This is a genomic window from Neobacillus sp. DY30 (assembly GCF_030123065.1).
Classification (GTDB): domain Bacteria; phylum Bacillota; class Bacilli; order Bacillales; family Cytobacillaceae; genus Neobacillus.
On record NZ_CP126093.1, the window covers coordinates 2624190 to 2739532 of the forward strand.

Here is a 115343-nt window from a genome sequence, read left to right on the forward strand (position 1 = left end):
CCATTACCCGATAGAAAAGCACCAACTAGTCCTACGGAACAGAATCCCGGTTTCCCCAATTATATACCAGGGAAATTAGGCAAACGTGCCCCGAAACCGCCAGACCCAGAATTACGTCCGGCCACGGAACCAGAAAAAGCAGCATTAGGTGCTTTAGTACCTGGAGCACCAAATTTTGACCGCTGTCCAAAGGATGCGCCAATTCGGAAATATGACATTGTCGGTATTCAAACTGAAATTATCTACAATAATGAAGGCGATCGAGATAAAGAAGGACGAATGTATGTCCTAGCAGAAGACGAACAAAAAGTGTTAAGCGGGGAATTAAGACCACGTCCACTTGCGATTCGTGCAAATCAGGGGGATTGTGTAGAGGTTACATTAGAAAACCATCTCTTTAATGCAAAGGAACCAAATGCATTATCGATACACATCCATTTTGTAGCTTATGATCCGCTGGGTTCTGACGGAACTTCAGTCGGATGGAATTATAATCAGGGTACAGAAACAGGAGAGAAAATCCGCTATCGATGGTATGCAGATGAGGAAGGATCCATCTTGTTCCACGATCATATGTCTGCTGGTGAAAAAGGATTCCATGGAACCTTTGGTACTTTGATTGTTGAACCAAAGGGCTCAAGATGGCTGGACCCGAAGACAGGTAAGGAAATCAGGTCTGGTACGGAAGCCATGATTGTTCACCCGGAAAATGAAGATTTCCGTGAACAAGTTCTCATTTATCATGATTTTGCTAGACTTTGGGATAAAAATGGCAGCCTGCTTCCATTGGAGACGGATCCTTCAAATATCCTGCATGCGCATGGGTATGCAGCCGTGAATTATTCCAATGCCCCCTTTTTCAGAAGAAATCATGCAGACCCTGCTTATGTGTTTAGCTCATGGGTACACGGAGATCCGCAAACGCCAATTATTCAAAGCTATCCTGGAGATCCGATTAAAATTCGTTTAATCCAAGGGGCACATGAAACTCAGCATAATTTTAATGTCCATGGGTTGAGCTGGAAGCGTGAATCTGGAGTAGAGGATTCAGAACTAACGTCGACGCAAACCATTGGTATGTCTGAACAATTTACAATGGACATTCAACCGAACCCTGTAGGGGTTAAACAACGTGACTATTTATGGTCATCACAGCCCATTGAAGATTTGTGGAGCGGATTATGGGGCTTTGTTAGAGTATGGGGTGAAAAAACACCGCTTCTGCAAAAACTCCCTGATCGCCCGCAGCTGACAGCAGCGGTTGTACCTTGGAAGGTAAATCAGATGAAAAAAAATGGTAAACAGCCGCCAAAGGCTCTATCACCTGGAAACCCTTGTCTGCCAGGTGCTATGGTAAGAAAATTTGAGATTACTGCATTTATGAAAGACATTGTTTATAACAAATATGGTGATCATGATCCTTTTGGAATCATGTTCTCTCTTACAAAAGATTATTTAGATATTAAAAATGGTAAGAAAGCAACTGAACCGCTAGTTATTCGGGCAAATGAAGGGGAATGTATTCAGGTCACGTTATCGAATCAACTGCCGCTGGATCCCCCAGAAAATCAAGCGGAACCTTCATTATTAATGGCTGATCAAGTAAATTGGAAGAATTCTAATCGTGTATCATTGCACCCGCAGATGGTGCAATATGATATGCAGGGGTCTGACGGTGCGACAATTGGCTATAACTATGACCAAACCATTGGTCCGGGTGAAAAAATTACCTACAAATGGTATGCAGATAAAGAATATGGTGGAACCATTCTTTATGACTATGGGGATATCCGCAGTCATCGCCTTCATGGTGCGTACGGTTCGCTTATCATCGAACCTAAGGGATCAAAATACCGTGACCCAAAAACCGGTGAGGAAATATTGTCAGGTGCACGAGCAGACATTATTGTTCCGCAAACGCCTGATTTTAGAGAACAGGTGTTAATGTTTTCCGATGGTCTTTATACCATAGGCAAGGATGGAAGTATTCCAACGCCAAGTGCCGCCAACCTTGATCTGGAGGATCGTGGAGAAAAAGGCATCAATTACAGCTCTGAGCCGTTCAAACATCGATTAGCAGCTAACCCAGATAAATCTCTTATTTTTAGTACCATCATCCATGGAGATCCGTCAACACCGGTACCGGAGGCTTATGTAGGTGACCCCATCCGGTTAAGGGTAATGCAGACAGCTGACCGCTCAAGAGGGAGTGTATTTACTCTTCATAGTCATCGCTGGCGTTACCAATGGACAGATCCTAATTCAAAGCTTGTTTCCAGCCAAGGCTCTCTTACACCAGGTGAAACCTTGGATATTATCCCTGTACAACACGACGGTCTCATGAATCAAGTGGGAGATTATGTATATCGGGAAATGAAGTTAAGAAGATATTTGGAAGGCGGTTTATGGGGAATGCTTCGTATTCATAATCAGCCAAAATATCAACTGCAGACCTTGCCTGACCGGCGTCCACAAGAGCCATTTAATCTGAGTGGAGTACTATCAGTAGACAAGAAGATTATTAGCTTCCAATGGAGAGCTAATGTTAACCCAAATATTGTTGGCTTTAATTTTTATCGGACCACATCAACAGCAAGAGGATACCAACGGATAAATGGCAGTATCATTCGCTCACTATCCTATACAGTGCCAGTAAGTCCAACTAGCCCTAATTATTATTACACTGTTACCGCAGTGGATAAGTATGGAAACGAATCATTATATGCAAAACCTATATTAGTAGATACAGCCTTAAAAAGATCCGCCATTGCGCCTAAATAATAGTAGATGTGATTCATAGGATGGAGGGGGAGAACGCTCGCTACCTCCATCTTTTTAGTTGTTTTTTTCTAGTAAAATAACACTATGTGTCGGTTAATAAATAGGTCTATCTATTTATTATATGGAATAAAATTGAAAGAAAAAAAGGAAAGGGGTAGTAGGAATGAAGTCATAAAGTTTACTAGTTTTTCGACTGTGCAAAAAATAAAAAAGGTGGGTTGTGGATGTTACCAAGAGGCAGTAGAAGGAAGAAAAAGAAAGCATTACCCATGAAAAGCGTTTTCCTTTTGGTTATTACAGCAGTGTTAATAATTAGCAGCGGCATATGGGGAGATAACGGGGCAAAAGCGGAATACGTGGTACCAATAAATCAGATTCCAAAACTTACAAAGGTTGGTCCTATCGGGGAATATGGTTATCCTGTATGGTATAAGGATTCAAAAGGTAAACGGCTGGAACTTTGTGTAGATGCAACGGATCGATTATGTGGTTTTGTTGCCGGGGAATTTGCAGAAGGTCCCCTGTCAGTTGAGAATGGTAATTTTCATGAAGAAGCTTTTTATCAGTTGGCTGGCACTGAAATTACTATGCCTTCGGGTGGGGACGCTGTTGCAACCTTCGCTCTTGAAGCAGCATGGGCAAATGAAATTGTCCAGGATGGAGACCAAATTGTATTTGGCAGGGTTCGGTTTCGAATAGACGATTTACAAATTGGTAAAGAATACATCATCTCTCATCCGTACGGTGTCGATAAAATTACTGCTACTCCTGCGGATCCGGATGAAACTGGAGCAAATGACCCTGGTGAAATAAGATTCGTTGAAGATATTGGGATAAATGGCGGTTTCGAAGGGGCTAAGACAAGCCGGATTGGAACTTTCCTAGAATGGGATACCGGAGCACCTCCAGGATATGTGGGAGACCCCGACATTGAACATAAAATAAAGAATGGATATTTTAATGGTACAGAGGAACAAAACTATTTTAGAATTCAAGGGCCAGGTATAGGAAGCGATGGTACTTGTGGACCAGACTGTATCCAGACGGATTTATTCAGTCTAATGGGGAAAGAAGCAACAACTGCTGGTGTTGATGTCATCAGAGCTACATACAGCCAGGATATCGCAGGTGAAGGTACGATTGATGTGTTCGCCTCTACAGAGGAAGATGCACAATATACAATTGATGTTACTGGTGACGGAATGAGCGCGGTAACAATGAAGGGGACAACAGGACAATATTTTGGCCGTATTCCATTTACTGGAGATATACCTGCAGCAGTCATCGTCACGAATAGATCTGATAATCCGATTAGTACCAAAAAGATGAAACCTGTCGACCACATTATAGGAACTGCAAAATATGACACAAATTCAGATAACCTATATATTACCGCTTCATCCAGCGATCAATTGAATAAACCGGCATTAACTGCAGAAGGATTTGGGGAGATCCCAGCCTCCGGAACACTTGTAATTAATAAACCGGAAAAGATTCCGCCATTCATTACCATTACCTCCGCTAAAGGGGGTAAAGAATCACTCCCAGTCAATGTTACAGCTGACCCAGCTATCGCAAATGCAGGTCCGGCTCAAACGGTTAAACAGGGATCAGCGGTAACGCTTGATGGAAGTGCATCAACCAATGCAGCTGCCTTTAAATGGGAACAGGTTAGCGGTCCCGCGGTTTCACTGAGCGATGCAGGGGCAGCTATGCCAACGTTCACGTTCCCAAAACAGTTTATCCCTGTAAGCTTTAAATTAACAGTTACAGACGCAAAAGGTCAAAATTCAACAAATGAATCTATTGTTACGATTACACCAGCTCCTGATAAACTGACAGTACAGCCTGTAAACTTTATACCAAGCTCAGGAACATTAAATGTATCCGGAACGAGTGATGTTTTTGGACCAGGAGTGACTATTACAATCTCAAAAAGTAATCAACCGACTCCTCTAGGTACAGCTGTAGTGGGACCAGATGGTAAATGGTTATTCTCGAAAAGGGGATTATCATTTGCGGCAGGTGAAACCTTAACAATCGTTTCTAGTTCTGGTGGAAAACTGAATAATGTAGCTGTCACCATACTAAACCGGTAAAGAAGTATGCTGGAGAGAAACTTTATAAGTTTCTTTCCAGTTTTTTTATTTGAAAAATAGGCGTATCCCATCCTTTTGGAAGGAACGTAAGGGGTTTTTTATTCGTCTAATGAATAAAGGATACTGGAAGGGTGGAAAAGATGTTTTTCTTTGTATTATTTCTTATTGGGTTACTTATCCCGTTTTTATTTATAAAGGTTAAACCAAGCTGGATTGTTTGGGTACCATCATTTGTGTTGTTTATAGCCGCCATTGCTTTTTATGGAAAGGCTGAGTTTTTCCCAGGTGAAGGAATGGCAGATTTGGCTGAGCGTCTGTACTTTATTATTTTTGGATTAACAGCCATTGGCTCCATAGTTGGCGGATTAATTGTTCATTTTTTAAAAAATAAATAGTCTTTATTACTGTGTCAGGTCCATAACTATGGATTCTGGCCTTTTGTCTGCATGTTACTAGGAACAGAGTCATATGGTGTAAAAAGGAGGTATCAAATGATTAGTTTAAATGGCCGGATTGTTAAGCCTGAGGAACTGAGTAATGTCATAACAAGCAGCGAGGAAAAAACTATTCTAAAACAAATGGCGGCTTACCCTGTGATTTATTACTATGAATCCATACAGCAGCTGAAATTTGAATTATTATTCAGAGTAAATACAGTAAAAGCAGCAACTGCATTAGACAAAAGCGGTGCAAAATTTACAACTTTTGCTTATTCCTTTCCTAACAGAAAATACTGGTATCGATTGCCAAATGGAGGATTTTTACTACGTGAGGGAGTGAATCCCTCAGAGGGAATCGAAGATATTGTGAAAAATGGTGAGCAATATGCCTTCGAATGTGCTACAGCGATTGCCATTGTTTTGTACATTGCCTGCCTCTATACGATTGGCCCGAGGGCTTTTAATACGTACTTTAGACGTCTATACTTAATGGATTGGCAATTTGATGAGGATCTTCCTGTGTATCAAAAAAATGGTGAGGATTTTCTCATTGGCGACGTTTTGCATTTTAAAAACCCGGATTTTGACCCGAAGCAGCCGTGGTGGAGGGCAGAAAATGTAATCTTTTTTGGGAATGATAAATTTTATGGCCATGGAATTGGAATTAGAGATTCTAAGACCATTATAAATTTTTTAAACGGAAAGAGGAGAGAAAACGCTGACGAATCTGCATATCTCATGCGCATGATCACAAGACCAAATTATAAAACGATTATCTTGCTGCGGTAAATAATAAGGAGCCTCCCTTTAAGGAGGCTCCTCCTATATATCAAGCGTGTATTCTTCCGTCAAAATCTGCGCTCAGCCGTTTACAAATTAGGTGGTCCAGCTCACGCCGTTTTTCAACTTCCATTCTCACATTTAATTTTCGTTTGTAAACTTCATAACATACTCCGTGTGCACTTAGCAAACCCTTTTCCATTTCATTTGTATACTTCAATTTCAAATAATGGATAATGAATCCCTCCGGTTTTTACCGTTAAATCACGGCTTTATTGTTATTACAGTACCATCATAGCACTGCAAGTTTTTGCTTACAAAGTCGAAAAAACGGCATATGGCCGGCTCAACTATCTTGACAAGGAAAGTCGTGGAAATAACTCTTATATCCTTAAAATTAAAGCCATATCCTTCCATTATGAGCTTGTAATGTAAGTAACCTAATAAAAGAAAGCCCATTGCATCAGCGGCAATGGGCTTTCTAGATCTTTTTTTAGTTCATTGATTTATCTAACATGAAATCAGCTTTTGGCAATGTAATAATCTTGCCGCCAATTTGCACGTGTACGGTATCGTTGAAAATGGCTTTTACAATTCCCTTTAGTGAAACGCTTGAGTTAATTGAAATATCTTTTTTATCAGATTGATTTGCCATTACAATTCAACACCTTCCAAAGTTAATTATAGAATATTATATATGAATAAAAACAAAAAAAGCGAGTAAAAAGTTTCGAAAAGGCTAAAAATAAATAATTTGTTCATGTTATTTACAATCAATGCCAAGGGGTGTGAACATCAATTGAAAATAACATGAACTATAGTTCAAGTATTACATGATTAAGAGAATCTGTCAATGGAAACATGAACTAGGGTTCAATATTTGTGAATTGTGGTATAATAGGGATGAGGTGAGAAAAATGTCAGACCGTGAAGACCAGCTGGTTGGTGAATTTCCATTGATCCCTAAACAGGAACGTGCCCAGCAAAAAAGAGATTTGTTGTTAAAAAGTGGTCATGAATTGTTTATCTTAAAAGGATACGAGCATACAACTGCAAAAGAAATCGCAGCACATGCCGGGGTAGCGACTGGTACTTTCTATCGGTATTTTTCGGATAAACGACAGCTATTAATGTCTCTGTTAGAGAATCAGATTGAGATGTTAATGCCGCCCGAACCAAATTGGGGTGTTAAAGATCCAGAAAGCACTCTGGCTTCTCTATTAGAGGCACATGATAGCCGTATTAAGGAGATGGGAATGCAGCGGCTGCTTCCTGAATTGTTGGCGAAGGATACAGAATTTGCTGAGGTCTTGGCTGCGGCAAAGCGAAAGATATTTACTAGAATTCTTTCAGGTTTAACAAAGGCATATGAGAAAGGTCTTACTTGGAAAGATTTAGATTTAAATACCGTTACATGGTCGTTGATGACGTTGGCAGAGCAAGCACCCGATAAAATGAAACAATGTGGGAATGTGACAGATTATCGTGAAGTTGCCAAAGTAATTTGCCGGTTAATTTTTCCACCAGAAGAAATTAAAAAATTACAATCTGTTGACACGGAAGTAGAGCAATAAACGTTGAAAGGGAGTAACCGCCGGGAATGGAAAAGACCTTAGATTTAAAAAATTTAAAAGCAATTAAAATTGAACTTACTCGTTTTATGATGGCCTATAAATTCGCCCTTGATGAAATGACAACAAAGATAAATATACTTAAAGATGAATTTAATTATTTTCATGATTATAATCCAATAGAACATGTCAAATCGCGATTAAAATCACCCGAGAGCATTTTTAAAAAAGTCCAAAGAAAAGAATGTGATTTTACCTTAGAGAGTATTAAATCTACTATTAAAGATATTGCTGGGATAAGGATTACCTGCTCATTTATTTCGGATATTTATGAGATTAGCAGGATGATTGCGAATCAAAAAGATGTCCGAATTATTGAATACAAGGATTATATAAAAAATCCAAAACCAAATGGTTATCAAAGTCTGCATATGATTGTGGAAATTCCGATTTTTATGTCTGACCGTGAGGAACGAATCATGGTAGAAATCCAAATTCGTACCATTGCAATGGATTTCTGGGCAAGCCTAGAGCATAAAATCTATTATAAATATAATAAGGAAATTCCTCAAAAAATGCTGGATGAATTAAAATCCACTGCAGAAATGGCAGGGCTTTTAGACCGGAAAATGGAGACGCTGCATAGAGAAATGGATAGAATGAAGAAAGATGATGAAGCTAGTGAGCTCCTTCTGCCATTTGGAGACAGAAACAACAAACTTAAATCTTTAGAGTATTTTATTGAAGAAAAACTGGGGATTAAATAGGAAGGAAAGCTTATTACTTTTTTTGGTAATAGGCTTTTTTTATGTAAGAAGTTCTAACAAAGTATTCAAAAAATTCTTTATTTTTATAAACAAGCTGTTATATAATAGGTATTAGAAAAGGAGAAAAGGGGGATTTACTTGGAAGGTATCGTAAATTGGTTAAATGGAATTATTTGGAGTCAGGCACTGATTTATTTATGTTTAGGGGTAGGTTTATTTTACACGTTATCAACTCGGTTTCTTCAAATCAGGCATATAAAGGATATTTTTAGGCTGACGTTTAAAGGTCAAAAATCAGAAGCCGGAATTTCATCCTTTCAGGCGTTAAACCTTGCATTGTCCGGCAGGGTTGGGACAGGAAACATTGCAGGTGTTGCCACTGCAATTGCATTCGGGGGTCCAGGGGCTGTTTTCTGGATGTGGTTAATCGCGTTTTTGGGTGCTGGTTCAGCCTTCATAGAATCCACTCTTGGTCAAGTATATAAGTCAAAACAAGACGGTCAATTTCGCGGCGGTCCAGCATACTACATAGAAAAAGGACTGAAGCTTAAATGGTATGCTGTATTATTTGCGATTGTAACGGTTATTGCTACTGGAGCACTCTTACCAGGGGTGCAGGCAAATAGTATTGCTATCAGTATCGATAATGCTTTCGGGATCAATACAAGTATTACAGGTATCGTATTAATTATAGTCTTAGCCGCTATTATTTTTGGGGGAGTAAAACGGATTGCACGAACAGCTGAATTTGTTGTACCATTTATGGCTGTTGGTTATATTATTGTTGCTCTCATTATTACATTTGCAAATTTCTCTCAAATTCCTGATGTCTTTGCTTTAATTTTTTCAAGTGCATTTGGTGGAAATGCAGCATATGGGGGAATTTTAGGTGCTGCGATTTCTTGGGGAGTAAAACGTGGTATATATTCCAATGAAGCAGGTCAGGGTACAGGTCCGCATGCTGCAGCAGCCGCGGAAGTATCACATCCTGCTAAGCAAGGGATTGTGCAAGCATTCTCCGTTTATATTGATACTTGGTTTGTTTGTACTGCAACCGCCTTTATGATTCTTATGACAGGAATGTATAATGTAACACCTGACGGGCAAGAACCAATTGTTACAAACCTTACAGAAGTTGAAGCAGGTCCTGGATACACACAAGCGGCAGTTGAATCCGTATTACCAGGATTTGGTGCGCCGTTTGTAGCGATTGCACTGTTGTTCTTCGCATTTACAACGATTATGGCGTACTATTACATGGCGGAAACGAATCTTGCTTATATTAGAAAGAATAAGAATCAATGGACGGAATATATTCTTAAATTTGTTATCTTAGGTATGGTCTACTATGGTTGCGTGAAAGAAGCAGGTCTTGCATGGGCACTAGGTGATGTAGGGGTTGGTGCAATGGCTTGGCTGAACCTTATTGCAATTTTACTTTTAACGAAACCTGCTTTGAAAGTTCTAAAGGACTATGAAGCTCAGTTAAAAGCCGGAAAAGATCCTGTGTTTGATCCGGTAAAATTAGGGATTAAAGATGCTGATTTCTGGGAACATGAATATAAGTATCAAGAAGCTGATTCGGTTGAAAAAATAGGATAACTTGAAAAATAGGAAAGAAACTGACTGTACACTTGTCAGTTTCTTTTTTACTTTCATAGATGACCTATCGCTTTACGATAGGGGGGTATGATATAATAACAAAAAATGAGGTGATGGAATGTCGTTCGATTATGACTATAAGGAAGAAATGAATGATGACTCCTGCTGCGCGACTTCAGGCAGCCATCGTAAAAGTCATCATTCGGATAAAGTGAAGAGTAACCTAGTTACAAGGCTCAATCGTATTGAAGGTCAAATACGAGGAATTAAAGGAATGATTGAAAAGGATACCTATTGTGATGATGTCATTACACAAATATCTGCAACGCAATCTGCACTAAATAGTGTAGCAAAACTTTTGCTGGAAGGCCACCTGAAGACATGTGTAATTGAGAGAATTCAAGAGGGGGACCATGAGGTTTTAGACGAGGTCCTTGTAACGATTCAAAAGTTAATGAAGAAATAACTGAATCAATAAGTCGTACACTTTGTACGTCTTTTTTTTATTTCTACTATAGTTTTTTACTAGAAGGAATAAGAAAAAAGTATGAAGAATATTATAGTTATAATATTCCGAAAACTACGGAGGTGAGGAATATAAAGGCAACAAAAATAATCCTAATGGTATTTGCCGGACTTATCCTTTCTTTTAGTGTTTACGCTTATTCAGTGTTTTACGGAACACCTTGGGGTAAACAACAACATGAGAAAAATATGAAAACCTATATTACCGAAAAATATCAGACAGAATTTGTCCTCACTAAAGTTGTTTACAATTTTTTAAGTGAAACATACCAGGGATTTGCCTATCCAAAAGAGCACTCAAACCTCTTATTTATTATTGAGGAAGATATTGACTCTCCTCCCGGCTATTCCGATAATTATCCAAAGGTTATGTGGGATAGTGAGTTAGCGATAAACCTTAAAGCACAAATAAAAGAGCTTTTTCCAAATTTGGATGTAGGAATGTTTAAAGCATTGCAAATAAAGGACAAAGGGGAATTCTTTGGGCCAAATATTCCTACCTATAATGAAACAAACATTTCGATTCTCTCAACCTCGATTCCTATCGATATTAAGGAAAATTGGACACATGTAAATCAAGAAAACGAAATACAGAAAATGAAAAAGCTTAGTCAATTTTTACAGAAGTCGAATTTTCCTGTATTAATGGAAGTAAGATATTATCAAAATGAAATGAATGAACGTGCGAAGGTCTTCTTTATTACTCAAAAAGGAGACATCATTGAAAAATAGTGCTGCCACATCTAGTGGAGCACTATTTTTCATGGTTGTATGAATATGTGATGATGATTTAGCAAGAAGTTTTTTATTGTTGTTCTTCTAACCATGAGGAAGCCGAGATTGTTATTTGTTTCCATGATAGAATTATTTTCTAATGTTTTATAGTTGACGATATCCATCCATAAATAAGAGTTTGAAATATTTCCTTCATTAACTTCTTTAATGTAATAGGAAGGGGTACAAACACGGTAAATTTGGTTGTTTTTTCTTTTTAGTGAATTAAGGGCCATTATTTGTTTCATCAAAGTACCCCACAATCCACGGAAACTCATATTTTTTAGTGGAGAACTGGTAAATTGATTAATTGTCAGCTCTTGCCCATTTTTAAAGGAAACAGCAGCGGTAACAGCAGAGGCATAATGAACATCTCCTGATAAAATAATACACCTGGCAGGGTTCCATGCAGCTACCTGTTGGAGGAATTCAGTAAATCCTTTGCCATTATACTTCCACGCTTCAAAATCAAATTTAGTATGGACATTTACTCCCAAGACTTTTAAGGGATAGACATAATCATGTAAAAACGTTTCAATAAGTCCCAGTCCATATAGGGGAGTTGCGGAAACAATGATTAATGGGCTGCCGCTTTTCCATTTGCTAGCATACAGGCTTCTTGTGATACGTTCCCAGCCTTTTTGACTAATCAGCTGAGGAGCCCAGACGCTTTCCTCGATAAGTTGCCCGAATTTTGCTGGTCTTGGCTCGATCCTATATTCTCTTTGTGTGCGCGTGTCTAGGAAAAGTGCTTGTGGATTTGTCGGTGCAACAAAATGCCAAGAGTCAAAGTCCCATAAGGTATTTTTCCACACTTCTTGATAGGTATTGATTTTTCCAATACTTAGCATTTTAAAATAAGTTTTCATCATCCATAGAAATTTATCATCATAGGATTGTGGGGCATTGCCCCATCCTTGAAAAGCCCAATAAGCAGATAATCCATTGGCAACAACATGACTCCCTAAAGCAGAGCTTTTAACATTTTCTTTCCACCTAGAGGATACATTCCAATCATCAGTTATATCATGATCATCAAACATCATATAAGTTGGTGTGTTAGCTAGGAGACGACGTATTCGATAAAGAGAATGCTGAAAGGAAATCAGTGCTTCTTGCTGCTCAGTGTAACGATTATTTAAACGAAATTCTTCGTTTTTGTGTTCTTTTGCATATTTCTCTTCTTTGGGAAACACAAAATAAATTTGATTCTTTTTTAAACATTCATCGTATTGTTCAAAAAGTGCATATTCCTCTGCTGTTTCCCATAGCTGCGGGCTCCATGACAGCAGATACATGGCAGCATACTCTCCGAATTTCATTAGGTGATTGCTGGTATGGGAGGAGGTAAGTTGGCAAAAATTCTCCATAATATATTGCCTGCCGTTGACTTGGTTCAAGGCTGTACAGAAAGGTTCAGATTTTAGCTGTCCATCTAGTAGTTCGAGGGGTTCCCTCGCCCCAATTAATTCTTCACTTAGTTTAGAAATCACGGGAAACAATGGGTCTGAGACATCATCAGCATATATTTGGTCCCCCATCAGAAATAAACTGCTTGGTCGAACAAGAAAATTATTATATTCCTTTTCTAGCAAAATATCTGCAATAGAGAGGGTATCCTCGTCTTCGCCATGGGGTTTTCGACAAGAACCATACAGGACATTGCAGCTATTTGCTGAGCTGTTAAGAAAAATGGAAGGATAGTTAAGGCTGCCGTACGTGATGGAGTGTGGATTATCTTTCGATAGTAAACCGATGGAGCTTAAGTCTTGAAGCTCAGAGCCTCGCTTAAAATAAATATTGTAACCGAGTAAAGTATCGGTTGGGAAGGTATCACGATATGGGGAGAGTTGAATCAAATGAATAAACAGCTGTTTACCCATTCGTATCATTTTAGTCTCACATTTTGTTTGGATAATATGATAGTCAAAAGAATTAGAGTCCTTACCTGACGTGGTACGAAAAACCTTTGCATGAATTTGGTAACTTTTACTTGTAGCAATCCAGATTGTTAGTTGATCAGGTTCTGCCCTGCGAACTATTGGTCCTGACAAGATCATTGGTAAGGTAATGGAATCCATTTTATCACCTCATGATCATATTATTTTTATACTAACCATTTTATTCCAGAAAAGGGGGGCGGTATGAATAGGTGATATTGGTTACGAGGGAGGTTGAATTGTAGAAATATTGCCAATGTTTATTCGGGATATCGATTATCGCTGGTTTATAATGGTAATAAGACAACAGTATGTCCGGCAAAATGACCTTTGGTCGTAATGGGTGAAAATATTTTCCATGGAGGGTAGGATGATTTATGAAGACATTGATTGTATATTGCTCATCTCATGGCACAACAGAAAAAGCGGTCCAATTAGTGAGTGAGTGGTTGGAAGGGGAAGTTTTAGCGGTTGATTTAAAACGCGATAAAATTACTTTTGATGTACGGAATTATGACATAGTAATCATTGGCGGTTCCATCCATGCCGGAAGCATTCAAGGGAAAATAAAACATTTTATCGGAAAGCATTATGACGAACTGTTAACAAAAAAACTGGGTCTTTTCCTTTGCTGCTGGCACGACGGAGAAACTGCCCTTGAACAATTTGACGCTGCCTTCCCTGAAGAGTTTAGAAAGATATCTATTGCTAATGGTATTTTTGGCGGGGAATTCCTGGTTAGTAAAATGAACTTTATTGAAAGGCAGATTGTTAAAAAAGTAAATGGAATTACCGAAGACACCTCTAATTTAGATACGACGGCCATCATGACCTTTGTTATGAAAATAAATTCAACCTATTCCCATGTATAGTAAAATGCCTGACCCGTTGCGGGTTAGGCATTTCTTATGAGTTAGCAGATTTTTTGAATCAATTCAATTGAATTGTTTTTCGGTGAATTAACCAATGAGCTGACTTCATAGGCTTCCATTAACGCATGGTCCAACGGTTTTAGCAATGAGTTGAGTCTAGCTGTGTCTGTGATGGAAGGATTGAGCCAATCCGTTTCATCTTCTGGTTTTAATATCACAGGCATCCGGTCGTGAATATTCTCCACTAACTCGTTAGGACTCGTTGTTATCACGGAGCATGAATAGATTGACTTGCCATCAGGTGATTTCCAATTCTCCCAAAGTCCTGCCATCGCAAATAAATCATTCGATTTAAGTTTAATTCTCATTGGAATTTTGGTTTTACTATCGACCCTTTTCCATTCATAAAAACTATCAGCCACAATTAAGCAGCGTTTTTTCTTATAAGCATTTCGAAAGCTAGGTTTATCTGTTAAGGTCTCGGCACGCGCATTAATCATTTTATAACCTATCGACATATCCTTTGCCCAAGGAGGAATTAACCCCCAGCGTAAGAACCCCATCTTATTACGAGTGCCATCATTAATCACCGCTAACACCGACTGAGAAGGAGCCACATTATAACTTGGCAAATACTCCTCCTCCTGAAGAAAAAACTCAATATCAAACCGATCAATCAACTGATCCACCGTCGCCGTCAACGTGAAACGTCCACACATATCCAACACTCCTTTGGTGCACTCCTTTGTGGTGCCTGTCACCAGTTATACATTATATCATCATTTATACACTCATTTATACATTATTGGAGGCGGGAAATGTATAAAATGGATTTTGTAGGCGAATAATGGTTAAGGTTTTTTAATTATAATTTCAACGAGAAAGAGGTTGCTTATGAGGATTTGGTTTAATAGGTGGTTTACGACGGTTACGCATTTTATGGAGTTGATTCGTTCGAATGATGAGGGGCGGCGGTTCGTGATTTTTGGCACTCATTCGAATAAGGATGCTCTCTATTTGCAGTATTGTGATTATGCCTTTACTGAACCCACCGTATCTGGTGAGGAATATATTGAGTTTTGTCTTGAGTTTTGTCAGAAGCATAAGATAGATATTTTCATTCCAAGGAAAGAAAATGTCAGCATTTCTAAAAGGCTGACTGATTTTGAAAATATTGGAGTTAAAGTCCTGGTATGTCCAGATTCTGATTTAATGGAAACATTGGATAATAAGGCAGCTGCCTATCATTCCATTCTAACGAAGGAAGAGGATGGGGCGGAACTTGTTTCGATACCAGATTTTTACGTTGTGAATACTATTCATGATTTCAAATTAGCGTATGAAAGTCTACGGGCAAAGGGACATACAGTTTGTTTTAAACCTGTTGTAGGTGAAGGAGCTACTGGTTTCCGGGTCATTGAGGATGAAATAGAAAGCATCGACCATCTTTTTAGAAGGGCTAGCAGCCGCCGCCTCCCATATCATTATGCCTGTGAAATTTTAAGCCAGCAAGAGGTTTTCCCAGATCTAATGGTGTTAGAGTATTTAGACGGTCCAGAATACAGTATTGACTGTCTGTCATCGAAGGAGCAGTTATATGCGGCAATTCCAAGGATGAAAGGGGAAGGAAGAATAAGAGAAATCGTAGACCACCATGAGCTTATTCAGCTTGCCCAAAGGTTTCACCAACATTATCATATACCGTATATCTTTAATATTCAGGTTAAATATAATCAAGGTGTCCCTAAACTGCTAGAAATAAATCCGCGAATGAGCGGGGGGATGCATTTTAGCTGCTTAACAGGTCTTAACCTTCCTTACTTAGGAATTAAACTCTTGTTAGGTGAAGAAATTGGTCCATTGAAACCTAAATTTGGTATTCGAGCCAGTCATCTCGAAAAGGAAATGATCCTTTCTAAAGATCTTTTTGCCTGACATGAAACAACGCCTTGGAAAAGTTCCAAGGCGTTGTTTCGTTTAGGGTAATCTATGACATTTTCTCATTTGTTTCCGGAACGCGTAATAAAACAGCGCCTCCTAAGATAAATAAAATAACTAAACTAAATACACCAGCATTTGTGTTACCAGTTATTTGGGCGGTGAAACCGACTAAAGCTGGTCCGAGGATTGAAGCAAATTTATAAAAAATATTATAGAAGCCAAAGAACTCATTCGCGTTTTCTTTCGGTACTAGCTTAGCAAAATACGATCGGCTCAGTGCCTGAATCCCGCCTTGTGAAGACCCGACAAGCATCGCTAAAATCCAGAAATCTAAAGTGGTTTTCATGAAATAGGCATAGATACAAATAATGATATAGATAAAAATACCGACTAGTAACATTCTTTTTCCAGTGAATTTATCTGCCAGCCTACCATAAACAAGCGCAAACGGAGCGGCGATGACTTGAGTGGCAAATAGAATGATTAACAGATTTGTAGATGAAATCCCTAGGTCCGTTCCATATGCAGTTGACATGGTAATAATCGTATGGACCCCATCGATATAAAAGAAATAAGCTATTAGAAAAAGAAATAAAGGGCGGTAAGCCTTAATCCGTTTTAGTGTTTGAAATACCTTTTTAAAACTGGTAGAAACCGGTTTTGCAACCCTCTCGACGTGATATACCTGCTGGACATTTTTTAACATGGGAATCGTAAAGGTTCCCCACCAAATTGCTGTAATAGCAAAGGCAATTTGTGTGGAAACAGTTACAGACAGGGGCAGAATCCTTTGCTGAGATAATAGAATAAGAGCTATACCGATGATAAACGGTATGGTACTTCCGATATAGCCCATCGCAAACCCGCGGGCCGATATTTTATTCATTCGCTCTTCACTCGTTACATCAACTAGAAAGGCGTCATAAAAGATATTGGCACCGCCAAAGCCGATCACGGTAATAACATAACAGATTAAGAGGATAAGCCATTGGTTACTAGGGACAACAGCAAGCAGGGCAGTAAAGGCGATACCAAGAATGACGAAAAAGGTAAATAATCTCTTTTTTAAGCCTCTAAAATCACCGATGGTCCCCAAAATTGGTGCGCAAATAGAAACAAGCAGAGTCCCGAAGGAATTCGCATACCCTAAATACGCAGTCGAGGTAGAACTAGCAAGACCTGCCCCATTTGCGGCTGCTTTAAAATATAATGGAAAAATAGCTGTCGTAATTAAGATGGAGTAAGCAGAATTCGCCCAATCATAGAAAACCCAGCTTTTTTCTTGCTTCGTCAAACGACTCATAAACTTTTCCTCCCTTCATTTACACTGTTAAAAGCTCCCCTGATGTCTATGTTGCAATTAGTAAATCATTTCTTCCTATACATAAATATATGCTGGGTCATCCCAACCGAAACCAAAACCTTATACTCCAATTGTACATAAATAAATGGCTATTTTGTTAATTTTTTCAATAATTTAACACTATAAGATGAATTTCTGTCGATTTTTATCCATTCACCCGTTTTCTTGGATATATTTTCTTTTTATAGTTAAGAGCCTTTACAAATTATGACCTGCTTGAATCTATTATAGTAGGCGGTATTTATAAGGTCTTGTGATTAGACAAGCACGTTAACAGAATGCTGCCATGTTAGTAAATAAATTAAGCTGCAAACAAAATGAAAGGAGGAAATTTATGGATATTAAGAATTTAGAACAATGGATGAAAAAAATTAAAGTGAAAAATCTGGTTAATGCGGATGTGGAAGTAGTGAATGACTCGCCATTGGTAATGATGGGAAAAGGACGACAAGGTGCAGTTTTTCAAATTTCGGACGACATCTGTGTAAAGGTCTTCGGGAATACAGAGGATTGCGATCGCGAATATTATGCTTTATCCCTTGGGCAGCAGACTACACTATTTCCAAAACTCTATGGAAAAGGTGCACTTTATATAGTGATGGAAATTATCAGGGGCGTTGATTTACGCGAATATTTACAATCGCAGCCCTTAACAATGGCGCTTTCTGCAAAATTAATTGAAATGCTAATCACATTTAAACAAATTGGGTATGAAAGAATTGACCATCATAAGCGTCAAATTTATCTGCAGCCTGACGGCAGTTTAAAGGTAATTGACGTAGCGAGAACGATTTGGCGTGATCGTGTCTATCCATACCCGCGTAAATTATTGACTTCCTTAGGGGAGGAAAATAAAGCGATCTTTTTGTCACATGTACAAGAAATGTCGCCAGAACTATATGCAGAATGGCTTCACTATATCCGTATGGAGGAAATTTCGAGAGAAATAACAGCATTACTTCTCCCGCAGGATCCAGATAAAATTAAAATCAAGAATTTAAGTAACACCCTGCTGACCACTGAAGATGAGAAAAACTATGTGACCAAGCTGCATGGATTAGTGCACAAGGTTTTCAAGGAAGAATGGGTAAAGGCAATGCTTGCAAGAGGCGTTGATCCAGAAACAGTCATGGCAAAAATCGATGAGCATTGGGACAAACTTGAGCAAAATTTTGAGTCAAGACATCCAGAAGGTGATAGCGGTTATGAGGGTGATAGACGTTTCGCAGGAGATCGAAACTCTAAAGGAGATCGAAACTCTAAAGGAGATCGAAACTCTAAGGGAGATCGTGACAATAGAAAAGGAAAAATCTTCGAGGGCGATAAAGGGCGTCGCAGCAGAGGTGCTAAAGGTGCGAAGGGCGGCAGACACTTCGCAGGAGATCGATACGATGACCGTAACCGTCGTGATGAGAAGCGAGACAAGAACAAAGGCAAGGATAAAAAACGTCGCTAAACACCAATAAGGGTTGAAGATAGAGACCTAACAGGGCTGAGGAGCCGCCTAAAGAAAACGAAGGGGAACTAATATGAAAGTATTAATAATCTGGCGTCTGCTGACGGTTGGCGGGGTGAATGCCGGCTGGCGCAATCGCTCGATATATTTTAAAAAGCATGGAATTGATACAGAGTTTTTGTATACAACTGATCACGGTGGGCTCCATATTATGGAAGATATAGCCCCTGTTTATTTGACGAAGGATGAACAAGAGATTATCAAAATTATACAAAACAACAACTATGACGCCATCATTGTGGTCGACACGGGAGCGGCTTTTAAATGGATTAAAAAAGCAAACTATCGTGGACCGGTATTGGTAGAGGCACGTACCCCAGAACTGATTAAGCTTATGCCGCATTTAAAATCATTCAGAGGAATTAAGCCTGAAGCAATTATTGTTCCATCAAACTATCAAAAACGATTAGTTTCGATTTTAACAGACGGAATTCCTATGCATGTTATTTACAATGGCATTGATACGTCGTTTTACCGTGCATTGACAGAGGAAGAGATAAATTTTGAAAGTGAACCAATCGTACCAAACGGTAAAAAGATTATTGGCTGGATTGGCAGATTGGACAAACGTAAAAACTGGCAAATGTTATTAGAAGTGGCAAAACTCATGAAAAGTCAGCGTGATGATCTCGAATTTTGGGTCATTGGCGGTGCTCAAAGTATACAGCGTGAGGAATTCGCAGCAAAATGGCAGGAGGAGAAGCTGGAAGATATTGTTAAGTGGTTTCCGGTTATTCCCTATCAGCATATGCCGCATGTTTATGCGAAAATACGCCAATCAGGCGGCTGTACGCTGGCTACGACTAAAACAGAATCCTTTGGGAATACATTCATCGAATCGATGGTTTGTGGTGTGCCAGTCGTCGCCTCAAAAATGATGCCGGTAACGGAATTGGTTGTACACGGAGAACATGGGCTGCTTTTTCGTGGTCAAAATGTAGAGGATGCTGTCAATCAGCTTTCTGGTATTTTGGATAACCCAACCCTTCATCAACAAATGTCAAAGGCAGCAATTGGACGCGTCCATGAAAAATTTGCGATTGAGGTTGTAGCAAAACAATATGTCCATCTTTTGAAAAAAATAGTTGGAATAAACGAAGATGAGGTGAGTGGGGATGATTAAACCAGTTGCATACAAGAAAACTCTAGAAGGAAAATCGAATGCTCATTTAATTACATTTAATGATGGCCTGGATTATGTTGTAAAATATTTCCAGCCTGGATTTGAAAAAACGCTGGCGAATGAATGGGTGTGCTATTGCCTTGCCCGTTACCTTGGACTGCCAATACCATTTGGACAATTAGTAGAAATCCCCCAGGAGTTTTCCTCCCAATACCCTGAACTGTCTTCAATGACCCAAACGCAGTTTCAATTTGCAAGTCTATACGTCCCAGACTGTTTTGATGGACATCAAGTAACCGAAGTTCCTAATATTACGAACAAAGAAAATCTAGCAGGTATTATCTTATTTGATTACTGGATGTGTAATCGTGATCGTACTAGGAAAAATATTATTCTATGCGATGACACACCCCACTCCTATCGCCTGTGGATTATCGATCATGCCGAAGTGTTCGCTTCCTATAACTGGACACTTGAGGATATTGAATCACTCCCGATAACGATTCTAAAGAGTGCCACTCATCAAATTATGGCCTATTTTATTGAGAACGAGCAGGAGTTTTACGAGCAGCTAGAAATCATTCAAACACTGCCCATTCATTTAATAGAAGAAATTGTAGCAGTTATTCCTGAAGATTGGCAGGTTACGAGTGAAGAAAGAAAAGCGATTGTGACAACACTGCACACACGTCGGAAAAGAATACTCAAAAAATTGATGGAAAGGTTTATTAAAAGAGTTTATCGGCCAATACATGAACAAGATGAATGACTCCCGTGGCTATATTGACAAAGGGAGTTTTATTTTAATAAATGTCATTTAAATAAACGATTTTAATAGGTTACTACCCTGACCGGAGATTGTACACCTGCATATAAAGGATAGAGGGGAAAAGGAAAGGAGGCAGCATATGAAAATCCGTAAAGCCATTATTCCAGCAGCTGGCCTCGGTACTCGATTTTTGCCAGCAACGAAAGCACAGCCGAAAGAAATGCTTCCGATTGTTGATAAACCAACCATTCAATACATCGTTGAAGAAGCCGTTGCTTCAGGTATTGAAGAAATTATCATCATTATCGGCAGAGGTAAAAGGTCTATTGAAGATCACTTCGATAAATCATATGAACTAGAGGATACACTTTTTCGAAAAAACAAATTTGATATGTTAGCAGATGTTCAAAAAATATCAAACTTAGTAAATATCGTGTATGTCCGCCAAAAAGAGCCTAAAGGGCTGGGACATGCTATTTTATGTGCGAAGAGCGTGATTGGCGATGAACCATTTGCTGTATTACTGGGTGATGATATTGTCATGTCGGAAATTCCCTGCTTAAAGCAGGTTATTGATGTTTTCGAATATTATAATAGTTCGGTTGTTGCCGTACAGACGGTATCTGAAGAAGATGTCAGCAAATATGGAATTATCAAACCAAAAGGTACGATGATCGAGTCGGATCTATTCCATATTGACTCGTTAATAGAGAAACCTAGTATAGAAGAGGCACCATCAAGACATGCGATAATGGGACGTTATGTTCTTAGTCCGAAAATTTTTGAGATTCTAGAGAGAATTCCTTTAGGCAGAGGGGATGAATTACAGCTGACGGATGCCATTAATGAATTGAATAAACACCAGGCCGTCTTTGCCTATAACTTTGAAGGCAGCCGCTACGATATCGGAGATAAAATTGGTTTTATTAAGGCAACGATTGATTTCGCATTAAGCCGCGAGGATATTAGAGATTCAGTGTTAGACTATTTGCAAGAAGTTACTATGAAAGAAAACCTACAAAATAGTAAGAGAGAGATTGATTGATTTGAAGATTGCTGTTTTAGGTACAGGCTATGTAGGACTGTCAACAGGAGTTTGTTTATCGCAACTCGGTCATCATGTCACATGCAATAAATTAACCAATTACTGCAAGGGATTTCTCCTATTTATGAACCAGGTCTGGAAAATTTATTAACGAGGGGGCAGCAGATCTTTATTATTTGGTCCAAGCTTCAAAGGATTGTTACAGAGTGGAATGAAATCAAAGGTCTAGATGCGGCTAAGTTGGTAGAGAAAATGAAAGAACCAATCATCTTTGATGGCAGAAACTGTCTTTCAGAAGAGAAAATCCGTGCATGCAGCTCTGTAGAATACTACCCAATTGGAAAACCTCCTATTATCATATAACAACTAGGCATGAACTTTTGCAGCGCAATGTCTCACTGCAAAAATCATGCCTTAGCTTTTTCATTAGCAGAAAACTTTGATACAATAATAATGGTATTAACTGAAAATACATAATAAAATTTCATTACAGTAAATCAAGAGTGTCCACTGGAGACGGACATTTGTACATTAGTGGTGCCTGTCACCAAAGTTGTCATCATAGTCGTCACCAAAGTGACAAAGAAAGGTGTGAAAAATATGGCTATTGAGCACGAGCAGTTGGAGCGGAGTGGTTTGACACGTTATGTTTCTCCAAAGGGTGATTTTATTGGGTTTCGTGATGAGGATCATTATAAGGAGAAGTTGAAGGAGTGGGGTCTTTCTTCTGGTAAGGGGGCTAAGCGGGAGTTTTTGTTTAAGGAACGGAATTATCAGCGTGTTGTGACGATTAAGGGGTTTGAAACTTATGGAAAGTCAGATGAGTTTAATACACTGGTGATTGAGTTCCAAGATGGGAACTTATGCTGCATCCAGCCTGCTTTTCTAAAGGAAATGCAGGCTTCTAGTTTCGGCAAGGAGAGTATGCTGCAAGTAGAAGAAAAGGACTTTAGTACAACAGAAAAAGGTACTGAGACTCAGATGCAGGAAGAAAAACCAGAACCAAAACTAGAAGCAAAACCAGAACCGAAAAAGCCAAAAGCTGCTAAACCAAAAAAAGAGAAAGAACCGAAAATTGAGCTGCCAGCAGATAAAGTTCACTTTACCGCTAGTGTTAAACAGTTCGCCCTCACATACAATCCGTTTAATGAAGAAAACGATGAAGTGGTTGTACTGGAAAATGTGGTCATCGTACAAGACCCGCCAATTGAAGTTGGACTTGCATGGTGCAGTCATAGCAAAACGCTAAAGAAGTTTGAGCTCAAGGCGGGAGATAAGCTTGAATTCGACGGAAAAGTAGCAAAGAAGAAACTGGCAAAAGGTAAGGATGTAGAAGAAGAATTCATCGTTGACGCTGCAGTTCAATATAAAGTAAACAATCCATCAAAAATTATAAAACAGTAATAACCTCAATAGAATACGCTAAGTATAAAGAGTCTTCATAAGAAGTCTCTTTTTTTATGAAAAAGTTTAATTCTAATAGCACTTGTCCACTCAAATTATTTAATCTTACATATTGTATTGTAATCGTTAATAAACGAGGATGACTGATGTGAAAGAGAAAGCATCACCTAATATAGCAAAGAAGAATAATTTATAACACTCCCTCTTTAACTGAAGTCGATTGGAAGGAGGGGATATAGATGGCTGCTATTCAAAAAAGTGTAGACTCTTCAAGCTTAGCGGAAGTAATTGACCGTATTTTGGATAAGGGTGTGGTTATTGATTTATGGGCTCGTGTTTCTTTAGTAGGAATCGAGCTTTTGACAATTGATGCCCGTATCGTAATTGCCAGTGTAGATACATGGTTACGCTATGCAAAAGCAGTGGGTCTGCTTAAAGACCAGGAACAACATTTTGCTGAAGAGACGTAGTAGAGTTTTGAATAGGAAGGGAAGGAGCCAAGGCTTGACTGTGCCTTGGCTTCTTTTATTAAAAAATCATTCGTTAGGAGGAAAAATGTTGAATCCATCTAATAAAGGATTTGGAACAGGGGAATTTGTGAAAACTCCTTTCTTCGAAGAAATCATTTCAAGAAGCCATCAATACTTGCAAGCTGGATTTCCTGTCCATTTTGTTGGACCAACGGGTGTAGGAAAAACAAGCATAGCGTTATATATTGCAAAGCAATTAAAACGAAAGGTAACGATTATACGTGGTCACCATGAATTGTCCAATAAAGACCTTTTGGGTCAATATTTTGGCGTTCGCAAAAAAGAAATAATCGACAACTATATTCACTCTGTATTTAAAAAAGAGCAAGAAGTCAAACCCATTTGGATACAAGGACAACTCATTGAAGCAGTAAAAAATGGACATGTCGTGATATATGATGAATTTTCACGTTCCCGCCCGGAAACGAATAATATATTCTTATCTCTACTGGAGGAAAAAGTTCTGCCTGTTTACGGCAATGGAAAAGAATCTTTTATAAAATGTCATCCTGACTTTTCCATTATATTTACAAGTAATCCAGATGAGTATGTTGGAACCTTTCATACCCAGGATGCGCTCCTGGACAGACTCATTACCATTCACTTAGATTCTTGTGACAGGGAAACAGAAATTGAAATTCTAAAACAAAAATCAGGATTAAATGATCGTGAAGCACAAGAGGTTACCAGCTTAGTTTCTAATTTAAGAGCTTATGGGAAGGGATTTTGCCCTAGTCTGCGAGCGACATTAATGATAGCGGTGATTTCAAAAAAAACAAACATTCCCATTATTCCTGGGAATATAAGCTATCAAGCACTATGTATCGATGTGTTAAGCAGACCCATGAAACAATTACTACCTGATCTCACCTTTGTAGAAGTGAGGGAATTGATTGAAAAGGAAATCCTGAGAAAGGATGGAAAATAAATGAGTACACATAACGGAGTGTACCTTTTTTGTGCCATACATGAAAAGGAACCCAAGAAATTTGGAAGTGTACAATTAAATGGAAAAAAGAGTGGGGTATATACCATTCACTTTGAAAATGTCGCTATGGTCGTATCAAAAGTAACTGGTGATGTTTTGCCAACTCGTCAAAATTTGATGGCACATCAACAAAAAATCACAGAGGTGATGAAACAATATAGCGTAATTCCCATGAGCTTTGGAAATGTTTTTCATTCTAAAAATGATGTTTTGTTAGTAATGGAGCATTTAAATGAGGAGTTTGAGAAACTGTTCTTACAATTAGAAAACAAAATCGAAGTTGGCTTAAAGGTAATTCCAAAGAAAGAATGGATCAATGAAGAGATGAACAATAATCCACTCCTAAATCAGTGGAAAGCCGCCAAAAAAGACTTGGCAGACCCTGCTTCTTTTTATGACCAGATTCAGGTGGGTGAACAAGCCCAAAATTTTATTTTACGGCTCGAAGAACACGCAGCAGAGGAAATTTATGAACCTTTGCTGGAAATAGCAGAAGCGGGGAAGCTGAATAAAACAATCCCAGCAAAAACACTTCTGAACGCTGCCTTTCTAATTGATACCAATCATGAAGAATTATTTGATAAGAAGGTTAATGAACTTTTTGAATTATGGAAGGATAAAGTCGAGTTTAAGTATTCTGGACCATGGCCTGCCTACAATTTTGTAAATATCGTGTTAAGGATTGAAGGGAACTTATGATATTTAAATTATTTTCACTGCCGATTCGTTCGCTCATTAAACTGGGTGAGAAAATTCAGGAAGAAGTCGATCAAGAACTGTACGATCTCACATTAATACAGCAACAATTGATTGAGCTGCATATGATGTACGATATGGAGGAAATTGATGAAGACGCCTATTTAGAACGCGAGGAAGAATTACTTAACAGATACAAAATCGCTAAAGAAAGAGAAAAGAACGGGATGTAAATTTAGTGTTAATAAGGAGGAGGCTTGCGTGACTCATACCACGGCAGGTACCAATTTTATTTATCTGTATGGTGTCATTTTAGCGGAGGAACTTGAAAACACAGATGTTCCTGCTATTCTTGGCATCGACCAAAAAAACGTTACGATCATAAATTTTAAAGAACTAGCTGCAGTAATTACCTCAGTTGATCCCCAAAAATATTCCCAGCAACAAATTGACCTTCAATTAAAAGATCCTGATTGGTTAAAAGAAAAAGCATTTCATCATCATGAATGCATTTCAGCCATTCATAACCAGTTCACAATCCTTCCAATGTCATTTTGTACCATTTTTCAAAAAGGAGAGAATTTGATTACCTTACTTAATGAGCAATACGATGCGATACTCCAACAGCTACTACGATTTAAAGAAAAACAAGAATGGAATCTAAAAATCTATTGTAATTCCCAGCAGGCGTTTTCCTATGTGATACATCATAATCCAAATGTTCTTTCGTTAAAAGAAAACATTGCAAATATGCCAAAAGGAAAGAAATTTATAATGAAGAAGAAGCTTGATCAGCTGATCACCAATGAATTAGAGAAAGAACAATCTCTATGGTGGGAGAGAATGGAACAACAGTTACAGTCAATCTTCTCAGATTCTAGGCTTCGAAAAAATTGGGGCAGGGAAATAACAGAACGAAACGAGGACATGATAGTAAATTGCGATTTTCTAATTGATAAAAAGAAAACGGAGCAATTCTTAACAAAAGTTCAAGAACTCGAACATACCTTTTCTGCATCAGGCTGTACCTTTCAAGTAAGTGGACCATGGCCGCCTTACCATTTTTCGAAGGAGAATTAACATGGAACAGTATCATCTTTTTCAAAATAAAGAAATGACGCTGTTGGATCTCTTGGACGGAATTATTGATACAGGTGTCGTGGTGAGTGGAGAAATATTGATTTCCGTTGCCAATATCGATTTAATTGTTGTTGATTTAAAACTGCTGATATCTTCGATAGAAAGTGCCTATGGACCATATGAGCGAAAAATAATCGGGAGGCATTAGGGGATGGAAAGGTTACCACTTGATTCCAATCAGGTTGAGCAAGGATTAGCAAAATTAGTCCTTACGATTATCGAACTTCTCCGTCAGTTGATGGAAAGACAGGCGATGCGGAGAGTCGAAAACGACTCCTTAACAGATGAACAAATAGAAGAATTAGGTTTAACGTTAATGAGACTTGAAGAAAAAATGGAAGAATTAAAGCAAATTTTTGGTTTAGAAAATGAAGATCTCAATATTGAATTAGGTCCTCTAGGTAAACTGCTTTAATCATAATCAGGAGGGGATTATATGCCCATTCATCACCCGCCGCAATCATCGAATTTACTTGATGTCCTTGAAAAGATTCTCGATAAAGGGGTTGTCATAGCCGGGGATATTAAAATATCATTAGCGGATGTTGATTTATTAACGATAAAAATAAGGCTGCTCGTAGCCTCGGTAGATAAGGCTAGGGAAATAGGAATGGACTGGTGGGAAAAGGATTCATACTATTCCTCCAAAGCGAAAATTGCTGAAAAAGAACATGCCCATTTGATTGAAAAGATTAATCGATTAGAGCAGGATATTGAAAAAAATACATTGCCCGTTCCAATGGAAAAAGAACATGCTCACTTAATTGAAAGAATTAATCAATTAGAGCAGGCTATTGAAAAACCCGTTCCGATGGAAAACGATGCGTTAGACTTACTAAGTGAAGAAAGTTCATCTTCTATTCAAAAGGAGGAAAGCTCATAAGCGAGAAAGATTGTAAGAGGAGAGCCTGCTCCTCTTTTTGTTGTTTTTTAAACCACTTTCATTACTTTTCCAAATGGTGCTTTTGGCACAAATTCTGTAGGCACCAGCCAATAAACCTCATAAGGAACTTGCATTTCCTCTGGTAAAAAACCAGTTAAATCAGTGATATAAAATACGGTTTCTATCTTTTCCTCTTCTGCCCATTCCAATGCCAAGGTATAAGAGGCTTTACCATGTGTGTGATATTTAATTTCTGTTCCTGCTGTGATTGGTTCTGTACTGCGAATTTTAAAATCAGCTTGAACAAGTACGGTATCCGGAGTTAGTTCTTTGAAAAAGGTTACAATATTCGCGATGAGGTCAACTTTCGTTTCATTCGTAGAGGTGTCAACTATTAAAGCAAGTTTTTTCCCTTGGCGGTCCTGTATAATTTTAAGTAAATTTTTGTGCCATTTCATGTCTTGAATTTCCCCTCTCATCAATAGTCACAAAAATTATTATGCTCATAATGCACCTATGAATTCGATTTAAATTATTGCATTTCATGAATAAGAAAGTAAACAAATAATAATTCTCGATTGCCACATTAAATATATACTTTTATTATATTAGTAACACTATATTTAGATGGGGGGAGAATGTCATAGAAGGAAAATGGTTAATTGCAGACCGCGATTTAAATGAACGAGAAGGATTAAAATGGCTGTTAAAAACATCCTCCATCCCTGTAACCAAAATTTTACTAGCCTCTAATTTTCAGGATTTTATTGTAACATTTGAAAAAGAAACCCCGGATATTATCCTTTTAGAACTCGATATGGTAAATAGTGACAATTGGTCTAGGTTTCGAGAACTCATACAGATTTACCAGCCTATTTTGTTGTTAACCAGTGCAGAGGCAATCTTTGAAAAAGCCAGAATGGCGATTGACCTTCAAGCTTTAGAACTGATGATCAAACCATTTTCTGCCACTAAGGTAAAATCTGCTTATCAAAAAGCGACGAAAGCACTTAATAAAAAACTTGATTTTAAAAAGAATCCCGTTGCTCCATTCTATAATGACTCAACCTATGAGTCGCTGTTTATATCCAATTCAGAACTTTTAGAAGACTATATCATCGCGGCTTTTAAAGTCGAAAATAGTGAAAAGATTGGAATGTTATATTCCTTCCTATCAGACTACCCTTTCAAAGAGCTTCATGGTATTTTTCCATTAAGCGAAAGGATTATTCTTTTGTTTAAGGAAGCTTGTCAAAATAGTAAAGAGCAGTGTCAAAAGGCAATGAGAAAATGGGAAGAGGAATTCTCAGAACCGCTTGCGATTGTAGTCAGAAACGAAAATTCACCATATGTAGGTCTTAATGAAAAATTTCTAGAAATAGATAAAATGCTGGAATTTACCTATTATCACGGGTATTGGCAGATTGTTGAATTTGAATATACAACTGACTGGATTCATATCGATCCTTTTTTAACTCCTCCCGAACAAAGGACTTGGGTGGACATGCTGGCCAACCATGACATAGAAGGTATAAAAAAATGGATATATGATGAATTTCTTCGATTACGGAATCCGTACCCAGATCCGGGATTGGTCAGAATTAGGCTCACGAGTATACTTGCACAAATTAGACGATATATGAAGACCTGCGATTTAGATGAACAGCTTAGCTGCGAAAAAGAGTATCGTCACATATTCCATTCAATTTTGTATGATAGTGTTCTCTATCGGTCCGTACAAAATCTAATCTTGTTTATACAAAAGATATTTTTAGGTGCTGACTCCAGCAAACAGATGTTTAAACAGGATCCAATTGAGCGTGGAATTTCGTATCTTGAGACTCATTTTTCAAACCATGAATTAAAGCTTGAGGATGTGGCTAAATATGTCGATAGAAATTCATCTTATTTCAGTCATTTACTAATGTTAAAAACTGGCCGGAGCTTTACAGAAATCCTGACTGGCATCAGAATAAAAGAAGCGAAAAGATTCCTGCTTGAGACTAGCAAGTCAGTAAAAGAAATTTCCCACTTAATTGGTTACCATAATCCGAACTATTTTAGCAGGATGTTTAAGGAAATAGTTGGGGTTTCGCCGAGAGAATATAGGATGAATAAGGGTTAAGTAGATGAGATTCAGAAACATCTGAATCTTACTTTTTTCTAAAAAATTTACTATTACCTAAAAATAGTGTGGTTTTAGGCTAAAAATAAATAAGTTATACATATAAATAATGCTATTTTTCTAATGAATGATTTGTATTTTTCAGAAGATTTTATTTTTATAATGAAGGGGAGGAAAAAGATTAAAGGGAGTGGAAATAATGGAAACAAACACAGCAAATTCAAGAGTGATTAAAAATTATAAAGGAACAGAACTGCATGCAAAAGGTTGGATCCAAGAGGCTGCACTTCGGATGCTCATGAACAATCTTGACCAGGAAGTAGCTGAGCGTCCAGAGGATTTAGTGGTATATGGCGGAATTGGCAAGGCTGCACGAAACTGGGAAGCTTATGACGCGATTGTTAAATCTCTGCTTGAACTTGAAACTGATGAAACACTGCTAATTCAGTCTGGTAAACCCGTAGCTATTTTTAAATCACATAAAGACGCACCTCGGGTATTGCTAGCCAATTCCAACTTAGTACCTGCCTGGGCAAATTGGGAGCATTTCCACGAGCTAGATAAAAAGGGATTAATGATGTATGGACAAATGACAGCAGGCAGTTGGATTTATATTGGAACGCAGGGAATTGTCCAAGGAACCTATGAAACGTTTGCGGAGCTTGCCCGTCAGGAATTCAGCGGGTCTTTAAAGCATACGATTACGTTAACTGCCGGACTTGGGGGAATGGGTGGTGCTCAGCCGCTAGCTGTAACGATGAATGATGGTGTTTGCTTGGCCATTGATGTTGATGAAACAAGAATTGATCGCCGGATTGAAACCGCTTACCTTGACGTGAAAACAAGCGATTTAGAAGAGGCTATTAATCTTGCAAAAGAAGCAAAGAAAGCCGGTAAGCCGCTCTCCATTGGTCTTATTGGTAACGCAGCAGAAATTTTACCATTAATGATCGAAAAAGGGTTTAATCCGGATGTGTTAACAGACCAAACATCTGCCCACGACCCGTTAAATGGTTATGTGCCTGTAGGCTTTAGTTTAGAAGAGGCAGCCACTCTAAGAAAAGTAGACCCTACTAAATATGTAAAACTATCAAAGCAAAGCATGGCAATCCACGTAAAAGCGATGCTGACGATGCAGCAGAAGGGTGCCATTACCTTTGATTATGGCAATAACATTCGTCAGGTAGCGAAGGATGAGGGAGTAGAAAATGCCTTTGATTTCCCAGGTTTTGTGCCTGCCTATATCCGTCCATTATTCTGCGAAGGAAAAGGACCATTCCGCTGGGCGGCATTGTCGGGGGATCCTGAGGATATTCGAAAAATTGATGAAGTCCTGCTTCGTGAATTTAAGGATGATGAGCACCTTTGTAAATGGGTGAGAATGGCTCAAGAAAAAATCAGTTTCCAAGGACTTCCGGCACGGATTTGCTGGCTTGGATATGGGGATCGTGCCCGTTTAGGAAAAATTATTAATGATTTGGTTGCCTCTGGTGAAGTATCGGCCCCGATTGTTATTGGCCGTGACCACTTAGATGCAGGCTCGGTTGCATCTCCTAACCGGGAAACAGAGGGAATGAAGGATGGAAGTGACGCTGTTTCTGACTGGCCAATCCTTAATGCCATGATCAATGCTGTCGGAGGTGCAAGCTGGGTTTCACTTCACCATGGCGGCGGAGTCGGAATGGGTTATTCACAGCATTCAGGAATGGTTATTGTCGCAGATGGTACAAAGGAAGCAGAAGTTCGTTTACAACGAGTATTAACGACAGACCCTGGGATGGGCGTAGTCCGTCATGCAGACGCAGGCTATGATCTAGCAATTAAGACGGCAAAGGAAAAAGGCATTAAAATGCCAATGCTGAAACAAGACTAAAGAGGTGGTACGGGTGAGTAAGCCAATTTTTATAAGGAATGCGTCTCAGCTCGTTACTTTACAGGGGAGTTCACATGCTCCTCTTGTAAAGGAAGCGATGTCTGAGCTAGGTTTAATTGAAAATGGAAGTGTTTGGATTGAGAATGGTGTCATCTGCGATGTAGGAATAGATGAGGAACTTTTTGAGAAATATAAACAGCGTCTTGGTGAAGCTGAAGTAGTCGATGCAAGCGGAAAGCTTGTCACTCCAGGTTTAGTTGATCCTCATACTCATCTTGTTTTTGCTGGAAGCAGAGAAAATGAGTTTAATATGCGGCTTCAAGGTGCCACCTATATGGAGATCATGAACAGCGGCGGCGGGATTCATGCGACAACAAGAAGAACAAAGTCAGCTTCCTATGAAGAGCTTTTTGAAGAAAGCTTTGAACGCTTAAATCAATTTCTACGTCACGGCGTGACAACGGTCGAAGCGAAAAGCGGCTATGGGATGGAGTGGGAAACCGAGCTTAAACAACTTGAAGTAGCTAAAATGCTAAACGAAAAACATGTCATCGATATAGTTCCAACTTTTATGGGCGCTCACGCTGTTCCAAAAGAGTATAAAGAGAAACCTGATAAATTTGTAGAATTGTTGATTAATGAAATGATTCCAAAAGTAGCTGAGATGGGATTGGCCGAATTTAATGATGTTTTTTGTGAGCATGGTGTTTTTACTCCAGAACAGTCAAAGCGAATTCTTGAGGCAGGTAAGCGTTACGGACTAATTCCGAAAATTCATGCGGATGAAATCGAGCCGTATGAAGGAGCAGAACTAGCAGCCGAGGTTGGAGCCATTTCAGCAGATCATTTATTGAAAGCTTCTGAAAAAGGGATGCTTAGGATGGCTGAAAAAGGTGTGGTCGGCGTGCTGCTTCCAGGGACAGCTTACTTTTTAATGGCGGAATCTGCAAATGGCCGTAAAATGATTGATTTGGGAGTGCCAGTGGCGTTGTCTACCGACTGTAACCCTGGTTCGTCACCGACTGTGTCACTGCCCTTCATTATGAATCTTGGCTGTTTGAAGATGGGTATGACTCCTGCTGAGGTGATTACTGCAGCAACCATTAATGCAGCACATGCAATTAATCGCGGCCGGGAAATTGGCAGTTTAGAGGTTGGCAAAAAAGCCGACATTACGATGTTCAGTGTTGATAATTATATGAAGCTTCAATATTCTTATGGGGTCAATCATACGCATACGGTGATAAAAAATGGAGTGGTGGTTGTCAGAGGAGGTCAATTGCTTGAAGAGCTTTCTCTATCCAACAATTAATCCACCCAGTTTTACATGGGTGAGACCAGAGAGCGGGGAAGATTCGAAGGTTCATGAATGGATTCAGCCAATCGCGACTGTGAAAGATGTTGAAAAGAGCAAGGAGGCCGAGGTGGTGATCCTCGGTGTTCCTTTGTCTCGTTCATCCATAAGTGCATCAGGCGCGTCCGAATTTCCTGAAGCCTTTAGACGTTCTTGGCGGAGCTTTGCAACTTATAATCTTGATGATGATGTTGATTTGGCACCAATGACAGCACTTGACCTTGGGGATGTTCCGATGCATGTCACGGATATTCGAAAGTGCCATGACAACATCATTCAGGCAGCTGCATTGGTTCATAGCCATTTTCAAGGTTCAAAAGTATGTGCAATCGGCGGTGATCACTCGATTACCGCGATGATGGTAAAAGGAATGCAACAGGCAAAGCCTTCTGAAAAAATAGGAATCTTACAATTTGATACCCATTTTGACTTACGAGATATGTCTGATAACGGACCTTCGAATGGAACACCGATGCGAAATTTAATCGAGAGCGGTGTGGTGGAAGGCAGTCATATGTACAACATTGGTCTCCATGGCTTTTTCAATACAAAGGATTTAAAAGAGTATGCAGATGAAAAAGGGGTTAATTATTTTACACTCCGAACAGCAAGAAAGAAGGGAATAGTAGAAACGGTGCAGCACTGCTTAGAAGAATTAGCTGCTAAGGTTGATACCATTTATTTAACCGTAGATATGGATGTCTTAGATATTGCTTATGCTCCAGGGGTACCGGCATCAACACCGGGAGGCATGACAACGGAAGAGCTGCTAGAAGGGGTACTAGCAGCAGGCCGTCATCCAAAAGTAAAAGCAATGGACATCGTCTGCCTCGATCCATTAAAAGACACACTCGTCCAGCCAACCGTTAAACTAGGGACACACGTTTTCCTAACATTCCTAACGGGCGTCATGTTCCAACAGAGTGCTAGCAAATAGATAGTGCGTGCTACTAGATTGATAGATTTGGTGACAGGTACCACTGAAATACAAATGTCCTCCTGGGGTGGACAATATGGTAGATTTAGTAATCTGTGATTTTCGGGATTTAATAGGGGTAAGGGGGATTGGGTATGGATAATCGGCAGTTACAGCAGGTGCAGAAGCCAGAGTTGCAGAATAGTAATTTGTTGAATGTTATGAAGTTCTTTGTTTTTAGTGCGATTGGTATTTTTGTATTTTTTGTTCCCGTAACTTTGAATGGGAAGTCTTCCATTATGTTGGACCATTTTGTTACTTATATACAGCTTGCTGTGCCAAGTATTTTACCTTACTATGCTTTATTGGTTATTTTTTTAGGTGCGATCTATCCATTCGTTACAAGGTCATGGAATAAGGATGCTGTTACCACAGTGTTTTCACTTCTGAAAGTTTTTGGACTTGTTACAGCAATAATGCTCGTATTTAATGTTGGTCCGAAATGGTTTTTTGAACCTGATATGGCACCATTCCTTTTTAACAAACTTGTAGTTTCGGTTGGCCTTTTAGTTCCAATTGGCTCTGTTTTTCTTGCCCTCCTAGTAGGTTATGGGCTGCTCGAATTTATCGGAATATTCATGCAGCCAGTCATGAGACCAATTTGGAAAACTCCGGGAAGATCAGCCATTGACGCGGTAGCATCTTTTGTAGGAAGCTATTCCATTGGGCTTTTAATTACCAACCGTGTATTTAAAGAAGGGAAATATACAATTAAAGAAGCAGCCATTATTGCCACGGGTTTTTCAACTGTTTCGGCAACCTTTATGATTGTTGTGGCGAAAACATTGAATCTAATGGAAGTGTGGAATGCATATTTTTGGGTAACCTTAGTTGTAACTTTCATCGTTACCGCTATTACAGTAAGAATTTGGCCGCTAAATAAAATGAGTGAGTCCTATTATAAGGGCATGGAGGGTGATGAGGAGGTTATCATTAAGAAGGACCGTGTTAAAACAGCATGGAAAGAAGCGATGATTACCGCTGACCAATCTTCAAGCTTAGGTAAAAATATTTGGGTCAATCTTAAAGATGGTTTTATCATGACGATGGGAATCTTGCCTTCCATCATGTCAGTTGGGTTACTTGGACTTATATTAGCTGAATTTACACCGTTATTTGATTGGCTTGGTTATATTTTTTATCCTTTCACGGCACTCGTTCAACTTCCAGAACCAATGCTGGCGGCCAAAGCAAGCGCAGTCTCAATCGCAGAAATGTTTCTGCCTGCCCTGTTAGTAACAAAGGCAGCCATTGTTACTAAGTTTGTTATCGCTGTTGTTTCGGTATCATCGATTATCTTTTTCTCAGCCGTAGTTCCATGTATTTTATCGACAGAAATCCCACTTACGATTGGTAAGCTCGTGGTGATCTGGTTTGAAAGGGTCGTATTCACTATTTTACTTGCTGCACCTATTGCTTACTTAATTTTATGAAACAAAAATATGAAACAAAAAACTGTTCCTTTTTAATGGGGGGAACAGTTTTTTATTATGAAAAGATACATAATAACAAAAAGAATATTTATTAACTACAGATAAGTTATTCATCATGTTTATTGAGGTGAGCTAATCAATGCCAATGCTGGATGTGAAAGGTGTTAGCCTATATTATAATGTTAAAGGAAATGGAACGCCCATAGTTTTTATTCATCCTCCTTTACTTACCTGTGAAAATTTCAGATATCAAATAGAAGAACTTTCTCAGTATTTTAAAGTTATTTCTTTTGATATAAGAGGCCATGGACGAAGCCAGTATTCTTTCAAGCCCATTACTTATCAGTTAATTGTAGAGGATATAACTCATCTTTTAGACCATTTAGGACTAGAAAAAGCATTTCTTTGCGGTTATTCAACGGGTTCGTCTGTGGCGTTGGAATTTATGTTGACCTATCCAGACAGAGCATTTGGAAGTATTTTAGTCAGCGGAATGTCGGAAGCAAGTGATTTTTACAATCGTAAGAGGATTTCTTTATCAATCAAACTCGCAAATCCAGTTACTTTTTCTATACTAGCCCAAGCGATTACTATTGGTAATGCTGATTCAATGGAGACATTTAAATCATTGTACCGAGAAGCAGAAAAAGGTGACGTTAAAAATATTAATCAATATTTTCAATATAGTTTGGAATATAATTGTACGAAACAGCTAGAAAATATTGAACTACCCGTATTATTGGTCTATGGTAAGAAAGACAAATCATTTCATCAATATGCTAAAATTTTGCATGAAAAATTGCGATATAATGAATTAAAGTTTTTATCTAATGAAAAACATCAAATACCCACAAAAGCAAGGCCACAATTGAATCAATTAATAAAAGATTTTGTGCACTTACATAATAAGAGTTGAATTCTAAAATTATTTTAAAGGTAGGAACCGACCGTAGGCATGGATAACTCGGGTTATTAAGGAGTGTTAACACTTGTAGCAACTATACTTCCTATTAAAGCGCTGTCTATAATATGATGTGATTTCTATTCTTTAATAATTGGTTCGTTTAATAGGAGAGTCTGATTGAATATTTCAAAGTTCGGGAAATTTTTTCTATTTCTTGGGAAAGCGCAAGAACAGACATTTCTTGAGCTATTGTGTCAATTGTTGTTGTCTTAAAAAAGGCGGCAAAAATTGATTTCATCGAGACCCCCAGGAAGAAAAGAGTGATTTTGAAAATAGAGAGGACTACAGATGAAAATTATCGTAATTTCGGATACGCATCTTCCGAAAAGAAAAAAAGGATTGCCTGTTAGGTTATTAGAGGAATTAAAGGATGTCGAACTCATCATACATGCGGGTGACTGGCAGACGATTGATGTTTATCATGAGCTGCACAGGTATGGAAGAGTTGAAGGTGTTTATGGAAACATAGATGATGCGGGGATTGTCGGATTATTACCATCGAAATTGATTGTTGAAGCAGGCGGTTTTAGATTTGGCATTACACATGGTCACGGGAAGGGAAAAACAACTGAAAAGCGTGCTATTGCAGCTTTTGAAGGAGAGAACGTAGATTGTATAATCTTTGGTCATTCTCATATCCCTGTCAAGAGGTATGAAGGGGATCTATTGATTTTTAACCCTGGTTCGCCTACTGACAAAAGAAGACAAAAGCTGTTTTCTTTTGGGGTTATCACTGTTAGTGATAAAATAACGGCAGAACATATTTTTTTTAATGAAGAATAGCAACAGTGGAAGGAGAATGAACCAATGGAAAATGGAGTGATTGTTTATACAACAAACGACTGTATTGAATGTACAATGGTCAAAAAAGTACTGACTGAAGAAGGTATTCCTTATGTAGTTAGGGATATTTCAATTAATCCCGAATATCAACAAGAAGTGGAGAAGTATGGCTATTTAGGCGTACCGGTAACGGTGTTAGGAAATAAAGCAGTAAAGGGTTTTACGAATGAATTAAAGGAAATTATTGAAACAGCAAAAAAGAGCTAATGTTTAGTTAGCTCTTTTCGTTAGTTTAAAAACCTGCTAGTTTCTTAGCATAAAGCATATTGGTTTTTAAGATTTCATAGTAAATTCCCGGATATCCAGCTACTAAAGCAATATCGTGTGAGGGGTTGCAGTGGTCAATTTCTGAAATCCAAATATCACCTAATTCACCAACCGTAATATCAACAGCCGCGTTTGCCAAATGTACTCCCATGGCTTCTATTTCATTAACAGTATCGATCGCAATATGGTTCAATTCTTCATAGGTCAAGGAAGCATGCAACTCACTTTGCTGTAAGAAATCTTTTACGATGTCTTTTTCAAATTTGACCAGAGGCAATAATTTACCATCCTTCTTCACTGATTGATCGCCTCTCGTAAACGAGCCCATTACCTGCCATTGACCTGAGTAGTTTTTTACTATAATAAACCTTATGGTGATGGTTCGATAGCCTGTTACATCTATGGATTCTTGTACCAGGTTTTCTCCATCTTTAAAGTATTTACTAAAGATTGAATAGGCCTGATCTCGATTATTAAATCTATAAGTCTTTGTTTCCATATTGGTTAAATTTGTCATAACAAGTGAGTTTGAATCTCTTAGTAATACCCTATATGCCTGCCGATTGGCGCTGTTTAGCGACTTTACCGTTAAATTAGGGAATTTCTTTAAAAAATAATATAGGTCTTGTGGTGATCCATAAAGGTTTGTATCGGGAAGATAACATTTTACCCCGATCGAATTGGCCAATTTCTTGTGTATACTCCATCGAGTAAGAAAGAAATCATTAAAAACGGCATTACCGATAATCTCTTTGAAATGTTGAATCCAGGCAGTGCTCACCGAAGAGGTCATCACAAAAATAGAGGCAGGATATGGATAGATTCCTTCTTCCCATTGCTTTTTTTGAGGATTATAAAGATAGCCTTTTACTAGATGGTTAACTTTATCCACGTGATCAAGAGAAAAGACAAGGATAGCACCCTTAATTTCACGATAAAGTAAAACATAATCACGAAGATGATCAAGATATTTCTTAATTGAGCTTTGATAATAACCTGCAAGTAAACCGATAAAGGGTCCAATTTGTATTTCGTTGCCATTCTGCTTGATTTCAAGGCTGCAATGCTGTGGTATATTCAGCATGTCCAAAATATCTTCAGATAGGCTTGCCCCATTTAGTGGCAGTTGATCAGAAATGTCTACAATTGATTGATAAGTGTTTGATCCAAATCTGATTTTTCTTGCAGTAATTTGAGTAATTCCCATTGATTCTGCCAACTTGGGATGTAACGTTAGGATACCTCTGTTAGAAGTATTTCTTGATAGCAGAATAATATTTTCCATTTGAACTCCCCCTAACCTTATTACTGGATACGTTATTATATGTACCAATTATTAAGATTGTCTTAAAAATGGGGGTATTTTTCCAATTTGGACAAGTGTACCATTGTTTTTGTGAAATATTATTAATGAACTTAATTTTCTTGATCAGGCTTGTTTTTATCTTCATTTTGTTCAACAGGGTGTCCATATAGCTCATTGATTTCATTAGCTAATTCATCTAAAAATTCATCTGTCAGCAATGGCTTTTTCTGATTAGGCATAAATTTTTCTCCAATCTTTATTTTTTAAAAAATTTTGATTTACAATTGGGAAACACAGGAGTATGATAATCACAGTTTCATATTTCTAAATCGCTGAGACCAAATTGGTGCGGGGGACCCATTCATATGGATAGTATATCCAAGGGGTGAATCCTTTAATAGGTAGGGCTACTCAAGGCCCGAATCCGACAGCTAACCTCGTAAGCGTTAATGAGAAGGAAGGTGGAGCTTGTGAGACAGGTATAAAATGTCTGCAGGTCTATTTAACTTTGACTTGCAGGCATTTTTTTGTGCTTTTTAGCAAGATAAGAACTTTATAGAAAACACGGTGGTGCAGAGCAATGGTATCTTCGGTCAAAAGATTATTAATTGGCAGACCTTTAAAGTCAACAGAATTAGGGGAGCAAAAGCTGAATAAAACAAAAGCGTTGGCAATTCTTTCATCTGACGCACTATCATCTGTGGCTTATGGTCCAGAACAAATCCTGATCGTACTCGTAACAGTTAGTGCAGCTGCCTTTTGGTATTCGATTCCGATTGCAATTGGTGTATTAATTTTATTAGCAGCATTAATTTTATCTTATCGACAAATTATTTTTGCCTACCCGCACGGCGGAGGAGCTTATGTAGTATCAAAGGAAAATTTAGGCGTAAATTATGGACTCATATCCGGAGGCTCGCTGCTCGTTGACTATATCTTAACGGTAGCTGTAAGTGTTTCAGCAGGAACAGATGCGATTACGTCCGCTTTTCCAGCCCTGCACGATCATAATGTGGGTATTGCGATTATTTTTGTCATTTGTATTACTACTTTAAATCTAAGAGGTGTAACGGAGTCTGCTTCTATTTTAGCATATCCGGTCTATTTATTCGTGCTTGCTTTATTTATTTTAATTGGTGTGGGGATATTTAATATTTTAACAGGGCAGGTCCCGGCAGAATTGCAAACACCTGTTGGAACACCTATTGCTGGGATTTCTTTATTTCTGCTCTTAAGAGCATTTGCCTCAGGCAGTTCTGCCCTTACGGGAGTTGAGGCGATATCAAATGCAATTCCAAATTTTAAAGATCCAGCTCCAAAAAACGCAGCAAAAACGCTGGCTGCAATGGGCGGATTACTGGCTATTTTATTTTCTGGAATTGTCTTGTTAGCCTATTACTATGGGATTACTCCGAATGAAAAGGTTACAGTCGTTTCTCAAATTGCGGAGCAAACATTTGGACGTAACTTTATGTATTTCTTTATACAAGGCACAACGGCATTAATTTTAATTCTTGCTGCAAATACAGGGTATACAGCTTTTCCATTACTGGCAGTCAATCTCGCCAATGATAAGTTTATCCCAAGAATGTTTAAGATTAGAGGGGACCGATTAGGGTATTCGAATGGAATTATCACACTGGGTTTAGCTTCAATCTTGTTAATTATCTTTTTCAAAGGACAAACAGAACACTTAATTCCGCTTTATGCTGTGGGGGTTTTCATTCCGTTTACCTTGTCCCAAACGGGGATGATGCTAAAATGGCTGCGTGAAAAGCCTCAGGGCTGGGTATCTAAGCTTATCACTAATACGATGGGTGCTATTATTTGTTTTGTTGTTACCATCATGTTCTTTTTAACAAAGTTCGCACAGGTATGGCCAGTATTAGTATTCTTACCAGTGATCGTTTTTGTCTTTTACCGGATTAGAAAGCATTATGAAGCAGTGGGAGACCAGCTTAGATTAAATTGTGAGGAACCAGCAGTGCCCATTGACGGGAACGTAATTATTGTTCCTGTCGCAGGGATAACGCAGGTGGTTGAAAACTCATTGAATTATGCAAAATCCCTAGGTGCGGATCAAGTACTCGCAGTCTATGTGTCCTTTGAAAGAGACGATGAAAAGAAGTTTGAAGAAAAATGGAATAAGTGGCAACCGGATATAAGACTAGTCACCCTGCACTCCCATTACAGGAGTATCATCCAGCCGCTGACCAAATTTGTTGATACTGTCCAGCATAAAGCCAGTGAGGCGAATTATCGAGTTACCGTTATCATACCACAATTCATACCAAAAAAAGGCTGGCATAATATCTTGCACAATCAATCAAGCTTACTAATCAAAGCGTACCTTTTATATAAACGAAATGTCATTATTACAACAGTACCATATCATCTAAAAAAATGAATCAAAGAGCAGCTTCCGGTTCGGGAGCTGCTCAATTTTTGTTTTTATGACTGGTGAAGATACACCCGGGAACTTGAAAGGTCCGTCCATTTGCAGTTAAAGAAATAGAACAAATAGCCGTACCGATGATGGTTTCATGCAGAAAATGTATGTTTGAAAGAACGGCATTGTCATGAAAATAGACTCCAGAAGCTTGTCCCTCAGCTGTTAAAATCATGCCGGTACCGCCCCCGGAAACAGGTTCATATGTTGGCAAACCAGGTGCACCGGATTTAAAAACAAAACTATTGTTTTGATTTATTTCATCACCATAAAGAATGGAAATATAACTGTTATTAACTTTACAATCAACATTACAAATTCGCGCAGAAACAGTAATAATGCCATTAGAAGGGAAACGATCGATTAAGGTTTCGACTGGTACGGCGGTTGCCGATACGCTTGCACGACAATTACAACTTTCCATAAAACACCTCTCATTCACAATATTACTTATTTATATGAAACAGCATGTCTTTTGGTTTGGACAAGGAGTGGAGTAAAATGGAAAAGTACAAAATAATATTGTACATTAGGGAAAACTTTTTCGTAATTTGTATTTGATTGGAAGACCCAACGTATGGGAAAATATGGCGAGGTGATAAATTAATGTTGAAATTTGATTTACATACACATCATGATCGGTGTGGTCATGCAAGGGGAGGCATTCGAGATTATATCGAAGCCGGTATAGATAAGGGTTTAAATATAATAGGAATCTCTGACCATACCCCGTATTTTTCAAGTAAAGAAGACCATCCCTTTCCTCACATAACCATGGCAACAAGCCAATTTCCTGAATATGTAGAGGAAGTCTTAAGGTTAAAACAAGAGTATGCTGGAAAGATTGATGTCTTATTAGGAATTGAGGCAGATTTCTTTCCTGAATATGTTGAAAACTACCGGCCTTATTTTGACCGATACCCATTTGATTATATTATTGGATCTGTTCATCATGTGGATGGGGTGAGTATTTTTAAGAAGGATCGCTGGGAAGGGCTCAGTTCTAATGATCAAATACGGACCAAAGAATCCTATTATTCATTAATTGAGCAATCGGCTCGCAGCGGCATGTATCAAATACTCGGTCATATTGATGCGATGAAAGGCTTCTATCCTGACTTTTCAAACATACAAACTGCTGCAGTCGAACACACCTTAAAGGTTATAGCGGAAAGCGATGTTGCAATTGAAATTAACACCTCAGGAAAAACCAAATACGTGGGGGGCTGGTATCCTGCAGATGACATATTAGAAATGGCCCTCCACCACGGAGTAAAAGTCACCTTTGGCTCAGACGCCCACGACCCAGAGCGAGTCGGAGACGAATTCAAAACCGTCCAAACCCGCCTCAAAGAAATAGGCTTCAAAGAATGGGTCTACTTTAAAGAACGAAAGAGAAATGCAGTAAAACTATGAATAACTGCATAAATGGTGACAGGCACCACAACGGCACCACAATCAAAAAATGTAATGGATTCTGTGTCCATTACATTTTTTCTTGTTTGTGTTTAAGAGTAATTATTAGTTTTTTGCTAATAAAGCTTTTGTAAATTTCCTAGTACGGGAATACATGAGTAGAAAAACGAAGGCGCTTGCTATTCTCATAATGGAGTTTAATTCCATTGCTTTTTGTATGCCTAGTCCTTCTAACAGCAAGATACCAATTTGCGGGGCAATGAAGGCCACGAAGGAAAGGAGTACATTATAAGTAGTGATACAATAGGTTCGTGTTTCTACTGGTGATTGTTCCAGTAATAGGTTAAATAATAATAGAACAACACCAGAAATAAAAAATCCGGATAGTGCTTGAACACCCGTTAAATAGAATAAATTGTCAGACAGTACGGTTAGAAAAGGAACGAGCGCCATGCCTAGCGCAGCCCATACGAGCATGAGGGTATTAGATTTTGCCTCTGCCCATTTTTTCCATATAGGGAACGTAAAGATTTGCACCAATTGACATGCCACTGAAAAGATACTAATCCATAGGATAGTCGCTTCTGCAATTCTAACATGATAAATATTGAATATACCCCAGGACATCTGCCAGGTGAAGTTAAAGCAAAGTGCCGCAATCAGGAACCATTTGTAACCATGATCTTTAAAAATGGACCAATCCATTGATGATTTTTTGGTAGTCGTGACAGTTTGAACTGTCTCTTTATGTTTCATTAAGATAACCACTTCTAGAAATCCAAAAAGTAAGGCTGTGAAAAATAACCACTGGTATGCGCTAGCGTTATTGGTTTGGTTCTTCATGATAACCCCGATAATCAGTGTGGAAATCATTCCAGCAATCGTCAACAACCTGTTGCGATCACTAAAAAAAGAACCCCTTCGTTCGTCTTTAATCATTCCGCTAATCAATGTCTGCCAGCCGATGTTTGCGATGGTCGCGGGTACATTCATGAATGCAATAATGATTAAGAAAACCCAAGCTTGATAGGATGATTGAATATAAACAACGCCAATAAGAAGCAAAAATAATAGCCGGGCCCATAAAACCGCCATGGCAACTGTTTTCTTCTGCATCTCCAATCGATTTAACAGAATGGCAGCAGGGATGGTCATTAAGAGTGCAATTAAAGGCGGCAGAGAACTAATTAATCCAACTTGGTAATTCGTTGCTCCAAGAATCGAGATAGCAAAGATGGGATAAAAATTGCCTGCCAGATTGATAGCAATGGTAGAAACCATTCCATGATAGATACTAATTTTTTCATTATATGTACGCACGATTCTTCACCAGTTTCTCTATTAATCAATAACGATATCATTATACTACGGTATCCGAAATTTCTATAGAAATCTTTTTCAAATTTATATAGAAAAAATATACTGTTCGTACAACAAATAATATTCAAGTTAGCTGCAATGCAGTATAATAAAATTTTGGCTTTATATTTCAGTTTTCTAGGAGTTTTTTTATATGAATCAAACATTCACATTAAAGGAAAAGACAAAACAAATTTTTGTCATGCTAGTACCTATTTTAATTACTCAGCTTGGCATGTTTTCGATGGTGTTTTTTAACAACATTATGTCAGGAAAATATGGTTCCTCTGACCTAGCAGCTGTTGCGATTGGTTCGTCGATCTGGAGCCCGATATTTACTGGCATTAGTGCAATTCTGCTTGCGGTATCGCCGATAGCTGCTCAGCGCTTTGGGGAAAAGAGAAGTGGAGAAGTTGCATCTGTTGTCCGGCATGGCCTCTACCTTTCTCTTATGATTACCATAGTAGTAATTATTCTTGGTGTCTTCTTTTTAGATCCACTTTTAGATAAAATGAATCTTCCTAGTGACGTCCAGGAAACTGCCTTTGACTACTTGGCTGGGCTTAGCTATGGAATCCTTCCACTATTTATTTTTAATGTGCTTAGGTCATTTATCTATGCATTAGGAAAAACTAGGGTAGTTATGTATATTTTGCTCTTGTCTTTGCCCCTGAACTTATTTTTGAATTATGTATTGATCTTTGGAAACTGGGGTTTCCCGGAACTTGGTGGGGCTGGTGCTGGATATGCCACTTCTATCACGGAATGGGTAATAACAGGAATGACGTTGTTCGTTGTAAAAACACAGAAGCCGTATTCAAGCTTTGCTGTCTTTGAGAATTTGAAGAATTTTTCCTTGGCGGAGTGTAAGGAAATACTTAAAATTGGTGTGCCGATGGGACTATCAACATTCTTTGAAACGAGTATGTTTGCTGTCGTAACGATTCTATTGAGTAAATTTAATGTGACGACAATTGCGGCCTATCAATCTGCATTAAACATTGTTTCATTTCTCTATATGATACCGATTAGCATATCGATGGCACAAACGGTTCTAGTAGGTTATGAAGTAGGGGCACGAAGATACAAGGATGCAAAGAGCTACAGCTGGCTGGGAATTTATCTAGGTATCATAATTGCAGTAATTACCGGGGTATTAGTAATTCTATTTCGTTACCAAGTGGCTGGTTTTTACTCGAATGAAGCAGAAGTCATTAATTTAACTGCCCATTTCTTAATTTTTGCATTGTTCTTCCAAATCAGTGATGCCATTCAAGTAACCGCACAAGCTGCCCTGAGGGGATATAAAGACGTTAATATTGCCTTTGTAATGACCTTAATAGCATACTGGTTAATCTGTCTTCCGGTGGGCTACGTACTTGCAAACTTTACGGGATTGGGAGCAACAGGCTATTGGCTGGGGCTTACCGCAGGCTTGTTAGCAGCAGGAATAGCATTATCGTGGCGACTAATCTATATCCAAAAACGAAAATTCATAGAAGAAGCAGTACAATCACACTAAAACAATCCAATATAGGTAAAATGTAAAATAAAAAATCTTACCCTGTATCAGGGTAAGATTTTCTTTTTGTCAGAGTAATAGTTAAATATGTATTTTCTGTGTATTTATGAATTTTCAGTTAACATTTGAATGGCTATTTTGGAAAAAGAAATAAAACTTGCAAAAAATCATAAAAAAGATAATTTTGAGGGGATAAAATAAATGTCGAACGATGTCTTGAAGCGAAAATGTATGAGTCGAAATCAAATAATCATTTATTATACATCAAAATAAATGTTAGTCAACTGGATTTACTCTCACCGAACCGAATGTCTGAAACAGTCAAAAAATTATTTATATATAACAGATTTACTTTATATCTTCTAGTAAAATATACTATTTTTGAGGAGGTATAATGTGGAAATTTATTTAGGAAACCTATTAAAATACATCACCCTTGGGTAATGATCTTGCCGGACCCAAACCCAAGGGCGATGCGAGTTGAGTATACAACTTTATCGTTAGTATACTCTTATTCTTAAAATAATCAACTAATAAAACAAGAAAAGAGGCTAACGAATTGATGGACATAAGAGAAAAACACCTAATCAATGAAAAGACGGTCTTATTAACAGGTGAGTACAATGATCGAGGAGAATTATGGTCCAGGATAATCGAAGGGGAAGAAACTTTCCTTGTAAGAAAAAGTCCAAATACGGTTATTGAGGAAACATTATTACATGTAGGGTCAAATTTTCTTGGAGCGAGACGCAGTGCAAAATTTCTGCTTTCTCCAACGAGAATGCATCCGATTAGTGTGAATCCACAAATGGGTATTTTATTATTTCCTACTAAAAGTTTGAAGTGCCATTGTAACATATGGTTTTCACTTATTCATGTAAAAAATGCAAACCCTGTTGGAATCAATCAAATTGAAGTGTTAACGAGCTTTGGTCATACAATCTTAATCGATATGTCGGAAAGAACCTTTAATAACAAACGCCAAAAAGCAATTCAGCTTCAAGAAGCCATTATCCATAATTTGAATTGCCCGTTAAATTTCTATGTCGAGCCAAAGAAGGGCTTTTATATTAGTAAAAACCCAAAAGAAAATAATTATTTCATTGAGAAAAAATAAAGAATGAGAGCAGTTTCCTTAATGGAGGCTGCTCTTTTTGTAACCCACTTTTGTACCAAATAGTGGAATAGTTTAGCTATGAATAAACAATCCTAATAACGGAGGATTAGAGTTCAATAAGCATAAATTTGTAACATTATGACATTCCCTTGAAACAACAAGTGAGTTAGTAGGAGTGTTAGCGAATATGAAACGTCCAGTTGTTAATAAAATTAAAACAAATCATATAGAAATCAGCGAAGAGTTGTTTCAACAGGATGAAAGTATCAAAAAAAACTACTTTTCTGGAGATCTATTACTTGATATTCCTAAAATAAAAGCACTTTACTCTTATCCGAAAAATATAGACTTTACGGTAAGGGAATTCACTATTCATAGGATGGGGAGAAAGGCAGTTATATTCTTTATTCCATCTTTGACTGACACGAAATTAATCGAGGAGGAAATAATAACCCCTTTAATATCAGGTGCCAAAGACATTATCGATATCCCGTCTGCTATAAGTATCAGTACAATCAAAGAAGAGAAGGTCATATCCGGTGCAGTAAGTGAATTAAACACAGGAGCTACTTTGTTACTTGTTGAAGGTATAAGTGTGATTTATATCCTAAAAACGGATTCTGCAGCAGGAAGAAGTGTGGAAAAACCACAAAATGAAACAACGTTATTAGGTCCAAAAGAATCATTCGTTGAGAAAGCAGACCAAAATATTTCACTTATCCGGAAAAAAATTCGGTCAGAAGATTTTACTGTTGAAAAAATGATAATCGGCAGCCGCTCCCAAAATGAAGTCTATATCATTTACAACAAGGAATTAGTCGGAGGAAAAATCTTAACTGAAGTAAAATCAAGAATTGAGTCTGTTCAAAAAGATGCAGTACAAAACCTCGGTCTCCTGAATCAACATATAGAAGATCGATCAACCAGTTTATTTCCAACCATTTTGCAGACGGAAAGGCCGGACAGAGCTGCATCCTTTATCGAAGATGGTCACGATATTGTGGTGATGAACAACTCCCCGTTTGCGCTCGTAACACCAGCAACATTTTGGTCCTTTTATCATTCAGCCGACGATCATTATTTACGATTTATTTATGGGAATTTCACAAGACTTTTAAGAATGACTGCCATGTTTATTACCTTGTTTACCCCTGCTATTTATATTGCCATTACAAATTATCACATTGAAATGCTGCCCGCGGATTTACTCTTGGCGATCGCAGGTGCCCGTGAGATGGTCCCATTCCCAGCTATCTTAGAATTACTTTTAATGGAAATGGCCTTTGAATTAATACGGGAAGCGGGTATTAGGGTGCCAACTCCAATTGGTCCAACGATTGGCATTGTTGGTGCGTTAATATTAGGTCAGGCTGCAGTCGAGGCAAATTTAGTTAGTCCAATCGTCGTGATTGTTGTGGCATTAACTGGCCTCTCATCCTTTGCGATAAGTGATGTGAATTTGAATTATGCCATAAGGATAGCTCGATTTGGCTTTCTTTTATCCGCTAGTTTATTTGGTATATTCGGCATGGTGGGCATCTTTATGACAGGATTATTTTATTTATCGGTTGTTAAAACGTTCGGGGTCCCATATTTGGCGCCATTAACACCGAAGTACAAGTCTTCAAAAGATACATTATTTCGGAGAATATTAAAGAATGAAAAATTAAGACCAGCGTATGTCAAAACATACGAGGACACAAATTTTACCAGTTTATAATTGACCGTTCGATTGAAACTGGTTTAGTACCAGAGTCAACAATCAATCGACTATTAGCAATTACTGATGGAGACGCAGACCTATTTTTAGCGATCAAAGGCTCAATTGGTAAATAAAACAATGGTGATACATTTAAAGAAGAAGACCAATATTTAGCTGGGAGTGTTCCGAAAAAAGGTGGAAATCTGGTTCAGTTAATAGGTTCTGCCGTTTTTAAAGAAGGGAAAATGATTGGTAATTTAACAGGAGAAGAGACTCGAGTTGCTCTTCTCCTAGATAATACATCGAGGATTGAAGATATGTATGTGAGTTATCAAGATCCATTGAAAGAAAAATATGTGGTAGGGTGCAGGGTTAAGAAAAAAACGGCCACCAAGGTAAAAGTAAAATTACGAAAGGGACCTCCATTAATTAATGTCAGGGTACCTATTGAAATTGAAGTATTATCTACACCAAGTATGGAAAATTATGCTGAAGACTTAGAAAAACAGACGATCTTGAAGAAGCGGATTGAAAGTGAAACAGAAGAAAATTTAAGTAGACTTGTTAAGAGGACCCAAGATGAATTCAAATCAGAACCTTTTTATTGGTCTTTGCATGTGCGTCCGTTATTTAGTTCAACGAAAGAATACGAAAAGTGGGACTGGACAAATAAGAGATATCCTTTTGCAACGGTGAATTTACAGGTAGATGTAGAAATTGTCGGATTCGGTAAGCAAATGAAGGAATCTGAAATGGAAAAGGTGAGGGATTAGTTGTGCAGGTCATTTTATGGATTGTCGTGCTTTTTGGTGGAATTTACAGTTTTGCGCATGCTTTTTTCCTTCTTAAGGATAAAAATAAACTTGGTGCTTTCGGCATTACCTTAATTGGTTTAGCGATCTGCGCGTGTCCCTTTTTCATTAGATTAAAATAGTGCAGGAAAACAGAGGTCTATCTTGATCTCTGTTTTTTTAAACACTATTTCTAATGGCAGAGGGGGAATAAAATTGAGGAACTGGTAAAAATTATTAGTTAGGAGGTGGGAGTGTGTCCTTATTTCGACCGAAAAAACGAAATGTTAAAAAACCGCAATTGTTAACTCCAAGTAAACTGGTTTCACAAAAGGGAAACACACCAACTTCTAGCTTATTATCAGAGACAGAGCAGCAAATAAAAGATATTCTCGGTAATAATGAAGATTTAAAGTTGAAACATTTTAAAATCTTTGGCCAATTCTCAGCCGCTTGCGTCTATTTTTCAAGTTTAATTAATAAGGATTCACTTAATAAGGATATACTAAAGCCCCTTATGTATGAACCGGAACATCTTATCGGAAAAGAAAAACCACTTACCCAATTAATCGATATAATCCTAACAGAAACTCTATACCATAGTGAGGCGAAGGTTGGATACTGTTTGGACGAGTTAATTGAGCTGCTGCTACGTGGTGAAACTGTGATTATTATTGATGGAATAAAGGAAGCCATTCATATTGGGACACGAAAAGTGGAAAAAAGAGCGATTGACCAACCGCAAACAGAACAGGTCATTCTGGGCCCACGGGAAGGTTTTATTGAAAGTATCGCTACTAATATTGCCCTTTTAAGATACAGACTTCCGACACCAGACTTCCAAGTGAAAACGATGAAAATCGGCCGTCTGACAAAATCAACGGTGGCCATTTGTTACCTTAAAGGAATTGCAAACGAAACGGTCATTAAAGAAGTAGAAAAAAGGCTGTCTGAGATTGATATTGATGCCATTCTTGATGTAGGGTATCTAGAACAATTTATTGAAGATAATCCCTTTTCACCGTTTCCTCAGACTCAATCCACAGAAAGACCTGATAAAACGGTGGCAAATTTAATAGAGGGGCGGGTGGCCATTCTCGTCGATGGATCTCCTTTTTCTTTAATGGTTCCAGTAGTTTTTAATCAATTCTATCAAACGACAGAAGATTATTCATCAAGGTTTTTGATGGGAAGCTTTGTTAGACTGGCCAGGATTTTGGCATTAGTATTTTCGCTCGTTTTTCCATCACTGTATGTATCCCTGATAGCCTTTAATCCGGAACTGCTGCCGACAGAATTTGCAGTAGCAGTTGCGGGCGGTCGGGCAGGGGTTCCTTATCCAGCAGTAATCGAAGTTTTAATTATTGAAGTCGCGATGGAAATATTACGAGAAGCCACCGTACGGCTTCCAAAACAAGTAGGGGGAGCTTTATCGATTGTCGGGGTGCTGGTAATTGGACAGGCGGCAGTTGAGGCAGGTTTATCGAGCCCCATTACTGTAGTGGTCATCGCCTTAACCACGATTGGTTCGTTTGCGACTCCCACGTATACAGCAGCTTTTGCATTACGGATGCTCAGATTTCCAATCATGATATTGGCGGGTATTTTCGGACTATATGGGGTAATGGTAGGTGTTATCTTTATATTTAATCATATGCTTTCATTAAAATCGTTTGGTGTCCCATATATGGCACCTGTTTCTCCATCAGATTATGAGGGAATGAAAGATGTTGTGGTACGAAGTCCATTATGGTGGATGCCAAAAAGACCCAATTTTCTTCATCCGTCTAACCGTTCTAGAATTTCAGAAAGAGATAATAAGATGTTAGAGCATAACAAACTTGGAAATGATCAGCGGGAGGGTATGAGTAATGGGGGATCCGAAGGAGATCACAACACTTCAAGCCACAACGATCTTAATTAGTACGATTATTGGGGTCGGCGTTCTCCCCCTGCCTTTGTTTGCTGTCAGAGCAGGGGAAACAAGTGCTCCATTTGTCACCCTAAATGGTATTGTATTTGCAGCAATTGGATTAATGATCTTAACCTATCTTGGGATTCGGCACCCCAAAAAAACGATTATTACCTATAGTCAAGATATCATTGGGAAATGGCTGGGAAAGAGTTTTAGTCTATTTGTCATCCTCTTTTTTTTAGTATTAACCAGCTTAACTGCACGGGAATTTGGTGCAGTTGTCGTAACGGCAGTACTTAGGGAAACACCTTTGGAAGTAACTGTTATTGTCATGCTTTTACTAGCGTCCATTAGCTGTCGAAACAATATCAATGTTTTTGCGTATATCCACAATCTTTATGTTCCTATGATATTGGCACCCGTTTTAATTGTGGTGGCATTTTCTTTGAAGAATGCCAATCTCTTATATTTGCGTCCGATATTTTTCGGAAATGATATTCGAAATATGGCTGGAGGTATGCTTACTGTTTCAGCACTATTTCAGGGATCCTTCATTATTACGATGATAATTCCCTCCATGAAATTTCCAAAAAAAGCAATGAAAGCTAGCCTTTGGGGCATCCTGATTTCAGGGGGGTTATACCTATTAATAGTGATTGCTACGGTGGCTATTTTTGGCCCGGAAGAAATTAAACAAATCTTTTGGCCAACGTTAGAACTAGCGCGGACAACAGCAGTGCCAGGGAATATCCTGCAAAGGTTGGATATCATCTTTTTGGCGGTTTGGGTATTGGCTGTTTTTACTACTTTATTCTCAAGTTACTACTTTACTATTCATTCCATCAAGGAGCTGTTCAGTCTTAAGGACCATAAAGTGCTCTCCTATTTTATTTTGCCATTTGTATTTTTTTTGGCGATGGCACCGCAAAACATTTTACATATGTATGAGATTATTCAATTTTTTGGAAGAACGGGTTTGCTTATTACGATTATGTATCCAGCATTACTTTTATTAATAGATTTCCTCAAAGGCTGGAGGAGGAAAAAAAATGTGGCAAAATTATCGTAAAATAACAATGCTAATGTTGTTTTCTATCCTCATCTCGTTCCTCTCAGGATGCTGGGACAGCAGGGAAATTGAAAAAAGAGCAAATGTATTGGCGATTGGTGTGGATCTAGCAAGTGAAAAGGAACGGAAAAACGAGGATGAAATCTCTCACTTTAAAGAAAAGTTTCCGAAGCCTGATGAACAAATGATTAAGGTTACAGCCCAAATTGCAGTTCCTGGAGAAATACCACTGGGTCCTCAGCAGCCTGGGGGTTCTGCTAAGCCTGTATTGGTGATAGAGGTTGTTGGCCATACCTTTCAGGATGCCATGTTAAGTCTGCAGCAGGAAGTTGCAGATGAATTGTTTCTAGGTCATTTACGGATTATTGTCCTAAGCGAGGAAATAGCAAGAACTGGAACAAGCCGTTTTAATGATTTTCTAAGACGTAATCCCGAAATTCGCAGAACTGCTTCTCTAGTGATTTCAAAAGAATCCGCTTCAAAATATATGAAATTAACACCAGAGTTGGAACGTATACCATCCCTTTACCTAGCAGACATGGTCGATAATTTGTCCGCAATGGGAAAATATCCGCCCAGCTTCATCGGTCTTTTTTGGACCATATACTCTAGTAAAGGTCAGGATCCTTATCTTCCATATTTAAAACTAAGAGGAAACTCAACCATACAACTTAACGGTCTGGCATATTTTCATGGTGATAAGATGGTCGGTAAGATCAATCCGTTGGAGATAGGTGTTTTTATGTCCGTAATAGGAATTGGCAGAGGCGGTTATGGTGCCTTTGCCGAGGTACCCGGGAAGGATGAATCCGTTTTAATAAGGACAGTCAGCCGCAATACAAGAACGAAAGTCAGTATTAAGAATGGTAAACCGCATGTCTCCATTAAGGTTCAGTATGAAAGTGAAATTGATGAAAAGGAAAGTGCAGGTATTAAGCTATCGGATTCAGCAACATTGAAAAAAATTGAAAAAGCAACCTCTAAAGATGCCAAAAATGCAATGGAAAAATTATTAGCAACGACTCAGAAAAGAAAATCTGATATCTTTGGGTTTGGTGAACATTTTCGTGCCAAACTACCGAACTATTGGAACAAAAACGTAAAAACAAAAGATAACTGGGAGGAAATCTTTCAAAATGTTACGTTTGATGTAAAGGTTGACTCCCATATTCACCGTGTTGGAATGAAGTCAAAATAATTCGAAGGCAGGAGGTCCCCCAATGTATATCGGCTATTTATCATATGTGATTTTAATTTGCTGGGTAACAGGAGGATTAATCCTATTAACCGAGGTAAAAGCATACAAAAATGCTTCGCTAAAAAAAGAACAGAAGGTGTCAAAATTTTTAGGATGGGTCAATATTTCAATTGGCTTTGGTTTACTGGCTGCGGAATTCATATACTCTCATTTCATCTGGTGATTAATTTTTTTGGACTTCAATTCAGAAGTCCATTTTTTATGGATATTTTTGCAGGAATGTATCCGTTATCACCGTGATGAACTAAGGTTTTTACGGTGATTTAGCAGGGAAAAGCCGTAAAATAGTGTGTTAGAAAACCTTCCAAAAACATGTAAATAAAGTTGCCATGATGTTATAAATAATTCAGACAATTCAAAACAAAAAGGAAGGTGTTTCTCATGATAAAACAAAAGCTAGTTCTTATAGGGAATGGAATGGCAGGGGTAAGAGTAATTGAAGAAGTGTTAAAAATCAATCCAAATGGATTTGAAATTACGATTTTTGGAGCTGAACCTTATCCGAATTATAACCGAATTCAATTATCAAAGGTCCTTCAGGGCGGGACTTCGGTAAGTGATATTACCTTAAATGACTGGGAATGGTACGAAGATAATAGGATCCGTTTTTATCCCGGAGAGACGGTAACAGCCATTGACACAAAAATGCAGACGGTTAGTACCGATAAAGGGCGAAAAGAATCCTATGACCAATTAATCATAGCGACAGGCTCTAACCCATTCATGCTGCCACTACCAGGGGCAGATAAGGAAGGGGTTAAGGCGTTTCGTAATATTAAAGACTGCGAAGAGATGATTGAATATTCAAAAAAGTTTAAGAAAGCGGCCGTGATTGGCGGAGGTTTACTTGGATTGGAAGCAGCAAGAGGACTTCTTAACCTCGGAATGGAGGTGGATGTCATCCATATTTATGATTACTTAATGGAGCGCCAGTTAGATCGGACCGCAGGGAAATTGCTGCAAACAGAATTAGAAAAACAAGGTATGAAGTTTCTTTTACAAAAAAACACTGCAGAAATTACAGGCAGAAAACATGTCACAGGAGTTAAGTTCTCGGATGGCACCAGAATTAAAGCGGATTTAGTCGTGATGGCGGTAGGGATTAAACCGAATGTCGCGTTGGCACAGGAAGCGGGGATACCGGTTAACCGAGGAATCTTGGTGAATGATTATTTAGAGACAGATATCCCGCATGTGTTTGCGGTAGGGGAATGTGCCGAGCACCGAGGTATTGCCTACGGATTAGTGGCACCGCTATATCAGCAAGGACAAGTATTAGCGAAAAGACTCTGTGGAATACAGGATGAAGGCTATCAAGGTTCGGTACTATCGACCCAATTAAAGGTATCTGGTGTTGATGTTTTCTCAGCAGGAAAAATCAATGAAGATGAGCATACAAAAGTATATAAAATGTACGACGATTGGAATGGTGTTTATAAAAAAGTACTCATTGAAGACGGTAAGATTACAGGTGCTGTCATGTTTGGTGATACAAAGGATGGAAATAAGATATTTGATTTTATAAAGAAAGGGGCACTAATTGAGGAGTATCTTGAAGCTTCTCAAAGTGATCAGGCTGAGACAAATTTAGCTGCCAGCATGTCAGATGAAGAAATTATTTGCGGCTGTAACGGTGTTACGAAAGGAAGTATTGTAGAGGCAATTAAAGCAAATGGTTTAACGACAGTGGATCAGGTGAAAGGCTGTACGAATGCTTCACGTTCGTGCGGTGGCTGTAAATCACTTGTGTCCGATTTACTCGCCTGTACACTTGGGGAGCAATATCAGACTGACCAAAAGGAAGCAATCTGCGGCTGCACCACATTAACAAGAGAAGAAGTATTGGCAGAAATTCGTGAAAAGGGTCTCACCCATATTCGGGAAATCATGAACGTGCTGGAGTGGAAGACAGATGGCTGTTCGAAATGTAAACCAGCTTTAAATTATTACTTAGGAATGATTCATCCACTAAAATATCAGGATGAACGAGAAGCAAGATATGTCAATGAAAGAATGCATGCCAATATCCAAAAAGATGGAACCTATTCCGTTGTTCCTAGAATGTATGGCGGTGTAACAACCTCAGATGACTTACGTAAAATTGCCGATGTCGCTGATAAATATAAGGTAGGCATGATAAAGGTTACAGGCGGCCAGCGAATTGACTTACTTGGTGTATATAAAGAAGACCTGCCAAAGATTTGGGCAGAACTTGATATGCCATCAGGATCAGCCTACTCAAAAGGACTTCGTACAGTCAAAACATGTGTAGGTGAAAATTACTGCCGATTTGGAACACAGGATTCAATTGGAATGGGAATTAGACTTGAAAGAAAGTTTGAAGGCTTAAACACTCCACATAAAGTGAAAATGGCAGTGTCGGCGTGCCCGCGTAACTGTGCAGAAAGCGGAATTAAAGATGTTGGAATTGTCGGTGTAGAAGGTGCTTGGGAAATGTATGTCGGCGGTAACGGCGGGACACATCTTCGTGAAGCTGATTTATTGTTTAAGTTCAAAACAGGTGATGAGTTGGTCGAAATGATTGGAGCCTTCCTCCAATATTATCGTGAAAGTGCAAAATACCTAGAAAGGACTTCAGCATGGGTGGAGCGCTTAGGAGTAGACCGGATCAGAGAGGTATTATCGGACGAATTAATGGTAAGGGAATACAATAATCGAATCGATGAGGCGTTGTCTGTTGTTCAAGATCCATGGAAAGAAGCAATTAATAATAAAAACCTTTTAAGAGACTTATATCAAAATGTAAAGATTCCAGTAGAAACAAAATAATGGAGGGAGTGGTTCAGATGGAAAAAACAATACGACGAATTTTCATCGGGGAAGTAGCAGATTTACCACAAAAGTTAGGAAAAACAGTCATCGCAGGCAATAAGGAAATCGCAGTTTTTAAAACAGAAAATGGCGATATCAGAGCCATTGAAAACCGTTGTCCTCATAAAGGCGGCGTCCTTGCAGAAGGTATACTAAGCGGGGAATATGTATTTTGCCCTATGCACGATTGGAAGATCAGTGTAAAGGACGGCATGGTTCAGGCGCCGGACGTAGGGTGCGTTCAGACTTACCCTGTTGAAGTCAAGAGTGATCTAGTCTATGTCTTGATTAGAGAATAGATGTTGGAAGTTTTTCGATAGGTTAATAGCGCCCTAACCAAAACTTAAAGAGTCGGTTAGGTCACTAAGAACAGTCCAAAGTGACTTAATCAGATATTCGGTTACCAAGTACACAGCGATAAGAAGGAGCGATGGTTATGGGGAAAGCGTATATTGTTGGTGCAGGTCCCGGTGATCCGGAATTAATTACAGTAAAAGCATTACGATGTATTCAGGAAGCAGATGTAATTCTTTATGACCGGCTGGTGAATCCAGAACTTTTAAAGGAAGCTAAGCAGGATTGCCATCTCATTTACTGCGGGAAACAACCAAATTATCATACCTTACAGCAGGAAACGATCAACCATCTGTTAGTCAAATACACCAAACAGGGAAAAAACGTAGTGCGATTAAAAGGCGGCGATCCGTTCGTTTTTGGACGCGGAGCGGAGGAGGTCGAAGCCCTGGCGGCAAATGGGCTTCAGGTTGAAGTAGTTCCAGGGATAACTGCAGGGGTAGCAGCCCCTGCATATGCTGGAATCCCGATTACACATCGAGAATTAGGCAGTTCTTTTGCTGTCGTCACCGGGCATAAGCCGAAGGGAAAACCTAGCGATATTAATTGGAAGAGCCTGGCAGAAGCGGTCGACACGCTGGCAATTTATATGGGAATCACCAACCTCCCATATATTTGCGAGGAATTAATCAAGCATGGAAAAAAGCAAGATACCCCAGTTGCCATCATTCAGCAAGGGACTACATTGGCACAGCGTACGGTCACAGGGACACTGAGTTCCATTGTTAGTGTGGTGGAAAAAGAGGGGATTCAAAATCCTGCAATGATTGTTGTTGGAGAAGTCGTCACCTTCCGTGATAAAATAAGTTTACTAGAAGCAGAGGGGAAGGCAGAAAACTATGCAACAATGGCTTAAAGAAGTCGCAAGAGGAAAAAGAGGGTCCAAAGACTTAGACTATCACCAAACAAAAGAAGTCGCACAATCTATTATTAGTGGCAAAGCAACAGACGCCCAAATTGCAGCCTATCTGATTGCACTCCGCTTAAAAACGGAATCACCGGAGGAACTACTTGCTTTTGTACATGCCTATCAGGATGTAAGTCATAAACTAGATGAGTCAAACCAGTCACGGATTGATTTAGCCAGTCCGTATAATGGCAGGAACTCTTTTACTGGAAGTATACCAACTGCAATTTTGATGGCTGAATACGGGTTGCCAGTATTTTTACATGGAAGTGATTCACTTCCTCCTAAATATGGAACGACAATCATGGAAATCCTTTTACAATTAGGTCTGGATGTTAACCAATCCAAGCGAGGATTGGCGAAAACAATGAGTGAAGCAGGTATTGCTTTTGGAAATAGCGAGGAATATTGCCCGAGTTTAGGGGAACTGCGCAGGATTCGTAAGGAGCTTGGGGTAAGAACTCTCTTTAATACAGTAGAGAAGCTATTGAACCTGGCAAAGGCAGATTCATTAATGATGGGGGCTTATCATCGGACAGCAATTAACAAAATCGCACCTATTTTTAAAGAACTTTCCTTTAAAAATGTCTATATTGTCCAAGGGATGGAAGGCTCTGAGGATTTACCTGTTCACCGTAATAGCTTTATTTATAAAATCACTGATAATAAGATTGAATCATCTATTGTTAAACCTGAGGATTATGGCCTGTTGGCAGAAGAATTTGATAAAGAAATTAAGTTATCTGCACATGAACAGTCTGACATTACCCTGGCGATTCTAAGCGGAGAACAAACGAAATCAGTTCAGCCCTATTACAATCAAGTCTTATTTAATACGGGTATTAGGTATTACCTATTCGGCGCCGTCAATAGTATAGAAGATGGTATAGAGATAGCGAAACAACAACTAACGGAACAACGCGGATTAAGACAACTCGAAAAATGGAAAACAAGTCAGCGTGAAAATATTATTTCCTAACAAAACGTTCTGGACGATATATCGTCTAGGGCGTTTTTGTTTAACCGGATATTGAGGGAAATTTATTTTTCTAAATTTTTATTTTTCTTATTTACATAAATCCTATTGGTATGGTAGGATTAATCACAACAATTACCATAACTTATCAAGAGAGGCTGAGGGACTGGTCCTATGAAGCCCGGCAACCTGCTGTGCAAGGTGCTAATTCCAGCAAAATGATCTTCATTTTGGGAGATAAGGCGTTAAACTTTCGTGAGATGCCTGTCCTTTTAGGAAAGGCTTTTTTGATGAACAAAGGAGGATTGTAGTAAATGACTACACCAGTTACGTATGAAAATTGGAATCAAATATCCCAAAATTTTTCAATTGAGGATAAGACGAAGGGAGCAAAAGCTGTATTAGAGTGGGCTTATAGCTCTTATCCTGATGATCAAATTGTGTATGCATCCAGTTTTGGTGCAGAAGCAATTGTATTAATCGATCTCATCCAACAGGTTAAGCCTGACGCGCATATCGTATTCTTGGATACAGGCTTACATTTTCCAGAAACATATGAGGTTATTAACAAAATAGAAAGGCGTTTTCCAACACTAAACATTGAGCGTAAACTGCCGAAGCTGACATTGGATGAACAGCGTGAACAATATGGATCTGCACTATGGAAAAGGGAACCTAACCAATGCTGTAACATCCGTAAAGTTATTCCGTTAAAGGAAACACTGAGTGCTAAACAAGCGTGGATTTCAGGGCTTCGCAGGGAACAGTCACCAACAAGAGCAAACACTCAATTTCTTAATAAAGATGATAAGTTTCAGAATATTAAAATCTGTCCGCTTATCCACTGGACATGGGATGAGGTTTGGGCCTATATCAAGGAGAAAGAACTCCCCTACAATACCTTGCATGATCAAAATTACCCTAGTATCGGCTGCTTTCCTTGTACACAGCCAACTGCTGCTGATGGTGATTCACGTGCAGGTCGCTGGGCGGGAAGCGGCAAGACGGAGTGTGGCTTACACACATCCTAAAAGGGGGCTTTTAATTTGCTCACAATTATTGCAGTTACGATAGGATTATTTTTTGCAATAAATATTGGTGCCAGCGGTGCAGCTGCTTCAATGGGAATTTCTTATGGAGCAGGAGTAGTGAAGAAAAGACTGGCATTGTTACTATGTGGAATTACCGTTTTCCTCGGCGCCTGGCTTGGCGGAGGGGAAGTAGTCAAAACGATTGGCAGCGGAATTGTTCCAAACAGCACGTTTACCATTCCGATTGCTCTGATTGTTTTAGCGTCAGCCGCACTTTCTTTGTTTTTAGCGAATGTTTTCGGAATCCCGCTATCTACGAGTGAAGTAGCAGTAGGATCGGTAGTAGGCGCCGGAATCGTTTATCAATCCGTGTTTGTTGGTAAACTTGCATGGATTATGCTTTTTTGGCTGCTCACTCCTTTCGCAGCATTCTTTATTGCCATCCTTGCTGCGAATATATTAAAGATTAAGACGCTGAAACGTTGGATGGAAGCTCCGAAAGCCATTCCTGTTCTTTCCGTACTTGTCGTATGCATGGGATTATTTGAAGCTTTCTCAGCAGGGATGAACAATGTAGCCAACGCGGTTGGACCTTTAGTCGGGGCTGACATCATGTCGACGAGTAGCGGCATTTTCTGGGGCGGACTTTTTGTTGCAGCCGGTGCGATTTTTTTAGGCCATCGTGTTCTTGAAACGAATGGTAAGAAAATTACCACGTTACGACTCGAAGAGGGCTGTGTCATTTCTGGAACGGGAGCAGCGATTGTGACTGCTGCCTCCATTTTTGGTATTCCTGTCCCATTGACACAAATCACAACATCATCGATTATCGGCATCGGCTTTGCCAAGCACGGCAAGTCTGTTTTAAAAAAGAATATAGTCGTTCAGCTTCTAACTGTTTGGATTGTTTCACCTGTGTTATCGATGGTGCTTTCCTATACTCTGATTCAAATGTTAATAGAGCATAACTTCTATCCGATTGTCGCAATGGCAGGTGTTTTAATCTCCGTTTTCGGAGTTTCATCACTGATGAAAAAATCCAACCAACCAGTTGCTGAAGCAGCCGAAAAGTAGGTTATGAGTTTCGCAGATTAACTAGTTTGATTTCACCGATAAATACTATTCTTTTATTTATCGCTGATATATATCTCTAATTTAGAGGATTTTTTATAAAAAACATTCAATGAAGAAAGGTATGATTCTGTTGTCATTTTTACCAGCACCTCATGGAGGTAAACTAATTGAAGCATTTGATCCAAACTATGATGTAACATCCATCGAAAAAGAACTTGAAATCGACACCATTGCCTTAAGTGACCTTGAGTTAATCGGTGTTGGGTTATTTAGTCCACTAACCGGTTTCCTTGGGAAAGCCGATTATGAAAATGTCGTGGAAAACATGCGTCTTGCAGACAATACGATTTGGTCTATTCCGGTTACTCTTCCTGTTTCGCATGAAACAGCAGCAACACTTGAAGTTGGGGAAAAAATCAAGCTTGTTTATAATAACGAGGTTTATGGAGTTATTACCGTTTCAGAATGGTATGAACCGAATCTAGATAAAGAAGCAGTTGAAGTATATAAAACACTTGAAATTGCACATCCGGGAGTTAAGCGTCTATATGAAAGAGGACCTGTCTATGTGGCAGGGGATGTCGTTTTGGTAAAAAAACCGGAAAAAGGAATCTTCGGTGATGTATGGTTCGAGCCGAAAGAAACACGTGCATTGTTTGAAGAAAAAGGCTGGAAGACAGTTGTAGGATTCCAAACTAGAAATCCAATTCACCGTGCTCATGAGTACATTCAAAAAGCAGCACTTGAAACAGTTGATGGACTTTTTGTTAATCCGCTTGTAGGGGAAACAAAGTCTGATGATATCCCTGCTGATGTTCGTCTAAAAAGCTATCGTGTCCTACTTGAAAATTATTACCCGGCAGAACGTGTACAGCTTGGTGTTTACCCAGCAGCGATGAGATATGCAGGTCCAAGAGAAGCGATCTTCCATGCAATAGCACGTAAGAATTTTGGGTGCACTCATTTTATCGTTGGCCGTGATCATGCTGGTGTAGGCAATTATTATGGTACGTACGATGCGCAGTTAATTTTTAGTGAATTCCCTGAAGGGGAGCTTGGCATAAAACCATTATTCTTTGAACATAGCTTCTATTGCACAAAGTGTGAAGGAATGGCTTCTGATAAAACTTGCCCGCACAGCAATGAAGACAGAGTAATCCTTTCTGGAACAAAAGTCAGAGAATTGCTTCGTGCAGGACAGCTTCCTCCATCCACATTCAGCCGTAAAGAGGTTGTTGAAGTGTTGATTGAAGGAATGAAAGAAGAAACGCACGTTTAGGGGGAGAAATCATGACAAAAGCAACGAATATCACTTGGCATGCTAGTACAGTTACAAAATCCGACCGTCATGCTCAAAATGGTCATGGAAGCTGTGTACTATGGTTTACAGGTCTTTCAGGTTCTGGTAAATCGACGATTGCCAACGCTGTATCAAGCGCGTTATACCGTCAGGGAATTAATGAATATGTACTAGATGGTGATAATATCCGCCACGGATTAAACAAGGACCTTGGTTTTTCAGATCATGACCGGACAGAGAATATAAGACGAATTGGCGAAGTTGCCAAATTGTTTGTTGACAGCGGTGCAGTTGTAACTACAGCTTTTATCTCGCCATTCCGTTCAGACCGCGACCAGGTTCGAGAAATTTTTGAAGAAGGCGAGTTTATTGAAGTTTTTGTTGACTGTCCACTTAATGAGTGTGAAAAGCGTGATCCAAAGCAGCTATATGCAAAAGCTCGCCGCGGGGAAATAAAGGATTTCACTGGGATTGATTCCCCATATGAAGCACCGGAATTCCCAGAAATTACAGTTCGTTCAGATCTTTTAACAGTGGAAGAGGCTGTGGAACAAATTTTAAGGTACTTACAAGAAAAAAACATTCTCTAACATGAGTCGGTAAGAAAGGATGGTTGATCAATGGTTGGCAAGGTTTATTTAGTAGGTGCGGGTCCTGGAGATCCAGATTTAATTACAGTAAAGGGATTGCGCTGCCTCAAGCAAGCTGATGTCATCCTCTATGATCGGCTGGTAAATCCTGAGCTTTTGGAGAATGCAAAAGAGGGAGCGCAACTTGTCTATTGCGGCAAGCTCCCACATTATCATACAATGAAGCAGGAGACAATTAATCATTTCTTGGTGAAATATGCCAAAAAGGGGTACCAGGTGGTTCGCTTAAAAGGAGGAGACCCTTTTGTTTTCGGACGTGGGGGCGAAGAAGCGGAAGAATGCGCGAAGCATAATGTTCCGTTTGAAGTTGTTCCAGGCATCACGGCTGGAATCGCTGCTTCAGCATATGCAGGAATTCCTGTTACCCATCGAAACTTAAGTAAAAGTTTCGCATTTATCACCGGACACCAAGCTGGTGATGCCTGTGCCGAACATCAATGGGCACATTTGGCAAAGGGTGTAGATACAATTTGTGTGTATATGGGAGTATCTCATCTATCAACCATAACCAAACAATTAATGCTTAACGGTAAATCGCCGCAGACTCCGATTGCTCTAATTCATTGGGGGACATTAAGCGGCCAGAGGATCGTGACAGGAACGCTTGAGACTATTGAGGAAGTGGTGGAAAGAGAGCAGATTACCAACCCAAGCATGATTGTGATTGGCGAGGTTGTTACCCTCCACAAAAAATTGAATTGGTTTCAAGAAGAAATTGTACCAAATATTCCAGCAGCCAACCGGTAACAACAGAAGGGAGCACGTTGTATGAAAGCAATTCTTTATATCGGCCACGGTACCCGTTCAAAAAAAGGAGCGGTAGAGATTAGAGCCTTTATCGACAAGGTTAAGGCACGAATTGATGTACCGATTCAGGAACTCAGTTTCCTTGAGTTAACAGAGCCGCTGATTGAAGAAGGCTTTGTTGCATGTGTCGAGCAGGGTGCAACGGAAATAGACGTTGTTCCACTGTTTCTTTTAGCAGCCGGACACATCAAACTGGATATCCCTGAAGCCTTGGCACCCTTGATTTCCCTATATCCTACTATTCCGGTAAAAATAAAGAATCCGTTTGGTGTACAGGAAGTTATTTTGGATGGTGTCGCTGAGTTGATAAAGGATTCTGCAGGTGAAATTGCACCTAATGACAGGTTATTAATCGTCGGGGTAGGCAGCAGTGACCCGGATGTTCACGTAAACTTTGGGAAGATTGCACATGGTCTCGGGGATCGGCTCAGACCAGAAAGTGTTTCCGTTTGCTATTTAGCAGCGACTGAACCAAAGTTAAATGAGGGGTTGGAGTCTATATCGGAAGGAGCCGAAGGCCGGGTAATTGTCGTTCCTTATATGCTGTTTACAGGTCTCCTTTTAGCTGAATTAAACAAAATCGTTCGGACCCGTCAAAAAGAAGGTCAAAGGATCCTTTGTACCGCAGCTTTAAGCAGCCATACGGTCATTGAGGATATCGTTATTGAACGTGCGGTTGGTGAGTAGAGAGTAGAAACTTAGTCTTTAAATGAACAAATAATAATCTTACAGTTTCTAAAAAGTACTGTATGATAGAGTTTATATTCCATAGTGAGGTGGATAACGTTGCAACTTCAGGTAATGAACAGTCCGTTTAATCAGGAGCAGGCGGAACTCCTAAATCGTCTTTTACCTACTTTTACTGAATCACAAAAAGTGTGGTTGAGCGGGTATCTTGCGGGTGCAGCTTCTGCGCCATTGGCTTCAGTCCTCGGTGTGCCAAGCCAGCAAGGAATCTCAGAAGGTACAGCTTCAAAAGAAGTGACCATTCTTTACGGTTCACAGTCAGGTAATGCGCGAGGATTAGCAAAAAAGGCTAGCACGACACTTGAGGGGAAAGGGTTCCAAGTAACGGTTTCCGCCATGAGTGATTTTAAGCCTAACAATATTAAGAAAGTAAAAAATCTACTTATAGTAGTAAGTACCCACGGCGAAGGCGATCCACCGGATAATGCGCTAACTTTCCATGAGTTTCTACACGGAAAACGAGCTCCTAAGCTTGAGGACTTAAACTTTTCAGTCTTATCTCTTGGAGATAGCTCATATGAATTTTTCTGTGAAACAGGAAAACAATTTGACGCCCGTTTAGAGGAACTAGGAGGTACTCGACTTTATCCACGTTTCGACTGTGATCTAGATTACGATGAGCCGGCATCAGAGTGGCTCACAGGCGTGATTAGCAGCCTAGGTGAAGCTAAGGGTGGAGTTCCTGTATTAACTCAGGGTGCAGCTGCTCAAACTGTTGAATCAACTTATTCAAGAACAAATCCGTTTAGAGCAGAAGTGCTGGATAATCTCAACTTAAACGGCCGGGGATCGAATAAAGAAACAAGACACCTTGAGTTATCGCTTGAAGGCTCTGGTCTTAGTTTCGAACCAGGAGATAGTCTAGGAATCTATCCGGAAAATGATCCAGAACTAGTTGACTTGCTTTTGGAAGAATTGAAATGGAACCCAGAAGAGAGTGTAACCATTAATAAACAAGGTGAGGTTCTTTCGTTAAAAGATGCGTTAAAGACTTATTATGAGATTACAACATTAACAAAGCCGCTACTTGAAAAAATTGCGAAGCTTACTGTAAACAGCGGATTTCAGGAATTTCTGAATGACAGTGAAAAAGTGAAATCATATCTTGAAGGACATGATTTACTAGATGTTGTTCGCGAATTTGGACCGGTTAATAGCTCTCCTCAAGAGTTCGTATCCATTCTTAGAAAAATGCCAGCACGATTATACTCGATTGCAAGCAGTTTAAATGCAAATCCTGATGAAGTTCATTTAACGATAGGTGCTGTACGGTACAACGCCTTCGGTCGTGATCGCAAAGGTGTTTGCTCCATTTATACAGCAGAACGATTACAGCCAGGAGACACGGTACCAATCTATATTCAACACAATGAAAACTTTAAGCTGCCATCCAATCCTGAAGCACCAATTATTATGGTAGGACCAGGAACAGGTGTAGCACCGTTCCGTTCCTTTATGCAAGAACGCGAGGAAGCAGGTGCGGAAGGTAAATCTTGGATGTTCTTTGGGGACCAGCATTTTGTGACAGATTTCCTTTATCAAACAGAATGGCAAAAATGGTTAAAAGACGGTGTATTAACGAGAATGGATGTTGCTTTTTCACGTGACACAGCTGAAAAAGTTTATGTGCAGCACCGTATGCTCGAACAAAGCAAAGAATTATTCCAGTGGCTTCAAGATGGGGCTTATGTATACATTTGCGGTGATGAAAAACACATGGCACATGACGTCCATCAAACACTAATTCACATTATCGAAAAAGAAGGAAGCTTGAGCCGAGAAGAGGCGGAAGCCTACTTAACAGATATGCAGCAGCAAAAACGGTACCAGCGCGATGTCTATTGATACAGTAGTGGAAGGAGATTTTTCTTAAATGGTGAAGCAAAAATTAAAGGCACCTGAAGGCGCGCCAAGTGATGTAGAGCGTATAAAAAGAGAAAGTAACTTTTTACGCGGAACACTGAAAGAAGTCATGCTCGATCGAATCAGTGCAGGAATTCCTGACGATGATAACCGCCTTATGAAGCACCACGGCAGTTATCTGCAGGACGACCGTGACCTCCGCAATGAGCGGCAAAAACAAAAGTTGGAGCCTGCTTACCAATTTATGCTTCGTGTTCGTATGCCAGGCGGGGTTGCTACTCCGGAACAGTGGCTGGTCATGGATGACTTAGCTGAAAAATACGGAAATGGTACATTAAAATTAACTACGCGTGAAACTTTTCAAATGCACGGTATTTTGAAATGGAATATGAAAAGTACCATTCAGGAAATTCATGCCGCTCTTCTTGATACCATCGCGGCTTGCGGGGATGTAAACCGTAATGTTATGTGTGCCTCAAATCCTTATCAGTCTGAGGTTCACGCTGAAGTGTACGAATGGTCGAAAAAATTGAGCAATGACCTTTTGCCGCGAACAAGAGCTTACCATGAAATTTGGCTTGATGAAGAAAAAGTGGCTGGTACACCGGAAGTAGAAGAAGAACCAATGTACGGACCGCTTTATCTGCCGCGTAAATTTAAAATCGGTATCGCTGTGCCGCCATCTAATGACATTGACGTTTTCTCACAGGATCTTGGTTTTATTGCGATTGTTGAAGAAGGAAAGCTAATCGGCTTTAATGTCGCAATTGGGGGCGGAATGGGTATGTCTCATGGAGACAAAGAGACTTACCCGCAGCTTGCAAAGGTAATAGGCTTTGTTAAACCAACGCAAATCTATGATGTGGCAGAAAAAGTCATTACCATTCAACGTGATTACGGAAACCGTTCAGAACGTAAAAACGCACGTTTTAAGTACACTGTCGACAGATTAGGACTAGAGACAGTAAAAGAAGAGCTAGAAGAGCGCCTCGGCTGGAATCTTGATGAGGCAAGGCCTTATCATTTTGATAACAATGGTGATCGCTACGGCTGGGTGAAAGGTATTGGTGGAAAATGGCATTTAACACTGTTTATTGAAGGTGGACGTGTCGCTGATTTTGATGATTATAAGCTGAAGACAGGCTTACGGGAAATTGCCAAGGTACATACTGGTGATATCCGTCTGACGTCTAATCAGAATATAATCATTGCCAATGTATCAGCCCAGAAAAAGAAGAAAATTAATGAATTGGTTGAACAATACGGTTTAACGGATGGTGAGCATATTTCAGCACTCCGACGCAGTTCAATCGCCTGCGTTGCGCTGCCAACATGCGGTTTAGCAATGGCAGAAGCAGAACGTTATTTGCCGCGTCTAGTGGATAAAATTGAGGATATTGTAGATGAAAACGGTCTTCGAGATAAAGAAATTACCATTCGTATGACAGGGTGCCCGAACGGCTGTGCACGTCATGCGCTCGGAGAAATTGGCTTTATCGGGAAGGCGCCAGGAAAATACAATATGTACTTAGGAGCCGCTCATGACGGCAGCCGCTTAAGTAAAATGTACCGAGAAAACATTGGGGAAGAAGAAATTTTGAGTGAACTTCGTGTTGTTCTATCACGCTATGCGAAAGAACGCCAGCAAGACGAGCACTTCGGTGATTTCGTCATCCGTGCAGGTATTGTCCAAGCTACAACAGATGGCACCAATTTTCACGAGTAATATAGAAAAAGAGACAGAAATCCTGTCTCTTTTTTTTATAAAAAATATTCAGAAATTTTCAATAACGTCTAGTTTTGTCACAATTTAACTTGTTTTAGCGAAACGATTTAATAGATTTAAATCCGTGCTATAATACTTTTCATGACTAACATATAAAAAGCAGCTAGATAATTAATATATTGCTTAGAGGTGTATTTTTGTTATGAGGAAAGTAGATTTAGAAGAGGCAATAAATGAAAAAAGAACTGAAATGATAGAATTGGGTATGGCAAAAGGTCTGTCTAGTGAGGAAACGGTAGTCTGCAGTCAGGAACTGGACAGACTCCTCAATGAGTATAGGAGGTTAACCGTTAAACAGGGTCGGTCCAAAACTACCTTATTTCAAGATGACTTTTTGACCATATATGAGAACTTATTTAGTATAATCATGAGACCTTACGAATTATTTCTTCCTTACAAGAGTAATAGATTCTCTTAAGCTTATTGTATTCAAATAAGGTTTTTTTAGACCCACCCATTTGAAAAGATGGGTCTTTTTTTTCGTAAAAAATCTCTACGTACGCTGAATCGTAGAAGTGGAGAAGTTTTTTACCATTTTTTGCAGGTTTCTATGTGCTTCTCTTAACTTAATGGTTTCTTCTATGATTCTTTGGAAGCCTTCAATATCTCTATCAGATGCATTTAATAGTGTTTTTGGTACTCCTTCAGCAATTTGTTGTAGGGTTATATCCTGGCTCATCGCTATGACCACCTTTCAACTTATTCATTAGACTAGCTATTCGTCTACTTAAATAGTTTGAGGCGGAGTGGTATTTCTCCTGCTAGGACTGTAAAAAACTTGTCTACATGAATCAGCAGATTCTATTAGAAATTGCAACGTTCTAGCAAATAACGACGGGAATTCGTCATCATTACTTAACCATTGTAGAAAAATATTTAAAGAAAATTCAGTCAATATAAAATGAAATAGAATTATAATGAGTACCACCTCAATATAACTCCGTGTTTCAAAAGAAATGAATAGAAAAGTTTTCAGAATCAGAGAATAATTGTTGACTTAACCTTAGTTTGTAATATAATAAAACCAATAGTTTTACTGGGGATTTAAAAGAGGTGAAAGATAGTGTACTTAACAATAGAAAATATCCAGAAAAGTTTTGTAAATGATAGAAAAGAAAACGTGAAAGTACTTGATGGAATAAATTTAAATGTAAAAAAAGGAAGCTTTGTTTCGATCGTTGGACCATCAGGATGCGGAAAGTCCACACTGCTTTATCTTATCGCGGGTTTAGACAAAGCAGATAGCGGAGATATAAGGGTTGATGGAGAATTGGTATCAAAACCAGGACCTGAAAGAGTAGTAGTTTTCCAAGAAGCTGGTTTGTTTCCTTGGCTGACAGTTTTGGAAAATGTAACCTATGGACTAATTCTGAAAAAAATGCCAAAAGAAGAAGCAAAAGCGAAGGCACTGGATGTCTTAAAAATGGTTCACCTCAGTAAGTATGTGAATTCCTATCCTCACGAATTATCAGGTGGAATGAAGCAAAGGGTTTCAATTGCTAGAGCATTAGTGATGGAGCCGGATATTCTGTTAATGGATGAACCTTTTTCAGCATTAGATGAACAAACGAGAATGGTGCTGCATAAAGAGCTGCTTGAAATTTGGAGGAAAACGAAGGTTACAATCTTCTTTATTACCCACAATATCAGGGAAGCAGTGCTTCTTTCAGAAGAAGTGGTGGTGTTTGCTACACGCCCTGGAAGGATTAAAGAAATTATTCCTGTTCCTACCATGAAGGATGGGGTTACACCGGACAGTGTTACCTTAAATACGGAGCAAAGAATTTTATCTATACTACAAGAAGAAATCGAAAAGGTATTGAAGGAGGAAATCGGTGATGACTACAGCTTTAAGACGAATCATCTTCATCGCGGCGATAGCGGTGATATGGGAAGTCACATCTAGATTTTCCAGCCTTCCAGATTTTATGTTTCCGAGCCTGACTCAAGTTCTTGACACACTTTTTAACGGCTTAATGAGCGGTCAAATTACAATGGCAATCGGTAAAAGTATGGGGCGGATCCTCCTCGGTTTTACGATTGCAATTGTAGTCGGTTTAATATTAGGGTACTTCATCTGGAGATATAAACTGATTGAAGACACGCTTGGTTTTGTGGTTACGGCACTTCAATCGATACCAAGTATCGTGTGGTTCCCGCTAGCGATTATCTGGTTTGGTCTAAATGATTTCTCGATTCTTTTTATCGTTACAATCGGTGCTACATGGACCATGACGGTGAATGCAACAAGCGGATTTAAAAATGTACCTCAGCTTTATCAGCGTGTTGCCAAGGTATATGGTTCAAGCGGATTCCATTTCCTTCGGACTGTGATTCTTCCAGCATCTATCCCGCAAATCATTTCGGGTCTGCGGATTGCTTGGGCATTCTCATGGCGTGCCTTAATGGCCGGAGAACTTCTCGGCGGCGGAGGCGGACTTGGCCAGCTGCTTGAAATGGGTCGTTCACTTGGCCAAATGGATTTAGTTATTTCGGTCATGATTATTATTGCGATTATCGGGACTATCGTTGATAATGTTGTTTTTTCAAGACTTGAACGCAACGTAGAAGTAAAATGGGGTATTAGAAAGAGAGCTTAATAAATTTAAATGCCAGGAGAGAAAAACATGTTTAAAAAATCTATGCTATATCTATTGATCACAGTTTTATTTGTTGGACTGCTTAGCGCATGTGCCCAATCTTCGAACGAAGGTAAGAGCGAAGGCGATGGCGGAGAGGTTAAGACCGTTAAGATTGGTTATTTTCCAAACTTAACGCATATTGCCACAATTGTAGCACTAGAAAAAGGCTATTTTGAAGAAGCTTTTGGTAAGGATGTTACCATTGAAACAAAAACCGTTGCAAATGGCGGGCTATTTATGGAAGCAATGGCAACGAAAGCAATTGACGTAGGTACAGTAGGTCCTGGCCCATTACTTAACTTTTATGTGAAAAACAAAGAGTACCACCTCATCTCAGGTGCGGTAAATGGCGGTGCTGTCCTAGTTGCTGCAGAAGGCAGCGGAGTGGAAAAATTAGAAGATTTAGATGGAAAAAAAGTAGCGATTCCGGTTATTGGAAGTACACAGGATGTAATGCTACGTAAAGCATTGAAAGAAGCAGATTTAAAAGCAAAAACAAGCGGTGGTACAGTAGATTTATTTGCTGCAGCACCAGCTGACACAGCTTCTCTATTTGTCCAAAAACAAGTGGACGCAGCGGCGACTCAAGAGCCTTGGGGCTATGTACTTGAAAACCAAGCAAATGGAAAGTTACTATTAGACTGGGATGAGTTTGCTTGGGGTAAGGAATCAACGAATACAGTGGTTGCAGCTAGAGCGGACTTCATAAAAAACAAAGACTTATCACAGAAATATTTAGAAGCCCACAAAAAGTCAGTTCAATTCATTCAAGACAATCCAGAAGAGAGTAAAGAAATTGTCATCAAGCATTTAAAAGATCTTACAGGTAAAGAGTTAAATAAAGACGAAGTAGACGCTGCATTCTCACGTTTAGCTGTCACAACAGAGGTTAACGAAAAAGTAATTCAAGAAATGGCGGATATCAGCAAAGAAGCTGGCTATATTCCGAGCAGTGATATTAAAGGTTTAATTGACTTGTCATTATTGAAGTAAAAATAGAAGGTTTTGAGCTCGATTATGAGTTCAAAACCTTTTTTTACGGTAAAATAAGAATGGAAATTCATAAGGGAAGGATGACAGAAATGAAATCAACAATCACATGGCAAGGGGATATGGCTTTTACCGGGACTACACCGTCTGGGCATGAATTAAGAATGGACGCCGCACCAGAAATTGGCGGACAAAACAGCGGAGCAAGACCCACTGAGCTGCTCCTTTATTCGCTCGCAGGCTGTACAGGAATCGATATTGTAATGATCTTGAAGAAGATGCGGTTAGAGTTAACAGGTTTTACGATGGAAATAGAGGGAACTCGTGCCGGTACAGAACCAAAGAAATTTACGGATTTTCATATTCATTATTTAGTAGAAGGTGATCTGCCAGAAGACAAGGTAATCCGTGCGATCCAATTATCAAAAGACAAATACTGCTCCGTCTCCCATTCATTGAGTGCAAACATCGTTGCAAGCTATTCTATTAATGGAGTAAAAGGAAACCAGGTACTATAAAAATAGGGATTCAGCTTTTGGCTGAATCCCTAACTTTGTCGTAGTGATCATAGAATACTTTAAACAGCCGTTCATCTCCGCCTCGGTCAGGATGAAGAGCTTTTAATAATTTCTTGTATTCTTTTCTAATCGTATCACTATCAGCCCTTGAATCTAACCCTAATAATGAGGTTAGGGTTAGTGGAGCTGTATCGGATAGTGCATACTCTGCTTGAAGCATTCTTTTTAACGATCGATTTTTTGCCTGTTCAATGCGAATCGTGGTTTTTAACTGTTCAATTTCTTCTTTCATTCTTTGATTGTCATGAAACGTTTTTTCCCAATTAAGATAGTCGACCCCGAACTGCTTCGTTTTGTTCTCGATCTTTTTTTCTAAGATAAATGAGGCTAAATCAACGGGTAAAATGGAGTACTCGAGATTGAGGTGTTTTGTTCTTCTTGCTTTAATTTTCCCATCGAGTATCCAACGAATAACAACCTGTTCACTGTCTGTAATACCTGCAGCTCGAAGCTGTTCGGTAACCTCTTTAACATTTAGCATAAAATCAACTCATTCTACATTCGTCTAGTATACTAAACCAATGTATCACATGGAAAATGTTAAAGGTTTACAAGACTATTTAATTTTTGTTAAAAAAAGTTTTCATTAACGATTATCGACTTTTTCCGGGTACAGGTCATGGTTCATCAAGCGGAAAGCTGCGATTTCTTCGAATTTGGTACCTGGCTTCCCATAATTGCACCATGGATCAATCGAAATTCCACCGCGCGGCGTGAATTTACCCCAAACTTCAATATAACGAGGATCCAAAAGCTTTATTAAATCATTCATGATGATGTTTACGCAATCCTCATGGAAATCACCATGATTTCTAAAGCTGAATAGATAGAGTTTTAGAGATTTACTCTCTACTATTTTTTTATCTGGAATATATGAAATATACATCGTTGCAAAATCGGGCTGATGAGTAAGCGGGCAAAGACTAGTGAATTCAGGGCAATTAAATTTTACGAAATAATCACGTTCTGGATGAAGATTATCGACTGCCTCCAAAACCTCCGGAGCATATTCAAAAGAGTATTGTGTATTTTGATTTCCTAATAGTGTTAAATCCTTTAATCCTTCTTCATGGCTGCGGCCAGACATAAAAAAACCTCCAAGTCAAAATGTATATTTAAAAAGCCCAAGCAATCATTCTATTAAAATCTAACGGATAAAAAAACAAAAGCCATGTCCGGTATGGACATGGCATAGAGTCATGTATCCATAGTTTTTTATAGAGGGTATCAGCTATGAACCTCTCCCGTGTATGTACGGGTATATCTTCCCATATAATAAAGGACACTGTGCCAAACGTCAATTGAAAAATTATGGGCAAAAAATAATCCCAATATTTAAAAGATTAACCTTTCACTTTTTATATGATATCATACAAAAAGAAAATAATAGAGGTTCTAGCACCCCTCGTTAAAAAAACTAAGATGAAGCAGTACTTCTATCTTGGGGTACTGCTTTTTCTATTTTGGAAGGAGTTTCCTTAAACATGTTAAAACAAGAAAAAGCCATTGTCGTGTTTAGCGGCGGGCAGGATAGCACTACTTGTTTATTTTGGGCGTTACAGCAATTTAAAGAGGTAGAGGCGGTCACTTTCGACTACAATCAACGGCATAGTTTAGAAATAGAATGTGCCAAAAATATTGCAAATGAACTCGGTGTAAGACACCATATCTTAGATATGTCCTTATTGAATCAACTTGCACCCAATGCGTTAACACGATCTGATATTGAAGTCAAAGATGGTGAAGATGGTGAACTTCCATCAACGTTTGTTCCGGGAAGAAACCTATTGTTCCTGACCTTTGCCGGAGTATTAGCTCGTCAGGTTGGTGCCAGGCATTTAGTGACAGGTGTTTGTGAAACAGATTTCAGCGGTTACCCGGATTGCCGTGATATTTTTATAAAATCGCTAAATGTAACTTTAAATCTTTCAATGGATGATAATTTTGTGATTCACACACCATTAATGTGGATCAATAAAGCGGAAACGTGGGCATTAGCGGATGAGTTAGGTGCACTTGACTTTGTGCGCGAAAAGACGTTAACCTGCTACAACGGTGTCATTTCTGACGGCTGCGGCGAATGTCCGGCATGTGTGTTAAGAAAACGCGGACTCGATGACTTTCTAAATGGGAGGTTTTAAGACATGTACGGCTTTAGAATCGTGGATAAACTGCAAAAAATGGATGAAGATATTCAACTCAACGAGCTTAAATATCATACTAAGCGTGTATTAGTCAGTAAAGAGTTCACTTTTGACGCTGCCCACCATTTACATTGTTATGAAGGAAAATGCAAAAATCTTCACGGGCACACTTATAAAGTTATCTTTGGCATAAGCGGTTTTGTGGATCATCGAGGGTTACTGATGGATTTTGGTGATATCAAGGAAATTTGGAAAAATGAAATAGAGATTCATCTTGATCACCGTTATTTAAATGAAACGCTGCCGCCGATGAATACAACGGCTGAAAATATCGTAGTTTGGATTTACGAAAAAATGCAAGAAGCATTAACCAAAGAAGAGAATAAGAAGGACCAATACCTTGAAGCAAGAGTAGAATTTGTCCGCCTTTATGAGACACCTACGAGCTATGCAGAGGCAAGAAGGGAGTGGATGGAGGCATGAAGACAATTCCCGTGCTAGAGATTTTTGGCCCCACGATTCAAGGAGAAGGCATGGTGATTGGCCAAGTTACGATGTTTGTTCGAACAGCCGGATGTGATTATTCCTGCAGCTGGTGTGATTCTGCCTTTACGTGGGACGGGAGCGCCAAAGATGATATCAGGCATATGACTGCAGAAGAAATTTGGACAGAATTAAAAGCCCTTGGCAGGGATAATTTCTCCTTTGTTACCATCTCAGGGGGGAATCCTGCACTTTTAAAAAATCTAGATTCACTGATTGATTTGTTAAAAGAAAAGAAGATTAATATTGGTATTGAAACGCAGGGAAGCAGATGGCAGGATTGGTTCTTAAAGATTGATGAACTCACCATCTCGCCAAAACCTCCAAGTTCGAAAATGGAAACAAATTTTGAAATATTAGATTCAATTTTTATTAATTTAGATGAAAACCAGTTTGAAAATAATGTTAGTTTAAAAGTCGTTATTTTTGATGAAGCCGATCTGGAATATGCGAAACTGGTTCATAAACGATACGAAGGCATTCCGTTCTATCTCCAGGTTGGAAATGATGATATCACAAATGCCAATGATCAAGAACTAATTCAAAAACTTCTCCTCAAATATGAGTGGCTGGTAAATAAGGTAGTTGAAGACAATCAATTAAATAATGTTAAAGTACTGCCTCAATTACATGCCCTGCTTTGGGGAAATAAGCGAGGAGTTTAAATCAAAAGCCCACCTTAATATTCGGTGGGCTTTTCTGTATTGTTTACCGGCAGACCATTAATATAAATACAGTTTATTTTCTTTTATTAAGTTAAGATGAAGTTTGCTTTAAGAGTAGGTAAATATGCTAAATATCGACACACACACCACCAGTAACTGGTTAAAATCGAATAGGAGCTTAGGAGCTTTAAAAAATCCGGAGGTGACATGGTATGAAGAACATTCTTCGAACCGCTGTCCAGCAAAGAAGGCAATTCCTTATCGATAAACTGCTTAAAATTGGTGTGTTTAAAAAAGAAGATAAACATTTATATGAGTGGACATTGACTGATCTTGAAAAAGAATATCAATTTTTTGAATCCAATGGTTATCAGGGCAATATTGACCAAGATAAACAGTTACAACAATAAAAAGCTAAATACTTAGGTGCATTTAGAAAGGCTGGCCAACATAACCGGCCTTTTCTTGGGCTTTTTCGTTAAGGTTTGTTTAAGGTTTCCTTTATAAAATGAATCCATGGTAGTGAGATACTAAATCCACGGATTTGTTAGAAATGAAAAAAGGAGACAGTATGATGAAGAAAAAATCAATGTTTTTAAAAGCAGGTTCCATGATTTTATGCTCAATACTCTTGTTTTCCTGCAGTAAAACTACTGATTCGACGAACGAATCGAGTACGATTGCAGCAGTAAGCACGGAGAAATTAAGTACGATCGGAGATAAAGAGGTTAGTGAGGTAATCAGTGAAACGGTGTCATATAGCGACGATGATTTTTACACGGACTGGGAAAGTGAAAATCCTACGTATATTGAATTAAATGGGACAAGCGCCAGCTTTGATGGTACAGGTGCAGTGTTTGTAACGAATAATTTGATAACCATAAGAGCCGCAGGGGTATATGTGATCAATGGAAAATTAGATGATGGGCAAATCGTGGTTGATGCTGAGGATAAAGGAAACGTCAGATTAGTATTAAATGGTGCAGAAATTAATAGTTTTACTCAATCCCCAATCTAAGTAAAAAACGCAGGGAAAACGATTATTTCTCTACCTGAAGGAACAGAAAATAATCTGTCGGATGGAACAGAATATGTGCTTGAAGATTCATCGAATGAGCCTAATGCAGCCCTTTTTAGTAAGGACAACCTAACGATTAACGGCTCTAGAAAACTAACGGTTCATGGAAATTACAATAATGGAATAACGAGCAAAGACGATCTACGAATCACAGGCGGTATCATTGAGATTGATTCAGTGGATGACGGTTTGATGGGACGAGATGTGGTTGCCGTTAAGGAGGGTAACATTGCAATAGAAGCAGGTGGTGATGGAATTAAGTCATCAAATGATAAAGACTCTTCGAAAGGGAATATAGCACTTGAAGGAGGTACGTATGAAATCACAGCAAGTAGTGATGGAATCCAAGCTCAGGCCTCATTATTTATCGCTGATGGCGACTATACGATTTCTTCTGGTGGTGGAAGTCCTGAAACGATTGCTACTAAAGGCAATGATATGAGACCACCTAGCAATGAAACTACAACCCCAACCATTACTGAAACAGAAACTGAAAGTGCAAAAGGATTAAAAGCAACAGTAGATGTTGCGGTCGGCGGGGGTAGCTTTAAGATTGATTCCTCTGATGATGCCTTACACAGCAACAACAGTGTTACGATTACAGGCGGTGAATTCACCATTGCCTCTGGAGATGATGGGGTCCATGGAGACAAAGCGGTTCAAACGAAAGGCGGAAAAATAAACATTACCAAAAGCTATGAAGGAATTGAAAGTAAAGTCATAAGTATAGCCGATGGTGAAATTGATGTTACCGCAAGTGACGATGGTATTAATGTTGGCTGCGGAAATGATGGTTCAGGAATGGATTTCCAATCCACTGAAACACAAGACAATTTATTATCAATCTCAGGTGGAAGTGTTACCGTTAATGCAGCAGGTGACGGACTCGATTCAAATGGTTCGATACAAATGACTGCTGGTACGGTTTTAGTTAATGGTCCAACCAACAATGGCAATGGTTCACTTGATTACGATCAAAGTTTTGAAATGACAGGTGGATTCCTGATAGCAGCAGGTAGTGCAGGAATGTTACAGGCTACTTCAGAACAATCGACCCAGAACGCCATCGTAATGACCTATCCTGATACACAAGCAGCAGGTACACTCCTGCATGTTGAAGACAGCGATGGAAACACAGTAGCAACCTTTGCACCGGAGAAGGATTATCAGGCTGTATTTATCAGTTCACCAATCCTCGAAAAGGATAAGGACTATACGCTTTATTCAGGAGGAACGTCGACAGGTAAAGAGGCAAATGGTCTTTACCGTGATGGAGACTACAAAGATGGTACAAAAGTAGTAGAATTTACGATATCAGACTCTGTAACATGGCTCAATGAATCCGGTGTGACAACCGGCAGCAGCGGCGGTCCTGGAGGCGGAGGTATGCGAGGGGGAGGTCAAAGACCTGATCGCGGCCAAGCACCACCAAACGGAGAAATGCCTGATGGAAGCCAGACACCACCCACAACAGAACAATCACAATAAGGAAACGAATAAGAGCATGCCAATTATAATTGGTATGCTCTCTTTTCATATAATGATAGTTTAGGCCTATAGAATGTAAGGCTTATTTCTCATTAACTTTCATAAATTTCGTTTTAAAATAGAGTAATATGTAAAATGATAATGTAAGTTAGTAGAAATAAAGGTGGGTAAGACGTGGGACGAATGGAACAAAGACAGCAAAGAAGAGCGTCTAAACAATGGGATTGGAGTAAGTTTTTAAAAAAAGATTTAATAAAGAAGATGATAATAGCAGGAGTTATTACAGCCTTATGTGGTTTACTTGTAATAAATATCTTTATCTGGAGCAGTGATGTTAGTAAATTAAATAAGCCAGCGCCTCAGCCAACTATTATTTACGATCAAAATGGGGAGATTGCGAGTAAGATTTCCAATTCTAGCATAGAAGGAGTCAGCATTAAGCAGATTTCAGAAGATATGGTTCATGCTGTAGTTGCTACTGAAGATCAACGATTTTACAAGCATAAGGGCATAAATTATTTTGGAATTATGAAGGCTTTCTTTAAAAATATGGTAAGTGGAGATATTGTTGCAGGTGGGAGTACGGTTACACAGCAGCTGGCCAAAAATGCATTTTTAACACATGAACGGACCTATACAAGAAAGGTAAAAGAACTAATCATAACGAAAAAAATAGAACGTACCTACTCCAAAGACGAGATTATGGAGAGATACTTAAATCAGATTTATTTCGGTGAAGGTGCCTGGGGGATTCAAAGGGCTGCTAAAACTTACTTTGGTAAAGAGGCAAGTGAATTAACCTTAAGTGAGTCCGCGACACTCGCTGGATTAATTAAAGCACCCTCCATACTCTCACCATTTAAGAATATGGAAAAATCAATGGAGCGCAGAGATCTTGTTTTATCTTTGATGGAGCAGGAAGGATATATAAGTGCACAAGATGTACAAAAGGCTAAAGAACAGCCTGTGGTGTTGAATGAGGAGAATGTGGAAGATAAGTATGATGGAAAATATCCATATTATGTCGACCACATTATTGAAGAAGCAATGACGAAATATAAGCTTACAAAAAACGAAGTTCTTTCAGGTGGACTTCATATTTATACTGAATTAAATCCAACCTTCCAGAAGGCGACAGAAGAAGTTTATCTGAATGAGAATCTTTTTCCCGCTAGTCAAAACGATCAGCTTCTCCAGAGCGGTGCAATCTTCATTAATCCTGAAAATGGAGGGATTCAAGCTCTTGTAGGGGGAAGAGGGGAACATACTCTGCTTGGTTTTAACAGGGCTACACAATTAGTTAGACAGCCTGGATCGACCATGAAACCTCTTGCGGTATATACACCTGCATTAGAAAAAGGCTACGAAGTCTTTGATCTATTACAAGACAGGCCGCTTAATATTGGAGGTTACCAGCCAAAGAATTTTGATAAGAAATATCGAGGAGAGGTAACAATGTATGACGCTGTAGTGAATTCGTACAATGTCCCTCCTGTTTGGTTATTAAATGAAATAGGTCTGGAACAGGGGACGAAATCAGTGAAGCGTTTTGGTATCACTTTACAAGATGAAGATTTTTCTCTTGGAATAGCGCTTGGCGGCATGCATGAAGGAACTTCCCCATTATTGATGGCACAAGCTTACACGGCATTTGCGAATGATGGAACCATGGCAGAGGCGCACTCTATTCAAAAAATAGAAGATGCCGATGGAAAGGTGATTGCGAAGTGGAAAAACAAATCAACGAAAGTGACTGAACCTGAAATAGCGCAAAAAATCACCTACATGCTAAAAGGTGTCGTGGAAGAGGGTACTGGGAAGAAGGCCTTCATAGAAGGCTTTGATATTGCAGGTAAAACAGGATCTACACAGCTGCCTTTTGCCAACGAAGCGGGGACAAAGGATCACTGGTTTGTTGGTTATACGCCTAACGTTGTCGGGGCGGTATGGCTGGGATATGACCAGACGGATGAAACTCACTACTTAGGTACATCAAGCAGTGGAACCACACCAGTTATTTTTAAAGAAATATTATCGAAAGCAAAATCAGAGCTTTCTGATGAGAAATTTGCATTATCAGGTATTGAGAAAAAATACAAAAATGAAATAAAAAAGATAAAAGAAGAAGAGGAAAAAGCAAGGAAAGAGCAGGAAAAGGAAAAAGAAAAAGAAAAAGAAAAGAAAAAAGATAAAAATAAAGATAAAGGTAAAAATAAAGATAAAGACGAAGAAGACGATGAAGACGATGACGATGACGATGAATAAAAGTTATTTGGTCGTTTAAAAGGTTGTCTTTGACCCAACCTGTGCCAATAGAGATTTTGAACAATGCTGAGGTATACGGTATAACACAATGTGTATTTATTAGTTGAAAGACCAAATCACATCCGATTTGGTCTTTTATATTATCGTTCGCAAGGTTAGGAATTAAATCTTTGCCCTGGATAAAATACCTCGTTGATTTCCCAAGATTCAACTATCCTGTGGGCCATTTTAGGATCATATCCCATACCCATAAGGTAGGTAATTGCTGCAACCTCTCGTAATGCATGTGCAAAAGATGTGTGTTTTGCTTCATGTAATCCATACTGCACAAAAGGCTCGACAGTTCTTAATACCGTGTGTTTATTTAGGTTTGGGTTATATTGCTGAGGTTGATTAAAGTGATAAGGATTGTATTGGTAAGGGTTATACAAAATACAGTCATCTCCCTAGATAAATAATTTTAAAAGTCATCTATAGTCTATGTATGGTGTATCGTGTGTGAAACTGGTGTTGAAAAATTAAGAATTGTAAATTTAAATAACATAAATCAACGCTCAGAGCAATAATTCTCTAAGCGTTTGATATTGCATATTCGATTTTTAATTCAATAAACATTAAGCTGTAAAGTTGCCGTCATAGCATAGCATGATGGCTGATTTAACATCCTCCATGCTAGAAATATTATTAATAAAATCTAGGTCATGATCTTTGACTCTTATTTCATAGGTCACTTCAAGATCATTACCTGGCATAGCTGACTTTGATTTAAGGGAATGCTTTAAAGCATGTCCAGCAATGACATGTTCCAGTGATTTTTCAATCGATGTGCTGCTGTATCTTACAACTAATAAATATGGGTTTTCAATCTTTATTTTGTTAATAAATACAATTAAGACTGTTCCTATAAAAATGGATCCAATTATTGCAAGAGGAACAAAACCAGCCCCACACAAAATGCCGGCAACAATTGCCCAGAAGATATAGACAATGTCCATTGGGTCTTTAATAGGAGTTCGGAAACGAACGATCGATAATGCCCCTACCATCCCCAGTGATAACAACGCATTTGATGAGATTCCCATGATAATTAGGGCAGTTGCCATCGCCATGATAATTAACGAAATATTAAAGGTATGAGAATAAATAACACCGGTGAAAGTTTTTTTATAGACATAATAAATGAATAAACCTAACGCAAAAGCGGCTAATAAGCCAATCAATGAATCTACTATCGAAAAACTGCTTGTTTTTTCTAAAAAACTCGATTTGAAAATGTCCTTAAAATTTAAACTTTCCATTTATAATTCCTCCAATTATTGTACTAACCAAACATCCTGCTATACTGATATTTTGAATAGCCGCCTTTTCGTCGATCGATGACTTGTAGTAATTGTTTGATGATCTCAGGTAAATACTCATCAAATTTCACCTCAAGAACCACGACACCGGGAGTGGTTTCAACCATTGCTAAATCTGGATTTAAAAGATCATTATTTCGAAAACTTGTTTTAATGCAGCTATCAAATGTGACCCGGACGTTACCATATTCATAAATGAACACTTCACGTTCATAGTCGACAACCGTCATTGGTTTTAATTGATAGAGTTTCATTTGGACATAAAGGTCCCTAATAAGCGGTCTTGTGTCATTTTCCATCCAATCAATGTCACCGAAGCGAATTCGTTCATTTTCCTCTGGGGTTAAACGGCATTTTTGTTTAAAGGTTAAATTATCACGTTTGCTCTTTTTTTCAAGATTAAGATACTCCATGTTGTAATCATACAATCTGACTCTAAACTTATCTCGATCAAGTAAACCTTCTTTCTTCTGCGATAAAACCTTATTATCAAAGTTATCGAAGTAGACATTTCGTATTAAGTACTTTCCATTGTTTTTCGCATGAGGGTCATGTTTCATAACATGCTTTAATTTATTTCGAAGTAGGTAGCAATCTAACGATGTGATTTCATGCTTTAATTCTCTCCGGCCCTTTACACTATTTAAGCTCATCGCCTTCACGTTTCTCTCTCCAATCTGTTAAACAACTTCTTGAAACCTATTATGTTTGTTCAACCTTAAACAAACCTTAAAAGAAGAAGGGGTGTAAAATTTTATAGAGACAGGGGAAAAATACATACAATGGTTTCAACTGGTAATAATTAGATACACTTAAAGTATGCATACCAGAAATCTAATAAAAATAGCCGAACTCTTTCTGAGTTCGGCTATTTTTATATCGTTGATTTACATGGGTAGTTTTATTTTAAATGTCGTGCCTGCAGTTTCATTGGGGCTGACTTTAATACTTCCACCATGGGCGGAAACAATCCATTGGGCAATCGAGAGACCTAACCCAATTCCGCCTGATTCTCTTGTACGTGCCTTGTCTTCACGGTAAAAACGGTCAAAGATGTACGGAATATTTTCATCTTTGATCCCAATACCCGTATCACTTATCTCCAGCACAACTTTATGATCCTGTTCATAGGTTTTTACTCCGATACTGTCATGTTCGCCTGTGTACTTTAATGCATTATCGAGCAAAATCACGAGCAGTTGATGAAAACGGGTTTCATCGGCATTCATCATCATGTCGCAATTTAGTTTTAGCCAGAAATGTTTATCCTGTGATTCAGCTATTTCGATATAAGGTGTACATACGCTTTGTACAAAGCTATCAACATGTAAGTTTTTTTTCTCGAGCTGTGTTTCCGCTGAATCTGCCCTTGCTAACGTCAACAGGTCTGTCGTAAGCTTCGATAGTCTTCTAGTTTCTGAAAGGCTTAAGGCAATATTTTCAAATTTGTTTGCTATTTTTTCATGAGGTGTGGTCAGCATTAACTCTAACTTATTTTGTATAATCGTTAATGGGGTTCTTAACTCATGAGAGGCATTTTCAACAAACTCAGCTTGCTTGTTCCAGGAATGAATAATCGGTTTCATCATCTTTTTTGATAAAAAATAGGAGGCAGAAATCGATAGTAAGATAAAGATGGATGAACAAAGGATGAGGAGTTTACTAAAATTATTTAGGATATTTTGCTCCGCATCTATATTGATCATAAGCTGAATATATGCCACCTCATCGTTATCATTGGCATCTTCAAATAAAAGATAGCGAAACGGATACAAATTATTCACATCCGTATTGGTTATGTTATTAAGGTTCGTTTTATCAAGTTTATATTCTTCCAAATAGTCATCATAAAATAAAGTGCCGATTTCGTCTTGATTAACAATCTTATCATTTTCATTCCACTTAATGACCATAATTCGCGGGTTTTTCGGCCGTTCATTTTGACGTGAGCCCTTATCATTTGGGGGAGGGATTCGCGTATCATTTGGCGTATCATTGACCATCCGTTCCTTGATCATTAGCAGTTCCTCATCTGTCTTGGTGAATAAGGTATGTTGAACCTGACTAAAAATAATCAAGCCGAAAATGGTAAAAATCACCGTAAAAGATATAAGATTAAGAACCATGTATTTTAATTGTTGTTTTCTGAAAATCTTATTTTTAAACATTTCCTTCACCATTGTCCGTAAGCATGTAGCCTAATCCCCGGAAGGTTTTTATAAATTGATCATAGTTGAATTTTTTTAAGTTTTTTCGTAATTTACTTGCGTACACCTCAACAACGGTTGCACTGGTATCAGATTCAAAACCCCAAATTCGGTCGAAGATTTGTTCTTTTGTGAGAATCGTATTTTTATTGTTAATTAAGTACTCAAGCAGCTCGAATTGTTTCCCACTCAAATTTACAAGTTCATCGCGAATGGTAGCAGTATTATTTTTCACATTTAGCTTTAGATCCTTGAAGGTAATCACGTTTTCTTTAAATGTGCGAACGTTCCTTCTCACCATTACCTCTAATCGCAATAAAAGCTCCTCTCGATGAAAAGGCTTGACAAGATAATCATCTGCTCCGACCTTAAAGCCCAGAATCTTATCATCAATCCCATCTTTTGCGGTAAGCATCATAACTGGTGTTGTTATATTCTTCTTTCTTAGATTTTCTAAAACTTCATAGCCATTCATATACGGCAGCATAATATCTAAGATGATGACATCAAAGATATTCTGTTCTGCTAAGAATAACCCTTCCTCTCCGTCATAAGCTTGTTCTGTTTCAAACAGTTCACCAACTGTTTCACGGATTGTTTCAGACAAGTGTTTATCGTCTTCTATAATTAATAATTTCATTAATAGTTCCTCTTTCCAAGTTCCTCATAAGATAGTTTGATTATAGGGCTATTTAGAATAATTGCAAATTGTTTTCCTGTACGGAGTAGAAGGTATTTATCAAGAGGTGGGCGAAAATTGTATATATTATAAAACTTTTTTGAAAGGGAGTTTCTTTATGTATCGTTTTAAAGCCATTGATCATATTCAACTAGCTGGTCCAAAAGGTTGCGAGGATGCAGCAAGGAGTTTTTTTATCGATATTCTAGGATTTGAGGAAATGGAAAAACCTGAAGAATTGAAAAAGCGGGGCGGAGTTTGGTTTCGCAATGGTAACACGCAGATACATATTGGGGTAGAGGAACCCTTTGCACCAGCAAAAAAGGCCCATCCTGCTTTTGAGGTAGAAAATATTGAAGCATTGAAAAAACATTTAACGGAAAACGGAATAAAAGTGATTGAAGATCAAAATCTTCCTGGGGCTAATCGTTTTTATACTGCTGATCCCTTTGGCAACCGTATTGAAATCCTAGAATGGAACTAATCTTTTATATCGATCTGACGAAGAAATTGAATATCGTTAAAATACGATGGCAAGCTGTCATCGTATTTATTTTATAGTTACAAACCCCTTCACATCAAAAATAATGTTGAATATTCGTTTGAGAATTGAATATTAGTTAAGTAGGTATTTTATCTTGAAGACCTCATAATGGAGGGGATCCTTTGAAAATTGAATACCAGCATACGTTTGGTTTGCCAAATAAGGTTGTCTGGAAGTACATTAAGGATGAAAGAGTTCTTGGTAATGCAATTCCAAACTGCAGGACCTTTGTCCAAACCACAACTGGATTTTATGAAGCTGAATTTGACATTAACATAGGACCACTAAAAGATAATTTTACACTCGACGTTAGTCTCGAAAAGGAAAAGGCACCGGTTTATTACCATCTACACCTGAAAGGAAAAGGTAATCTAGGGGAGGTCAGTGGTAAGGCGATTTTACTCTTCAATGACAATCAAGGAAGCACACAACTTAATATCCAGGCGGAAGTGAACATTACCGGAGCCCTGTCTGGTGCTGCAGAGCGCGTCATAAGTGGAGGAGCAAACAAAGGGATAGAGAAATTTTTCCAGAGTATCGAAAAGGAAATAAAGAAAAGTCTTTATTTAATGAGAAAAGGTCGAAAATGAGAAAGAGCAACGTCATTAACGTTGCTTTTTTCATTCTTCTCTATTCATGTTCCGGATAATTAGCTAGTTCCTTTATTCCTTCTATCCAATCCTTGAAATTCGCATATTTATCTTTATCGAAACCAAAGTGCTCTTTAATTAATGCGATGGACTCAAGTTCCGTTTCATGAACAATACCGTCTGAGTAGACGAGGCGAAGGATTTCTGTTAGAACAATATGTTTGGAACGTTCTTCTTTAAAAACTTTAAGAATATCATCTATTGCTAAGCCTTTAATTTTATAATCCTCAAGTTCCATTTCCTTTTGATACTTCGCGATAACTGGATTTTCAAATACTGAGAATTTCCCATCAACGGTTGCCATTAAATAGGCTAACTCAAGAAACGCTTCCTTCTCCTCTTGTTGAAGCTTATTCAAAAACATTATGTGTAGCTCCTTTTTCAATTAATGAATTATGTTATTAGACATCTTACCAAGTTTAAATACCATTTGTCTATTCTTTAAATGGTGAAAAAAGGAAAATTCCAGTTTTAAAGCGAATTAGAATATAAAATGGGAAAAAAGGGAGGAGATTGTTCTGGAATTATTTCTTCCTATGTTTGTAACATCATTGCTTGGAGTATTGTTGTTTATTAATTTTGTTTTTTTTATTAAAAACACAAAAGAAGACAAAAGCACTCATAATCAAACAATCTTGGGTTGTGTCCTAACCTTCTCTTTTATATTTTCTTTTATGTATTTCATCCTAAGTTTGCATTAAAATGAGCTATAACATTAATACGTATTAAAGGAGATCAATGCTTTTGCTTAAAACAGAAAGATGCGAACTGGTCAAACTAAAACCAAAAGATTTTTACGATATCAAAAAAATTTATCTTAATGAAGCAGTACGTAAATATCTTGGCGGTACTTGGAAGGAAGAAGATATTAGATTATGCATTTTTTCAACTTAACCTCGCAAGAATAGTGGCGGAAACACAGAGTGCTAACTTAGCTTCTTGTAAACTTTAAAGAAATTAAACATGGAGCTGAGCGAAACAGTCATGCGTTTTGGTGCAGAGCAAGTCATTTTTTCAATTGAAAGGAGAATCTGGAATGGAACAAAAATTACTTAGAGTTGGTACTACTTATTTACCAGTGAGTAATGTAGACCTATCATCTGAATGGTATGTAACCAATTTAGGTGCAGTATTAAACTATAAAGATAAGGACAAAGCTATACTGGATTTTGCCAATCAAAGTATCTTTCTTGTAAGGGCACAGGAAAAACAAAGCGCGAACTTCTATAATTCCTACGGTGAAGAGTGTTTCTCAATGACATTCGAAGTGAATGGACTAAATATTCTTGAAGAAATTCATCGGGAGTTTATAGAAAAGGAAATTAAAGTAGGAGAAATTGAGAACAGAGGACATAGCGGAAGAAATTTTGTTTTCTATGATCCTGATGGAAATAAATTCGACGTATGGAGTGAACTTAGCCCAATCTTTAAAGAGAAATTTCTTTCTTAATGGGGGAAAACAAAATGATTAAACTAGGAAATGAAGCGGAAATTGTCATTGCGCACAAACTAATGAAGGAGGCATTTGAAGAGTATCGATGTCTTGAAGTTCCTACAAGTGCAATTAATGAACCGATTGATACGTTAAGGGATTCATTTCGTGATGGTTTAGAAAAATTTATAATATGTTACATAGATGGGAATCCACTTGGGTCCTTACGATTTATTACGAAAGATCAAACTTTATATTTTTCTAGAGTATCTGTTCCACCCTATGCCAGAGGAAGAGGAATTGCAAAATCAATGCTTTCTTGGCTCGAGGATTTTGCTAAAAATGAGGGAATGCATAAACTACAATGTAAAGTTAGAAGCAGCCTGACTCATAATGTGCGTTTATATCAGTCTATTGGTTATACCGTTACGAAAGAGGAAATGGTTAAGAATCCTAATAATTTTCCAGTGAGCATAGTTGTAATGGAAAAACTATTAGAGCAATAACGGATGTTCAAATAGGAGTGCTTAATTAAGGGATATTGAAAGGACAGGATTGGTTTGGTTCAAGAAACAACACTACATATTTTAAATGGGCAAGCGATGTACGATTTTTTTAAAAGGACGAATTTCCTCCAAGGTGAAATGATGGTTCCTTTTAACGAAGCAATGTGTTTTGGAGACACGTCAGAAGAACTATTCACACCGGAATTCGTCGAAAAACGAGCAAAAGTTCATCATGTAACCCGAGAGCAATATACCGATTATACTTTAAACCCATTAACGCCGCTCTTTAGCAAGGATTTTTCTCGCATAGAACTGTGGTTTGACGAGGATATGTTTTGTCAAATCAATATCCTTACGATTCTTGCTTGGCTCGATAAAAATGGTCACAGTATGCCCATTAATCTGCATATTGTTGGTGAAAAATTTGAACACATTGAAAATTACACATTAATGGCAGCGGGTTATTATGAACACTTTGTAGAAGTATTGATACATAAAACGGTCCCTGAAACGATTGATCTATTACCCTTAAGGAAAAGCATTGATTTGTATTTAACTTATCTTCATGAGGACAGTAACCTAATGACGTATATAAAAAAGAACCAGCATATGACGGAAGAAGAACTTGTATACTCCCTCTTAGAAAATTTTAAAGAGTATGGATTAGGTGATGTACAATATCTAGAAATTATTAGGGCGCAGCGTGCTTCATGAAATATTAAAGCGATAAGAGGGGAAATAATGAAATGTTTATTGTCAATGTAGAAGGTGCGATTAGGAAGGATAATAGGTGGTTAATTATTGAAAGAAGCAATAAAGAGGAACATGCTGAAGGGTTGCTTTCACTTGTTGGTGGGAAAGTGGATCAAGAAGGAAACTCCTCTGATATATTAGAAAGTACATTAAAACGAGAAATAATGGAAGAAGTTAATATAGTTGTGAAAGACAAGTTGCAATATGTACACAACACATCATTTGTAACAGATAAGGGTGATCATGTCATTAATATTGTTTTTCTTTGTGAATATACTGCAGGAGATACATACCCTAAAAGTCAAGATGAGATAGAAAACGTATACTGGATGTTGACAGATGAAATACTAAACCATACCCATACACCTATATATTTGAAGGAAAGCATTAGAAAAGCGGAAAAATCACTTTCTGTTTTTTGAAATATTTGTGGAAATATAACCGTTTATGAAGTTTTATAGTTTGTTACAAGCGATTCTGTCATATGCAGAAGCGCTTTTTATTTTACATATTTTACACTAATGAATATTTATATAATTGCAGAATATCCAATATATTTCCAGTTAACAATATGTTATATTAAAATAATTTGGTTACTGCAACATCGAGTCTCTTAATTTTTTCAATCTCAGAACAAATAATTAGCATAGGGGTATTTAGAAAAACGGAGCTGATTAGGTGCATATATTGTTGAATGGCTTGTTTCTTATTGCCGGATTGAAGTGGGGTGATTGGAGGAACTGGAGTAAATACCATTCCACCATTTTATTCTTTTGGTTTGGTGATTTGCTTTATAATTTCCTTTGTAAAGATTATCTAATGTGGGAGTACAAGGAAACGATGTTTGGACAAAATATCTTGCCTAATCATCTTACAATTTCATTATTAATTATGTTTGTCGCATATCCAGCAACGGTGTTAATTTTTTTAGGGAATTTACCAGATAAGACTATGAAAAAAGTTTTGTGGTTACTTTTCTGGGTGGCATTATTCTCACTAGTAGAATACATAAATTTGCGATATCTTGACTTGATAGAGCATCATCACCAATGGACAATGGCATGGTCCGTTTTTTTCAACTTAATCGTTTTTTTTATACTGCTTTTACATAATAAGCACCCAATAGCAGCATTAATAATCTCCATTCCAATCATATTATTCTTTGTCATGTTTTTTGATGTACCGATTTATTGACATAAATGAGAATATATAACGAAATTTGGAAAAAACTAAAGGGAAATTAAGGTTGAGGGGATTAAACATGGATTTAATGAAACCAATTAATATTAGCTCCGAAAAATTAACTCCAGAAAACCCATTTACTGCTGTTGAAATGGGAAAGCTTTGGGCTACCTATGTAGGGAATAGCATGTCTCATAAGATTTTGCAGTATTTTCTAAAGAATGTAGAAGATGAGGATGTCAAAACACTTGTGGAGAATGGTCTTGCCCTAACTGTTGATTTTATGCAAACAATTGAGAAGTTTTTAAAAAAAGAGGACTTTCCAATTCCTGTAGGATTTACTCAAGAGGACGTTAATCTCGGTGCCCCTCGTTTATTTGAAGACCAATTTTATGTGCATTATTTGAAATATGCTGCAAAAGCGGGAATGAGTTTATATGGAATTGCAATTCCGTTGGTAATGAGGGAAGACATACGGGAATTTTTTATCCATTGTAATGAAACGACCACAATTCTGCTAGGACAACTCAACAATGTATTAATTGAAAAAGGGTATATCATGAGGCCTCCAACCATCCCCGTTCCTAAAAAAGTGGACTTTATTAAAAAGGAAAACTATTTGAATGGTTTTTTTAGAGATGTTCGACAATTACATGCACTGGAAATCACACATCTATATGATAATATTGAGAACAATATTACGAGTAAAGCTCTATTAATTGGTTTTAGCCAAGTAGCCAAGAAAGAAAAAGTGAGACAATTCTTAATAAGAGGAAAAGCCATTACCGATAGGGAAGTTCAACATTTTCAAGATAAACTCCATAAGGAAAATTTACCGTTCCCATCCCAAATTGACCATTTGGTGACTCCGTCCACTTTTTCACCATTTTCGGATCGACTCATGGTGTTTCACAAAGTGGATATGTTCTCAATTAAAATTCGGTCATTTGCAAACTCCATGGCTGTAAACGGTCGGAGAGATATTGGTTTAATGTATTTGAAAGCACTGTCCGAGGTTTCTTTATTTGTAGAGGACGGGGCAAATATTTTAATTGATTATGGGTGGATGGAACAGCCTCCAAAAGCCATTGATCGTGATGAATTGGCAGCTAAATAGTCTGATTAATATCTTGGAAGACCTATTAAAGCAAAAGGAAGATTGTTATGGAACCAACTCGAATATCTTTAACAGCTCCAGAGATATCCAGTTTATGGACTCAATTTATGTTTGAAACCATGTCAATTGGTTTTATTCGTTACGCGCTTGAACACTTGGAAGACCAAGATATTATCGAGATTTATAAAAACTCACTCGAGCTGTCAGAAAGACATGTTCAGAAGGTGAAGCAGTTTTTGGAGGGAGAAAATTATCCAATTCCAAAGGGCTTTACAGAGGAAGATGTAAACATTCATGCACCACGTCTCTTCCAAGATCCTTTCTATTTATACTATATGTACATAATGACTCTTCAGGGGCTAACAGGTTATTCTCTTTCAGTGAGTACTGCTATTCGCGCTGATCTACGGCAATATTATATTAACTGTAATACTGAAACGATGGTGCTATTTGAAAAAAACATCGAAGCACTTCTCACTAAAGGGCTTTTCTCGCGGCCGCCAGTCCTTCCCGCACCTGAAAATATTGACTTTGTAAAGCATCATAGTTTTTTGACTGGCTGGTTTGGGGAGCGGCGACCATTAACTGGTATTGAAATAGGGGATATTACCTTTAATATGAACAAGATGCATATGCATGTTGCATTAAAAGTTGGTTTTAGCCAAGTGGCTGCATCCAAAAAAGTCCGACGATACATTAATAGGGGCATGGAAATTTCCACTAAACATATCGCGGCTTTTGAAAAAATTTTTCGTGAGGAAATGCTCAATTCTCCTGTATCCTGGCAATCTCATGTTACAAGCTCTACCACATCTCCTTTTTCAGATAAGTGGATGATGTATCAAGTCCAACTGTCGTCACAGATTGCAATTGCCTTTTATGGCACGGCTTTGAGTGTTACATCCAGGGCAGACATTGCAGAAAAATATATGGCAATGACGTTAGAACTCGTTAGATTTGCTGAAGACGGAGCCAATTTAATGATTGAAAATGGGTGGATGGAAGAACCGCCTAAGGCAAGTGATCGCAGAACATTAACAAAAGGTAAAAAAGAAGGTATTGAAAATCATAATCAGGAAAAGTAAATTAGTAAAGGAGGGTAGATTCCAAATCTATCCTTTTTTTAGTAAGGAGGTAATCAGATGATTAAAGGATTAAATCATTTTTTATTTTCTGTATCCGATTTAGAAAAATCGATTGAGTTTTATCAAAATGTGTTTGAAGCAAAGTTGTTAGTCAAGGGGAGGAGCACGGCTTATTTTAATTTAAATGGAATGTGGCTGGCGTTAAATGTTGAAAAAGATATACCTCGTAATGAAATACATCAATCCTATACTCATATTGCATTTTCAATTGAAGAAGAAGACTTTGAAACCATGTATGAAAAATTAGAGACATTGGGTGTCAACATTTTACCTGGCCGCTCAAGGGATAGGAAAGATAAAAAATCTATTTACTTCACAGATCCAGACGGTCATAAATTTGAATTTCATACTGGGACATTACAGGACAGATTAGATTACTATAAACAAGAGAAAAAACATATGGAGTTTTATCAATAAGAGATTGTTTGGAGACTTACTTTTTTGTTTCATTATTTAGAATAAACCAATTATAATGAAAAAGAATAGCTTATGTACCTTGTGGGGCTAGATTAATTAAATTGGAGAGTAATAGTATGACGCGTTTTGCGATACTAACAGATGTTCATGGAAACGCACCAGCATTGAAAGCGGTACTAAAAGAAATTGATGAGAGAAGAGACGTTGACCATATTTATTGTTTAGGGGATATGCTTGGCATTGGTCCTGATTCCAATGAAGTATTAGAAATGCTTTTTTCTAGAAGTGATGTATCGATGATAACAGGGAATCATGATGAGGCCATTTTAGCCTTGGCTAAGGGCGAGGAATATCCTCGAAGTCATATACATGTAAAAGAACATCATCAATGGATAGTTGATAGACTAGACCCGTCTTTTATACCGAAATTAGAGCAGCTGCCTAGGCTGCAGAATGTCACCATAGATGGTTATTCCATCCTATTTATTCATTATCAAATAGAAAATAGCAAGCTCAATGAACACATAAGCAGGGATCATTTTTCTTCAATTGTCGAACCTAGTACGGAAAACATGGAGACATTATTCTTTGATAAAAAGGCTGATTTGATTTGTTTCGGCCATCATCATCCGCTTCATTATTTTGCCGGGAAGCATACAGTATACCTTAATCCTGGATCGTTAGGCTGTAACCATAAACCACTTGCTCCTTATGCAATTTTTACCGTTATTAATAATGTTGTAGATGTGAGTTTGAAAGAAGTGGCATACGATAACACTGCCTTTTTAAAATCCTATGACACCCTGCAAGTCCCTGAACGTGAATTTATTTTAAAAGTGTTCCATGGAAACCAACTATAGAGGTGATCATTTTTTGCGAACAGATTATGACAATTGGGAGCCATTAACAGTTTCTAACATAGTTGACCTTTTTACTGATCTTCCAATTACTTGGTGTTTGGCGGGGGGCTGGGCATTAGATTTACATTTAGGTAAACAAAGCAGGCAACATAGTGATATAGATGTAATCATTCTTCGAGACGAACAAGAATCTTCGTACGATTTTTTAAGCAGGGAATGGAAATTATATAAAGCTCAAGACGGCGTTCTTATGCCTTGGGTACAGGGTGAGTTCTTAACTGACACAACCGATGTTTGGGTTAGTAAAAATTCAGATTCACCTTGGGCTTTTCAGGTAATGTTAGTAGATACTTTCGAAAACAATTGGATTTATCGAAGAGAAAAATCTGTCAAGAAGCCAGTGAATGAAATAATCGTAAGAACAAATGATGGGATTCCTTATTTAAGATCGGAAATCCAGCTTTTGTATAAGGGAGGTTCATCCAAGGTTCGTGAGAAAGATTTTCATGATCTTCAAACCATGCTACCTATTCTGACATCACAAGAAAAAGCATGGCTATCACAATCTCTACAACAGCAATTTCCAGAAGGACATCTTTGGATTTCTTATTTACAAAAAGACAATAAAGAAAAAGAAATTAGAGGAGCAAAAAAATGTTGACGAAAGAAGACTTAGAAAATATAAAAACACTTCAAGAAATTTGTGAGCAAGAAGGAAATCTCCTGCTAAAGCTTAATTATGATATGCTACAAAGTAGATCCGAAAAACGCAAGGAAGACTTTTTCCATTATGAAGCTGAGAAGCTAGTTGGATTCCTGGGAAGCTATTATTTTGGCAATAAGGTAGAAATTTGCGGTATGGTACACCCAGATTACAGAAGAAAAGGAGTTTTTTCCAAGCTCCTTGAAGAAGCACTTGAGGAAGCAAAAAATCGAGAGGCTAGGACTATTTTATTAAATGCTCCAACAGAATCTCAATCAGCAAAGGGGTTTTTAAAGAACATACCTTGCACCTTATCGATGATAGAATATCAAATGAAATGGGAGGAGAATTCAGAATTATCTGATGATCAAACAATAAAAGTACGACCTTCTATTTCAGGAGATGACTCAGAAGCCGAGATACAACTCGACGTCCAATGTTTCGGGTTAAATGAAAAAGAAGCACGTCAGTATAAGCAGGAAACGAAAGAACTTGAAACCGATATCAGATTAATTATTGAAGTAGATGGTAAAATTGCTGGGAAAATGCGACTCTCCGAAATGAACGGTGAAGCCTGGATATATGGATTTGCTGTTTTTCCAGGACTTCAGGGTAAAGGGATAGGAAGAAAAGCGCTCTCGAAAGTGGTAAAAATGGAAGACGAAAAAGGATTTTCAATTTTTCTTGAGGTTGAGGCTAAAAATGCTAATGCCTTAAGGCTCTATGAATCATGTGGATTTAGAAGTTATCATTCCCAAGAGTACTATAAAGTAAATTAGTGAGGGATTTTTAAAGACCATCACTACTAAATTTTTTATTTTTCCAGTAAATAATAGGAGACAAATGTAACCGTTTACATTATAATAATAGTAAGAACTAGGGGAGGGGAAACTTACCATGGAATTATTATTAGAACAATGCGAACATAACAAGACAGAAAAACCTTGCGAAGAGTGTGCCCCAACAAAAGATAATGATGAAAACATCGATTTATATGAGTATGATTACTATAAAAGAATATGGTTTTAAGAATAACAATAGCTACTATTAAAACTGGAAAAATTGACGTGTGAAATGCCACACGTCAATTTTTTTATTAGATATTAGTGGTATAAATGTTGCAGTTGTTCGACATGTCTACGGCTCGTATCAATTACATCTTCTGCAAGCTTTCTGCTTTCTGGGTCAAGGTCACCCCTTACCAGTTCCTCAGAATATTGAACTCCATATTGATCTAAACCTTTCACAGCATCTTCTATCATTTCCTTTGTATCATCCGGAAGCATGACTTTATGCATAAAACTATGCATGGAACCAGAGAAGCCTTCATCGTCAGATGGGACACCGCCAAGATTTTGAATCCGCTCAGCTAATTTTTGAGCATTCAGTTTAACTTCCTGCTGCATAGATTGGAAGACCTTCTTTAATTCAACATCTTCAGCCTTTTGAATGTAGTGTTCAAAAGAGCGAATTCCCATATATGTACCTCTTAATAAGGTATTTAATTCCTCAATAACTGTCTCATTTGTCATATTATCAGCTCCTTCAAACTTATTATGCGGTTTGGAAGCTGTGGTATACAATGTGATTACATTTTAAATACATGTTGTCCAATTACATGTGTGGTGGTTCTTGAATCAAGCCAACGGCTGGTAGCAATAGCAGGATTGTAGAAAAATAATGCTCCCTGAACCAATTGCCTTTGATTAGAAAGGGCTGCTTTCACAGCTTGAAATGACTCCTCATCCGCAGGCTCATTGATTTCACCATTTTGAACAGGTTGGAATTGACCAGGAGCATAGATGACTTCTTTGATGGTGTTTGGAAATTGATGATTTTCGACTCTGTTAAGAACGACACAAGCGACGGCAATCTTCCCCTCTAAAGGTTCTGTTTGTGCCTCAGCTCTAACTAATCGTGCAAGCAAATCTATTTCTTGGTTTGATAGAGTTTGTTTCACAGTTTCTTTTATTTTTGGTTCGACTGTCCTGCTAGATTTATTTGTATGAACTTCTTGACCAGGGTAAATGAGATTTAAATTGGAAATTTCAGGATTCCCATCAGCTAATTCCTGAAGGGTTAAATGATGATCTCTTGCAATTTTTGACATTGTGTCTCCAGGTTTAACCGTATAAGCAAAAGCGGGGGAAGAAAATAGTAGTAATGTGGCAAGTGTTAATAAAGTAATTAGTTTTTTCATTATTCTAGTCCTCCAAGTTGGTTTAATGTATTTAAATCTATTACTATGAGTTGAAAAAATAGAATAGTATTACAGTTCATTTACATAGAGACGACAATTTGGAGTCTATGAAGGTTAAGGAATTATCTTCCAAATTAGTAGATATGATGAGTTGGAAATTGAAATTATGTGTTGAATCAAATAAATGAAAGTAACAAAGGATAATTTTAGAATTATTTAGCAAAGCATATAAGTTTGTTTCTTGTTTTTCTATTGTTACTATAGAAACATACCTTTATAAAGAAAGGACTAATAAATATAATGGGAACTTTTAATATACCTGTATCAGTCTTAAATCTAGCTCCAATCCGTGAAGGACGGACATCGCAACAAGCAATAGAAGAAATGGTCGATTTAGCGAAAGCAACCGAGGCAATGGGCTATGAGCGTTACTGGATTGCTGAACACCATAACTCACCAACTCTAGTTAGTTCAGCTACAGCCATACTCATTAAACATACATTGGAACATACCAAAACAATCAAGGTCGGTTCTGGTGGAATTATGCTGCCAAACCATTCCCCGCTTGTCGTAGCAGAACAATTCGGCACATTGGCAACCATTTATCCAAATCGAGTGGAACTTGGGCTTGGACGGGCTCCAGGAACAGATATGATGACGGCTAACGCGTTGCGTCGTTCAAAAAATGATTCGGTCTATACCTTTCCAGAGGATGTTCAGGCATTGCTAACTTATTTTGGACCAGAAGAGCACCAAGGTTATGTAAAAGCGTATCCGGGTGTGGATACCAATGTTCCAATTTATATTTTGGGGTCATCCACAGACTCCGCCTATTTAGCAGCTAGCTTAGGTCTGCCATATGTATTTGCTTCACATTTTGCGCCAAAATTCATGGGTGAAGCGATTAAAATTTATCGCGAGCGGTTCCAGCCTTCTGAGTATCTAGATAAACCATATATGATGGTGTGTTTAAATGTGATAGGAGCGGAAACGGATGAAGAGGCTAAATCCCTGCAAACCACCATGCATCAGTTTTTCCTAAACGTGGTTCGCGGTACACGTAATCCATTGCAGCCGCCTGTTGATAGTATGGATGGAATTTGGAATCCAATGGAAGAAGAAATGGCAAAATCTATGTCAAGCGTAACCTTATTGGGAAGCAAGGAAACCATCCAGCAACAGCTGACAAGCTTCCAAGACTATTATGGTGTCGATGAAATTATGGCAGTGTCGTATATTTATGATCCTGTGAAACAAAGACGTTCTTATGAAATATTTAAAGAAGTGGTGGAGGGGAAGTAATTTTCTCTTCAGGGATTGTTCCGGAATTGTTTTTCTGAATAATAGTATACCTGCTATAAAAAAAGACGTATTACATACGTCCTTTTTTTTGTGCTCTTAGTGAATAACAATTAATAGGCTTATATAAGCAAAAGTAATCACGCCCTCAGCACTTACCACATAGGATGGTGTATTAAAAGCGGGGTGATTTAGGTGAATAATTGGTTAAAAGCCGGTATTTTACTATATCTTTCGCTGCTGTTTTTTGGGAGTTTTATAGCAATAGGCATCGTATGGACTGGAGCACTTGATGAATCACTGCCATTTATTGATGACATAAAAATATTTTTATACTATTTCTTCGCAGGCTCCATTGGAGGCTCATTGCGGCACTTATACATGTTCTGTTCTCATTACATGAAAGATGAATTAAACGACTATAGGGAATGGATTATGTACATTTTCTACCCGATATTCGCAACAGGTACAGCAATTGTGGCAGTCACCTTAATCCAAAGCGGGATCTTATTAATTGAATTCGTTGACTTCGAAGATACCCCTTACGCACAAATAAGCTTCGCCTTCTTCGTCGGATTTGGATTCAACCGCTTCGTAAACAAACTAAACGCCGTATCAAAAGACATCTTCAAAACCAATCCACAGCAAACAAACAACGGAGAAACAAAACCAAAACAGCCAGAGTCCGAATAGGACTCTGGCTGTTCTAGGTGACAGTTGTGGTGATACTCTGTTTCGGTGACAGGCACCATTTATACATAAATATCCCTTTTATGCAGTTGTTTTGTATTTTTAGTGTGTGTTCTTTAAATCCGTTTTGGTTTTGTAATATTTCTATGAAATATGCTATTTTATCAGATAGTTTGTCCCATACAATTTAGTACTCTCCCCATAGACTAAACAGAGTGAGAAATTTTTTACTCAAACATTTACTAGAAAGGAGGGGTTTTATGGGATTAAGAAAAGAGTTTCTTTATATTGGTGATGGATTGGATAACACCGTTAAGAGATTTAATGCGTTGACTGGTGAATTCTTAGGCGAATTTGTTTCGTCTGGCAGTGGCGGTCTAAACGGTCCACGCGGACTTTTATTCAATCCTGAAGGAAATCTTCTTGTTTCCAATCAAAACGTTGAAAGTGACGTCAATGAACCCGGTAATATCTTAAAATACAATGGTCAAACGGGAGCTTTAATAGGTGAACTCGTCAGTTCTGTCGGATTTACTGCTTCTTTTGCACCCCGTGGGATTATCCTCTCGAACAACAACTCCTTGTTTGTGGCCGACTTTCTCGACATAAACAATCAGCCGGGCGAGTTAAGGGAATACAAAGGGAGCACCGGAGAATTTCAAGGCAACCTATTACACCCTGCCTTCTTTGCGCCGTTCTTTCCGCGCGGTGTTGTCATCGGTCCACATGACGGTTTACTGTATGTATCTATTGTAAATATATTTAATGGGTTAGATGGCTGGGTTCTACGCTTCAATCCGATCACAGGGGAATATCTTGGAGAATTCATCACGTCCAGCGAAGAAAACAATCTTCACCGTCCTGAAGGTTTAGTATGGGGGCCTGATGGTAATCTTTACGTTACAAGTTTTCGTGCAGACGTGAACGATACCGATAAGATATTAATCTTCAACCGAATGGGACAATTAATTGACAAAATTGATCTTTATAGTGTAGGAGATTCACGCGCTTTTGCAGCTGCTATCTTGTTCGGACCATATGGAAACCTGTATGTACCGATTAATGGACCAATTGATAATGAAACCGGTGAACCTGCCGGAGAATTTACTGGGTCTGTACGAGTTTACGACGTTAAAACAAAACTGTATTTTGAACTCGTCCCATCTTTTTTAAATGGAGGACCATTAGGGGTACCTTGGTATTTAACATTTAGAAAAACCGATCATGCAACTTTAGCTTATAAGGATTAATAGGAATAAGCGGGGCAAGTCATTTCGCTTAACTAGGGACGGCAACAGTGTTGCCGTCTTCTTGGTGATAAAAAAGAAATAAATTGAACACATATGTCACCATAACCAACATACATATTAACGATTTCAAAAAGAAAGGGGAGATAAGTTTGTGGTATCAACAAGGGTATCAAACTGGACCGCTCAATCTTTATAGTTATTATGTTGGATATAACCCGCCAACTTCGGTCAATCCTTATCCTCGGTTTCCAAGTATTCATAATCAAGCGTTTTTAAGTCCTTTTACATATGTTGTTGGTGATGTAACTATTCAAAAGAATACCTACGTAGGCCCATTCGTCAGTATCAGGGCGGATGAAGGTACTCCTTTTTATATTGGAAGCAATAGTAATCTTCAAGACGGTGTAATCCTTCATGGCTTAAAAAATAAGTATTTCGAAAAGGACAATAAAAGGTATTCCATATACATTGGGAACCGCGTTTCTGTTGCGCACGGTGCATTGGTCCATGGTCCGTGTCGAGTAGATGATGACGTATTCATTGGCTTTAAGGCAATCGTATATAATGCCATCATTGGGCAAGGAAGCTTTATTTCCTCTGGAGCGGTGGTTACCAATGGAGTCAATCTGAAACCAAACAGCTTTGTACCTCCTGGAGCTAACATAGATACCCAGGAAAAGGCGAATTCACTAGCTTCTGTACCGAAAACTGAGGAGGAGTTTGCAAAAGAGGTACAACGAGTAAATCAGGAATTTCCTTCGGCTTATTCGCTGTTTTTTGGAAAAAATAAATGTACTTGTGGCTTAGCCTGTTAACTATTAAAATACCCCTGCAAAACTGTGCAGGAATAGTCGGATGTGTTCATTTGCTTTCTGCTATTCTTTTAATGAGAGGAGGTCATTCATGGATTCGCTAACAAGATTAAACGATGCTATAGGGTTTATAGAAGAAAATTTACTAGCAGATATTGATTTTAAAGAAGTGGCTAGGCTCGCTCTTTGTTCGGAATATCATTTTCAACGGATGTTTTCTTATCTTGCTGGTGTATCGCTGTCTGAGTATATACGTCGCAGACGTCTTTCACTAGCAGCTTTTGATTTGAAGAATAGTAAAGTGAGGATAATAGATGTTGCCATTAAATATGGATATAGCTCTCCGGACTCCTTTACCAGAGCTTTTCAAAGCTTACATGGAATAACACCTTCAGAAGCAAGAAGTGGCGGTCAATCGCTGAAAGCTTTCCCTAGGATGACCTTCCAACTATCCATTAAAGGAGCAAGTGAAATGAACTACCGAATAATAGAAAAAGAAAACTTTAATTTAGTGGGAATCAAAAAAAGAGTTCCAATTATTTTTAATGGTGTAAATCCGGAAATTGCAGCGATGTGGCAGAGTTTAGATATGGAGAAAATTAACATGCTTAAGCAGCTATCGAATGTCGAGCCGATTGGATTGCTTAGTGCATCGACGAACTTTTCAGAAGGACGAATGGAGGAAAAAGGGGAGCTAGATCATTACATTGGAGTGGCGACCACTATGGAATGCCCTTTGGGTTTATCGAAAATTAAAGTACCTGCCTTAACTTGGGCAGTATTTGAAGCCGTCGGTCCATTTCCTGATACGCTGCAAAATGTATGGGGGCGTATCTACTCAGAATGGTTTCCGTCCTCGAACTATCAACTTGCAGTAGGTCCAGAAATGTTATGGAACGAACATAAAGACGTAACTTCTCCAACTTTTCGGAGTGAAATTTGGGTGCCAGTTACCTCGAAAAATGAATAGGATACAATTTTTCTTCAGCAAGAATGGACAAATTTTTCCTTTTTTATAACAAGTTATAGTGAACTAGAAGCCCTCAGTTAAAAAACTGAAGGGCTATTTGCTTCCATTTAAAGTTCACAATATTGACACATATTTTCATAATATTCGAAATACATTTCGACATGAATGGAATGTTTTCTAGTAATATCCTATTTTACAGTGTATTTATCATGAAATTAACAGTGAATTTTGTAAAATTACGTTAGAATTGGTCGACCTTTTTAATTTTTCAAGCAACAATATGTTTGATAAAATAAAAACATATCACAATAAAATTAAAATTCGAGTTAAGTAGATAAAAAAGTAGAAATGTGTAGAAGTATTTGGAGGAGCTCCAATCATAGTTAGGAGGGCTTTTTATGTATTTCAAAGTAAGAATCTGGAGAAGGTTAACCAAAAATCAGAAGATTAGACTACTTAGACAAAAAGCTCACATTAATTTAATTGATAAAGGATTTATTGCATAGATTTAAACCTAGTTAAGTTAACTTGGTTAAAAGAATTAATTAAATGAACAAACCCCGTCTTGTATAGACGGGCTTTTTTGTTTTTATCGTGATTTTTCACAAAAAGAAAAGGATAAGATTTTTTGACTTGACGTAATGAAGAAAAACATGTTACTATTCGGTCACTTGATTTAAATGTGACCATTTGGGCACATGTTTTGTAAATGATACTGAAAGGACGATGTAATGAGTGAGGGGCTCTCTAACGTATTCAAAGCACTAGGGCATCCGATCCGCAGGGAAATTCTCGACATCCTTAAGCAATCTCCTAAAACAACCGGAGAATTAGATGAGTATTTTCCTGAAGTAACTAGGTATGCCATAATGAAACATTTAAAGATTTTAGAAGAAGGAAATTTGGTATTGGTTCGTCGTGAAGGCAAATATAAACGGAACTTTCTTAATGCAGTGCCACTTCAAGAGATGCATAACCGCTGGGTAGGTAAATATATGCAGCCAACGGCCAATTCTCTATTAAAGTTACGTTCGGCAGTAGAACAAATAGGAGGAAAAGAAAAAGTGGGTGAATTTCGTATTGAGCAGGAGTTATTTATAAACGCGTCGCGTGAAGATGTTTTTAAAGCATTAACAGAAAAGGTGGAAGATTGGTGGGAATTTCGAATAGCACCCAAAGGAGACACGTCTCACTTTACATTTGATCCCGTACCAGGAGGGCAATTTATTGAAAAATGGGGTGAAAATGATGGGGCCATATGGGGGAATGTTTACTTTGTAAACGCTCCTGAAGAAATTCGTCTATTCGGACACCTCGGTATGCAAGGTGCTGTGAATAGTGCCTATACCTATCGTCTACAAGAAAAAGAAGGAGGAACTGTCCTTCAACTTTCCCATACGGCTTCAGGAGTAATCCAGAATCAATGGGAACAAGAACACACAAAAGGATGGGAATACCTCCTTGGAACTTTACTTAAAAATTATGTAGAAAATAAAATGGAGTAGCTTGACTATGGTAGATGTAGTTACAGAAATCCTAATTAATCGTCCAATTTCACAAGTATCAACGTATGCTTCGAACCCTGATCATGCACCAGAATGGTATGTAAATATTCATTCAGCCGAGTGGAGATCTCCTAAATCACTTGCGATTGGTTCTCAAATTGCTTTTAAGGCTAAGTTTCTAGGGAGGGAACTTGCCTATGTTTATAAGATTGTAGAGTTTGTTCCGGGAAAGAAGTTAGTAATGAAGACCGCTCAAGGTCCTTTCCCGATGAAAACGATCTATACATGGCACGCCGTTAATGATAACCAAACACGAATGATTTTAAGAAATAAAGGAATACCGACGGGGTTTTCAAAAATAATATCGCCGTTTATGTCTTTCATGATGAAAAAAGCCAACATGAAAGATTTGAAAAAAATTAAAGAAATCCTTGAAAAATAATTTATAAACTTGAAAAAACACACCGTTTAAAATCATAAACGGTGTGTTTTCATTATCCAATTAATATTTTCTCTTCGGCGTATTTTACCTTGGCGTCTTTTCTTGGATTTAATAAAGCAAATGCCATGGTTAATGGCCCAAGTCGTCCTATAAACATCAAGATGGTGATCAATATCCTTCCAAATGGAGAGAGCTCTGGTGTGAAATTTGCTGACAATCCTACGGTTCCAAAGGCAGAAATCGTTTCAAATAAGAGTTTGCTCATATCAGCTTTTTCTGTAAAAGTTAGTAAAAAGAAAATAAGAAAGATAAAAAATATAGCTGCAACGACGATGGACAAAGATTTATTTACCAATTCCCATGAAATTCTTCTTTTAAAAAGGTTCACGTTGTCCCGATTTGTCACGACTGCCCAAAAAGCTAGAATAATAATGGCGAAAGTTGTTACTTTAATTCCACCGCCTGTCGATCCTGAAGAAGCACCAATAAACATCAGTGCCATCATAAAAACAAGAGAAGAAAGATTCATTGCACCAATATCAATCGTATTAAAACCAGCAGTCCTGGTTACGACCCCTTGAAAATAAGAAGCCCAAAGTTTATCTTCAAAAGCTAGGTTTCCAATAGTTGACGAATTGCTATATTCGGAAATCAAGATAATTAGAAACCCAATAATATTTAAAAATAGTGACATTAGTAAGGCAATTTTGGAATGCAGGGATAGTTTCCGTAAAGATTTCTTAGCCCATAGATCAAGGATAACGGTAAACCCGATACCTCCAGTAATGAAAAGAGAAGTGATGGCGATATTTACTGTAGGATCACCAACCCATTTACTTAAACTATCAGGTTCAAGCCCAAAACCCGCATTATTAAATGCGGAAATTGAATGAAAGATTCCATAATAAATGGCTGTCTTAAGCGGCATTTCAAAAGACCATCGAAATGCTAAAACAATAGCCCCCAGCAACTCAACAATAAATGTAATGAAAATGATTCGCTTCACTAAGCTGACAACACCAGCAAGAGAAAACACATTTAAGGAATCTTGAAGCAGTAAGCGCTCCTTTAAGCCAATTTTTTTTCCTAAGATAATGAACATAAATATTCCTGTGGTCATAAACCCCCAGCCGCCAACCTGAATCAAGCTAAGGAGAACAATCTCTCCAAACAAAGTAAAGGTTGTTCCTGTATCGACAACAGCCAAACCGGTTACACAAACGGCCGAGGTTGCTTCAAATAAAGCATCAATAAAGCTTAATCCACGACCCTCTTCATAAGTAGAAAACGGCAGCATAAAAAGGAAAGTTCCCAATAATATTAGTCCACCGAAGCCGAGAACAAGGATTTGAGCAGGGTGCATTTTAATTAAATTTCCTTTTCTTTTATAAATCTCCACTTTGTTAGTCTCCCTTTAATAACCATAATGTAATACTGATATGCGAATAATACCAAAAAGAGTAGCCGATGTGGTAGTACATCCTTTTATTTTTTTACCTTTATTTTGGTAGGCTAAACGAAATCTTGGTATGATATACGGTGGATAGAAAAAGTAAAAAATGGGGGCAATAGAATGTACAGCTTTAAGAACGATTACAGCGAAGGAGCACATCCTAGAATTTTGAATGCTTTACTAGAAACTAACCTAGAACAGAATGACGGATATGGTGAAGACCGGTTTTCAAGAAAAGCAATAGAATTAATAAAGGGAAAACTCGAAACCAATGACGTGGATGTTCACTTTATATCAGGCGGAACACAAACTAATTTAATTGCCATTTCAGCCTTCCTTAGACCACATGAAGCTGCAATTGCGGTTAGCAGCGGACATATTCTCGGGCATGAAACGGGTGCCATCGAGGCAACCGGTCATAAAATACTTTCTGTTGAGGGGAAAGATGGAAAACTTTCACCATCGGATTTGCAGGGAGTCCTTAACGGGCATCCTGATGAACACATGGTGAAGCCGAAATTGGTTTACATATCAAACTCAACAGAGATTGGCTCCATTTATTCTAAGAGCGAGCTTCAGGAATTACGTGATTTTTGCCAGCGCAATCAACTTATCCTGTATATGGATGGGGCAAGGCTTGGTTCGGCTTTGTGTTCAGAGGAGAATGACCTGCGGTTAAGTGATCTTCCTAAGCTGGTGGATGCGTTCTATATTGGCGGGACAAAGAATGGAGCTCTTATTGGTGAGGCATTGGTAATTTGTCGTGATTCCTTGAAGGAAGATTTTCGTTATCATATTAAGCAAAAAGGAGCGCTCCTTGCAAAAGGGAGAGTGCTGGGAATACAGTTTCTAGAACTGTTTCGGGATAATTTGTTCTTTGACTTAGCCGCCCATGCGAATCAGATGGCAGGTAAAATTAGAGACGAGCTCGTAAAAGCTGATATCAAGTTTTTGACCCATTCGCCCTCCAATCAAATCTTTCCGATTCTGCCTAATGCAGCTATCAACGAGCTTCAAAACAGCTATGCTTTTCATGTCTGGGAGAAAGTAAATGCTGATTCCTCTGCAATACGTCTCGTAACATCGTGGGCAACAAAAGAAGAAGAGGTATTTGGCTTTATTGAGGAATTGAAGAGGGTATTATAATAAAAAAAGGGCTGCTTTCTAAGGAAACGCCCTTTTTTAGTATGCAAATTTCATCAAGATAAATTCTTAGGTAATCTACCTAAGAAAAGGGAATAGCCAAAGAAGCTGCCGTGTAAACTAACAAGACATGAAATTGTGATGAGGTGGGTAGTCGATGACTTACCAAGAAGGATTGAAACAAGTAGATAAAGCCACAAAACTTATCAATGAAGCAAACCAGTTAATTGTGGAATCTGTTATGAGTGCCTTTTTATTTACCTGGCCGTGGTGGACTGCATTAGCTATGATTGTTGTTCCTTGGATGATTTGGGGTATAATCAGAAATCGTGAAAGCACCGCGCGTTTATTTTCTGCTGGTTTATTGGTGATGGTATTATCAGAAATCCTTGATACAGTTGGAGTTAGTTTTGGTAAGTGGGCTTATCCTGTCAAAGTAGTTCCTGTGGCGACAATAAATTTTTCATACAGACTTTCTGTTTTACCAGTGTTTGTAATGCTATTGTTGCAATTTAAGCCTAACATTAATCCATATCTAAAAGCAGTTTCTTTTGGAGTTTTAGGTGCATACGTGGGGATACCTGTATTGGCCCAATTTGATTTATACAAGAAAATTGATTGGTCTTATCACTATTCTTTCTTAATTCTAACCTCATTTTATTTACTGGCTCACTGGTTTAGTCACTTAAAAACCTTTGAAAAAATAGAAAAATAATAAGTGTGAAGAGAATTTGCTGCCATTAAGGCAGCTTTATTTACGTTTACGAAAAGATTATATATGGAGGAATTACTCATGCATATTAATAATTTAGAGAATCTAGTTTCGAAGCTTGGTCTTAAACCACATCCTGAGGGTGGTTATTACAGAGAAACCTTTCAGTCTGAAGAACAAATAAGTGAACAAGAATTATCGGTAACGTTCAAGGGAAAACGTAAACTTTATACGAGTATTTATTTTCTGTTAACTTCAGATGATGTTTCCCATTTTCACAGACTTAAATCCGATGAGCTTTGGTATTATCACGGCGGTAGTTCTTTGAGTATTCATATTATTGATGAAAGTGGAGATTATAAAGAAATAAAGTTAGGGATGAATCTTGATGTGGGTGAAGTCCCACAAGTCTTAGTAAAGAAAAATTCAATATTTGGGTCTTCCGTTTCTGAGCAGGATACTTGTTCACTAGTGGGCTGTATGGTTTCCCCGGGATTTGAATTTCAAGACTTTGAACTGTTTACGCAGGAAGAACTGATGAAGATATATCCGCAACATAACGAAATTATTTTGAGGCTAGCTTATGAACAGCTGCCAAATTCGCTGGAATAATGTAAGAGGAGTATTTGTGCTGGTTTTAGAAGTATTTTGATAAATTTATAATCGAGGATTTCTACATAAAAGTACAAATTGGAATCAAAATGACAATTCTAAACATGAATTCACGCATGCAACATCTTCCTTCCCTTATTCATCTGGTTACACTCAGTATAGGTGAGAATTGTTAAGGCACAGTTGTTGAATTGTAAATTTTATGTCAAATATAAGTTTGCTCGTAAATCAATTCTTTTAAAAACAAACCGCCCGGCTAGCAAGATATCCCATAGAATCCTTTTCTAAATGAAGTGAATAATAACGTTAGATTATTTAGAAAATGGGTGAACATGTAAAATGGCTGAAAAAGCAACAAAAACCAAAGGAAAAGGGTTATCAGCATGGCAGCTAACGATGATGGCGTTAGGAAGCGTTATTGGGGGTTCTTTTTTCCTGGGTTCATCAGTGGCAATTAATGCAGCAGGTCCATCAATTTTATTATCGTATGTTTTGGCAGGCGTGCTTGTCTACCTTATCCTTTATGCCTTGTCAGAGATGACGGTAGGTGCTCCAACAGTAGGTTCCTTTAGTACCTTTGCAACAAGGGAGCTTGGTCAAGGGACGGGATTTGTGGTGGGCTGGCTGTATTGGACAGGCACGGTTCTATCAATGTCGAGTGAAGCTACAGCGATTTCCCTATTAGTGCGAAAATGGGTTCCGAATGTATCGATCGCTTGGTTAGGCGGATCAATTATTGTAGCTGTCACGCTGCTCAATTTACTAGGTGCGGATAAAATAGGTAAACTCGCAAGCGGGTTATCTGCGGTTAAGATTTTTGCGATTATCTTTTTTATCCTAACTGCACTAGTTTTGATAGCAGGTTTAATGCCCGGAACTCCAGCCATTGGTGCTGGTGAATTGGCAAGGGAACCAATCATGCCTGGCGGAGTGCAAGGAATTGCCGGAAGTATGCTTTTGGTTGTCTTTGCCTATGCAGGCTTTGAAATCATTGGATTAGCTGCAACGGAGGCTGATAATCCAACGGAAACGATTCCGAAAGCAATTCGCTATACCGTCTTTTCATTGGTTGGTTTATATATCCTGTATGCAGCAGTCCTACTGCCGCTCATTCCTACAGCGGAACTTAGTGAGAATGTCAGTCCAATGGTAGCTTCACTAAATAGATGGGGAATAGGATGGGCAGGTACTGCGCTAAATTTGGTATTGATATCAGCCATTCTCTCTGCCATGCTGGCATGTATTTTTGGATTAGGAAGAATGATCCGCTCTCTTTCAGATGAAGGTCATGCACCAAATTGGCTAAAGGACAAAAGAGATGTTCCCTATAAAGGAATCCTATTTTCTGGTCTTTCCATGCTGATTGGATTGTTTTTCGGTCTGTTATTTCCGAGAGCCTATCTAGTTTTAATAACATCAGGCGGATTCGCACTAATCTTTACATATGCCGTCATTATGGCGAGTCATATCCGCTTTCGTAAAAGGGAAGGATGTCCGCCTGGTGGAATCTGCCAAATGCCAGGTTTCCCGCTAACATCTTGGATCGCATTAATAAGCTTAATTATCATTTTGTTATGTATGCCTTTTATTCCAGGACAGACAGCTGGTCTTGTTACGGGCATCAGTATGGTAGTCATTTTCTCCCTCATTTATTTTGTTATGAACTACGGGAAACGTACAACTGCAAATAAAACAGCCCAGAAAGATGTATCACCTAGTCAACTCCGGCCTCACTACGCAACAGAGTTTTCCAGGGAATTAGCCGAAAGAGTTGACGAACGAAACAAGGATAAATAAACTAAAAGAGGTTTCTTTTCTTAAAAAAAATCAGAAAACTTAAGGGTGAAAGCAAAGATTATGGTACAAAAAGAACCTCTTTTAGCATTTGAATTTGCCGATTCAAACGGAAAAATAAACCCGCTAACGTTTCAACATCCTGTCAGCGTGATTGCGGCATACAAGGTAGAAGATGTGATACCGTGCTTTGAGCTTGTTCAAGAAGCTGTCGAAAAAGGGTATTACGCTGCAGGATATTTATCATACGAAAGTGCTCCTGCATTTGATTCAGCCTTTAAGGTCCAGAGCGGGGGTTCTTTACCTTTGCTCTGGTTTGGTATTTTCTCAAAACCCGATTATAAACAAATTAGCAGTGATGGAGAATTTTCAGTAACTGAATGGAAACCAACGATACCGATAGAGGAGTATAATCAAGCGATATCCTCTATAAAAAAATCGATCCAGTTGGGAGATACATACCAAACGAATTATACGATCCGCCTCCACTCACAATTTAGAGGTGATGGTCTAGCTTTTTATACTAGGTTAAAAAAGGCACAAAGCTCCAATTATTGTGCATACTTACATACAGGTGAACATAGTATTTTGTCTGCTTCACCGGAGTTGTTTTTTCACTTGGATAATGGAAAAATTACCACTCGGCCCATGAAAGGGACGGTTAAAAGAGGTTTGTCATTTGAAGAGGATGCTGCAAACGCAAACTGGCTGCTTCAATCAGAGAAAAATCGTGCGGAGAACCTTATGATTGTCGATTTGCTGCGAAATGACCTCGGAATGGTTGCCGAACCAGGGACAGTTGCAGTGGAGAGATTATTTGAAATTGAACAATACCCAACGGTTCATCAAATGACCTCTACGATTTCTGCAAAGGTATCAAAAACCACCACCTTAGTTGATATCTTCAAAGCTATTTTTCCATGCGGTTCGATTACAGGGGCACCAAAGGTTAGCACGATGAACATTATTGCTGACCTAGAAAATGAACCACGTGAGGTCTACTGCGGAGCGATAGGCTATATTACACCTGATAAGGAAGCGATTTTTAATGTACCAATCAGAACAGTGCTGCTTGACCATTCAACTGGCCATGCCGTTTATGGTGTAGGCGGAGGAATTACATGGGATTCCACATCGCAAGGGGAATACCATGAGGTTCTAGCAAAAGCAAAACTGTTGGAGGAAAAACCTGCGGAATTTCAATTGCTAGAGAGTTTGTTATTAGAAGATGGGACTTATTTTTTGCTCGAGGAACACCTTACACGCCTAGAGAATTCAGCTCTGTATTTTGGGTTTCCGTGTGAAATTGATAGAATAAAAAGATCTTTAGACGAGTTTGGAGATAAAAATCGTAACGGACTGAAGAAGGTTCGATTGCTATTGGCCAAAGAGGGAGAATGGACGATAGAAGACCAGCCTATCAATCAGCAGGATTCAGTATTGAAGGTCGTTCTAGCGGACGGGCCAGTCGATAAAACGATTCCATTTCTATACCATAAAACAACGAATCGTGAAATTTATGATAAGTTCCAAATCCAGAAGCCGGCAGAAGCTTTTGATGTCCTGCTTTGGAATCAAGACGGAGAATTAACCGAATTTACAAATGGCAATGTTGTACTAGAAATTGATGGGATACGATGGACTCCACCAATAAGCAGCGGATTACTAGCTGGAACTTTTCGTGACAGATTAATCCGTAGTGGAGAAATACGCGAAAAAACACTCACACATGCTGATTTGGAAAAAGCAACCAAAGTCTGGTTCATTAATAGTGTTCGAACATGGAAAGAAGTTAATATAGTTTAAGTCATGTTAAAATCAGCGGAATCACCTATCCTACAGGAAAGGTGATTCTTTTTTGTTATATACAAGTACAGTTTCCTAAAAGTTAAGAATATCTTAAGGATTCTATAAAACTTTTCTTAAGTTTTAATTTGTATAGTAAAACCAGAGAAGTTTTCTTGAGTAACTTTTAAGGAGGCTAATGATGATAGAAAAACAGGTGTACCTTCTATTAACAAATACAAGTTCTTTCCTAACAAAAATGATAAGGCTATATACGAAAAAACCATATAATCATGCATCTATCGCTTTTGATGGACAGTTATCAGAGGTATATAGTTTTGGTCGGAAAACTGCCCGAAACCCATTCATCGGGGGATTTGTGAAGGAAGATGTGAAGGCTGGTTTATTTAAACAAGCAGACTGTATGATTTACTCCATTACAGTAACAGAGGATCAAATTCAAAAAATGAAACACTATTTAAGAGAATTTGAAGCACAGAAGAAAGATTATCGCTACAATTTTTTAGGTCTATTTGGCGTTATGTTTAATAAACCGATAAAAAGACAAAATGCCTTCTTTTGCTCTCAATTTGTTGCTTTTCTATTTAAGGAATCAAACATCATCGATTTTGATAAGCCGCTGCCACTAATAACACCTCATGATTTGCAAACTGCATCACAATTTCAATTTCTGTATGAGGGTAAGCTAAAAGATTACCCACGAGTAGATAAAGTTAATAAAGTTATTCTCCCTTTTGATTTTGTATCAATTCGAAGATTCCCGGTGTAAAAGAAATAGCTTGGTCACATGAAGCCTAAAAAAGTTTTCAAGTTAGAGTCTTTTTTGTCGACACAATATTGAAATAAATAGTTATGTTGAAAAGTGTTAAAATAAAGTAATCCAGAGTATAAAGAGGTTTGAAAGATATGAACAAAACAGAGGTAATAGCACGCAGAATACTAGGTTGGAAATTAAATCGGTGGGAAAGATGGTATGACGCAGAAAAAGAAATCTACATTTATGACTTTAACCCAGAGGCAAACCTTGAACATGCACTTTTAATCGTTGAAAGATTAAAAATTTTCGGCTATACATATTCAGAAATAGGAGAATATGAGGTTTGCTTTAATGATGTTTGCGAAAACGGTAATTCGTTAGCACAAGCGATTACCAATGCAGCATTTTCTCTTGCCGATAATAGTACCATTGATGAAGGTTGGTTATAAATAACTGCTAAAAAGAACACCTCTACACATGAAGTGACCCCGTAAAGTTAGACAGGTTATTTCGTTAGGCAGCTTGTTGGGCCTGAACTCGGTACTGTACTGGGCTCAGGCCTTTTAATTTTGCCTTAATTCGTTTGTGATTGTAGTAATCTATATATTTTTCTAGTTCTTGTTTGAAATGGTCGACACTTTCAAATTCTTTTAGATACAGAAATTCTGATTTCAAAATCCCGAAGAAATTTTCTATAACGGCGTTGTCGTAACAGTTTCCTTTACGGGACATACTTTGCGTAATACCTCGCTCGTTTAGGGAATGTTGGTATTTTTTCATCTGGTAGTGCCAACCTTGATCTGAATGAATAAGTAGTTTATTGCCGTCGGTTAACCGTTCAAAGGCTTGATATAACATCGTTGAGACAAGTGAATAGGTCGGTCTTGATCCAATTGTATATGTAATAATTTCTCCATTATATAGGTCCAATAAATGGATTGAATCAATTCCTTCAGCTCTGCATCTGTATCAGGACGCCCCATGTTTTTCACCCAATAATAATACGTACTACGGGGGATATCTGCGAGTTGTAAAAGTGCTTTCACCGGAAATTCATGCCTTAATTCAAAGACTACTTGCGCTTTGTCTTTTTTGGTGATTTTTCCTTGTTTTGAACTAAGGCATTCAACTTTTTTAAATATGCATTCTCCATACGTAAACGTTCTAATTCCATTTGGAGTGCTTCCATTGACCCTTCCGCTGGTACTTGTTTATTGGATGTTTTTTGATTCTCATTTTTCATAGATGGACGTCCCTCTTTCTTTATTTGTAGGGCATCCAATCCTTCTGATTCATAAGCGATTTTCCATTTTAAAAGTGTTGAAGGTGATGGAATATTAAAGATCGCTGCTGTTTCCCTGATAGACGTCCCTTGCTCGTTCATATAATTGAGTACGTCTAGTTTATACTGTTGAGGATAGGATGTATACCGTTTTTCAAAGGCATCTTCACCAAAAAGATTATATTGTTTGATCCACTGAAGGAGTACACTATGATCTACACCGATTGAACGAGCAATTGTTTTCACTCCATCATTACCATTTAGATATTCTTTTACTGATTGTATTTTTTGCTCTGTCGAAAATTTCGCCATTAAAAAATGCACCTCGAATTGTTAGAGTGTGTCTAACAATTCGGGTGCACTTCACACATTGGAGGTGTTCTTTAGCATATTTATTAACTTTTTATTGGTTCGTGCTTAAATCCACTCTGGGTGGCATAGACATCATACCATTCGTATTGTGGAGATTTAAACCATTCGTACTTTGGCAAGTAGACTAAGTATCTCGTGTTACCATCGGCGTCTAGGATTGACTTGAATATCGTTACATTGCCAAATCCAAAAGTCTTGTCCAAATATCCTTCCATTCCGTCTCTGATGATATTTTTTCTGTAATCCTTTTCTTTCTTATGTAACTCGCGCACCCCAACCATAAAAATACTTAACAACACCAACGTAATAAGGATTAAAACGAAAATAAATAACTTTAACACTACAAAGCCCTCCTCTAATTATTAAAGATTCAGTATAATTTTACATTCGTTAGAAAATGGAAGGTGTGATAAAAATAACAGGGGATAAAGTGCAGATATTAAATTTTTTCTAATGGGATTCTTTTGACCATGTCCATCATCAATTCATATCCATATATAAAGGGTGAACGGCAGGGAAACTTTTTTCAAAATAGGAGGGAACTTTATGTTAAAAATATCTCATGCAGCAGGACATGCACGTATCACGCCAGGAAAGCAGTCACCCGATGGATATAAAGAATGGCAGTTTACGAGTGAGATTGTTAAGCTGGTGATGAAGGAATTAGAAACGTATGAAGGAGTAAGTCAAAAACGAATAGATGATCTCACTGGGGAAAGTGATGTTCCACTAAACAAACGCTGCGAATTAATAAATACCTGGGGAGCCGATGTCCATATCGACTACCATCTCAATGCCTATGGATCTGGATGGAACAACGCTGGAGGCACCGAAACATATATTTATACCACATGGCCAAAAGAAGCTGCTGCCCTTGCCGAAAAAATACAAACCAACTTAGTGAGAGAACTAGGATTTAGAAATCGTGGAGTTAAAGGTGCTAATTTTCAAATGTTAAGAGAAACCCACATGACATCAATATTAATCGAATTCGCCTTTATGACGAACCATAGTGAAGCAATGAAAATGAGAACAAAGGAGTATCAGAATAAAGCAGCGAAAGCAGTCGTTGAGGGACTTGCGGTTCAGTATGGACTGAAAAAGAAACTATCTGCAAATTCAACTTCCGATGGGCTTTATCGTGTACAAGTCGGGGCATTTACAGATATCAAACGTGCAAAGAGCTTAGTAGAAGAGTTAAAAGCAAAAGGTTATTCCGCGATACTTATAAAGAGCAGTCATAATTGAGAATTTCTTACATCTCTTATATAGAGGTGTATTTTTTATGCTCTGTTAAAACTGAATGTTGATTTCACTGTGTTTGGAAATAAGCGGAGAATTTCCGTTTATCTTGGGAAATACCCATATTTCCTTAAAAATAGGCGGAGTTTTTCCGCTTATTGAATCTAAATCTTTGGGATTTTATCTTTTTTAAAGCAGTTAACCGGAATATCTCCGCTTATATCTGCATCTTAAGCTACCTCTATATACATTAGCCGGAAATTCTCCGCCTATTAATTCTCAGCACTACACGAAAATCAACAATGAATCATAACAGAGCCTATGAACATAAAAATAAATGCTTCCATAGTTGAATTGAAAAGAGTTATGCCGTGGAAGTTCAATATAAAGGGAAACGAAGATATTGAAAATGTTAATTTTAATATTCATCCTCATTATGAAACTGGTCTGCCTCACCATGGTTTTGAGCTATTAAATCCAACTTCAGAAATAGGGAAAAAAGCAAAAAATGAGTATGTACAAGCCTTGAAAAATGCGCTCAAGCCTCAAACTGAATCAGTAAGTATCTAAAATAAAACAAGTGCAATGGATAGATTATGGTCCATTGCACTTTTCTTTTTACAGTCTACCCATTAAATATTAGAATAAATGAAGAGATTCATCAGTTTATTTTTACACTAGGAGGATACTTTTTTGCTTGTTAATTCACAAGAATTTACCATCAACGGTCTACGATATATTATCAGGTCTGCCATGGAGAAGGACGCGAAAAGCTTGTCGGAAGTCCGAGTGCAGATTGATGGTGAAACAGAGAATATGGATAGGGAACAAGGCGAGGCATACATAGATGAATCAGGTTTTAGAGACATTATAAAAGAGGACACAGAACAGGTTAACAACCTATTTTTGGTGGCTGAAGTGAATGGTAAAATAGTAGGTTTCTGCCGATGTGAGGGGAACCAATTAAAGCGCTCTTCTCATAAGGTAGAATTTGGGGTGTGTATATTGAAAGACTACTGGGGCTATGGAATAGGAAAGAAGTTTCTAGAAGAATCGATCCAGTGGGCAGACACAAATGAAATAAAGAAAATTAATTTGAATGTTTTAGAGACAAATGAGAATGCGATAAGGTTATATCAAAAATATGGCTTTGAAGTCGAAGGGATTTTAAAAAATGATAAATTGCTATCCGATGGAAAATACTATAATACGATTTTAATGGGTAGATTTAATGACTCGTAAAGTTGGTGTTCTATCATACTTTTTCATCGAGACCAACTCAGTATTTTGTGCCCACCCAAATGAAGAAAATAAAAAAATGCGATGCTAAAGTATAGGCATCGCTTTTATAAATTCTTTAACCACTATGTAACTTTAACTAGGGTCGTTTTCATCTAATGTCAATACGGTTACATTTGTCGACTCACCGTTCTCAATTTCT

At 38.3% G+C, this 115343-nt stretch carries 120 protein-coding genes, 4 pseudogenes and 3 riboswitches (2 of these 127 cut by a window edge); of the genes and pseudogenes, 99 read left to right on the forward strand and 25 right to left on the reverse strand.

What is annotated here, in order from left to right:
• The 4 genes from QNH29_RS12570 to QNH29_RS12585 form a co-directional block, all read left to right on the forward strand.
• Window positions 1–2781, forward strand: the 3' portion of a protein-coding gene (locus tag QNH29_RS12570) for a multicopper oxidase domain-containing protein (RefSeq protein ID WP_283865094.1). It extends 1485 nt beyond the left edge of the window; 2781 of the gene's 4266 nt are visible here — the last part of the coding sequence; the start codon falls outside the window, past its left edge; its stop codon occupies window positions 2779–2781.
• Window positions 2782–3005: 224 nt separating this feature from the next.
• Window positions 3006–4880 carry a PKD domain-containing protein gene (locus QNH29_RS12575; protein WP_283865095.1) on the forward strand — a complete coding sequence of 625 codons (1875 nt, stop codon included), beginning with the start codon at window positions 3006–3008 and terminating at the stop codon, window positions 4878–4880.
• Window positions 4881–5011: 131 nt separating this feature from the next.
• Window positions 5012–5275, forward strand: coding sequence for a hypothetical protein (locus QNH29_RS12580; protein WP_283865096.1), 264 nt, complete (start codon window positions 5012–5014; stop codon window positions 5273–5275).
• 96 nt (window positions 5276–5371) lie between these two features.
• Window positions 5372–6109, forward strand: coding sequence for a protein-glutamine gamma-glutamyltransferase (locus QNH29_RS12585; RefSeq protein ID WP_283865097.1), 738 nt, complete (start codon window positions 5372–5374; stop codon window positions 6107–6109).
• Window positions 6110–6149: 40 nt separating this feature from the next.
• Here QNH29_RS12585 and QNH29_RS30415 read toward each other — a convergent pair whose 3' ends face one another.
• Window positions 6150–6302 carry a YuzK family famiily protein gene (locus QNH29_RS30415; RefSeq protein ID WP_481858828.1) on the reverse strand — a complete coding sequence of 51 codons (153 nt, stop codon included), beginning with the start codon at window positions 6300–6302 and terminating at the stop codon, window positions 6150–6152.
• A gap of 291 nt (window positions 6303–6593) precedes the next feature.
• Window positions 6594–6755, reverse strand: a complete 162-nt coding sequence (locus QNH29_RS12590) for a hypothetical protein (protein WP_165979054.1) — start codon at window positions 6753–6755, stop codon at window positions 6594–6596.
• Window positions 6756–7017: 262 nt separating this feature from the next.
• Between QNH29_RS12590 and QNH29_RS12595 the strand changes: the two genes are divergently transcribed.
• The 5 genes from QNH29_RS12595 to QNH29_RS12615 all read left to right on the forward strand — a co-directional run bounded on the left by QNH29_RS12595 (window position 7018) and on the right by QNH29_RS12615 (window position 11297).
• Window positions 7018–7674, forward strand: coding sequence for a TetR/AcrR family transcriptional regulator (locus QNH29_RS12595; protein WP_283865098.1), 657 nt, complete (start codon window positions 7018–7020; stop codon window positions 7672–7674).
• 26 nt (window positions 7675–7700) lie between these two features.
• Entirely contained in the window at window positions 7701–8438 is a 738-nt protein-coding gene (locus QNH29_RS12600) for a GTP pyrophosphokinase (protein WP_283865099.1), read from the forward strand.
• A 138-nt stretch (window positions 8439–8576) separates the two neighbouring features.
• Complete coding sequence (locus QNH29_RS12605) at window positions 8577–10040, forward strand: alanine/glycine:cation symporter family protein (RefSeq protein ID WP_283865100.1); 1464 nt, start codon at window positions 8577–8579, stop codon at window positions 10038–10040.
• Between the two features lie 148 nt (window positions 10041–10188).
• Window positions 10189–10506, forward strand: a complete 318-nt coding sequence (locus tag QNH29_RS12610) for a metal-sensitive transcriptional regulator (protein ID WP_481858829.1) — start codon at window positions 10189–10191, stop codon at window positions 10504–10506.
• Between the two features lie 122 nt (window positions 10507–10628).
• Window positions 10629–11297, forward strand: coding sequence for a YfjL-like protein (locus QNH29_RS12615; RefSeq protein ID WP_481858798.1), 669 nt, complete (start codon window positions 10629–10631; stop codon window positions 11295–11297).
• Window positions 11298–11326: 29 nt separating this feature from the next.
• On the opposite strand, the gene QNH29_RS12620 is transcribed toward QNH29_RS12615, so the two are convergent.
• Window positions 11327–13420 (reverse strand): alkaline phosphatase D family protein, encoded by a 2094-nt coding sequence (locus QNH29_RS12620; protein WP_283865103.1) that lies wholly within the window; start codon window positions 13418–13420, stop codon window positions 11327–11329.
• Window positions 13421–13656: 236 nt separating this feature from the next.
• Between QNH29_RS12620 and QNH29_RS12625 the strand changes: the two genes are divergently transcribed.
• Window positions 13657–14151: a flavodoxin domain-containing protein gene (locus tag QNH29_RS12625; protein WP_283865104.1), complete on the forward strand. Its 495-nt coding sequence runs from the start codon at window positions 13657–13659 to the stop codon at window positions 14149–14151.
• 41 nt (window positions 14152–14192) lie between these two features.
• Here the strand turns inward: QNH29_RS12625 and QNH29_RS12630 are convergent, their stop codons facing one another.
• Window positions 14193–14870, reverse strand: a complete 678-nt coding sequence (locus QNH29_RS12630) for an SOS response-associated peptidase (protein WP_283865105.1) — start codon at window positions 14868–14870, stop codon at window positions 14193–14195.
• Between the two features lie 175 nt (window positions 14871–15045).
• On the opposite strand from QNH29_RS12630, the gene QNH29_RS12635 reads away from it, so the two are divergent.
• Window positions 15046–16086 carry an ATP-grasp domain-containing protein gene (locus QNH29_RS12635; protein WP_283865106.1) on the forward strand — a complete coding sequence of 347 codons (1041 nt, stop codon included), beginning with the start codon at window positions 15046–15048 and terminating at the stop codon, window positions 16084–16086.
• A 52-nt stretch (window positions 16087–16138) separates the two neighbouring features.
• On the opposite strand, the gene QNH29_RS12640 is transcribed toward QNH29_RS12635, so the two are convergent.
• A complete protein-coding gene (locus QNH29_RS12640) occupies window positions 16139–17395 on the reverse strand; it encodes an MFS transporter (protein ID WP_283865107.1) in 1257 nt (418 codons plus the stop codon).
• Window positions 17396–17789: 394 nt separating this feature from the next.
• Here QNH29_RS12640 and QNH29_RS12645 point away from each other — a divergent pair, with 394 nt between their 5' ends.
• From QNH29_RS12645 to QNH29_RS12710, 14 genes and pseudogenes are all read left to right on the forward strand, one after another.
• Window positions 17790–18911, forward strand: a complete 1122-nt coding sequence (locus QNH29_RS12645) for a hypothetical protein (RefSeq protein ID WP_283865108.1) — start codon at window positions 17790–17792, stop codon at window positions 18909–18911.
• Between the two features lie 73 nt (window positions 18912–18984).
• Window positions 18985–20094, forward strand: coding sequence for a glycosyltransferase family 4 protein (locus QNH29_RS12650; RefSeq protein WP_283865109.1), 1110 nt, complete (start codon window positions 18985–18987; stop codon window positions 20092–20094).
• Window positions 20087–20863: a HipA family kinase gene (locus QNH29_RS12655; RefSeq protein WP_283865110.1), complete on the forward strand. Its 777-nt coding sequence runs from the start codon at window positions 20087–20089 to the stop codon at window positions 20861–20863. The genes QNH29_RS12650 and QNH29_RS12655 overlap by 8 nt, the downstream gene beginning before the upstream one ends.
• 139 nt (window positions 20864–21002) lie before the next feature.
• The gene (gene galU, locus QNH29_RS12660) at window positions 21003–21908 is read left to right on the forward strand and encodes a UTP--glucose-1-phosphate uridylyltransferase GalU (RefSeq protein WP_283865111.1); all 906 of its coding nucleotides are present in this window, start codon (window positions 21003–21005) and stop codon (window positions 21906–21908) included.
• 1 nt (window position 21909) lies between these two features.
• Window positions 21910–22064, forward strand: a pseudogene (locus QNH29_RS12665) (UDP-glucose 6-dehydrogenase); the annotation flags it as partial.
• A 444-nt stretch (window positions 22065–22508) separates the two neighbouring features.
• Window positions 22509–23312, forward strand: coding sequence for a hypothetical protein (locus QNH29_RS12670; protein WP_283865112.1), 804 nt, complete (start codon window positions 22509–22511; stop codon window positions 23310–23312).
• Window positions 23313–23551: 239 nt separating this feature from the next.
• Entirely contained in the window at window positions 23552–23782 is a 231-nt protein-coding gene (gene gvpJ, locus QNH29_RS12675; protein WP_283865113.1) for a gas vesicle protein GvpJ, read from the forward strand.
• A gap of 85 nt (window positions 23783–23867) precedes the next feature.
• Window positions 23868–24770, forward strand: coding sequence for a gas vesicle protein GvpN (gene gvpN, locus QNH29_RS12680; RefSeq protein ID WP_283865114.1), 903 nt, complete (start codon window positions 23868–23870; stop codon window positions 24768–24770).
• On the forward strand, window positions 24771–25529 hold the full coding sequence (locus QNH29_RS12685; RefSeq protein WP_283865115.1) for a GvpL/GvpF family gas vesicle protein: 759 nt from the start codon (window positions 24771–24773) through the stop codon (window positions 25527–25529).
• On the forward strand, window positions 25526–25759 hold the full coding sequence (locus QNH29_RS12690; protein ID WP_283865116.1) for a gas vesicle protein GvpG: 234 nt from the start codon (window positions 25526–25528) through the stop codon (window positions 25757–25759). The genes QNH29_RS12685 and QNH29_RS12690 overlap by 4 nt, the downstream gene beginning before the upstream one ends.
• Window positions 25760–25787: 28 nt before the next feature.
• Window positions 25788–26606: a GvpL/GvpF family gas vesicle protein gene (locus tag QNH29_RS12695; protein ID WP_283865117.1), complete on the forward strand. Its 819-nt coding sequence runs from the start codon at window positions 25788–25790 to the stop codon at window positions 26604–26606.
• A gap of 1 nt (window position 26607) precedes the next feature.
• The gene (locus QNH29_RS12700) at window positions 26608–26814 is read left to right on the forward strand and encodes a gas vesicle protein (protein ID WP_283865118.1); all 207 of its coding nucleotides are present in this window, start codon (window positions 26608–26610) and stop codon (window positions 26812–26814) included.
• Window positions 26815–26817: 3 nt separating this feature from the next.
• Complete coding sequence (locus QNH29_RS12705) at window positions 26818–27081, forward strand: gas vesicle protein K (protein WP_283865119.1); 264 nt, start codon at window positions 26818–26820, stop codon at window positions 27079–27081.
• Window positions 27082–27102: 21 nt separating this feature from the next.
• A pseudogene (locus QNH29_RS12710) lies at window positions 27103–27393 on the forward strand (gas vesicle protein); the annotation flags it as partial.
• A 203-nt stretch (window positions 27394–27596) separates the two neighbouring features.
• Here QNH29_RS12710 and QNH29_RS12715 read toward each other — a convergent pair.
• Window positions 27597–28007: a VWA-like domain-containing protein gene (locus QNH29_RS12715; RefSeq protein ID WP_283865120.1), complete on the reverse strand. Its 411-nt coding sequence runs from the start codon at window positions 28005–28007 to the stop codon at window positions 27597–27599.
• A gap of 359 nt (window positions 28008–28366) precedes the next feature.
• On the opposite strand from QNH29_RS12715, the gene QNH29_RS12720 reads away from it, so the two are divergent.
• The 8 genes from QNH29_RS12720 to QNH29_RS12755 all read left to right on the forward strand — a co-directional run bounded on the left by QNH29_RS12720 (window position 28367) and on the right by QNH29_RS12755 (window position 37324).
• Window positions 28367–29674, forward strand: coding sequence for a helix-turn-helix domain-containing protein (locus QNH29_RS12720; protein WP_283865121.1), 1308 nt, complete (start codon window positions 28367–28369; stop codon window positions 29672–29674).
• 199 nt (window positions 29675–29873) lie between these two features.
• Window positions 29874–31547, forward strand: a complete 1674-nt coding sequence (gene hutU, locus QNH29_RS12725) for a urocanate hydratase (protein ID WP_283865122.1) — start codon at window positions 29874–29876, stop codon at window positions 31545–31547.
• 13 nt (window positions 31548–31560) lie between these two features.
• The gene (gene hutI / locus QNH29_RS12730) at window positions 31561–32859 is read left to right on the forward strand and encodes an imidazolonepropionase (protein ID WP_283865123.1); all 1299 of its coding nucleotides are present in this window, start codon (window positions 31561–31563) and stop codon (window positions 32857–32859) included.
• Entirely contained in the window at window positions 32831–33838 is a 1008-nt protein-coding gene (gene hutG / locus QNH29_RS12735; RefSeq protein WP_283865124.1) for a formimidoylglutamase, read from the forward strand. Before hutI ends, hutG begins: the two co-directional genes overlap by 29 nt.
• A 134-nt stretch (window positions 33839–33972) precedes the next feature.
• Window positions 33973–35310 carry a YjiH family protein gene (locus tag QNH29_RS12740; RefSeq protein WP_283865125.1) on the forward strand — a complete coding sequence of 446 codons (1338 nt, stop codon included), beginning with the start codon at window positions 33973–33975 and terminating at the stop codon, window positions 35308–35310.
• A gap of 139 nt (window positions 35311–35449) precedes the next feature.
• Complete coding sequence (locus tag QNH29_RS12745; protein ID WP_283865126.1) at window positions 35450–36226, forward strand: alpha/beta fold hydrolase; 777 nt, start codon at window positions 35450–35452, stop codon at window positions 36224–36226.
• Between the two features lie 336 nt (window positions 36227–36562).
• Entirely contained in the window at window positions 36563–37057 is a 495-nt protein-coding gene (locus QNH29_RS12750) for a metallophosphoesterase family protein (RefSeq protein ID WP_283865127.1), read from the forward strand.
• Between the two features lie 24 nt (window positions 37058–37081).
• Complete coding sequence (locus QNH29_RS12755; RefSeq protein WP_283865128.1) at window positions 37082–37324, forward strand: glutaredoxin family protein; 243 nt, start codon at window positions 37082–37084, stop codon at window positions 37322–37324.
• A 25-nt stretch (window positions 37325–37349) separates the two neighbouring features.
• On the opposite strand, the gene QNH29_RS12760 is transcribed toward QNH29_RS12755, so the two are convergent.
• Window positions 37350–38669 carry a YheC/YheD family protein gene (locus QNH29_RS12760; protein WP_283865129.1) on the reverse strand — a complete coding sequence of 440 codons (1320 nt, stop codon included), beginning with the start codon at window positions 38667–38669 and terminating at the stop codon, window positions 37350–37352.
• 131 nt (window positions 38670–38800) lie between these two features.
• Entirely contained in the window at window positions 38801–38929 is a 129-nt protein-coding gene (locus QNH29_RS12765; protein ID WP_283865130.1) for a bacitracin ABC transporter ATP-binding protein, read from the reverse strand.
• A gap of 81 nt (window positions 38930–39010) precedes the next feature.
• Window positions 39011–39151: riboswitch (cyclic di-AMP (ydaO/yuaA leader) on the forward strand.
• Window positions 39152–39270: 119 nt separating this feature from the next.
• On the opposite strand from QNH29_RS12765, the gene QNH29_RS12770 reads away from it, so the two are divergent.
• Entirely contained in the window at window positions 39271–41097 is a 1827-nt protein-coding gene (locus tag QNH29_RS12770; protein WP_283865131.1) for an APC family permease, read from the forward strand.
• A 31-nt stretch (window positions 41098–41128) separates the two neighbouring features.
• Here the strand turns inward: QNH29_RS12770 and QNH29_RS12775 are convergent, their stop codons facing one another.
• Window positions 41129–41563, reverse strand: a complete 435-nt coding sequence (locus tag QNH29_RS12775; protein WP_283865132.1) for a hypothetical protein — start codon at window positions 41561–41563, stop codon at window positions 41129–41131.
• A gap of 185 nt (window positions 41564–41748) precedes the next feature.
• Between QNH29_RS12775 and QNH29_RS12780 the strand changes: the two genes are divergently transcribed.
• On the forward strand, window positions 41749–42555 hold the full coding sequence (locus QNH29_RS12780) for a histidinol-phosphatase (protein ID WP_283865622.1): 807 nt from the start codon (window positions 41749–41751) through the stop codon (window positions 42553–42555).
• A 105-nt stretch (window positions 42556–42660) separates the two neighbouring features.
• Here QNH29_RS12780 and QNH29_RS12785 read toward each other — a convergent pair whose 3' ends face one another.
• The gene (locus tag QNH29_RS12785; RefSeq protein WP_283865133.1) at window positions 42661–43875 is read right to left on the reverse strand and encodes an MFS transporter; all 1215 of its coding nucleotides are present in this window, start codon (window positions 43873–43875) and stop codon (window positions 42661–42663) included.
• 193 nt (window positions 43876–44068) lie between these two features.
• Between QNH29_RS12785 and QNH29_RS12790 the strand changes: the two genes are divergently transcribed.
• The 21 genes from QNH29_RS12790 to QNH29_RS12890 all read left to right on the forward strand — a co-directional run bounded on the left by QNH29_RS12790 (window position 44069) and on the right by QNH29_RS12890 (window position 68033).
• The gene (locus QNH29_RS12790; RefSeq protein WP_283865134.1) at window positions 44069–45436 is read left to right on the forward strand and encodes an MATE family efflux transporter; all 1368 of its coding nucleotides are present in this window, start codon (window positions 44069–44071) and stop codon (window positions 45434–45436) included.
• A 562-nt stretch (window positions 45437–45998) separates the two neighbouring features.
• Window positions 45999–46553 carry a competence protein ComK gene (locus tag QNH29_RS12795; RefSeq protein ID WP_283865623.1) on the forward strand — a complete coding sequence of 185 codons (555 nt, stop codon included), beginning with the start codon at window positions 45999–46001 and terminating at the stop codon, window positions 46551–46553.
• A gap of 187 nt (window positions 46554–46740) precedes the next feature.
• Complete coding sequence (locus tag QNH29_RS12800; RefSeq protein WP_283865135.1) at window positions 46741–48273, forward strand: spore germination protein; 1533 nt, start codon at window positions 46741–46743, stop codon at window positions 48271–48273.
• A gap of 197 nt (window positions 48274–48470) precedes the next feature.
• On the forward strand, window positions 48471–49028 hold the full coding sequence (locus QNH29_RS12805) for a Ger(x)C family spore germination C-terminal domain-containing protein (RefSeq protein ID WP_283865624.1): 558 nt from the start codon (window positions 48471–48473) through the stop codon (window positions 49026–49028).
• Window positions 49029–49302: 274 nt separating this feature from the next.
• Entirely contained in the window at window positions 49303–50970 is a 1668-nt protein-coding gene (locus QNH29_RS12810) for a spore germination protein (RefSeq protein ID WP_481858799.1), read from the forward strand.
• On the forward strand, window positions 50918–52030 hold the full coding sequence (locus tag QNH29_RS12815; protein WP_283865136.1) for a GerAB/ArcD/ProY family transporter: 1113 nt from the start codon (window positions 50918–50920) through the stop codon (window positions 52028–52030). Before QNH29_RS12810 ends, QNH29_RS12815 begins: the two co-directional genes overlap by 53 nt.
• A complete protein-coding gene (locus QNH29_RS12820) occupies window positions 52011–53228 on the forward strand; it encodes a Ger(x)C family spore germination protein (protein ID WP_283865137.1) in 1218 nt (405 codons plus the stop codon). Before QNH29_RS12815 ends, QNH29_RS12820 begins: the two co-directional genes overlap by 20 nt.
• Window positions 53229–53250: 22 nt before the next feature.
• The gene (locus QNH29_RS12825) at window positions 53251–53451 is read left to right on the forward strand and encodes a CLC_0170 family protein (RefSeq protein WP_283865138.1); all 201 of its coding nucleotides are present in this window, start codon (window positions 53251–53253) and stop codon (window positions 53449–53451) included.
• 218 nt (window positions 53452–53669) lie between these two features.
• Window positions 53670–56078 carry a nitrite reductase large subunit NirB gene (nirB, locus tag QNH29_RS12830; protein WP_283865139.1) on the forward strand — a complete coding sequence of 803 codons (2409 nt, stop codon included), beginning with the start codon at window positions 53670–53672 and terminating at the stop codon, window positions 56076–56078.
• Between the two features lie 17 nt (window positions 56079–56095).
• Entirely contained in the window at window positions 56096–56419 is a 324-nt protein-coding gene (gene nirD, locus QNH29_RS12835; RefSeq protein WP_283865140.1) for a nitrite reductase small subunit NirD, read from the forward strand.
• A 137-nt stretch (window positions 56420–56556) separates the two neighbouring features.
• Entirely contained in the window at window positions 56557–57330 is a 774-nt protein-coding gene (gene cobA / locus QNH29_RS12840; protein WP_283865141.1) for a uroporphyrinogen-III C-methyltransferase, read from the forward strand.
• Window positions 57314–58360, forward strand: a complete 1047-nt coding sequence (locus QNH29_RS12845) for an anthranilate phosphoribosyltransferase (RefSeq protein WP_283865142.1) — start codon at window positions 57314–57316, stop codon at window positions 58358–58360. The genes cobA (QNH29_RS12840) and QNH29_RS12845 overlap by 17 nt, the downstream gene beginning before the upstream one ends.
• A 139-nt stretch (window positions 58361–58499) precedes the next feature.
• Window positions 58500–58601, forward strand: a riboswitch (SAM riboswitch).
• Between the two features lie 70 nt (window positions 58602–58671).
• Window positions 58672–59388, forward strand: a complete 717-nt coding sequence (locus tag QNH29_RS12850) for a phosphoadenylyl-sulfate reductase (protein ID WP_283865143.1) — start codon at window positions 58672–58674, stop codon at window positions 59386–59388.
• Between the two features lie 15 nt (window positions 59389–59403).
• Window positions 59404–60462: a sulfate permease gene (locus tag QNH29_RS12855; RefSeq protein WP_283865144.1), complete on the forward strand. Its 1059-nt coding sequence runs from the start codon at window positions 59404–59406 to the stop codon at window positions 60460–60462.
• Between the two features lie 109 nt (window positions 60463–60571).
• On the forward strand, window positions 60572–61741 hold the full coding sequence (gene sat, locus QNH29_RS12860; RefSeq protein WP_283865145.1) for a sulfate adenylyltransferase: 1170 nt from the start codon (window positions 60572–60574) through the stop codon (window positions 61739–61741).
• A gap of 11 nt (window positions 61742–61752) precedes the next feature.
• On the forward strand, window positions 61753–62352 hold the full coding sequence (cysC, locus tag QNH29_RS12865) for an adenylyl-sulfate kinase (RefSeq protein ID WP_283865146.1): 600 nt from the start codon (window positions 61753–61755) through the stop codon (window positions 62350–62352).
• Between the two features lie 30 nt (window positions 62353–62382).
• Window positions 62383–63159 carry a uroporphyrinogen-III C-methyltransferase gene (cobA, locus tag QNH29_RS12870; RefSeq protein ID WP_283865147.1) on the forward strand — a complete coding sequence of 259 codons (777 nt, stop codon included), beginning with the start codon at window positions 62383–62385 and terminating at the stop codon, window positions 63157–63159.
• A 21-nt stretch (window positions 63160–63180) separates the two neighbouring features.
• Complete coding sequence (locus QNH29_RS12875) at window positions 63181–63906, forward strand: sirohydrochlorin chelatase (protein WP_283865148.1); 726 nt, start codon at window positions 63181–63183, stop codon at window positions 63904–63906.
• Between the two features lie 99 nt (window positions 63907–64005).
• Window positions 64006–65811, forward strand: a complete 1806-nt coding sequence (locus QNH29_RS12880; RefSeq protein WP_283865149.1) for an assimilatory sulfite reductase (NADPH) flavoprotein subunit — start codon at window positions 64006–64008, stop codon at window positions 65809–65811.
• Between the two features lie 28 nt (window positions 65812–65839).
• A complete protein-coding gene (gene cysI / locus QNH29_RS12885) occupies window positions 65840–67555 on the forward strand; it encodes an assimilatory sulfite reductase (NADPH) hemoprotein subunit (protein WP_283865150.1) in 1716 nt (571 codons plus the stop codon).
• 202 nt (window positions 67556–67757) lie between these two features.
• Window positions 67758–68033, forward strand: coding sequence for an aspartyl-phosphate phosphatase Spo0E family protein (locus QNH29_RS12890; RefSeq protein ID WP_283865151.1), 276 nt, complete (start codon window positions 67758–67760; stop codon window positions 68031–68033).
• Window positions 68034–68108: 75 nt separating this feature from the next.
• Here the strand turns inward: QNH29_RS12890 and QNH29_RS12895 are convergent, their stop codons facing one another.
• Window positions 68109–68294: a hypothetical protein gene (locus QNH29_RS12895; RefSeq protein WP_283865152.1), complete on the reverse strand. Its 186-nt coding sequence runs from the start codon at window positions 68292–68294 to the stop codon at window positions 68109–68111.
• A 384-nt stretch (window positions 68295–68678) separates the two neighbouring features.
• Between QNH29_RS12895 and QNH29_RS12900 the strand changes: the two genes are divergently transcribed.
• The 4 genes from QNH29_RS12900 to QNH29_RS12915 all read left to right on the forward strand — a co-directional run bounded on the left by QNH29_RS12900 (window position 68679) and on the right by QNH29_RS12915 (window position 71765).
• Entirely contained in the window at window positions 68679–69521 is an 843-nt protein-coding gene (locus QNH29_RS12900) for an ABC transporter ATP-binding protein (protein WP_283865153.1), read from the forward strand.
• Window positions 69454–70215: an ABC transporter permease gene (locus QNH29_RS12905; protein ID WP_283865154.1), complete on the forward strand. Its 762-nt coding sequence runs from the start codon at window positions 69454–69456 to the stop codon at window positions 70213–70215. The genes QNH29_RS12900 and QNH29_RS12905 overlap by 68 nt, the downstream gene beginning before the upstream one ends.
• Window positions 70216–70242: 27 nt before the next feature.
• Entirely contained in the window at window positions 70243–71250 is a 1008-nt protein-coding gene (locus QNH29_RS12910) for an aliphatic sulfonate ABC transporter substrate-binding protein (protein ID WP_283865155.1), read from the forward strand.
• Window positions 71251–71339: 89 nt separating this feature from the next.
• A complete protein-coding gene (locus tag QNH29_RS12915; RefSeq protein WP_283865156.1) occupies window positions 71340–71765 on the forward strand; it encodes an OsmC family protein in 426 nt (141 codons plus the stop codon).
• 10 nt (window positions 71766–71775) lie between these two features.
• Here QNH29_RS12915 and QNH29_RS12920 read toward each other — a convergent pair whose 3' ends face one another.
• A complete protein-coding gene (locus QNH29_RS12920; RefSeq protein ID WP_283865157.1) occupies window positions 71776–72306 on the reverse strand; it encodes a DnaJ domain-containing protein in 531 nt (176 codons plus the stop codon).
• 105 nt (window positions 72307–72411) lie between these two features.
• Window positions 72412–72912 (reverse strand): preQ(1) synthase, encoded by a 501-nt coding sequence (gene queF, locus QNH29_RS12925; protein WP_283865158.1) that lies wholly within the window; start codon window positions 72910–72912, stop codon window positions 72412–72414.
• 114 nt (window positions 72913–73026) lie between these two features.
• A riboswitch (PreQ1 riboswitch) is annotated at window positions 73027–73073 on the reverse strand.
• A 236-nt stretch (window positions 73074–73309) separates the two neighbouring features.
• On the opposite strand from queF, the gene queC reads away from it, so the two are divergent.
• From queC to QNH29_RS12960, 7 genes and pseudogenes are all read left to right on the forward strand, one after another.
• The gene (queC, locus tag QNH29_RS12930; protein ID WP_283865159.1) at window positions 73310–73966 is read left to right on the forward strand and encodes a 7-cyano-7-deazaguanine synthase QueC; all 657 of its coding nucleotides are present in this window, start codon (window positions 73310–73312) and stop codon (window positions 73964–73966) included.
• A gap of 3 nt (window positions 73967–73969) precedes the next feature.
• Window positions 73970–74452, forward strand: a complete 483-nt coding sequence (gene queD / locus QNH29_RS12935) for a 6-carboxytetrahydropterin synthase QueD (protein ID WP_283865160.1) — start codon at window positions 73970–73972, stop codon at window positions 74450–74452.
• Window positions 74449–75177: a 7-carboxy-7-deazaguanine synthase QueE gene (gene queE / locus QNH29_RS12940; RefSeq protein ID WP_283865161.1), complete on the forward strand. Its 729-nt coding sequence runs from the start codon at window positions 74449–74451 to the stop codon at window positions 75175–75177. The genes queD and queE overlap by 4 nt, the downstream gene beginning before the upstream one ends.
• Before the next feature lie 212 nt (window positions 75178–75389).
• A complete protein-coding gene (locus tag QNH29_RS12945; RefSeq protein ID WP_283865162.1) occupies window positions 75390–75587 on the forward strand; it encodes a Fur-regulated basic protein FbpA in 198 nt (65 codons plus the stop codon).
• A 200-nt stretch (window positions 75588–75787) separates the two neighbouring features.
• A pseudogene (locus QNH29_RS12950) lies at window positions 75788–76414 on the forward strand (carbohydrate-binding domain-containing protein); the annotation flags it as partial.
• A 279-nt stretch (window positions 76415–76693) separates the two neighbouring features.
• On the forward strand, window positions 76694–77743 hold the full coding sequence (locus QNH29_RS12955; RefSeq protein WP_283865626.1) for a carbohydrate-binding domain-containing protein: 1050 nt from the start codon (window positions 76694–76696) through the stop codon (window positions 77741–77743).
• Between the two features lie 183 nt (window positions 77744–77926).
• The gene (locus QNH29_RS12960; protein ID WP_283865627.1) at window positions 77927–80008 is read left to right on the forward strand and encodes a transglycosylase domain-containing protein; all 2082 of its coding nucleotides are present in this window, start codon (window positions 77927–77929) and stop codon (window positions 80006–80008) included.
• Between the two features lie 155 nt (window positions 80009–80163).
• Here QNH29_RS12960 and QNH29_RS12965 read toward each other — a convergent pair whose 3' ends face one another.
• From QNH29_RS12965 to QNH29_RS12985, 5 genes are all read right to left on the reverse strand, one after another.
• Entirely contained in the window at window positions 80164–80439 is a 276-nt protein-coding gene (locus QNH29_RS12965; protein ID WP_283865163.1) for a hypothetical protein, read from the reverse strand.
• A 183-nt stretch (window positions 80440–80622) separates the two neighbouring features.
• A complete protein-coding gene (locus tag QNH29_RS12970; RefSeq protein WP_283865164.1) occupies window positions 80623–81306 on the reverse strand; it encodes a DUF4956 domain-containing protein in 684 nt (227 codons plus the stop codon).
• A gap of 23 nt (window positions 81307–81329) precedes the next feature.
• A complete protein-coding gene (locus QNH29_RS12975) occupies window positions 81330–82019 on the reverse strand; it encodes a polyphosphate polymerase domain-containing protein (protein ID WP_481858830.1) in 690 nt (229 codons plus the stop codon).
• Window positions 82020–82253: 234 nt separating this feature from the next.
• Complete coding sequence (locus QNH29_RS12980; RefSeq protein ID WP_283865166.1) at window positions 82254–83546, reverse strand: sensor histidine kinase; 1293 nt, start codon at window positions 83544–83546, stop codon at window positions 82254–82256.
• A complete protein-coding gene (locus QNH29_RS12985) occupies window positions 83527–84213 on the reverse strand; it encodes a response regulator transcription factor (RefSeq protein WP_283865167.1) in 687 nt (228 codons plus the stop codon). The genes QNH29_RS12980 and QNH29_RS12985 overlap by 20 nt, the downstream gene beginning before the upstream one ends.
• Before the next feature lie 157 nt (window positions 84214–84370).
• Between QNH29_RS12985 and QNH29_RS12990 the strand changes: the two genes are divergently transcribed.
• Both QNH29_RS12990 and QNH29_RS12995 read left to right on the forward strand, forming a co-directional pair.
• Window positions 84371–84736 (forward strand): VOC family protein, encoded by a 366-nt coding sequence (locus tag QNH29_RS12990; protein ID WP_283865168.1) that lies wholly within the window; start codon window positions 84371–84373, stop codon window positions 84734–84736.
• A 182-nt stretch (window positions 84737–84918) separates the two neighbouring features.
• The gene (locus QNH29_RS12995; RefSeq protein WP_283865169.1) at window positions 84919–85386 is read left to right on the forward strand and encodes an SRPBCC family protein; all 468 of its coding nucleotides are present in this window, start codon (window positions 84919–84921) and stop codon (window positions 85384–85386) included.
• 40 nt (window positions 85387–85426) lie between these two features.
• On the opposite strand, the gene QNH29_RS13000 is transcribed toward QNH29_RS12995, so the two are convergent.
• The gene (locus QNH29_RS13000; RefSeq protein WP_283865170.1) at window positions 85427–85810 is read right to left on the reverse strand and encodes a hypothetical protein; all 384 of its coding nucleotides are present in this window, start codon (window positions 85808–85810) and stop codon (window positions 85427–85429) included.
• Window positions 85811–86190: 380 nt separating this feature from the next.
• Here QNH29_RS13000 and QNH29_RS13005 point away from each other — a divergent pair, with 380 nt between their 5' ends.
• From QNH29_RS13005 to QNH29_RS13065, 13 genes are all read left to right on the forward strand, one after another.
• Window positions 86191–86340, forward strand: coding sequence for a hypothetical protein (locus QNH29_RS13005; RefSeq protein WP_283865171.1), 150 nt, complete (start codon window positions 86191–86193; stop codon window positions 86338–86340).
• A gap of 142 nt (window positions 86341–86482) precedes the next feature.
• Window positions 86483–86896 (forward strand): VOC family protein, encoded by a 414-nt coding sequence (locus tag QNH29_RS13010; protein WP_283865172.1) that lies wholly within the window; start codon window positions 86483–86485, stop codon window positions 86894–86896.
• Window positions 86897–86910: 14 nt separating this feature from the next.
• Entirely contained in the window at window positions 86911–87384 is a 474-nt protein-coding gene (locus QNH29_RS13015; RefSeq protein ID WP_283865173.1) for a GNAT family N-acetyltransferase, read from the forward strand.
• Between the two features lie 54 nt (window positions 87385–87438).
• The gene (locus tag QNH29_RS13020) at window positions 87439–88098 is read left to right on the forward strand and encodes an AraC family transcriptional regulator (protein WP_283865174.1); all 660 of its coding nucleotides are present in this window, start codon (window positions 87439–87441) and stop codon (window positions 88096–88098) included.
• 32 nt (window positions 88099–88130) lie between these two features.
• Window positions 88131–88559: an NUDIX hydrolase gene (locus QNH29_RS13025; RefSeq protein ID WP_283865175.1), complete on the forward strand. Its 429-nt coding sequence runs from the start codon at window positions 88131–88133 to the stop codon at window positions 88557–88559.
• A gap of 268 nt (window positions 88560–88827) precedes the next feature.
• Window positions 88828–89331, forward strand: coding sequence for a CBO0543 family protein (locus QNH29_RS13030; protein WP_283865176.1), 504 nt, complete (start codon window positions 88828–88830; stop codon window positions 89329–89331).
• A gap of 67 nt (window positions 89332–89398) precedes the next feature.
• The gene (locus tag QNH29_RS13035) at window positions 89399–90436 is read left to right on the forward strand and encodes a DUF3231 family protein (protein ID WP_283865177.1); all 1038 of its coding nucleotides are present in this window, start codon (window positions 89399–89401) and stop codon (window positions 90434–90436) included.
• A gap of 47 nt (window positions 90437–90483) precedes the next feature.
• The gene (locus tag QNH29_RS13040) at window positions 90484–91521 is read left to right on the forward strand and encodes a DUF3231 family protein (protein ID WP_283865178.1); all 1038 of its coding nucleotides are present in this window, start codon (window positions 90484–90486) and stop codon (window positions 91519–91521) included.
• A 57-nt stretch (window positions 91522–91578) separates the two neighbouring features.
• Complete coding sequence (gene fosM / locus QNH29_RS13045; RefSeq protein ID WP_283865179.1) at window positions 91579–91998, forward strand: FosM family fosfomycin resistance protein; 420 nt, start codon at window positions 91579–91581, stop codon at window positions 91996–91998.
• A gap of 116 nt (window positions 91999–92114) precedes the next feature.
• Entirely contained in the window at window positions 92115–92858 is a 744-nt protein-coding gene (locus QNH29_RS13050) for a metallophosphoesterase family protein (RefSeq protein ID WP_283865180.1), read from the forward strand.
• Window positions 92842–93519, forward strand: coding sequence for a nucleotidyltransferase domain-containing protein (locus QNH29_RS13055; protein ID WP_283865181.1), 678 nt, complete (start codon window positions 92842–92844; stop codon window positions 93517–93519). Before QNH29_RS13050 ends, QNH29_RS13055 begins: the two co-directional genes overlap by 17 nt.
• The gene (locus QNH29_RS13060) at window positions 93513–94340 is read left to right on the forward strand and encodes a GNAT family N-acetyltransferase (RefSeq protein WP_283865182.1); all 828 of its coding nucleotides are present in this window, start codon (window positions 93513–93515) and stop codon (window positions 94338–94340) included. The genes QNH29_RS13055 and QNH29_RS13060 overlap by 7 nt, the downstream gene beginning before the upstream one ends.
• 118 nt (window positions 94341–94458) lie before the next feature.
• Window positions 94459–94590, forward strand: coding sequence for a hypothetical protein (locus tag QNH29_RS13065; RefSeq protein WP_283865183.1), 132 nt, complete (start codon window positions 94459–94461; stop codon window positions 94588–94590).
• A 74-nt stretch (window positions 94591–94664) separates the two neighbouring features.
• On the opposite strand, the gene QNH29_RS13070 is transcribed toward QNH29_RS13065, so the two are convergent.
• Together QNH29_RS13070 and QNH29_RS13075 are read right to left on the reverse strand one after the other, a co-directional pair.
• Window positions 94665–95093 (reverse strand): DUF2383 domain-containing protein, encoded by a 429-nt coding sequence (locus tag QNH29_RS13070; protein ID WP_283865184.1) that lies wholly within the window; start codon window positions 95091–95093, stop codon window positions 94665–94667.
• A gap of 56 nt (window positions 95094–95149) precedes the next feature.
• Complete coding sequence (locus tag QNH29_RS13075; protein WP_283865185.1) at window positions 95150–95761, reverse strand: cell wall hydrolase; 612 nt, start codon at window positions 95759–95761, stop codon at window positions 95150–95152.
• A 300-nt stretch (window positions 95762–96061) separates the two neighbouring features.
• On the opposite strand from QNH29_RS13075, the gene QNH29_RS13080 reads away from it, so the two are divergent.
• From QNH29_RS13080 to QNH29_RS13110, 7 genes are all read left to right on the forward strand, one after another.
• Complete coding sequence (locus tag QNH29_RS13080; protein ID WP_283865186.1) at window positions 96062–97063, forward strand: LLM class flavin-dependent oxidoreductase; 1002 nt, start codon at window positions 96062–96064, stop codon at window positions 97061–97063.
• Window positions 97064–97255: 192 nt separating this feature from the next.
• Entirely contained in the window at window positions 97256–97753 is a 498-nt protein-coding gene (locus tag QNH29_RS13085; RefSeq protein WP_283865187.1) for a hypothetical protein, read from the forward strand.
• 257 nt (window positions 97754–98010) lie between these two features.
• Window positions 98011–99000 carry an NHL repeat-containing protein gene (locus QNH29_RS13090; protein WP_283865188.1) on the forward strand — a complete coding sequence of 330 codons (990 nt, stop codon included), beginning with the start codon at window positions 98011–98013 and terminating at the stop codon, window positions 98998–99000.
• A 149-nt stretch (window positions 99001–99149) separates the two neighbouring features.
• On the forward strand, window positions 99150–99815 hold the full coding sequence (locus QNH29_RS13095) for an LbetaH domain-containing protein (RefSeq protein ID WP_283865189.1): 666 nt from the start codon (window positions 99150–99152) through the stop codon (window positions 99813–99815).
• 88 nt (window positions 99816–99903) lie between these two features.
• Window positions 99904–100782 (forward strand): AraC family transcriptional regulator, encoded by an 879-nt coding sequence (locus QNH29_RS13100; RefSeq protein WP_283865190.1) that lies wholly within the window; start codon window positions 99904–99906, stop codon window positions 100780–100782.
• Window positions 100783–101513: 731 nt separating this feature from the next.
• On the forward strand, window positions 101514–102287 hold the full coding sequence (locus tag QNH29_RS13105) for an SRPBCC domain-containing protein (protein WP_283865191.1): 774 nt from the start codon (window positions 101514–101516) through the stop codon (window positions 102285–102287).
• 7 nt (window positions 102288–102294) lie between these two features.
• On the forward strand, window positions 102295–102729 hold the full coding sequence (locus QNH29_RS13110) for an SRPBCC family protein (RefSeq protein ID WP_283865192.1): 435 nt from the start codon (window positions 102295–102297) through the stop codon (window positions 102727–102729).
• 52 nt (window positions 102730–102781) lie between these two features.
• Here the strand turns inward: QNH29_RS13110 and QNH29_RS13115 are convergent, their stop codons facing one another.
• Complete coding sequence (locus QNH29_RS13115) at window positions 102782–104092, reverse strand: TrkH family potassium uptake protein (protein WP_283865628.1); 1311 nt, start codon at window positions 104090–104092, stop codon at window positions 102782–102784.
• Between the two features lie 210 nt (window positions 104093–104302).
• Here QNH29_RS13115 and QNH29_RS13120 point away from each other — a divergent pair, with 210 nt between their 5' ends.
• The 7 genes from QNH29_RS13120 to QNH29_RS13150 all read left to right on the forward strand — a co-directional run bounded on the left by QNH29_RS13120 (window position 104303) and on the right by QNH29_RS13150 (window position 111455).
• Window positions 104303–105328 carry a threonine aldolase family protein gene (locus tag QNH29_RS13120; RefSeq protein WP_283865193.1) on the forward strand — a complete coding sequence of 342 codons (1026 nt, stop codon included), beginning with the start codon at window positions 104303–104305 and terminating at the stop codon, window positions 105326–105328.
• 154 nt (window positions 105329–105482) lie between these two features.
• Window positions 105483–106040 carry a CBO0543 family protein gene (locus tag QNH29_RS13125; protein WP_283865194.1) on the forward strand — a complete coding sequence of 186 codons (558 nt, stop codon included), beginning with the start codon at window positions 105483–105485 and terminating at the stop codon, window positions 106038–106040.
• 78 nt (window positions 106041–106118) lie between these two features.
• Window positions 106119–106649, forward strand: a complete 531-nt coding sequence (locus QNH29_RS13130) for a cupin domain-containing protein (RefSeq protein WP_283865195.1) — start codon at window positions 106119–106121, stop codon at window positions 106647–106649.
• Window positions 106650–106988: 339 nt separating this feature from the next.
• Window positions 106989–108446, forward strand: coding sequence for an amino acid permease (locus QNH29_RS13135; protein ID WP_283865196.1), 1458 nt, complete (start codon window positions 106989–106991; stop codon window positions 108444–108446).
• Window positions 108447–108506: 60 nt separating this feature from the next.
• On the forward strand, window positions 108507–110249 hold the full coding sequence (pabB, locus tag QNH29_RS13140) for an aminodeoxychorismate synthase component I (RefSeq protein ID WP_283865629.1): 1743 nt from the start codon (window positions 108507–108509) through the stop codon (window positions 110247–110249).
• 178 nt (window positions 110250–110427) lie between these two features.
• On the forward strand, window positions 110428–111018 hold the full coding sequence (locus QNH29_RS13145) for a hypothetical protein (RefSeq protein ID WP_283865197.1): 591 nt from the start codon (window positions 110428–110430) through the stop codon (window positions 111016–111018).
• Window positions 111019–111155: 137 nt separating this feature from the next.
• Window positions 111156–111455 carry a BC1872 family protein gene (locus QNH29_RS13150; RefSeq protein WP_283865198.1) on the forward strand — a complete coding sequence of 100 codons (300 nt, stop codon included), beginning with the start codon at window positions 111156–111158 and terminating at the stop codon, window positions 111453–111455.
• Between the two features lie 64 nt (window positions 111456–111519).
• Here the strand turns inward: QNH29_RS13150 and QNH29_RS13155 are convergent.
• Together QNH29_RS13155 and QNH29_RS13160 are read right to left on the reverse strand one after the other, a co-directional pair.
• A pseudogene (locus QNH29_RS13155) lies at window positions 111520–112600 on the reverse strand (IS3 family transposase).
• An 83-nt stretch (window positions 112601–112683) separates the two neighbouring features.
• The gene (locus QNH29_RS13160) at window positions 112684–113001 is read right to left on the reverse strand and encodes a hypothetical protein (RefSeq protein WP_283865199.1); all 318 of its coding nucleotides are present in this window, start codon (window positions 112999–113001) and stop codon (window positions 112684–112686) included.
• A 205-nt stretch (window positions 113002–113206) separates the two neighbouring features.
• On the opposite strand from QNH29_RS13160, the gene QNH29_RS13165 reads away from it, so the two are divergent.
• The 3 genes from QNH29_RS13165 (at window position 113207) to QNH29_RS13175 (ending at window position 115144) form a co-directional block, all read left to right on the forward strand.
• Complete coding sequence (locus QNH29_RS13165) at window positions 113207–113908, forward strand: N-acetylmuramoyl-L-alanine amidase (RefSeq protein ID WP_283865200.1); 702 nt, start codon at window positions 113207–113209, stop codon at window positions 113906–113908.
• A gap of 348 nt (window positions 113909–114256) precedes the next feature.
• Window positions 114257–114472 carry a hypothetical protein gene (locus QNH29_RS13170; protein WP_283865201.1) on the forward strand — a complete coding sequence of 72 codons (216 nt, stop codon included), beginning with the start codon at window positions 114257–114259 and terminating at the stop codon, window positions 114470–114472.
• 123 nt (window positions 114473–114595) lie between these two features.
• On the forward strand, window positions 114596–115144 hold the full coding sequence (locus QNH29_RS13175) for a GNAT family N-acetyltransferase (protein ID WP_283865202.1): 549 nt from the start codon (window positions 114596–114598) through the stop codon (window positions 115142–115144).
• A gap of 132 nt (window positions 115145–115276) precedes the next feature.
• Here QNH29_RS13175 and QNH29_RS13180 read toward each other — a convergent pair whose 3' ends face one another.
• Window positions 115277–115343: the final stretch of a hypothetical protein gene (locus QNH29_RS13180; protein WP_283865203.1), read on the reverse strand. The gene runs 89 nt beyond the window's last position; 67 of the gene's 156 nt are visible here — the last part of the coding sequence; the start codon falls outside the window, past its right edge; its stop codon occupies window positions 115277–115279.

What these genes read in the sequence shown, in the direction of transcription:
- queF (WP_283865158.1), bottom strand. Translation starts at nt 72,912, where the DNA reads ATGTCTGGCCGCAGCCATGAAGAAGGATTAAAGGATTTAACACTATTA.
- cysC (WP_283865146.1), top strand. Translation starts at nt 61,753, where the DNA reads ATGACAAAAGCAACGAATATCACTTGGCATGCTAGTACAGTTACAAAA.
- sat (WP_283865145.1), top strand. Translation starts at nt 60,572, where the DNA reads ATGAAGAAAGGTATGATTCTGTTGTCATTTTTACCAGCACCTCATGGA.
- QNH29_RS12600 (WP_283865099.1), top strand. Translation starts at nt 7,701, where the DNA reads ATGGAAAAGACCTTAGATTTAAAAAATTTAAAAGCAATTAAAATTGAA.
- QNH29_RS12630 (WP_283865105.1), bottom strand. Translation starts at nt 14,870, where the DNA reads ATGTGTGGACGTTTCACGTTGACGGCGACGGTGGATCAGTTGATTGAT.
- queE (WP_283865161.1), top strand. Translation starts at nt 74,449, where the DNA reads ATGAAGACAATTCCCGTGCTAGAGATTTTTGGCCCCACGATTCAAGGA.
- QNH29_RS12740 (WP_283865125.1), top strand. Translation starts at nt 33,973, where the DNA reads ATGGATAATCGGCAGTTACAGCAGGTGCAGAAGCCAGAGTTGCAGAAT.
- QNH29_RS12585 (WP_283865097.1), top strand. Translation starts at nt 5,372, where the DNA reads ATGATTAGTTTAAATGGCCGGATTGTTAAGCCTGAGGAACTGAGTAAT.
- galU (WP_283865111.1), top strand. Translation starts at nt 21,003, where the DNA reads ATGAAAATCCGTAAAGCCATTATTCCAGCAGCTGGCCTCGGTACTCGA.
- QNH29_RS13120 (WP_283865193.1), top strand. Translation starts at nt 104,303, where the DNA reads ATGTACAGCTTTAAGAACGATTACAGCGAAGGAGCACATCCTAGAATT.
- QNH29_RS13150 (WP_283865198.1), top strand. Translation starts at nt 111,156, where the DNA reads ATGAACAAAACAGAGGTAATAGCACGCAGAATACTAGGTTGGAAATTA.
- QNH29_RS13000 (WP_283865170.1), bottom strand. Translation starts at nt 85,810, where the DNA reads ATGTTTTTGAATAAGCTTCAACAAGAGGAGAAGGAAGCGTTTCTTGAG.
- QNH29_RS12910 (WP_283865155.1), top strand. Translation starts at nt 70,243, where the DNA reads ATGTTTAAAAAATCTATGCTATATCTATTGATCACAGTTTTATTTGTT.
- QNH29_RS12790 (WP_283865134.1), top strand. Translation starts at nt 44,069, where the DNA reads ATGAATCAAACATTCACATTAAAGGAAAAGACAAAACAAATTTTTGTC.
- QNH29_RS12715 (WP_283865120.1), bottom strand. Translation starts at nt 28,007, where the DNA reads ATGAAATGGCACAAAAATTTACTTAAAATTATACAGGACCGCCAAGGG.
- QNH29_RS12655 (WP_283865110.1), top strand. Translation starts at nt 20,087, where the DNA reads ATGATTAAACCAGTTGCATACAAGAAAACTCTAGAAGGAAAATCGAAT.
- pabB (WP_283865629.1), top strand. Translation starts at nt 108,507, where the DNA reads ATGGTACAAAAAGAACCTCTTTTAGCATTTGAATTTGCCGATTCAAAC.
- QNH29_RS13010 (WP_283865172.1), top strand. Translation starts at nt 86,483, where the DNA reads ATGGAACAAAAATTACTTAGAGTTGGTACTACTTATTTACCAGTGAGT.
- fosM (WP_283865179.1), top strand. Translation starts at nt 91,579, where the DNA reads ATGATTAAAGGATTAAATCATTTTTTATTTTCTGTATCCGATTTAGAA.
- queD (WP_283865160.1), top strand. Translation starts at nt 73,970, where the DNA reads ATGTACGGCTTTAGAATCGTGGATAAACTGCAAAAAATGGATGAAGAT.
- QNH29_RS12770 (WP_283865131.1), top strand. Translation starts at nt 39,271, where the DNA reads ATGGTATCTTCGGTCAAAAGATTATTAATTGGCAGACCTTTAAAGTCA.
- QNH29_RS12845 (WP_283865142.1), top strand. Translation starts at nt 57,314, where the DNA reads ATGCAACAATGGCTTAAAGAAGTCGCAAGAGGAAAAAGAGGGTCCAAA.
- QNH29_RS12685 (WP_283865115.1), top strand. Translation starts at nt 24,771, where the DNA reads ATGAGTACACATAACGGAGTGTACCTTTTTTGTGCCATACATGAAAAG.
- QNH29_RS30415 (WP_481858828.1), bottom strand. Translation starts at nt 6,302, where the DNA reads ATGGAAAAGGGTTTGCTAAGTGCACACGGAGTATGTTATGAAGTTTAC.
- QNH29_RS12650 (WP_283865109.1), top strand. Translation starts at nt 18,985, where the DNA reads ATGAAAGTATTAATAATCTGGCGTCTGCTGACGGTTGGCGGGGTGAAT.
- QNH29_RS13135 (WP_283865196.1), top strand. Translation starts at nt 106,989, where the DNA reads ATGGCTGAAAAAGCAACAAAAACCAAAGGAAAAGGGTTATCAGCATGG.
- gvpJ (WP_283865113.1), top strand. Translation starts at nt 23,552, where the DNA reads ATGGCTGCTATTCAAAAAAGTGTAGACTCTTCAAGCTTAGCGGAAGTA.
- cobA (WP_283865147.1), top strand. Translation starts at nt 62,383, where the DNA reads ATGGTTGGCAAGGTTTATTTAGTAGGTGCGGGTCCTGGAGATCCAGAT.
- gvpN (WP_283865114.1), top strand. Translation starts at nt 23,868, where the DNA reads ATGTTGAATCCATCTAATAAAGGATTTGGAACAGGGGAATTTGTGAAA.
- QNH29_RS12905 (WP_283865154.1), top strand. Translation starts at nt 69,454, where the DNA reads ATGACTACAGCTTTAAGACGAATCATCTTCATCGCGGCGATAGCGGTG.
- QNH29_RS12975 (WP_481858830.1), bottom strand. Translation starts at nt 82,019, where the DNA reads ATGAGCTTAAATAGTGTAAAGGGCCGGAGAGAATTAAAGCATGAAATC.
- QNH29_RS12945 (WP_283865162.1), top strand. Translation starts at nt 75,390, where the DNA reads ATGAAGAACATTCTTCGAACCGCTGTCCAGCAAAGAAGGCAATTCCTT.
- QNH29_RS12915 (WP_283865156.1), top strand. Translation starts at nt 71,340, where the DNA reads ATGAAATCAACAATCACATGGCAAGGGGATATGGCTTTTACCGGGACT.
- queC (WP_283865159.1), top strand. Translation starts at nt 73,310, where the DNA reads ATGTTAAAACAAGAAAAAGCCATTGTCGTGTTTAGCGGCGGGCAGGAT.
- QNH29_RS13050 (WP_283865180.1), top strand. Translation starts at nt 92,115, where the DNA reads ATGACGCGTTTTGCGATACTAACAGATGTTCATGGAAACGCACCAGCA.
- QNH29_RS12670 (WP_283865112.1), top strand. Translation starts at nt 22,509, where the DNA reads ATGGCTATTGAGCACGAGCAGTTGGAGCGGAGTGGTTTGACACGTTAT.
- QNH29_RS12970 (WP_283865164.1), bottom strand. Translation starts at nt 81,306, where the DNA reads ATGGAAAGTTTAAATTTTAAGGACATTTTCAAATCGAGTTTTTTAGAA.
- QNH29_RS12575 (WP_283865095.1), top strand. Translation starts at nt 3,006, where the DNA reads ATGTTACCAAGAGGCAGTAGAAGGAAGAAAAAGAAAGCATTACCCATG.
- QNH29_RS12645 (WP_283865108.1), top strand. Translation starts at nt 17,790, where the DNA reads ATGGATATTAAGAATTTAGAACAATGGATGAAAAAAATTAAAGTGAAA.
- QNH29_RS12980 (WP_283865166.1), bottom strand. Translation starts at nt 83,546, where the DNA reads ATGGTGAAGGAAATGTTTAAAAATAAGATTTTCAGAAAACAACAATTA.
- QNH29_RS12620 (WP_283865103.1), bottom strand. Translation starts at nt 13,420, where the DNA reads ATGGATTCCATTACCTTACCAATGATCTTGTCAGGACCAATAGTTCGC.
- QNH29_RS12595 (WP_283865098.1), top strand. Translation starts at nt 7,018, where the DNA reads ATGTCAGACCGTGAAGACCAGCTGGTTGGTGAATTTCCATTGATCCCT.
- QNH29_RS13110 (WP_283865192.1), top strand. Translation starts at nt 102,295, where the DNA reads ATGGTAGATGTAGTTACAGAAATCCTAATTAATCGTCCAATTTCACAA.
- QNH29_RS12775 (WP_283865132.1), bottom strand. Translation starts at nt 41,563, where the DNA reads ATGGAAAGTTGTAATTGTCGTGCAAGCGTATCGGCAACCGCCGTACCA.
- QNH29_RS13105 (WP_283865191.1), top strand. Translation starts at nt 101,514, where the DNA reads ATGAGTGAGGGGCTCTCTAACGTATTCAAAGCACTAGGGCATCCGATC.
- QNH29_RS12850 (WP_283865143.1), top strand. Translation starts at nt 58,672, where the DNA reads ATGACTACACCAGTTACGTATGAAAATTGGAATCAAATATCCCAAAAT.
- QNH29_RS12875 (WP_283865148.1), top strand. Translation starts at nt 63,181, where the DNA reads ATGAAAGCAATTCTTTATATCGGCCACGGTACCCGTTCAAAAAAAGGA.
- QNH29_RS12625 (WP_283865104.1), top strand. Translation starts at nt 13,657, where the DNA reads ATGAAGACATTGATTGTATATTGCTCATCTCATGGCACAACAGAAAAA.
- QNH29_RS12920 (WP_283865157.1), bottom strand. Translation starts at nt 72,306, where the DNA reads ATGCTAAATGTTAAAGAGGTTACCGAACAGCTTCGAGCTGCAGGTATT.
- QNH29_RS12955 (WP_283865626.1), top strand. Translation starts at nt 76,694, where the DNA reads ATGAGACCACCTAGCAATGAAACTACAACCCCAACCATTACTGAAACA.
- QNH29_RS12985 (WP_283865167.1), bottom strand. Translation starts at nt 84,213, where the DNA reads ATGAAATTATTAATTATAGAAGACGATAAACACTTGTCTGAAACAATC.
- QNH29_RS12590 (WP_165979054.1), bottom strand. Translation starts at nt 6,755, where the DNA reads ATGGCAAATCAATCTGATAAAAAAGATATTTCAATTAACTCAAGCGTT.
- QNH29_RS12640 (WP_283865107.1), bottom strand. Translation starts at nt 17,395, where the DNA reads ATGAGTCGTTTGACGAAGCAAGAAAAAAGCTGGGTTTTCTATGATTGG.
- hutU (WP_283865122.1), top strand. Translation starts at nt 29,874, where the DNA reads ATGGAAACAAACACAGCAAATTCAAGAGTGATTAAAAATTATAAAGGA.
- QNH29_RS13070 (WP_283865184.1), bottom strand. Translation starts at nt 95,093, where the DNA reads ATGACAAATGAGACAGTTATTGAGGAATTAAATACCTTATTAAGAGGT.
- QNH29_RS12690 (WP_283865116.1), top strand. Translation starts at nt 25,526, where the DNA reads ATGATATTTAAATTATTTTCACTGCCGATTCGTTCGCTCATTAAACTG.
- QNH29_RS12895 (WP_283865152.1), bottom strand. Translation starts at nt 68,294, where the DNA reads ATGAGCCAGGATATAACCCTACAACAAATTGCTGAAGGAGTACCAAAA.
- QNH29_RS12750 (WP_283865127.1), top strand. Translation starts at nt 36,563, where the DNA reads ATGAAAATTATCGTAATTTCGGATACGCATCTTCCGAAAAGAAAAAAA.
- cysI (WP_283865150.1), top strand. Translation starts at nt 65,840, where the DNA reads ATGGTGAAGCAAAAATTAAAGGCACCTGAAGGCGCGCCAAGTGATGTA.
- QNH29_RS12700 (WP_283865118.1), top strand. Translation starts at nt 26,608, where the DNA reads ATGGAACAGTATCATCTTTTTCAAAATAAAGAAATGACGCTGTTGGAT.
- QNH29_RS12755 (WP_283865128.1), top strand. Translation starts at nt 37,082, where the DNA reads ATGGAAAATGGAGTGATTGTTTATACAACAAACGACTGTATTGAATGT.
- QNH29_RS12825 (WP_283865138.1), top strand. Translation starts at nt 53,251, where the DNA reads ATGTATATCGGCTATTTATCATATGTGATTTTAATTTGCTGGGTAACA.
- QNH29_RS13060 (WP_283865182.1), top strand. Translation starts at nt 93,513, where the DNA reads ATGTTGACGAAAGAAGACTTAGAAAATATAAAAACACTTCAAGAAATT.
- QNH29_RS13145 (WP_283865197.1), top strand. Translation starts at nt 110,428, where the DNA reads ATGATGATAGAAAAACAGGTGTACCTTCTATTAACAAATACAAGTTCT.
- QNH29_RS12795 (WP_283865623.1), top strand. Translation starts at nt 45,999, where the DNA reads ATGGACATAAGAGAAAAACACCTAATCAATGAAAAGACGGTCTTATTA.
- QNH29_RS12705 (WP_283865119.1), top strand. Translation starts at nt 26,818, where the DNA reads ATGGAAAGGTTACCACTTGATTCCAATCAGGTTGAGCAAGGATTAGCA.
- QNH29_RS12635 (WP_283865106.1), top strand. Translation starts at nt 15,046, where the DNA reads ATGAGGATTTGGTTTAATAGGTGGTTTACGACGGTTACGCATTTTATG.
- QNH29_RS13055 (WP_283865181.1), top strand. Translation starts at nt 92,842, where the DNA reads ATGGAAACCAACTATAGAGGTGATCATTTTTTGCGAACAGATTATGAC.
- QNH29_RS12815 (WP_283865136.1), top strand. Translation starts at nt 50,918, where the DNA reads ATGGGGGATCCGAAGGAGATCACAACACTTCAAGCCACAACGATCTTA.
- QNH29_RS12720 (WP_283865121.1), top strand. Translation starts at nt 28,367, where the DNA reads ATGGTAAATAGTGACAATTGGTCTAGGTTTCGAGAACTCATACAGATT.
- QNH29_RS12610 (WP_481858829.1), top strand. Translation starts at nt 10,189, where the DNA reads ATGAATGATGACTCCTGCTGCGCGACTTCAGGCAGCCATCGTAAAAGT.
- QNH29_RS13130 (WP_283865195.1), top strand. Translation starts at nt 106,119, where the DNA reads ATGCATATTAATAATTTAGAGAATCTAGTTTCGAAGCTTGGTCTTAAA.
- QNH29_RS13025 (WP_283865175.1), top strand. Translation starts at nt 88,131, where the DNA reads ATGTTTATTGTCAATGTAGAAGGTGCGATTAGGAAGGATAATAGGTGG.
- nirD (WP_283865140.1), top strand. Translation starts at nt 56,096, where the DNA reads ATGGAAAAAACAATACGACGAATTTTCATCGGGGAAGTAGCAGATTTA.
- QNH29_RS13035 (WP_283865177.1), top strand. Translation starts at nt 89,399, where the DNA reads ATGGATTTAATGAAACCAATTAATATTAGCTCCGAAAAATTAACTCCA.
- QNH29_RS12745 (WP_283865126.1), top strand. Translation starts at nt 35,450, where the DNA reads ATGCCAATGCTGGATGTGAAAGGTGTTAGCCTATATTATAATGTTAAA.
- QNH29_RS13075 (WP_283865185.1), bottom strand. Translation starts at nt 95,761, where the DNA reads ATGAAAAAACTAATTACTTTATTAACACTTGCCACATTACTACTATTT.
- QNH29_RS12760 (WP_283865129.1), bottom strand. Translation starts at nt 38,669, where the DNA reads ATGGAAAATATTATTCTGCTATCAAGAAATACTTCTAACAGAGGTATC.
- nirB (WP_283865139.1), top strand. Translation starts at nt 53,670, where the DNA reads ATGATAAAACAAAAGCTAGTTCTTATAGGGAATGGAATGGCAGGGGTA.
- QNH29_RS13125 (WP_283865194.1), top strand. Translation starts at nt 105,483, where the DNA reads ATGACTTACCAAGAAGGATTGAAACAAGTAGATAAAGCCACAAAACTT.
- QNH29_RS13080 (WP_283865186.1), top strand. Translation starts at nt 96,062, where the DNA reads ATGGGAACTTTTAATATACCTGTATCAGTCTTAAATCTAGCTCCAATC.
- QNH29_RS13040 (WP_283865178.1), top strand. Translation starts at nt 90,484, where the DNA reads ATGGAACCAACTCGAATATCTTTAACAGCTCCAGAGATATCCAGTTTA.
- QNH29_RS12960 (WP_283865627.1), top strand. Translation starts at nt 77,927, where the DNA reads ATGGAACAAAGACAGCAAAGAAGAGCGTCTAAACAATGGGATTGGAGT.
- QNH29_RS13115 (WP_283865628.1), bottom strand. Translation starts at nt 104,092, where the DNA reads ATGCACCCTGCTCAAATCCTTGTTCTCGGCTTCGGTGGACTAATATTA.
- QNH29_RS12820 (WP_283865137.1), top strand. Translation starts at nt 52,011, where the DNA reads ATGTGGCAAAATTATCGTAAAATAACAATGCTAATGTTGTTTTCTATC.
- cobA (WP_283865141.1), top strand. Translation starts at nt 56,557, where the DNA reads ATGGGGAAAGCGTATATTGTTGGTGCAGGTCCCGGTGATCCGGAATTA.
- QNH29_RS12800 (WP_283865135.1), top strand. Translation starts at nt 46,741, where the DNA reads ATGAAACGTCCAGTTGTTAATAAAATTAAAACAAATCATATAGAAATC.
- QNH29_RS12890 (WP_283865151.1), top strand. Translation starts at nt 67,758, where the DNA reads ATGAGGAAAGTAGATTTAGAAGAGGCAATAAATGAAAAAAGAACTGAA.
- QNH29_RS13065 (WP_283865183.1), top strand. Translation starts at nt 94,459, where the DNA reads ATGGAATTATTATTAGAACAATGCGAACATAACAAGACAGAAAAACCT.
- QNH29_RS13090 (WP_283865188.1), top strand. Translation starts at nt 98,011, where the DNA reads ATGGGATTAAGAAAAGAGTTTCTTTATATTGGTGATGGATTGGATAAC.
- QNH29_RS13100 (WP_283865190.1), top strand. Translation starts at nt 99,904, where the DNA reads ATGGATTCGCTAACAAGATTAAACGATGCTATAGGGTTTATAGAAGAA.
- QNH29_RS12990 (WP_283865168.1), top strand. Translation starts at nt 84,371, where the DNA reads ATGTATCGTTTTAAAGCCATTGATCATATTCAACTAGCTGGTCCAAAA.
- QNH29_RS13165 (WP_283865200.1), top strand. Translation starts at nt 113,207, where the DNA reads ATGTTAAAAATATCTCATGCAGCAGGACATGCACGTATCACGCCAGGA.
- QNH29_RS13015 (WP_283865173.1), top strand. Translation starts at nt 86,911, where the DNA reads ATGATTAAACTAGGAAATGAAGCGGAAATTGTCATTGCGCACAAACTA.
- QNH29_RS12765 (WP_283865130.1), bottom strand. Translation starts at nt 38,929, where the DNA reads ATGCCTAATCAGAAAAAGCCATTGCTGACAGATGAATTTTTAGATGAA.